General features: G+C 64.2%; 116 protein-coding genes, 1 tRNA gene and 1 pseudogene (2 of these 118 only partly in view). 57 read left to right on the top strand and 61 right to left on the bottom strand.

All coding sequences use genetic code 11. The annotated features are described in order from the left end of the window. Nucleotides 1-1,441: the 5' portion of a transcription termination factor NusA gene (gene nusA, locus FSZ31_RS11385; RefSeq protein WP_147123512.1), read on the bottom strand. 191 nt of this gene lie to the left of the window's left edge; the window shows 1,441 of its 1,632 coding nt (coding positions 1-1,441); it begins with the start codon at nt 1,439-1,441; its stop codon lies beyond the left edge, outside the window. A gap of 1 nt (nt 1,442) precedes the next feature. Next, nucleotides 1,443-1,958 carry a ribosome maturation protein RimP gene (gene rimP / locus FSZ31_RS11380; RefSeq protein WP_147123645.1) on the bottom strand — a complete coding sequence of 172 codons (516 nt, stop codon included), beginning with the start codon at nt 1,956-1,958 and terminating at the stop codon, nt 1,443-1,445. A 243-nt stretch (nt 1,959-2,201) separates the two neighbouring features. Here rimP and FSZ31_RS11375 point away from each other — a divergent pair, with 243 nt between their 5' ends. Next, nucleotides 2,202-2,939 carry a hypothetical protein gene (locus FSZ31_RS11375; protein ID WP_147123511.1) on the top strand — a complete coding sequence of 246 codons (738 nt, stop codon included), beginning with the start codon at nt 2,202-2,204 and terminating at the stop codon, nt 2,937-2,939. Nucleotides 2,940-3,039: 100 nt separating this feature from the next. Then, nucleotides 3,040-4,281, top strand: a complete 1,242-nt coding sequence (locus FSZ31_RS11370; protein WP_147123510.1) for a PQQ-dependent sugar dehydrogenase — start codon at nt 3,040-3,042, stop codon at nt 4,279-4,281. A 7-nt stretch (nt 4,282-4,288) separates the two neighbouring features. Here FSZ31_RS11370 and FSZ31_RS11365 read toward each other — a convergent pair whose 3' ends face one another. The 4 genes from FSZ31_RS11365 to FSZ31_RS11350 form a co-directional block, all read right to left on the bottom strand. Next, on the bottom strand, nt 4,289-5,320 hold the full coding sequence (locus FSZ31_RS11365; RefSeq protein ID WP_147123509.1) for a cysteine synthase A: 1,032 nt from the start codon (nt 5,318-5,320) through the stop codon (nt 4,289-4,291). 59 nt (nt 5,321-5,379) lie between these two features. After that, nucleotides 5,380-6,387, bottom strand: a complete 1,008-nt coding sequence (locus FSZ31_RS11360) for a histidine kinase dimerization/phosphoacceptor domain -containing protein (protein ID WP_161596018.1) — start codon at nt 6,385-6,387, stop codon at nt 5,380-5,382. Between the two features lie 85 nt (nt 6,388-6,472). After that, entirely contained in the window at nt 6,473-7,126 is a 654-nt protein-coding gene (locus FSZ31_RS11355; protein WP_147123507.1) for an NADPH-dependent FMN reductase, read from the bottom strand. Between the two features lie 55 nt (nt 7,127-7,181). Then, nucleotides 7,182-8,279, bottom strand: a complete 1,098-nt coding sequence (locus FSZ31_RS11350; protein WP_147123506.1) for a CaiB/BaiF CoA transferase family protein — start codon at nt 8,277-8,279, stop codon at nt 7,182-7,184. Nucleotides 8,280-8,557: 278 nt separating this feature from the next. On the opposite strand from FSZ31_RS11350, the gene FSZ31_RS11345 reads away from it, so the two are divergent. Next, on the top strand, nt 8,558-9,400 hold the full coding sequence (locus FSZ31_RS11345; RefSeq protein WP_147123505.1) for a GIY-YIG nuclease family protein: 843 nt from the start codon (nt 8,558-8,560) through the stop codon (nt 9,398-9,400). Here FSZ31_RS11345 and FSZ31_RS11340 read toward each other — a convergent pair. Genes FSZ31_RS11340 through FSZ31_RS11325 form a run of 4 tightly spaced genes read right to left on the bottom strand, consistent with a single transcriptional unit; the run spans nt 9,397 to nt 16,586 of the window. Then, the gene (locus FSZ31_RS11340) at nt 9,397-12,480 is read right to left on the bottom strand and encodes a type I restriction endonuclease subunit R (RefSeq protein WP_147123504.1); all 3,084 of its coding nucleotides are present in this window, start codon (nt 12,478-12,480) and stop codon (nt 9,397-9,399) included. The two genes, FSZ31_RS11345 and FSZ31_RS11340, sit on opposite strands and share 4 nt — an antisense overlap. Before the next feature lie 7 nt (nt 12,481-12,487). Beyond that, nucleotides 12,488-13,075, bottom strand: coding sequence for a hypothetical protein (locus FSZ31_RS11335; protein ID WP_147123503.1), 588 nt, complete (start codon nt 13,073-13,075; stop codon nt 12,488-12,490). Continuing rightward, nucleotides 13,072-14,349 carry a restriction endonuclease subunit S gene (locus FSZ31_RS11330; protein WP_147123502.1) on the bottom strand — a complete coding sequence of 426 codons (1,278 nt, stop codon included), beginning with the start codon at nt 14,347-14,349 and terminating at the stop codon, nt 13,072-13,074. The genes FSZ31_RS11335 and FSZ31_RS11330 overlap by 4 nt, the downstream gene beginning before the upstream one ends. Beyond that, nucleotides 14,346-16,586, bottom strand: a complete 2,241-nt coding sequence (locus FSZ31_RS11325) for a type I restriction-modification system subunit M (protein WP_147123501.1) — start codon at nt 16,584-16,586, stop codon at nt 14,346-14,348. Before FSZ31_RS11325 ends, FSZ31_RS11330 begins: the two co-directional genes overlap by 4 nt. Before the next feature lie 150 nt (nt 16,587-16,736). Between FSZ31_RS11325 and FSZ31_RS11320 the strand changes: the two genes are divergently transcribed. Then, nucleotides 16,737-17,555: an RES family NAD+ phosphorylase gene (locus tag FSZ31_RS11320; protein ID WP_147123500.1), complete on the top strand. Its 819-nt coding sequence runs from the start codon at nt 16,737-16,739 to the stop codon at nt 17,553-17,555. Between the two features lie 353 nt (nt 17,556-17,908). On the opposite strand, the gene FSZ31_RS11315 is transcribed toward FSZ31_RS11320, so the two are convergent. Then, nucleotides 17,909-18,652, bottom strand: coding sequence for a hypothetical protein (locus FSZ31_RS11315; protein ID WP_147123499.1), 744 nt, complete (start codon nt 18,650-18,652; stop codon nt 17,909-17,911). A 413-nt stretch (nt 18,653-19,065) separates the two neighbouring features. Between FSZ31_RS11315 and FSZ31_RS11310 the strand changes: the two genes are divergently transcribed. The 7 genes from FSZ31_RS11310 to FSZ31_RS11280 all read left to right on the top strand — a co-directional run bounded on the left by FSZ31_RS11310 (nt 19,066) and on the right by FSZ31_RS11280 (nt 24,197). Continuing rightward, entirely contained in the window at nt 19,066-19,623 is a 558-nt protein-coding gene (locus FSZ31_RS11310) for a recombinase family protein (protein WP_147123498.1), read from the top strand. Next, nucleotides 19,620-19,820, top strand: a complete 201-nt coding sequence (locus FSZ31_RS11305) for a hypothetical protein (protein ID WP_147123497.1) — start codon at nt 19,620-19,622, stop codon at nt 19,818-19,820. Before FSZ31_RS11310 ends, FSZ31_RS11305 begins: the two co-directional genes overlap by 4 nt. Beyond that, the gene (locus tag FSZ31_RS11300; RefSeq protein ID WP_147123496.1) at nt 19,801-20,364 is read left to right on the top strand and encodes a hypothetical protein; all 564 of its coding nucleotides are present in this window, start codon (nt 19,801-19,803) and stop codon (nt 20,362-20,364) included. The genes FSZ31_RS11305 and FSZ31_RS11300 overlap by 20 nt, the downstream gene beginning before the upstream one ends. A 270-nt stretch (nt 20,365-20,634) precedes the next feature. Then, nucleotides 20,635-22,071, top strand: coding sequence for a hypothetical protein (locus FSZ31_RS11295; protein WP_147123495.1), 1,437 nt, complete (start codon nt 20,635-20,637; stop codon nt 22,069-22,071). Between the two features lie 573 nt (nt 22,072-22,644). Continuing rightward, on the top strand, nt 22,645-22,995 hold the full coding sequence (locus FSZ31_RS11290) for a hypothetical protein (RefSeq protein ID WP_147123494.1): 351 nt from the start codon (nt 22,645-22,647) through the stop codon (nt 22,993-22,995). A gap of 293 nt (nt 22,996-23,288) precedes the next feature. Then, nucleotides 23,289-24,080: a tyrosine-type recombinase/integrase gene (locus tag FSZ31_RS11285; RefSeq protein WP_161596017.1), complete on the top strand. Its 792-nt coding sequence runs from the start codon at nt 23,289-23,291 to the stop codon at nt 24,078-24,080. Nucleotides 24,081-24,123: 43 nt separating this feature from the next. Beyond that, nucleotides 24,124-24,197 (top strand) — tRNA-Gly (locus FSZ31_RS11280). Nucleotides 24,198-24,208: 11 nt separating this feature from the next. Here FSZ31_RS11280 and FSZ31_RS11275 read toward each other — a convergent pair. Together FSZ31_RS11275 and FSZ31_RS11270 are read right to left on the bottom strand one after the other, a co-directional pair. Continuing rightward, a complete protein-coding gene (locus FSZ31_RS11275; protein ID WP_147123644.1) occupies nt 24,209-24,967 on the bottom strand; it encodes a competence/damage-inducible protein A in 759 nt (252 codons plus the stop codon). A 38-nt stretch (nt 24,968-25,005) separates the two neighbouring features. Beyond that, nucleotides 25,006-25,986 carry a polysaccharide deacetylase family protein gene (locus tag FSZ31_RS11270; protein WP_147123491.1) on the bottom strand — a complete coding sequence of 327 codons (981 nt, stop codon included), beginning with the start codon at nt 25,984-25,986 and terminating at the stop codon, nt 25,006-25,008. A 121-nt stretch (nt 25,987-26,107) separates the two neighbouring features. On the opposite strand from FSZ31_RS11270, the gene map reads away from it, so the two are divergent. The 7 genes from map to FSZ31_RS11235 all read left to right on the top strand — a co-directional run bounded on the left by map (nt 26,108) and on the right by FSZ31_RS11235 (nt 33,670). Then, nucleotides 26,108-26,932, top strand: a complete 825-nt coding sequence (gene map / locus FSZ31_RS11265; protein WP_147123489.1) for a type I methionyl aminopeptidase — start codon at nt 26,108-26,110, stop codon at nt 26,930-26,932. Nucleotides 26,933-27,024: 92 nt separating this feature from the next. Next, nucleotides 27,025-28,905 (top strand): outer membrane protein assembly factor BamB family protein, encoded by a 1,881-nt coding sequence (locus tag FSZ31_RS11260; RefSeq protein ID WP_161596016.1) that lies wholly within the window; start codon nt 27,025-27,027, stop codon nt 28,903-28,905. A 168-nt stretch (nt 28,906-29,073) separates the two neighbouring features. Continuing rightward, entirely contained in the window at nt 29,074-29,412 is a 339-nt protein-coding gene (locus tag FSZ31_RS11255; protein WP_147123486.1) for a P-II family nitrogen regulator, read from the top strand. Nucleotides 29,413-29,461: 49 nt separating this feature from the next. Beyond that, entirely contained in the window at nt 29,462-30,874 is a 1,413-nt protein-coding gene (gene glnA / locus FSZ31_RS11250; protein WP_147123485.1) for a type I glutamate--ammonia ligase, read from the top strand. A gap of 106 nt (nt 30,875-30,980) precedes the next feature. Beyond that, nucleotides 30,981-31,595, top strand: coding sequence for a flavodoxin family protein (locus tag FSZ31_RS11245; protein WP_147123483.1), 615 nt, complete (start codon nt 30,981-30,983; stop codon nt 31,593-31,595). 46 nt (nt 31,596-31,641) lie between these two features. Beyond that, nucleotides 31,642-32,202 (top strand): OmpA family protein, encoded by a 561-nt coding sequence (locus FSZ31_RS11240; protein WP_147123482.1) that lies wholly within the window; start codon nt 31,642-31,644, stop codon nt 32,200-32,202. A 46-nt stretch (nt 32,203-32,248) separates the two neighbouring features. Further along, the gene (locus tag FSZ31_RS11235; protein ID WP_147123480.1) at nt 32,249-33,670 is read left to right on the top strand and encodes an aldehyde dehydrogenase family protein; all 1,422 of its coding nucleotides are present in this window, start codon (nt 32,249-32,251) and stop codon (nt 33,668-33,670) included. 123 nt (nt 33,671-33,793) lie between these two features. On the opposite strand, the gene kynU is transcribed toward FSZ31_RS11235, so the two are convergent. The 6 genes from kynU to FSZ31_RS11205 form a co-directional block, all read right to left on the bottom strand. Next, nucleotides 33,794-35,017, bottom strand: coding sequence for a kynureninase (gene kynU, locus FSZ31_RS11230; RefSeq protein WP_201739175.1), 1,224 nt, complete (start codon nt 35,015-35,017; stop codon nt 33,794-33,796). Beyond that, a complete protein-coding gene (locus FSZ31_RS11225) occupies nt 35,014-35,874 on the bottom strand; it encodes an alpha/beta hydrolase family protein (RefSeq protein ID WP_236643788.1) in 861 nt (286 codons plus the stop codon). The genes kynU and FSZ31_RS11225 overlap by 4 nt, the downstream gene beginning before the upstream one ends. A 68-nt stretch (nt 35,875-35,942) precedes the next feature. Then, on the bottom strand, nt 35,943-40,133 hold the full coding sequence (locus tag FSZ31_RS11220; protein ID WP_147123479.1) for a translocation/assembly module TamB domain-containing protein: 4,191 nt from the start codon (nt 40,131-40,133) through the stop codon (nt 35,943-35,945). Continuing rightward, on the bottom strand, nt 40,133-42,256 hold the full coding sequence (locus FSZ31_RS11215) for an autotransporter assembly complex protein TamA (protein ID WP_236643787.1): 2,124 nt from the start codon (nt 42,254-42,256) through the stop codon (nt 40,133-40,135). The genes FSZ31_RS11220 and FSZ31_RS11215 overlap by 1 nt, the downstream gene beginning before the upstream one ends. Nucleotides 42,257-42,359: 103 nt before the next feature. Further along, the gene (locus tag FSZ31_RS11210) at nt 42,360-42,842 is read right to left on the bottom strand and encodes a DUF1465 family protein (RefSeq protein WP_147123476.1); all 483 of its coding nucleotides are present in this window, start codon (nt 42,840-42,842) and stop codon (nt 42,360-42,362) included. A 112-nt stretch (nt 42,843-42,954) separates the two neighbouring features. Then, nucleotides 42,955-43,152 (bottom strand): YdcH family protein, encoded by a 198-nt coding sequence (locus FSZ31_RS11205; protein ID WP_147123475.1) that lies wholly within the window; start codon nt 43,150-43,152, stop codon nt 42,955-42,957. Nucleotides 43,153-43,313: 161 nt separating this feature from the next. On the opposite strand from FSZ31_RS11205, the gene FSZ31_RS11200 reads away from it, so the two are divergent. Further along, nucleotides 43,314-43,469, top strand: coding sequence for a YdcH family protein (locus FSZ31_RS11200; RefSeq protein ID WP_147123473.1), 156 nt, complete (start codon nt 43,314-43,316; stop codon nt 43,467-43,469). A gap of 45 nt (nt 43,470-43,514) precedes the next feature. Here FSZ31_RS11200 and FSZ31_RS11195 read toward each other — a convergent pair whose 3' ends face one another. The 4 genes from FSZ31_RS11195 to FSZ31_RS11180 all read right to left on the bottom strand — a co-directional run bounded on the left by FSZ31_RS11195 (nt 43,515) and on the right by FSZ31_RS11180 (nt 46,465). Further along, nucleotides 43,515-43,916: a PilZ domain-containing protein gene (locus FSZ31_RS11195; protein WP_161596015.1), complete on the bottom strand. Its 402-nt coding sequence runs from the start codon at nt 43,914-43,916 to the stop codon at nt 43,515-43,517. Nucleotides 43,917-44,014: 98 nt separating this feature from the next. Continuing rightward, nucleotides 44,015-44,479, bottom strand: coding sequence for an RNA polymerase-binding protein DksA (gene dksA, locus FSZ31_RS11190; RefSeq protein ID WP_147123470.1), 465 nt, complete (start codon nt 44,477-44,479; stop codon nt 44,015-44,017). Nucleotides 44,480-45,244: 765 nt separating this feature from the next. After that, the gene (locus FSZ31_RS11185) at nt 45,245-45,793 is read right to left on the bottom strand and encodes a hypothetical protein (RefSeq protein WP_201739174.1); all 549 of its coding nucleotides are present in this window, start codon (nt 45,791-45,793) and stop codon (nt 45,245-45,247) included. Nucleotides 45,794-46,024: 231 nt separating this feature from the next. Beyond that, on the bottom strand, nt 46,025-46,465 hold the full coding sequence (locus FSZ31_RS11180; RefSeq protein ID WP_147123467.1) for a host attachment family protein: 441 nt from the start codon (nt 46,463-46,465) through the stop codon (nt 46,025-46,027). 79 nt (nt 46,466-46,544) lie between these two features. On the opposite strand from FSZ31_RS11180, the gene serS reads away from it, so the two are divergent. The 5 genes from serS to rimO all read left to right on the top strand — a co-directional run bounded on the left by serS (nt 46,545) and on the right by rimO (nt 52,180). Further along, nucleotides 46,545-47,834: a serine--tRNA ligase gene (gene serS, locus FSZ31_RS11175; protein ID WP_147123465.1), complete on the top strand. Its 1,290-nt coding sequence runs from the start codon at nt 46,545-46,547 to the stop codon at nt 47,832-47,834. Further along, nucleotides 47,834-48,598: a 5'/3'-nucleotidase SurE gene (gene surE / locus FSZ31_RS11170; protein WP_147123464.1), complete on the top strand. Its 765-nt coding sequence runs from the start codon at nt 47,834-47,836 to the stop codon at nt 48,596-48,598. Before serS ends, surE begins: the two co-directional genes overlap by 1 nt. Further along, nucleotides 48,598-49,638 (top strand): potassium channel family protein, encoded by a 1,041-nt coding sequence (locus tag FSZ31_RS11165; protein ID WP_147123462.1) that lies wholly within the window; start codon nt 48,598-48,600, stop codon nt 49,636-49,638. Before surE ends, FSZ31_RS11165 begins: the two co-directional genes overlap by 1 nt. A gap of 231 nt (nt 49,639-49,869) precedes the next feature. Next, a complete protein-coding gene (locus FSZ31_RS11160) occupies nt 49,870-50,724 on the top strand; it encodes an EAL domain-containing protein (protein WP_147123461.1) in 855 nt (284 codons plus the stop codon). A 79-nt stretch (nt 50,725-50,803) separates the two neighbouring features. Beyond that, entirely contained in the window at nt 50,804-52,180 is a 1,377-nt protein-coding gene (rimO, locus tag FSZ31_RS11155; protein ID WP_147123460.1) for a 30S ribosomal protein S12 methylthiotransferase RimO, read from the top strand. A 51-nt stretch (nt 52,181-52,231) separates the two neighbouring features. Here rimO and FSZ31_RS11150 read toward each other — a convergent pair whose 3' ends face one another. The 3 genes from FSZ31_RS11150 to FSZ31_RS11140 all read right to left on the bottom strand — a co-directional run bounded on the left by FSZ31_RS11150 (nt 52,232) and on the right by FSZ31_RS11140 (nt 54,693). Beyond that, nucleotides 52,232-52,861, bottom strand: coding sequence for a hypothetical protein (locus FSZ31_RS11150; RefSeq protein ID WP_147123458.1), 630 nt, complete (start codon nt 52,859-52,861; stop codon nt 52,232-52,234). Between the two features lie 81 nt (nt 52,862-52,942). Continuing rightward, the gene (locus tag FSZ31_RS11145) at nt 52,943-54,262 is read right to left on the bottom strand and encodes a PQQ-dependent sugar dehydrogenase (protein ID WP_147123457.1); all 1,320 of its coding nucleotides are present in this window, start codon (nt 54,260-54,262) and stop codon (nt 52,943-52,945) included. Further along, entirely contained in the window at nt 54,259-54,693 is a 435-nt protein-coding gene (locus tag FSZ31_RS11140; RefSeq protein WP_147123455.1) for a DUF2231 domain-containing protein, read from the bottom strand. Before FSZ31_RS11140 ends, FSZ31_RS11145 begins: the two co-directional genes overlap by 4 nt. A gap of 128 nt (nt 54,694-54,821) precedes the next feature. Between FSZ31_RS11140 and FSZ31_RS11135 the strand changes: the two genes are divergently transcribed. After that, complete coding sequence (locus FSZ31_RS11135; protein ID WP_147123453.1) at nt 54,822-56,324, top strand: flavin-containing monooxygenase; 1,503 nt, start codon at nt 54,822-54,824, stop codon at nt 56,322-56,324. On the opposite strand, the gene FSZ31_RS11130 is transcribed toward FSZ31_RS11135, so the two are convergent. Further along, a complete protein-coding gene (locus tag FSZ31_RS11130; RefSeq protein WP_147123451.1) occupies nt 56,287-57,102 on the bottom strand; it encodes a PdaC/SigV domain-containing protein in 816 nt (271 codons plus the stop codon). The two genes, FSZ31_RS11135 and FSZ31_RS11130, sit on opposite strands and share 38 nt — an antisense overlap. A gap of 68 nt (nt 57,103-57,170) precedes the next feature. Between FSZ31_RS11130 and FSZ31_RS11125 the strand changes: the two genes are divergently transcribed. Beyond that, nucleotides 57,171-58,571 (top strand): leucyl aminopeptidase family protein, encoded by a 1,401-nt coding sequence (locus FSZ31_RS11125; protein WP_147123450.1) that lies wholly within the window; start codon nt 57,171-57,173, stop codon nt 58,569-58,571. 192 nt (nt 58,572-58,763) lie between these two features. Then, nucleotides 58,764-59,150 carry a MarR family transcriptional regulator gene (locus FSZ31_RS11120; protein ID WP_147123641.1) on the top strand — a complete coding sequence of 129 codons (387 nt, stop codon included), beginning with the start codon at nt 58,764-58,766 and terminating at the stop codon, nt 59,148-59,150. 27 nt (nt 59,151-59,177) lie between these two features. Here FSZ31_RS11120 and FSZ31_RS11115 read toward each other — a convergent pair whose 3' ends face one another. Next, nucleotides 59,178-59,402, bottom strand: coding sequence for a hypothetical protein (locus FSZ31_RS11115; RefSeq protein WP_147123449.1), 225 nt, complete (start codon nt 59,400-59,402; stop codon nt 59,178-59,180). A 161-nt stretch (nt 59,403-59,563) separates the two neighbouring features. Here FSZ31_RS11115 and FSZ31_RS11110 point away from each other — a divergent pair, with 161 nt between their 5' ends. Beyond that, nucleotides 59,564-59,773, top strand: a complete 210-nt coding sequence (locus tag FSZ31_RS11110; RefSeq protein WP_147123448.1) for a hypothetical protein — start codon at nt 59,564-59,566, stop codon at nt 59,771-59,773. A gap of 80 nt (nt 59,774-59,853) precedes the next feature. Further along, the gene (locus tag FSZ31_RS11105; protein ID WP_147123447.1) at nt 59,854-61,239 is read left to right on the top strand and encodes a PQQ-dependent sugar dehydrogenase; all 1,386 of its coding nucleotides are present in this window, start codon (nt 59,854-59,856) and stop codon (nt 61,237-61,239) included. 39 nt (nt 61,240-61,278) lie between these two features. Here the strand turns inward: FSZ31_RS11105 and FSZ31_RS11100 are convergent, their stop codons facing one another. Continuing rightward, nucleotides 61,279-61,647: a hypothetical protein gene (locus FSZ31_RS11100; RefSeq protein WP_147123446.1), complete on the bottom strand. Its 369-nt coding sequence runs from the start codon at nt 61,645-61,647 to the stop codon at nt 61,279-61,281. A 4-nt stretch (nt 61,648-61,651) separates the two neighbouring features. Then, on the bottom strand, nt 61,652-62,770 hold the full coding sequence (gene dnaN, locus FSZ31_RS11095) for a DNA polymerase III subunit beta (RefSeq protein WP_147123445.1): 1,119 nt from the start codon (nt 62,768-62,770) through the stop codon (nt 61,652-61,654). A gap of 200 nt (nt 62,771-62,970) precedes the next feature. On the opposite strand from dnaN, the gene FSZ31_RS11090 reads away from it, so the two are divergent. The 3 genes from FSZ31_RS11090 to FSZ31_RS11080 are packed head-to-tail and all read left to right on the top strand — an operon-like array spanning nt 62,971 to nt 65,552. After that, nucleotides 62,971-63,465, top strand: a complete 495-nt coding sequence (locus tag FSZ31_RS11090; protein ID WP_328592398.1) for an invasion associated locus B family protein — start codon at nt 62,971-62,973, stop codon at nt 63,463-63,465. Nucleotides 63,466-63,505: 40 nt separating this feature from the next. Further along, nucleotides 63,506-64,801, top strand: coding sequence for a 23S rRNA (adenine(2503)-C(2))-methyltransferase RlmN (rlmN, locus tag FSZ31_RS11085; protein ID WP_147123444.1), 1,296 nt, complete (start codon nt 63,506-63,508; stop codon nt 64,799-64,801). Further along, complete coding sequence (locus FSZ31_RS11080; protein WP_147123443.1) at nt 64,794-65,552, top strand: sulfite exporter TauE/SafE family protein; 759 nt, start codon at nt 64,794-64,796, stop codon at nt 65,550-65,552. The genes rlmN and FSZ31_RS11080 overlap by 8 nt, the downstream gene beginning before the upstream one ends. Here the strand turns inward: FSZ31_RS11080 and FSZ31_RS11075 are convergent. The 3 genes from FSZ31_RS11075 to FSZ31_RS12855 all read right to left on the bottom strand — a co-directional run bounded on the left by FSZ31_RS11075 (nt 65,543) and on the right by FSZ31_RS12855 (nt 66,977). Further along, on the bottom strand, nt 65,543-66,256 hold the full coding sequence (locus tag FSZ31_RS11075; RefSeq protein WP_147123442.1) for a hypothetical protein: 714 nt from the start codon (nt 66,254-66,256) through the stop codon (nt 65,543-65,545). The two genes, FSZ31_RS11080 and FSZ31_RS11075, sit on opposite strands and share 10 nt — an antisense overlap. Nucleotides 66,257-66,447: 191 nt before the next feature. Next, nucleotides 66,448-66,819: a VOC family protein gene (locus FSZ31_RS11070; protein WP_147123441.1), complete on the bottom strand. Its 372-nt coding sequence runs from the start codon at nt 66,817-66,819 to the stop codon at nt 66,448-66,450. A 14-nt stretch (nt 66,820-66,833) separates the two neighbouring features. Further along, nucleotides 66,834-66,977: a hypothetical protein gene (locus FSZ31_RS12855; RefSeq protein WP_161596014.1), complete on the bottom strand. Its 144-nt coding sequence runs from the start codon at nt 66,975-66,977 to the stop codon at nt 66,834-66,836. 105 nt (nt 66,978-67,082) lie between these two features. Here FSZ31_RS12855 and soxR point away from each other — a divergent pair, with 105 nt between their 5' ends. Continuing rightward, nucleotides 67,083-67,535, top strand: a complete 453-nt coding sequence (soxR, locus tag FSZ31_RS11065; protein WP_147123440.1) for a redox-sensitive transcriptional activator SoxR — start codon at nt 67,083-67,085, stop codon at nt 67,533-67,535. A gap of 7 nt (nt 67,536-67,542) precedes the next feature. Here the strand turns inward: soxR and FSZ31_RS11060 are convergent, their stop codons facing one another. Together FSZ31_RS11060 and FSZ31_RS11055 are read right to left on the bottom strand one after the other, a co-directional pair. Beyond that, the gene (locus FSZ31_RS11060) at nt 67,543-68,067 is read right to left on the bottom strand and encodes a hypothetical protein (RefSeq protein ID WP_147123439.1); all 525 of its coding nucleotides are present in this window, start codon (nt 68,065-68,067) and stop codon (nt 67,543-67,545) included. A 54-nt stretch (nt 68,068-68,121) separates the two neighbouring features. Further along, nucleotides 68,122-68,889, bottom strand: coding sequence for a TorF family putative porin (locus tag FSZ31_RS11055; RefSeq protein ID WP_161596013.1), 768 nt, complete (start codon nt 68,887-68,889; stop codon nt 68,122-68,124). Nucleotides 68,890-69,002: 113 nt separating this feature from the next. Here FSZ31_RS11055 and FSZ31_RS11050 point away from each other — a divergent pair, with 113 nt between their 5' ends. The 4 genes from FSZ31_RS11050 (at nt 69,003) to FSZ31_RS11035 (ending at nt 72,248) form a co-directional block, all read left to right on the top strand. Further along, nucleotides 69,003-69,350, top strand: a complete 348-nt coding sequence (locus FSZ31_RS11050) for a hypothetical protein (RefSeq protein ID WP_147123437.1) — start codon at nt 69,003-69,005, stop codon at nt 69,348-69,350. A 103-nt stretch (nt 69,351-69,453) separates the two neighbouring features. Next, nucleotides 69,454-70,590: a flavodoxin-dependent (E)-4-hydroxy-3-methylbut-2-enyl-diphosphate synthase gene (ispG, locus tag FSZ31_RS11045; RefSeq protein WP_147123436.1), complete on the top strand. Its 1,137-nt coding sequence runs from the start codon at nt 69,454-69,456 to the stop codon at nt 70,588-70,590. 39 nt (nt 70,591-70,629) lie between these two features. Then, the gene (locus FSZ31_RS11040; RefSeq protein ID WP_147123435.1) at nt 70,630-71,160 is read left to right on the top strand and encodes a thioredoxin family protein; all 531 of its coding nucleotides are present in this window, start codon (nt 70,630-70,632) and stop codon (nt 71,158-71,160) included. 146 nt (nt 71,161-71,306) lie between these two features. Further along, nucleotides 71,307-72,248, top strand: coding sequence for a DMT family transporter (locus tag FSZ31_RS11035; protein ID WP_236643786.1), 942 nt, complete (start codon nt 71,307-71,309; stop codon nt 72,246-72,248). Here the strand turns inward: FSZ31_RS11035 and FSZ31_RS11030 are convergent. Then, nucleotides 72,245-72,910 (bottom strand): S24 family peptidase, encoded by a 666-nt coding sequence (locus tag FSZ31_RS11030; protein WP_147123434.1) that lies wholly within the window; start codon nt 72,908-72,910, stop codon nt 72,245-72,247. The two genes, FSZ31_RS11035 and FSZ31_RS11030, sit on opposite strands and share 4 nt — an antisense overlap. A 54-nt stretch (nt 72,911-72,964) precedes the next feature. On the opposite strand from FSZ31_RS11030, the gene FSZ31_RS11025 reads away from it, so the two are divergent. Further along, on the top strand, nt 72,965-73,234 hold the full coding sequence (locus FSZ31_RS11025; protein WP_328592397.1) for a hypothetical protein: 270 nt from the start codon (nt 72,965-72,967) through the stop codon (nt 73,232-73,234). Continuing rightward, nucleotides 73,231-73,569 (top strand): hypothetical protein, encoded by a 339-nt coding sequence (locus tag FSZ31_RS11020; protein ID WP_147123433.1) that lies wholly within the window; start codon nt 73,231-73,233, stop codon nt 73,567-73,569. The genes FSZ31_RS11025 and FSZ31_RS11020 overlap by 4 nt, the downstream gene beginning before the upstream one ends. Before the next feature lie 23 nt (nt 73,570-73,592). Here FSZ31_RS11020 and FSZ31_RS11015 read toward each other — a convergent pair whose 3' ends face one another. Beyond that, nucleotides 73,593-74,660 (bottom strand): hypothetical protein, encoded by a 1,068-nt coding sequence (locus FSZ31_RS11015; RefSeq protein WP_147123432.1) that lies wholly within the window; start codon nt 74,658-74,660, stop codon nt 73,593-73,595. Between the two features lie 60 nt (nt 74,661-74,720). After that, entirely contained in the window at nt 74,721-75,920 is a 1,200-nt protein-coding gene (locus FSZ31_RS11010; RefSeq protein ID WP_147123431.1) for a TIGR04063 family PEP-CTERM/XrtA system glycosyltransferase, read from the bottom strand. 63 nt (nt 75,921-75,983) lie between these two features. On the opposite strand from FSZ31_RS11010, the gene FSZ31_RS12850 reads away from it, so the two are divergent. From FSZ31_RS12850 to FSZ31_RS12915, 5 genes are all read left to right on the top strand, one after another. Next, nucleotides 75,984-76,160, top strand: a complete 177-nt coding sequence (locus FSZ31_RS12850) for a hypothetical protein (RefSeq protein ID WP_161596012.1) — start codon at nt 75,984-75,986, stop codon at nt 76,158-76,160. After that, the gene (locus FSZ31_RS11005; protein WP_147123430.1) at nt 76,153-77,529 is read left to right on the top strand and encodes a putative O-glycosylation ligase, exosortase A system-associated; all 1,377 of its coding nucleotides are present in this window, start codon (nt 76,153-76,155) and stop codon (nt 77,527-77,529) included. Before FSZ31_RS12850 ends, FSZ31_RS11005 begins: the two co-directional genes overlap by 8 nt. A 147-nt stretch (nt 77,530-77,676) precedes the next feature. Then, entirely contained in the window at nt 77,677-79,413 is a 1,737-nt protein-coding gene (locus FSZ31_RS11000) for a monovalent cation:proton antiporter-2 (CPA2) family protein (RefSeq protein WP_147123429.1), read from the top strand. A gap of 94 nt (nt 79,414-79,507) precedes the next feature. Further along, nucleotides 79,508-79,633 carry a hypothetical protein gene (locus tag FSZ31_RS13070; protein WP_268934280.1) on the top strand — a complete coding sequence of 42 codons (126 nt, stop codon included), beginning with the start codon at nt 79,508-79,510 and terminating at the stop codon, nt 79,631-79,633. 65 nt (nt 79,634-79,698) lie between these two features. Further along, entirely contained in the window at nt 79,699-80,145 is a 447-nt protein-coding gene (locus tag FSZ31_RS12915) for a hypothetical protein (protein ID WP_201739173.1), read from the top strand. A gap of 94 nt (nt 80,146-80,239) precedes the next feature. Here the strand turns inward: FSZ31_RS12915 and FSZ31_RS10990 are convergent, their stop codons facing one another. Then, entirely contained in the window at nt 80,240-80,791 is a 552-nt protein-coding gene (locus FSZ31_RS10990; RefSeq protein ID WP_147123428.1) for a type 1 glutamine amidotransferase domain-containing protein, read from the bottom strand. 156 nt (nt 80,792-80,947) lie between these two features. Here FSZ31_RS10990 and FSZ31_RS10985 point away from each other — a divergent pair, with 156 nt between their 5' ends. From FSZ31_RS10985 to FSZ31_RS10950, 8 genes are all read left to right on the top strand, one after another. Continuing rightward, nucleotides 80,948-81,958: a DNA topoisomerase IB gene (locus FSZ31_RS10985; RefSeq protein ID WP_147123427.1), complete on the top strand. Its 1,011-nt coding sequence runs from the start codon at nt 80,948-80,950 to the stop codon at nt 81,956-81,958. Nucleotides 81,959-81,979: 21 nt separating this feature from the next. After that, complete coding sequence (locus FSZ31_RS10980; RefSeq protein WP_236643785.1) at nt 81,980-83,134, top strand: mechanosensitive ion channel family protein; 1,155 nt, start codon at nt 81,980-81,982, stop codon at nt 83,132-83,134. A 103-nt stretch (nt 83,135-83,237) separates the two neighbouring features. Next, nucleotides 83,238-83,696: a MaoC family dehydratase gene (locus FSZ31_RS10975; protein ID WP_147123426.1), complete on the top strand. Its 459-nt coding sequence runs from the start codon at nt 83,238-83,240 to the stop codon at nt 83,694-83,696. Nucleotides 83,697-83,738: 42 nt separating this feature from the next. After that, a complete protein-coding gene (locus FSZ31_RS10970) occupies nt 83,739-84,917 on the top strand; it encodes an acetyl-CoA C-acyltransferase (protein ID WP_147123425.1) in 1,179 nt (392 codons plus the stop codon). 30 nt (nt 84,918-84,947) lie between these two features. Further along, entirely contained in the window at nt 84,948-85,337 is a 390-nt protein-coding gene (locus tag FSZ31_RS10965) for a nuclear transport factor 2 family protein (RefSeq protein WP_147123424.1), read from the top strand. Beyond that, nucleotides 85,297-85,746 (top strand): YkvA family protein, encoded by a 450-nt coding sequence (locus FSZ31_RS10960; protein WP_147123423.1) that lies wholly within the window; start codon nt 85,297-85,299, stop codon nt 85,744-85,746. The genes FSZ31_RS10965 and FSZ31_RS10960 overlap by 41 nt, the downstream gene beginning before the upstream one ends. Before the next feature lie 60 nt (nt 85,747-85,806). After that, the gene (locus tag FSZ31_RS10955; protein ID WP_147123422.1) at nt 85,807-86,316 is read left to right on the top strand and encodes a pyridoxamine 5'-phosphate oxidase family protein; all 510 of its coding nucleotides are present in this window, start codon (nt 85,807-85,809) and stop codon (nt 86,314-86,316) included. Between the two features lie 231 nt (nt 86,317-86,547). Continuing rightward, nucleotides 86,548-87,288: a DUF2189 domain-containing protein gene (locus FSZ31_RS10950; protein WP_236643784.1), complete on the top strand. Its 741-nt coding sequence runs from the start codon at nt 86,548-86,550 to the stop codon at nt 87,286-87,288. A 452-nt stretch (nt 87,289-87,740) separates the two neighbouring features. On the opposite strand, the gene FSZ31_RS10945 is transcribed toward FSZ31_RS10950, so the two are convergent. Next, a complete protein-coding gene (locus FSZ31_RS10945; RefSeq protein WP_147123420.1) occupies nt 87,741-89,585 on the bottom strand; it encodes a DUF885 domain-containing protein in 1,845 nt (614 codons plus the stop codon). Between the two features lie 86 nt (nt 89,586-89,671). Then, a complete protein-coding gene (locus FSZ31_RS10940; RefSeq protein ID WP_147123419.1) occupies nt 89,672-90,934 on the bottom strand; it encodes a polyhydroxyalkanoate depolymerase in 1,263 nt (420 codons plus the stop codon). Nucleotides 90,935-91,089: 155 nt separating this feature from the next. Between FSZ31_RS10940 and FSZ31_RS10935 the strand changes: the two genes are divergently transcribed. Further along, entirely contained in the window at nt 91,090-92,889 is a 1,800-nt protein-coding gene (locus FSZ31_RS10935; protein ID WP_147123418.1) for an ABC transporter transmembrane domain-containing protein, read from the top strand. Between the two features lie 23 nt (nt 92,890-92,912). Then, on the top strand, nt 92,913-93,653 hold the full coding sequence (locus FSZ31_RS10930; protein ID WP_147123417.1) for a hypothetical protein: 741 nt from the start codon (nt 92,913-92,915) through the stop codon (nt 93,651-93,653). A gap of 36 nt (nt 93,654-93,689) precedes the next feature. On the opposite strand, the gene FSZ31_RS10925 is transcribed toward FSZ31_RS10930, so the two are convergent. From FSZ31_RS10925 to FSZ31_RS10910, 4 genes are all read right to left on the bottom strand, one after another. Continuing rightward, nucleotides 93,690-94,226, bottom strand: a complete 537-nt coding sequence (locus FSZ31_RS10925; protein WP_147123416.1) for a hypothetical protein — start codon at nt 94,224-94,226, stop codon at nt 93,690-93,692. A 114-nt stretch (nt 94,227-94,340) separates the two neighbouring features. After that, nucleotides 94,341-95,453 (bottom strand): OmpA family protein, encoded by a 1,113-nt coding sequence (locus FSZ31_RS10920; protein WP_147123636.1) that lies wholly within the window; start codon nt 95,451-95,453, stop codon nt 94,341-94,343. 133 nt (nt 95,454-95,586) lie between these two features. Then, on the bottom strand, nt 95,587-96,033 hold the full coding sequence (locus FSZ31_RS10915; RefSeq protein ID WP_236643783.1) for a DUF2793 domain-containing protein: 447 nt from the start codon (nt 96,031-96,033) through the stop codon (nt 95,587-95,589). Between the two features lie 22 nt (nt 96,034-96,055). Further along, nucleotides 96,056-98,200, bottom strand: a complete 2,145-nt coding sequence (locus FSZ31_RS10910; protein ID WP_147123414.1) for a phage tail protein — start codon at nt 98,198-98,200, stop codon at nt 96,056-96,058. Here FSZ31_RS10910 and FSZ31_RS10905 point away from each other — a divergent pair. Further along, nucleotides 98,199-98,471 (top strand): hypothetical protein, encoded by a 273-nt coding sequence (locus FSZ31_RS10905; protein WP_147123413.1) that lies wholly within the window; start codon nt 98,199-98,201, stop codon nt 98,469-98,471. The two genes, FSZ31_RS10910 and FSZ31_RS10905, sit on opposite strands and share 2 nt — an antisense overlap. 259 nt (nt 98,472-98,730) lie before the next feature. Next, nucleotides 98,731-99,462, top strand: coding sequence for a hypothetical protein (locus FSZ31_RS10900; protein WP_147123635.1), 732 nt, complete (start codon nt 98,731-98,733; stop codon nt 99,460-99,462). Between the two features lie 887 nt (nt 99,463-100,349). Here FSZ31_RS10900 and FSZ31_RS10895 read toward each other — a convergent pair. From FSZ31_RS10895 to FSZ31_RS10865, 7 genes and pseudogenes are all read right to left on the bottom strand, one after another. Continuing rightward, complete coding sequence (locus FSZ31_RS10895) at nt 100,350-100,847, bottom strand: peptidoglycan endopeptidase (RefSeq protein ID WP_236643782.1); 498 nt, start codon at nt 100,845-100,847, stop codon at nt 100,350-100,352. After that, complete coding sequence (locus tag FSZ31_RS10890) at nt 100,840-101,652, bottom strand: DUF2163 domain-containing protein (RefSeq protein ID WP_147123412.1); 813 nt, start codon at nt 101,650-101,652, stop codon at nt 100,840-100,842. Before FSZ31_RS10890 ends, FSZ31_RS10895 begins: the two co-directional genes overlap by 8 nt. 70 nt (nt 101,653-101,722) lie before the next feature. Then, nucleotides 101,723-104,021, bottom strand: a pseudogene (locus FSZ31_RS10885) (DUF2460 domain-containing protein). Nucleotides 104,022-104,120: 99 nt separating this feature from the next. Continuing rightward, a complete protein-coding gene (locus FSZ31_RS10880; protein ID WP_147123411.1) occupies nt 104,121-104,693 on the bottom strand; it encodes a tail tape measure protein in 573 nt (190 codons plus the stop codon). Beyond that, on the bottom strand, nt 104,686-104,886 hold the full coding sequence (locus FSZ31_RS10875; RefSeq protein WP_147123410.1) for a phage tail assembly chaperone: 201 nt from the start codon (nt 104,884-104,886) through the stop codon (nt 104,686-104,688). The genes FSZ31_RS10880 and FSZ31_RS10875 overlap by 8 nt, the downstream gene beginning before the upstream one ends. A 114-nt stretch (nt 104,887-105,000) precedes the next feature. After that, nucleotides 105,001-105,306: a GTA-gp10 family protein gene (locus FSZ31_RS10870; RefSeq protein ID WP_236643781.1), complete on the bottom strand. Its 306-nt coding sequence runs from the start codon at nt 105,304-105,306 to the stop codon at nt 105,001-105,003. A 98-nt stretch (nt 105,307-105,404) separates the two neighbouring features. Next, on the bottom strand, nt 105,405-105,812 hold the full coding sequence (locus tag FSZ31_RS10865) for a phage tail tube protein (protein ID WP_147123408.1): 408 nt from the start codon (nt 105,810-105,812) through the stop codon (nt 105,405-105,407). Nucleotides 105,813-105,870: 58 nt separating this feature from the next. On the opposite strand from FSZ31_RS10865, the gene FSZ31_RS10860 reads away from it, so the two are divergent. Beyond that, nucleotides 105,871-106,206, top strand: a complete 336-nt coding sequence (locus FSZ31_RS10860) for a hypothetical protein (RefSeq protein WP_147123407.1) — start codon at nt 105,871-105,873, stop codon at nt 106,204-106,206. Nucleotides 106,207-106,243: 37 nt separating this feature from the next. On the opposite strand, the gene gp17 is transcribed toward FSZ31_RS10860, so the two are convergent. The 9 genes from gp17 to FSZ31_RS10815 all read right to left on the bottom strand — a co-directional run. After that, nucleotides 106,244-106,645, bottom strand: coding sequence for a tail completion protein gp17 (gene gp17 / locus FSZ31_RS10855; RefSeq protein ID WP_147123406.1), 402 nt, complete (start codon nt 106,643-106,645; stop codon nt 106,244-106,246). Then, nucleotides 106,642-106,911, bottom strand: a complete 270-nt coding sequence (locus FSZ31_RS10850) for a hypothetical protein (protein ID WP_147123405.1) — start codon at nt 106,909-106,911, stop codon at nt 106,642-106,644. The genes gp17 and FSZ31_RS10850 overlap by 4 nt, the downstream gene beginning before the upstream one ends. Further along, the gene (locus tag FSZ31_RS10845) at nt 106,908-107,453 is read right to left on the bottom strand and encodes a head-tail connector protein (RefSeq protein ID WP_147123404.1); all 546 of its coding nucleotides are present in this window, start codon (nt 107,451-107,453) and stop codon (nt 106,908-106,910) included. Before FSZ31_RS10845 ends, FSZ31_RS10850 begins: the two co-directional genes overlap by 4 nt. 163 nt (nt 107,454-107,616) lie before the next feature. After that, nucleotides 107,617-108,723, bottom strand: coding sequence for a phage major capsid protein (locus FSZ31_RS10840; RefSeq protein WP_147123403.1), 1,107 nt, complete (start codon nt 108,721-108,723; stop codon nt 107,617-107,619). Between the two features lie 112 nt (nt 108,724-108,835). Continuing rightward, nucleotides 108,836-109,249 carry an HK97 family phage prohead protease gene (locus tag FSZ31_RS10835; protein ID WP_147123402.1) on the bottom strand — a complete coding sequence of 138 codons (414 nt, stop codon included), beginning with the start codon at nt 109,247-109,249 and terminating at the stop codon, nt 108,836-108,838. A 76-nt stretch (nt 109,250-109,325) separates the two neighbouring features. After that, complete coding sequence (locus tag FSZ31_RS10830; protein ID WP_147123401.1) at nt 109,326-109,643, bottom strand: DUF6127 family protein; 318 nt, start codon at nt 109,641-109,643, stop codon at nt 109,326-109,328. A gap of 112 nt (nt 109,644-109,755) precedes the next feature. Continuing rightward, nucleotides 109,756-110,976, bottom strand: coding sequence for a phage portal protein (locus FSZ31_RS10825; protein ID WP_147123400.1), 1,221 nt, complete (start codon nt 110,974-110,976; stop codon nt 109,756-109,758). 209 nt (nt 110,977-111,185) lie between these two features. Next, nucleotides 111,186-111,716 carry a hypothetical protein gene (locus FSZ31_RS10820; protein ID WP_147123399.1) on the bottom strand — a complete coding sequence of 177 codons (531 nt, stop codon included), beginning with the start codon at nt 111,714-111,716 and terminating at the stop codon, nt 111,186-111,188. Between the two features lie 98 nt (nt 111,717-111,814). Continuing rightward, a protein-coding gene (locus FSZ31_RS10815) for a DUF1622 domain-containing protein (RefSeq protein WP_236643780.1) crosses the window boundary here: on the bottom strand, nt 111,815-111,825 show its final stretch. Its footprint extends 367 nt past the window's final position; the window shows 11 of its 378 coding nt (coding positions 368-378); the start codon falls outside the window, past its right edge; its stop codon occupies nt 111,815-111,817.

Here is a 111,825-nt window from a genome sequence, read left to right as displayed (position 1 = left end):
GTTCGGCGCGCTTTTTCTGGACGAGTTCGTCGGTGGCAAGATCGGCGAGATCGTCGAGCGTCTTGATCCCTGCCTTGCCGAGCGTGACGAGCATCGCTTCGGTCAAATGCGGCATGTCGGCGAGCGCATCTTCGACGCCCAGTTCGCGGCGTTCGGCGCGAGCGGCTTCCTCGCGGCGGTCGAGGGCTTCCTTGGCGCGGTTCTGCAGCTCTTCGGCGAGCTCGTCATCGAAGCCTTCGATGCTGGCGATCTCGTCGGTCGCGACATAGGCGACCTCTTCGAGTTCGACGAAGCCTTCGGCAACGAGCAGCTGCGACAGCGTTTCGTCGACGTCGAGCTCTTCCTGGAACATGCTGGTGCGCTCGAGGAATTCGCGCTGGCGCTTCTCGCTCGCATCGTCCTCGGTCATGATGTCGATCGCGTGGCCGGTCAGCTGACTGGCGAGGCGGACATTCTGGCCGCGACGGCCGATCGCCAGGCTGAGCTGGTCCTCGGGCACGACGACTTCGATCCGCGTTTCTTCCTCGTCGATGACGACGCGGCTGACGGTGGCCGGCTGGAGCGCGTTGACCGCAAAGGTCGCGGTGTCCTCGCTCCACGGGATGATGTCGATCTTCTCGCCCTGCATTTCCTGGACAACCGCCTGAACGCGGCTGCCCTTCATGCCGACGCAGGCACCGACCGGGTCGATGCTGCTGTCGTGGCTGATCACGCCGATCTTGGCGCGGCTGCCGGGATCGCGGGCCGAAGCCTTGATCTCGATGATGCCGTCATAGATTTCGGGGACTTCCTGCGCGAACAGCTTCTCCATGAAATCGGGATGCGCGCGGCTGAGGAAAATCTGCGGGCCGCGGTTTTCGCGACGGACGCTGAGGATCAGCGCACGGACGCGGTCGCCGACGCGGGCGACTTCGCGCGGGATCTGCTGGTCGCGGCGGATAACGCCCTCGGCGCGGCCGAGGTTGACGACGACATGGCCGAACTCGACCGACTTGACGACGCCGGTGATCAGCTCACCGCCGCGATCCTTGAATTCCTCGAACTGGCGCTCGCGCTCGGCGTCGCGGACCTTCTGGAAGATGACCTGCTTGGCCGACTGGGCGTCGATACGGCCAAGGTCGATGGCGGGCAGCGGATCGACGATGAAGTCGCCGACGGCGGCATCGGCCTGGAGCTTCTGCGCCTGTTTCAGGTCGACCTGCTTGAAATGGTCTTCGACTTCTTCGACGACCTCGACGACACGCCACAGGCGAAGATCGCCGGTCTGCGGATCGAGTTTCGCACGAATGTCGTTCTCCTGGCCGAAGCGGGCGCGCGCGGCGCGCTGGATCGCTTCTTCCATCGCCTCGATGACGATCGACTTGTCGATGAGCTTTTCGTTGGCGACCGAGGTCGCGATCGCGAGCAGTTCGGCCTTGTTGGCGGAAATGGCATTGGCCATGTCAGTCCTGTCCTTCTTCTTCGATGAATTCCGCGCCGTCTTGTGCGAGCGGAGCGGTGGAGGCGATCAGCGCGTCGGTCAGCTTGAGCTTCGCGCTATGGATATTGTCGAACGCGATTGTCTGCGTTCCGTGCTTGTTGTCGGCGATCGTGACGATGTCGCCGTCGATCCCGACGATGTCGCCCTTGACGGTCTTGAGCCCGTCGACTGCCTCGACGACCGATATGCGCGCCTCGTGGCCCGCCCAGTCGCTAAAATCGGCGCGCCGCGTCAGCGGGCGGTCGATCCCCGGCGAGCTGACTTCGAGCCGGTAGGTCCCGTCGATCGGGTCCTTGCCCGCCTCTTCGAGCGCGTCGAGCCGTTCGGAAATCGCGCGCGACAGCGCGCCGCAATCGTCGATCGTCAGCTGGCGCGTGTCGGGCCGTTCGGCCATCACCTGCAGCGTGCGATCATCACCGGCGAACAGCTTGACGCGCACAAGGTCGAAACCGAGCGCTTGCGCCTCGGCGGCGATCATCGGGGTCAGGTCATCGGTCAGTGACAAATTGCGTCCTTTGCAGGGTCGATACGGTTCGAATGGCAGCGAGGCTCCCTGCCGGCCCCTTGCGGCGCCAGCCTGAAAAATCGTGACCATTTCAGGATGGCGCCTAGATAGGGCGCACAAGCGGCATTGGCAAGCGGATTTGTCGGGATGCGGGCTTGCCATGCGGGGCGCGGGGCGACAGGATCGCGGCATTGCCACGGCAAGAGGGACGATCGCATGACCGATGCCACGGCGAGTAGCGCCCCCGCCGCGAACACCGCGATCGAATTCCTCTGCGATCCCGCACTGATTGGCAAAATCCCTTCGCCCGAACGCGCGATCCGCTTTGCCCCCGACTGGTTCAAGCGGCTTGAACGCGAGATGGGCATGCCCGACGCGCACGGCCTGCCGGGACTGACCGTCAAGGCATGCCTGCCGATGACCGACGCGTTTTCGCTCGGCTTCGTCATTCCCCTGCCCTTCACCGTCCGGATCATGGTGCCCGAGGATCGCGTATCGATCCAGCTCGGCTGGGATCCCGCCGCGCCGTTCCAGCCGATCGAACAGCATCACCCGGGCCAAATCGGCGCTCCCGCCGATCCGTTCGCCAGCACGATGCCATTGAAGTTCATCAATCCGTGGCGGATCAAGGTGCCAGAGGGCTATTCGCTGCTGTTCACCCAACCGCTGAGCCGCCCCGACCTGCCCTTCACCTGTTTTTCGGGCGTCGTCGATGGCGACCGGTTCGATACCACGGTCAATCTGCCCTTCGTCTGGTCGGGCCCGGCCGGGACCTTCGACCTGCCCGCCGGGACGCCGATCGCGCAGGTCGTGCCGATCGCGCGCGATACGCTGATCAAGCACGCCGTCGCGCGCGCCGCGACCGACGCCGAACTTGCCGAACAGGCCGCGGCGGCGGCGCGCAAATATGGCGAGGAATCGACCTACGCGCGCGAATGGCGGGTCAAGAAATGACGACTTATCTGCCATCGTCATGCAACCGTCTGGAGATAAAGTTCGTTCTCCTTCAAACCGTCTACGCGCCTTCGACCCCGCAGAATTCAGGAACCGCCTTATGAAGATCGCCACCCTCGTCGCCCTGCCCCCGCTCGCCATCGCGCTGGCTGCCTGCAACGGAAACTCGGCGACCGCCAATGGCGGCACCGCGAAAGCCTCGGGCGACCAGCCTTCGAGCGGCCAGCCGTTCGCGATTGCCGAACAGGCCGACTTCGACAATCCGTGGGCGATCGTCTTCCTCCCCGGCACCAGCCAGGCGCTGGTCACCGAAAAGACCGGGCATCTGCAACTCTATGACACCGCAACCAAGACCAAGCGCGAGGTCGCAGGCATCCCGGCGGTCGATTACGGCGGCCAGGGCGGCCTGCTCGATGTGGCGCTGGCCCCCGATTTCGTCAGCAGTCGCCGCATCTATCTGAGCTATGCCGAACCCGGTGACGGCGGTTCCGGCCTCGCGCTGGCACGCGGAACGCTTGCCGCCGACGGATCGAAGCTGAGCGATGTCACCGTCGTCTGGCGACAGCTGCCCCGCGGCAAGGGCGGCCAGTTCGGCGGCGTCATCGCCTTCGCACCTGATGGCCAGTCGCTCTATCTGACCTCGGGTGAGCGCCAGCGCTTCACCCCGGCGCAGGATCCCGATCAGGCGCTCGGCAAGATCGTTCACCTGACGCTCGACGGCCAGCCGGCAGCGAATAATCCGATGGCTGGCAAGGTCGGCGCACAGAGCGTTACGATGACCGATCCGCCGCGCAATACCGGCGCAGCCACGACCGCCAAGGGGCGCAGCGTCGCCATGACCGGGACCAACACTGTACCCGCCGAAACGTGGTCGAGCGGCCATCGCAATCCCTATGGCCTGACCTTTTCGCCCGACGGCAGGCTGTGGGAAATCGAGATGGGTCCGCGCGGTGGCGACGAGCTCAACCAGATCGAGGCGGGCAAGAATTATGGCTGGCCCAACGTCTCGTTCGGCGACAATTACGACGGCAGCCCGATCCCCAGGCCGGCCGCCAATGACGGCTATGCCCTGCCCGCGCTTTATTGGGTCCCGTCAGTCTCACCCGCCGGGTTGCTCTATTATTCGGGCGACATGTTCCCCGCGTGGAAGGGCTCGCTGCTGCTCGGCGCGCTATCGGGCGAATCGCTGATCCGCGTGACGATCGATGGCGGCAAGCCGCAAAAAGCCGACCGCTGGGAACTCGGACGGCGGATTCGCGACGTCCAGCAGGGACCCGACGGCGCAATCTGGCTGCTTGAGGACGGCGACGACGGAAAGCTGCTCAAGCTGACGCCGCGCTGATCCGCGGCTAGACGAAATCGGGTAGCATCGCGCCGTCAGCCTCGAGCCAGTCGGGCACCGGCAGGCCTTTTTCGCGCAGGAACTCTGGGTTGAACAGTCGCGACTGATAGCGCGTGCCGGGATCGCACAGGATCGTCACGATCGTATGCCCCGGCCCCATCGCGCGTGCCATCCGCACCGCTCCGGCAACATTGACCCCCGACGAGGTGCCGAGACACAGGCCTTCGTCGCGGACGAGATCGAACACCGTCGTGACCGACTCGGCATCGGGGATCTGGAAGGCGTGGTCGACCACCAGTCCCTCGAGATTGGCGGTGATGCGGCCCTGGCCGATCCCCTCGGTAACCGAGCCTCCCTCGCTCGCCAGTTCGCCCGTCGTATAGTAGCTGAACAGCGCCGCGCCTGGCGGGTCAGCGAGCCCGATCGCGATGCCGGGCTTGCGTGTCCGCAGCGCCATCGCGCAGCCCGCGAGCGTTCCGCCGGTGCCGACCGCGCAGATGAAACCATCGATCTTGCCCCCGGTCTGCTCCCAGATTTCGGGGCCCGTCGTGGCGATGTGCGCGGCACGGTTGGCGACGTTGTCGAACTGGTTGGCCCAGATCGCTCCCGCCGGGTTATCGCGCTTCAGGCGTTCGGCCATCCGCCCCGCGACCTTGATGTAATTATTGGGGTCGCGATACGGCACCGCCGGCACCTCAACCAGCTGCGCACCGAGCGCCCTGAGCGCATCCTTCTTCTCGCGCGTCTGCGTTTCGGGAATGACGATGACGCTCTTCATGCCGAGCGCGTTGCCGACGAGCGCGAGGCCGATGCCGGTATTGCCCGCCGTCCCCTCGACGATCGTCCCGCCGGGACGAAGGTCGCCGCGCGCCATCGCATCGCGGACGATCGACAGCGCCGCGCGGTCCTTGACCGACTGGCCGGGATTGAGGAATTCAGCCTTGCCGAGGATTTCGCAGCCGGTGTCGTCGGACACGCGGTTGAGGCGGATCAGCGGCGTGTTGCCGATGGTGTCGAGTACCGAGGATGTGATCGTCATCGCGCCAGACTAGACGTCGCGTAGCGTCACCGCCAGCACCTATCATTCGCCGCCGCGGCCTAGCCTTCCATGACGAAGCGAAAGCTGGTGCCTTCCGGACCGCTGTCGCGCTCCACCTCGGCCCCTGCCTGCTTGGCCAGCGCGGTGATCAGCGACATGCCGAGGCCACCGGGCCGCTCGGTCTGCGCCATGCCGCTGCCATTGTCCGACACGCTAAGCACGATCTGGCTGTCGCGGTGGTCGAGCTTGACGCTGATCAACCCTTCGCGCGACTGGCCGAAGGCGTGCTTGGCGCTGTTGGTCGCGACCTCGTTGACGATCAGCCCCAGCGTCACCGCCTGGTCGCGCGGCAATGCAATGTCGTCGATCCAGCAGCGGATTGCGGCGCCCGATACTTCGGACAGCACCGATTCGAGCGCGGCACACAGGTCGCCGAGATAGCTCGGCATGTCGACGCGCTCGTCGCTTGCCCCGTCGCGATAGAGCGACTGGTGGGCGCGCGCATAGCTTTCGACGCGGCCACTGGCGGTATCGAGCGCATCGCGCACCGAGGCATCGTCGACCCGGCTACGCTGGAGGCGGAGCATCGACAGGATCGAGGCGAAATTGTTGGCAACGCGATGGTCGATTTCGCGGATCAGCATCTCGCGATCTTCGACTGCAGCACGGACACTCCGACGGAACAGTTCGCCAAGCCCGACGATCGCCAGGCCCGAGAAGAAATTCACCGCGATCCGCGGGCCATCATTGGGATTGTCGAAGGCGAAACTGCCGGCGATGGGCAGAATATAATACCAGGTGTGGAGCACGAGGAACAAATGCGTTGCCAGCCCCGATTGCCAGCGACCGAACAGTGTCGCGACGAGGACAAAGGGCATGATCATGCCGAACGGACCTGCGCCAGGTGCAACCATGTCGATCAGCGACCGCACGACGACTGCGCTGATGCTGCACAGCACTGCGAACAGGAGCTGGGCGAGCAGCGGCGGGATAAGCGGGTGGAGGCGGTCGACGATATCGAGCTTGACCAGCTGGTTGCGAACGGAGGCAGGTCTGACAGGGGCCAAATTCAGTTCCGATAATGCAAAACGCCGTTCGTTGCGGCAGCGCAACTAGCGACCGTTTATCAGTGCCTTGTCGCGAACGCCAGCGTCATCGTTGGGCCGGCAAGGTGCCAGCGATCATCTCCGCAATCCGTTGCGCATAGCCGCTTTCGGCGAGCGCCATGATCTGGCGCGCCTGCGCCTCGACCTGCCCGGCGATCGCCGCATCGGTTAGCGGTGCATCGGCAGCGCCGTCGGCATAGGGCCGCTGCGCCATCGCATTGACATAGATGCCAAGCGGCGTCGGCCAGCCGCGCAGCGCATGGACGATGTCGCGAAACGCACTCATCACGACGCCAGTCGCCTGCCAGCCCGCGGCGGTAACGACGAGCCCGACCGGGCAGCCATCGAAATAGGCGCGCGTGTCGGTGCGCGTATCGTCGATCAGGTCGATCGCGTTCTTGACCAGCGCAGAAACGCTACCGTGGTAGCCCGGCGTGCCGAGGACGAAGCCGTCGGCGGCGCGCACTGCCTCGATGAAGTCACGCTGCTGCGGCGACCGCTCAGCCGCCTCGGGGACGTAATGCGGCAGCGCGAGCAGGTCCGCACCGCCGAACATCCGCGTTGTTGCACCCATCGCGGCGCAGTCGGCCAGGACCGAGGCGACGAGCCGTTCGGTCGTCGATCCGGCGCGCGTCGTCCCGCCGATCCCGACGATCATCGGGCGCCGCTTCGTGCCGGTGGAAGAAGGTGTCTCGGTCATAGGCAAACAGCGCTAGATGCCGTCACCGCGCCACGCAAGCCGCACGGGCAAACTATCACGACCAAGCGGCGATCGCCTCTGCGGCCGAAATCGAGCGCGCTTCGCCGCTCTGTCCCGGCGTCGCCGAAAATCGCGGTGCCGGCGCACCATGGTCGATGCCGCCGGTCGATACGAAGACGTCGCGCGCGACATTGGCGGGGTGATCGAATGCCTCGCCCAATGCCAGGACCGGCGTGACGCACGCATCGGTGCCAGCGAAATGCGCTTCCCATTCGTCGCGCGAACGCGCCCCGAACGCCTCGGCAAAGGCCTCAGCCATCGCCGGCCAGTCGTCGCGGTCGTTCTGCACGAACCGGTCGCGGGCAATGCCGAGACCGTCGAGCAAGGCGGCAAAGAATTGCGGTTCAAGCGCACCGACCGCGACATGGCCGTCATCGGCGCAGGTGTAGCAGCGATAAAAGGGCGCGGCGCCGTCGAGCAGGTTCGCCCCGCGCTCGTCGCGCCACATGCCGTTGCCCAGAAAGGCGTGGAACAGGCCGAGCAGGCTGGCGACGCCATCGACCATCGCGACATCGACGACCTGCCCCCGCCCCGTCGTGCGCGCCGACAGGATCGCCGAGACGAGGCCGAGCGCGGCGAACATGCTGCCGCCGGCATAATCGCCGATGATGTTGAGCGGCACCGTCGGCGGCGCACCCGGCGCACCGATCGCGTGAAGCGCGCCGGTCAGCGCGATATAGTTGATGTCGTGCCCGGCGCGGTCCGCCAGCGGCCCGTCCTGCCCCCAGCCGGTAACGCGCGCAAAGACAAGCTTGGGATTGCGCGCGAGGCATATCTCGGGGCCGAGGCCGAGCCGCTCCATAACCCCGGGGCGGAACCCCTCGACCAGCGCATCGGCGCGATCGACCAGCGCGAGCAGCGCGTCGCGGTCGGCCGCGTCCTTGAGGTCGAGTTCGATCCGCGCGCGCCCGCGGTTCATCACCGCGCCACCAATTTCGCCCCACGTACCGCCGCCCTTGCGTGCAACGCGAACAATATCGGCCCCGAGCCCGGCGAGGATGGCGCACGCCAGCGGCACCGGACCGATTGCATCGATTTCAATTATGCGAATGCCGCTCAGCGGTCCGGCGGATTTCTGGTAACTCTCGGTCATCGATCCTGATTGGCCGATCGGCCCGCACAGCGCAAATATGTTTGACAGTTCGGCGGCGCTGCGCGATCTGCCGCGGCCTGCCACCCGCGGGTGTAGCTCAATGGCAGAGCAGCAGCTTCCCAAGCTCCCGTAGTCAACGGTTTTCTACCATTCCCGCTGTAAACTAGGCAAAAAACGGCGCCTGGCATTTCAAACACTTGCTGAAAAGCTGTAAACTGAAATGCAGGTATAAGTGTGCAACGGGTTGCACTTTGCGGCATCACAGCGAGGCGAGACAGATGGCACTCACATTCAATATGGTGTTGTCCGACAGCGGGATTGATCCAAGCGAAGTTCGGCTCATGCGTCACCAACACGTCGCGAAGGATGGCCTCACCCCATACGCGATCTGGCGTGACAACCGCGATGAGTTCGAGCGATATCAAAGCGCCCAACGCGAGGATCGACGCTCCTACTTCGCCAGCAGGTTTTGGGCTGGCTTTGTTGTGCCCCCGGATGGCAGCACCATGTTTGCCGGATTGTATGAGGTTTCAGGCCATGGCCCTGTTCAAGCGGGTTGGGTTGACCCTCTCATGCGCGAGACGGCAAGTCAGATGGGTCGCGCGCTAGATATTTATGAGTATCGCCGCTTGCCGGAGTTCGACCAGCTAATCGGCTGCCTCAAAATTGATTGGGGCCCGGGAACTCGATCATGGGCGCAGCGGGCAGACAGCAACACAGGTAACAAGCCTATCGTCGAACTGACCCAGTCGTTTCAGGAGCCTGACTTTCCCGGTTTCACCCGCTTCATCGGCAATCTCGGGAGCCTGCCCAGCCTACCATTGTCATGGATCGCGGTTTTGTCCGCGACCAAAGGCATCTACCTTCTGACATGCCCGCGCACTCGCGAGCAGTATGTCGGTTCGGCCTACGGAGCGGACGGATTTTGGGGGCGTTGGCAGGCTTACGTCTCTACCGGACACGGAGGCAATGTTGGCCTAAAAAGTCGTGACCCCTCGGACTATCAAGTCAGTATTCTGGAGGTCATGGGATCAGCGGCGACAAGCGACGAAATATTAGCAACCGAACAGCTTTGGAAGGCCAAGCTCCAGAGCCGAGACATGGGTTTGAACCGCAATTAGCTGGTGTAGCTACTTGGCTCTTCGCCTTTGATGCGCTCATATACTTCACGGGCAAGGTGGTCCTGTGCCGCTGTCCTAAATCGCTTGTCGCTCATCACACGATTGAAAATCTCGTCGTTGCCTTCCATCCTCTGAATGAAAAGGTCGTCGAGGATGCGTCCGAAGAAGGCCGAGAAGTTTGACAGGTTGTTCGCTTGCGCAGCCTCGACGATCTTCTCGTTTTTTTCAGCAGTGGCGCGGACTTGATCGAAAAAGAGCTGATCGGCTTCGGTGAAGTCAGTCCCGAACTTTTCGTTCAGGTTGTCGACTAAGGTTGAGAGTGCGACTTCCACATCTTTCTCACTTGCGGTGCCCACATCGGTGGGGCCTTTGAGGGGGTCTGCATCGCTATCCGAGAGATCGATTGTGCCTTCGCCGACTTGCTGAAGACGAAAGAACTTGAGTGCGACGTCATCGTCCAGTGTGAACTTCGACCCGTCGCCGAGACGGGGGAGTTTCGGTGCGAGGTTCCGTAGGAAGGCATAAAGCTGCTCTAGCCCATCGTCGAAATAAGGCATGATTTGCGACAGGAAAGAATACAGGTTGCGGAAAGCTGTAAGCTGCCCCCGAAACTCCTCCTGCACCGGCTCATCGAGGTTCTTGAACCGTTCGACTGCCCTGTCGAGTACGGCGTTTATGATCCGGTGATCCTGTCCGGTCGGCTCCCGGCGCTTCTTAAACCAGACTTCCGAAAACTCGATGATCTCAGCAGAAGTAAACACGGCGGGTTGCAGCAGCTTGTGGTGTAGTTCGTTGAGCTTATGAGGGTCGGCGTTCTGGCCGACCGGCGTTGCCTCGAAATAGGGTTTAAACGCCTTGAATATGTCCGCTTCTTCGTTCTTGAAGTCGAGCACGAACGTGCGCGTCTTGCCCGCTGCAATCCGGTTGAGGCGTGACAGGGTCTGCACAGCCTGCACCCCAGCGAGCTTCTTCACCACATACATGGTCTGGAGCATTGGCTGGTCGAACCCGGTCTGATATTTTTCGGCCACGATCAGCACACGATATTCATCGCCGCCGAACCGTTCTGGTAGCTCCCGCTCGGACAGACCATCGTTCATGCCGACTTCGTTGAAAGCGGTGCCCGGCGCGTCAGGGTCATCTACGGTGCCGGAGAAAGCCACCAGGGCCTTGATGCCATGATATCCACGCTCGCGGATGTAGGCGTCGAAGGCTTGCTTGTATTTCACGGCGGACAGGCGCGAGCCAGTCACAACCATCGCCTTCGCACGTCCGCCCAGCTCATGCATCACTTTCAGGCGGAAATGCTCTACGATGACGGCAACTATCTGTCCCACGTTGACCGGGTGCAGCTCAAGATACTGCCCCAACGCCTTCGCAGCCGCCTTCTTCGGCACATTGGGATCGTCTTCGACCTTTTTCACCAGCCCGAAGAAACGTTTATAGGTGGTGTAGTTCTCCAGCACGTCGAGGATGAAGCCCTCCTCGATGGCCTGCCGCATTGTGTATTCGTGGAACGGCGAAGCGCCGCTTGGCCCCGGCTCGTCGAAAACGGCCTTGGTTTTGAACTTCGGGGTCGCTGTGAAGGCAAAGAAGCTCAAGTTGGGCTGGCGGGCGCGTTGGAGAACTTCCTGCCTGATAGCGGCTTTGGCGGCTTCAGAGAGGTCGTCATCTTCCTCATCTTCAATCTGGTTGGCGATAGCGTCAGCAATGCCGTCCTTGTTCAGGATGCCTTTGAGCGCCTTCACAGTCTCACCAGACTGCGAGCTGTGCGCTTCGTCCACGATCACCGCGAAACGCCGGTTCCGCGTCTCCAGCGCAAGCGTTTCGCCCTTGCCCTCCATCGTCTTGATGGCTTGGCTGATGAACGGGAACTTTTGAATGGTGGAGATGATTATTGGCGTGCCGTTGGACAGGGCGCGGGCGAGCTGCTGCGTATTCTCGTCGATTTTCTCGACCACGCCAGTCTTGTGCTCGAACTGGTAGATCGTATTCTGCAACTGTTGGTCGAGCACGCGCCGGTCAGTGATGACGATGACAGAGTGAAAGACCTTCTCGTCAAAGGCATCGTGCAGCGACGCCAGCCGATGTGCCAGCCATGCGATACTGTTCGATTTGCCCGACCCAGCCGAATGTTGGATTAAGTAGTTCCGTCCAGCGCCGTGGTGGCGTGTATGATCGACCAGCCGTCGCACGGCATCAAGCTGATGGTAGCGCGGGAAGATCATGGTCTCTTTCCGAACGATACGCGGGCCGTTCGGCGTCTGCACCGTCCGTTCTTTCACTTCTAGGTGCATGAACCGTTGGAGAATATCGAGCAGGCTGTCAGCCGCCAGCACCTCATCCCAAAGGTAGTGAGTTTTCCAGTTGCCTTCGACCGGCGGATTGCCCGCTGCGAAATCGTGACCCCGGTTGAACGGCAGAAAGAAGGTATCGCTACCCTTCAGTTCGGTAGTCATCCACACTTCATCGGGATCGACCGCAAAATGCACGAGCGCTCGCTCTTTGAAGCGAAATAGCAGGTCGCGCCCGTCACGGTCGGTCATGTATTGCTTGCAGGCATCCTCCGCCCGCTGATGGGTCAACTGGTTTTTCAGCTCCGCCGTTACGACCGGCAGGCCGTTGATGGCGATCACCACGTCGAGGATGCACTTGCGCTTGCCGCCATCCGGGCGCTTCAGCACGTCCGAGACGAACTCGACCTGCCGGGTGATGGTCAGACAGTTGGCGGCATAGCGCGCAGCCGCCTCGGGGTTCATACCCGAGTTTGGCTGAAAATATGCGAGGCGCAGTGTCTTGCCATAACACTTGAAGCCGTGCCGCAGCACGCCCAGCGTGCCCTTACTAGTCAGCTCTTTGGTTAAGCTGTCGAGCACCGTCGAAGCGGTGCGCTCTTTGAGCATTGCTTCAAGCTGTCCCCAGCGCACAGGTTGGCTCGCCCGGACGAAGGCGATTATCTCATTAGGAAACAGCGCGGTGGCTGGATCATAAGTCTTTGGATCGCCCTTACGGTAACGCTTGGTCTGAAGCAGCCCATGCTCGATAGCGCGTTCGAAATCAGCTTCGGTGTGTCCTGCCATAGTTCCCTCACACCGTCCGTATCGAAGTGTTGTCCAGTTGATCCAACGTTAGCCCGGCGAGGGCATCATAGTGATAATGACGTATCGAAGGATCACGCGCCAGATAATGCCCGGTTCCATCAAGGTAAGCAGCCGGGTTATCGTTTTCGGTGCAGACGAACTTGCGCAAACGCAGCTTACGGTCATCGCCCGTATATTGATGCACAACCTTGCGCAGACAGGCGCACCAATGCTCGCCAGACTTGAGTTGGTCGATGATCGAGGACGGGTCCAAACTCTTTGTCTTGAACTCGAATAGATATGCGTTGACTACCTTGCGAGTGCACTGAAAGATGACGAAATCACACCGTTTCGACCATGGTTTGCCGTTGTCGTCGAGAAAGTGAAACAGCCGGTCCGGCATGCCATCGAGCTTGATGGCGAAAGCCTTACCCTTAAACGGCAGCACTACCTTGCGGGTCCGCTTCTTCGTCTCTCCTGCGAGGAAATATTTTTCTGTCAGTGTAACCGCCCCGCTACTGCCATCGTCAATGACATAATCGGCAAACAGGTATGTTCGCAGGTGATTGAAGTAGCTGGAGGCATCGAGGCTCATTGAAGCCCCTCGATTTGGCCGGTGACTGCGTTGGTCACGAGAGCCGATCTGCGCTCAACCAACAATTTTATGCTTGTCTCGACCTTCTCCACTACCGCTTCGATCTTCCGATCTTGTTCGCGAAGAAATGCGCCGATGGCAGCTTGTTCGGCGTAAGGCGGTCGTGTCATGATAATCGCTTTGGTCTTTTCCTGATTGAGGATGGGCAGCGTGTTTCCGCTTGCAGACATCCGGACCTCGGCACGGAAGGCGTGGAGAGAGTAGGCCAGAAATATGGGATCCGTTTCTCCATTCGCCGTGATTGCATTGATCTGCTGGTTTGACGAGCACGTCATCGGAGCCACGGCGACCTTCCCGAGCGTTGCGCCAATGCCGACCAACAGCACAGAGTTTGCGGGGAATTGAACAGCGTAGCCCTCGCTGAAGGCGTCGGCAGTCAACGACTTCTCAGCATCAGCCAAAAACAGTCCCTCAAAATCTCCGGGGGTATACCACGGCACGTCACTATCCGTGAAAAAGTCTCCAGCAGCAGCAGGTGGCGTCCGCCCTGTAACAACCCGATCTGCCAGCCGCCGCAACGGCAAGGCGTCCCAATGTGCGGGGATTTGGCCGAGCCAGTCGATGCCGCTGTCTTTCGTGGCGGCGGCGGGTTTCAGGCCCTTGGTGACGGCCTGTGTAATGATCGCCTGCCGCTTTTCTGCCAGCCGCTCCAGCAGAGCCTTCTTACGCGTAATCAAGCCGTCAATCTGCGCCGTCCTTTCATCTAAAAGCGCCACGATGCGGCGTTGGGTAGTGAGGGGCGGCAGAGCAAATGGAGCCGCCTTCACTTTTTCAGCCGTGAAATGGGCGATGGTTGCCACGTTGCAAATCAAATCGACGTAGCCAGCCAGTTTTAGATAGGTGAACCAATAGAACAGATAACGACTTTCGATCTGTCCGTTGTTGAGCGGACGGACCCGATTTATCGCGTTTTGAAAATAATACTCGCCCTCGGATTTGAAATGCGCGGTGCGCCCAGCGTCTCCACCTTCGCTCACTAGAACATCATCAGGTCGAAGTCGGTACTTAGCCTTTTCGTGCGGCTTGATCCACATCGCGAACTGGTGCGAAAGGTCCACGCCATTTTTAGAGATGCTGATTGCCCGCAGGTATGGCAGCAATTCGTCGTCTTCGCCGCTAGGGTCATTCTGGAGCATCTTTCCAAGCTGCACCTGGCAATACTTGGACACCGAAGATCGCGGCCAATCGCCAGGTGTGACGATGTCGAAGCTCACGTCACCATCCCCTTGAGCAAGTCTGCAATCTCGTCTTCAAGCGTGGTGATATCGGCTTCGATCTCGCCCAGCAGACGCGGTGGTTTGTACATGTAGAAATGCCGGTTGATGGGGATTTCATAGCCGACCTTGGTCTTGGCATAATCGACCCAAGCATCGGGCACATGCGGCAGCACCTCGGCACGAATATAGGCGTCGATCACGCCGCGCATAGTCGCAACCAGATCGTCATTCGGGCTGTCGGGCCCGAAGAACATGGGTAGTTTTGCTCCGCGATGGGCGGAGTTTTCCGCCTTGTTGATAGCCTCTGTAAAAGCTTTGGGCAGGTCAGGGTAGGCAGGCAGCGGAATATTCTCGGTATCGCGAAGTTCGCTATCTGGTTCAGCTCGACCCTTGCTGTCACGGCAGATCTCAGCTTGCGGATCACGTTCACCCAGCGCGGCGAAGATCGCTTTCTTCATAAGGCCGGAGACCTTGCGCCCGAAACGCTTGGCGGCACTGTGTAGGTCAGCCTCGAACGCTTCCCGGTCCAGATACCGCCCCTTGCCTTCCAGTGTAGTGAGGATGTCGCGAATTGCCTGTTGCTCGTCGCGTCCATCGGCCTCCTCCAGCGCCGCAGCTGCAGCATCCTTGCGCTTCTTGGAAACGGCAAGGTTAGCGAAGGTGGATTGATCGTCGAGACGGGAGATCCGTTCTGGCGTCACCTCGAAGTTCAGGCGCAGCGGGCGCTCGACCGTAACCTTGAGAAAACCAAAATCATAATTATGGAAAATGCGGCTGACAACGCGCTTTTCCAGTTGGCCGTCGATAGTGACAACGGCAGTCTCACCCTCCTTGTTGTTACCGTAGAGCCGGGTCAGATCGGCAATTTGATCGTCGCCCGGCGCGTCGCTGATCTCATTGCGCTTATTGTTGAGACTCTTCTTCATTTTGCGGAAGAAGCGGGTGCCGTCAATCAACTGAACCTTGCCCTGACGTTCGGGTGCCTTCCGATTGGTGACTAGCCAGATGTAAGTGAAGATGCCTGTGTTGTAGAAGAGCTGGTCGGGCAGGGCGACAATCGTGTCGAGCCAATCATTTTCAATGATCCAGCGCCGGATGTTCGACGGACCGGACCCGGCGTCGCCGCTGAACAGGGGAGAGCCGTTGAAGATGATCGCGATTTTCGACCCTTCGCCGCCCTGCTCTGGCGTGCGGTGCATTTTGGAAATCATGTGCTGAAGGAATAGCAGCGAGCCGTCGTTGATAGCGGGCAGTCCCGCTCCAAAGCGCCCAGAGAAGCCTAGCTCCGCATGTTCCTTCGCTACGACCTTCTGCTGGTCTTTCCATTCCACACCGAATGGTGGGTTGGCCAACATGTAGTGGAACTGGCGGTCGGCAAAACCGTCGCTGGTCTTGCCGTCGCCCAGCGTATCACCCAGCACGATGTTGTTGGTCTCTTCATCTTTGATAAGCATGTCGGCGCAGCAGATCGCCCAGCTCTCGGCGTTGTATTCCTGCCCGAATAGGGCGAGGTTGGCGGACTGATTGCCGTGCAGAATGGCCTCTTCCGACACCGACAACATGCCGCCCGTGCCGCAGGTGGGATCGTAGATTTCCTTGTAGACGCCTGGCTTGTAAACATCGTCTTCGCCCGTGTAGATCAGGCTAGTCATCAACCGGATGACCTCGCGCGGGGTGAAGTGATCCCCGGCCTCCTCGTTCGCCTGCTCATTGAAGCGCATGACGAGGTGCTCGAAGATGTAGCCCATCTGGATACTGTCGATCTTGTTCGGATGCAGATCGACGCTCGCCATTTCCTTGACGATATTGAACAGCCGGTTGCTGGCATCCAACTTCTCAATCTGCTCACCGAACTTGAACTTCTCGAAAATGCGGCGCGCGGTAGCGGAGAAGCCGTTGATGTAGGAGACGAGGTTGGGGGCGATGTTCTCGCTGTCATCAAGCAGTTTGGCGAAGGTGAGCCGGCTAACATTATAGAGCGGCTGTTTACGGTCGGGATCGACGACCTTGGTCAGGAGCTTGGGAATGGCCTTTTCTGACGTTCCAGCCGCAATCAGGCGTTCATGCTCTTTGACCACGGCATCCTTGGTGGCCTCCAACACACAATCGAGCCGCCGCAGCACGATCATGGGCAGCATCACCAGCCGGTATTGTGGCGGACGATAGGGGCCACGCAATCGGTTGGCGATTTCCCAAATCTTTCCAGCGATTTCTTTGTGATATTCGGTAAGCAAGTTATTCCCCAATTTCGAACTTGATCCGCTTCATGCCAACGTCGCGACAACAAGTCACTGGCGGAGTGCAGTTCCATTGGGCATCGTTAACCTGTGGTGCAGCGCGGAGGCAAACAATCGGCGCTATGCAAATACCAGTGAGGCACGGATATGACTTTTGCCAATCATAACGCATTTCGGGACTTCAACAGGTCTGTGCGCGGTGCGTTTCGCTACGCACGAACGCCAGACCAAGCGGCCTTTTTAGATACTGTGAGCCTGACCAGCATGAGCCGTGTGCGAAAGCTCAAGGCAGGCGCTTATTTCTATCGAGCCCAATTAGGCCACGGATGGCATAAGCAGGAGTTGGCCCCCGGCGAGTATGAAGATTTTCCGGGCGCGCATGAGCCAAAGCATATGATCCCCGATCCACATCTCGTTGGCGAAGGTAGGGTGAACGTAAAGGGGATTGCTTGCCTATATCTCTCGACGAACGAGGAGACCGCTGCGCTGGAAGTGCGACCTTTGATCGGTTCATACGTGTCGATTGCGCAGTTCAAGATCGTTCGCGACCTGCGGATCGTTGATTGCTCGGAGAAGCTAGTTAAGAACCTGTTTGCTTTCCTCAATCCCAATATGACGTCTGAGGAAATCGAGCTACACGTCTGGACCGAGATAAACGATGCCTTTTCTGCACCGGTTGAGCGGGCCGACAGCGGCCTCACATACGTTCCCACACAGATCATTGCTGAAACTCTGCGTCTGCAAGGGTATGACGGCATCGCATACAAGAGTGGCTATGGCGAAGACGGCTTCAACGTGGCGTTGTTCGACGTAAGTGCAGCCGAACTGCGGTCGTGTGGCCTGCACCGTGTTGGCCAAATGCGTGTGAAGCTGGAAATGGCTGACAACCCCTATTTTGTTACCGACACCGGGCTCGCTCGAAACGAGATTGTGGACATCGAACCGTGGTCGGAACCCGAAGCCTGATGTCTCAGCTTGGTCTCGAAAGGCCCTGCCTATGTGAGACAATTAGATTGGCAGGATGTTTTCCGCAAAGCGTCCCACAGAAGTTGGCCCCGGCTTTTGGAACATGCGTCTCGCAAGACCTATAATCTATGTGAAATGTGGCTGGTCCTATTATAGGATTGATAGTTAAAATGTGGAATGTCCGCTGTTGGGTAGGGAGCCGACTGGCGGATCTCGGTAATGGAAAGCTGCCGCTCGACTGCCTTTTATCTTTTCCAATAAAGGCCGCTCGGGATCCCGTTGCACATATGCGCTTGCACAATAAGTCTGTGGGAGGTTAAGTTAACCCCCGATCATGATTTCGGGGAGGGAGGCTACTTGATCTTTATCATCGATCTGATCCAGTCGGCTTCCTCCCCTTCTGCATTGTCTGGTAGCTTGAGAAATCCTTCCTTCAGCAAGACCCCAATCGCGCCACCACTCCAACCTTTTTCGTCCTCGTTCAGACCCTTTCCATAGATTGATTGGAACAGCACATCGAGTTGTTGCGTCACTAGAATTATGTAATGGATGTGTTGGCCATACAGCGCAAACGCTAGGTCTTTTTCGTAAACCGGAACGATACTTGCCCCGGTTAGGTTGCCAACAGATCCCGAAACGATGTTCTTCGCGATTTCATGGCGTCCAAGGTGCGCAATATCATTGAGCTGCCCATACACAGGTCCGAAGCCCGCAGTGACACCCTTGCCAATCAGAGGCGTTTTCTTTTCCTTCCGCTTGTCAGTACGATATTCTTCGATACCAGATACTATCTCAACCTCTTGTTTCAACAGCGCCGCAGCCTGCGAGTAAAGACCTTCGGAGATTGAGCTTTCGCAAAGTTCAATCCCCTGGACAAAATGTGATATTAAGCAGATTTGGCCTTCTTGTGCCTTGCTGACATCCTCAACCTTACGTCCCAGATTACGTTTCAATACCGACGCCAGGGCACTAAACGCAACTTGATGGACATCGATCAAAATGGCCGCATCGCGCTTCCATTTCTCTCTATTAGCCATCCGGTGTTCCATTTGGTCGGCTAAAAGAAGGACCGCAGGTGAATACTTTTCATCAGTCATTTTACGTCCTTCTGTAATAGCGGGCAAAACTGGTTGCCGAACGGACTTCGCGTCGGCGCGCTCGGGATGCTGGAGCGCAACCACCTAACCACGGTAACCTTGTAGCCAAATAGGCTTCGGCGCAAGCTGACCGAGCGACCGATTTCAGTTGCATGTATCCAATCGCGGACGACCGCAGTTATGGCGAATGCGGTGCCGGTTATGCCGGCCTGCCCATGGCCCGTCGAAGTTCAGGCTGCGATAAAAATTGCTTCCAGTCGTCAGCGCCATTTGATCGCACAAATATCTTGCCAATTCCGCACTCGTAGCGAGCACTCTGATAAGTCGGAAAGTAACAATAAAAGTGGTCGTTTTCTCGTGACTTCCTGAACCGTCTTGGTCAATGTAACCTGATAATTGATGAGGTTATTCAGATGCTTATAGGCTATCGACGGTCATCTACCAGCGAGCAGGTGGCCGGATACGACGCGCAGGAAGTCCAGTTGCTTGCGGCGGGGTGCACCCGATTATTTGGTGAGATGACTTCATCTGTTTCTCAACGGGATGAGCTTTGCGCTGCAATAGAGTTTTCTCGTGACGGAGACGTTTTAGTCGTCGCCGATTTATCTCGACTGGCAAGATCGATCTCTGACTTGTGCAGCATCACGGAGCGACTGGAAGCCAAAGGTGTCACACTCAAGATCTTTGCAATGAACCTCGACACATCGACCGCGACTGGCAAGTTACTTTTGAACCTAATGGGGTCTTTTAGCCAATTCGAGCGCGAGATAATGTTGGAACGGCAGCGCAATGGTGTTGCTAAGGCCAAGGCCGAGGGGCGGTATCGAGGGCGTGCACCGACCGCCCGGCGCCAGAGCGGGCGCGTCGCGGAACTACATGCCACTGGCAAAGGGGCGTCAGCAATCGCGGCAGAGATCGGAATATCGAGGTCTTCAGTGTATCGCATCCTTTCGTTAGGCCAGACGGCATGACGGACGGCGTCCCTCACCTGTTCGCAGCCATCACGTCTATACTGGAGGATATGCACGGCCTCGCCATTGAAGGTCAGCGCCTCGATAACGCTCCGGACATGCAGCGTGTGCTGGTTTCGCAGATGCGGATGGCTATCGCTGCGGTTGACTGCACTGCCGGCGAGATCACGCAGCAGATTGGAAACGGCCCTGGCTGAACTTCACTCGCAGTTCGATATCGACGGCTACATTGAGGCGCTTCCCCGTCATGTCTTAGGGTTACCTCGATCCAATGCGCCGCCGCGCTATCAAGTCTCGCGCTTCCCGCTTCTTAAGCCCTATAATGGCTTCACTGGCATTGAGCGGCGACGCGGTGGGCATCTAGCCGGATGGCTTCTGGCGGCGGGCTGCATCAGGTTGGCATCGAAATGTAACATCTGCGGCAGTTCGGGGCCACTCTCTTTACACGGGGATGTCTATTACGATATCTCCCGCGATCCGACCCTCTGCCAACCTTGTCACAGGGCAATTCACCTCCGCTTTTATCGCTGGGATGAATGGCGCAAAGTTGTGGATGCGTCGGCGGTTACCGGGCGTGAGTGGTTTGCCCAGATACCTCCCCATAGCATCGACATTGCGCAGCATCTGCGCGACCGTTGGGGATGGCATGCCGCCGACCTCGAACGGTCGCCGATCTGCCCGTTTCCTGATGCTATCGCCGAAGTGCTTCCTAACAACATGCTACCTCATCCGAACCTGTGAGCGACCTGCACGGCTTCAGCGTATTCGCTGGCAGGGTGGCTCACTGTGCCAGTAGGTCTGGACGTGTGGCTCGTTGCCCGACCGCCCGATCCCGGCTCTCACCGATGACTGTTCAGGAACCTGGCCCCTATCGCTCTGCTCCGGGCGCGCTCGCCAACGACGCACCCCGGTGCTCCCCATTTCGTGATGGCCGCTTGACCCGTTTGCCCGATAGCAACACTCTGTCTCTACAGACCTCCGCGAACGTCAAAAGTAGGGGACACAGTGCGAATGGCACTAGCATCGACAAGCTGGCGAGGCAGGCCGTTGCAGCGGTCCCGGTTTGGCATCAAGGCTCTTGATATTAGGCATCGCCCCACCGCATCGGAACTGGGCTTCGACAGACTGGTCGTCGCGGTGCCCGGCGAAGTGCATTTTATCCGGCCCGATAGCGATCCTTTCGAAGATCCGCCCGAGACAACGACGACATTGATGAAAAGCTATCGCTCCCTTCTGGAGAGGCGCGGCGCGTCCACTCGAAGCTGGGGGCTTCCGGGAAGGGGTCCGGATTACTTCAGGACGAACCTGTTCCACCACCCCGGCACGATTTCTGCAAAGACCGGCTTCATTACGAAGGGCACCCAGCGTGGGCTGGGGGTCAAGCTCACGATGACGCTCAACCCGACCCGCACGCTGATCCACTCGCTAGAGATGGTGCGCCATACGCCCGATGCGCTGGCCGCGCTTATGGACCTTCCGGTAGACCAGTTCTTCGAGCGTGCGTTGTCTGTGGAAAGGGTGCCGACCCTCGACGCATCAGACAATATTATCGGCAACCTTACCGAAGTCGTTGATCGGCTTGGCGTCGACTGGGCCGGTGCGTTCATCCGCATCTTCGAGGAGAAGCTCAAGCTCTGGGCCTTGGAGGCGGTCGCTCCGGTATCCGAAGGGTTCGCACATGGATATGCCGGGGAACAACTCTACGCCAGCGATGCGCTGCACCGCGTTGCACTTAACTGGGACCGGCTCTATCCCGCAGAAGCAGAAGTTTACTTTGAGCGGCGGCATGGAGATGCCCTTGATTTGATGGATAGGCTTACAACCGCCATCATGGCGTCGCACACTAACTGCGAATGGCGCAGATATCCCATAAGCGAGATAGGTGGGCGGCGAAGCGGATCGACGTTCATCGGGGTCAAGCCGACCAAGCGGACCAAGATCGTGATCTATGCAAAAACGTCAGACCGCATCAGGATTGAGACGCGGTTCAGCTTTAAGGTAAAGGACAACCTTCGCGGAACCCCTATATCAGCGGACAGCCCTCTGTCAGACATCCTGATTGCCCTTCGGACGGTAGCGGTTACGCGCCTTGACTGGGACAGCTTGTGTGAGATGGCATCGGATGTGCCCGAACCGCGCATCGAAGATTGCGCCGACCTCGTCACGCGCATTTCACGATGCTGCACGAAGGTCCACGTTCGGCCCGAGCCTGTGCTTGAAGCACTGATCGGGGCGGGCAGCTTTGCTGCAACGGACCGCCACGGGGCGTTTACGCCGGAACTTGTAAGCAAGCTCCATCGCGCGGGATTGATCAGCGATGCGAATATAATTCGGCGATCCCGCCCCGGCGAGGAGCGGCGACACCACCTCGTTGAACCGTATGCGACCGTTGCGAGAGCAATGCGGCAAGGCTTCGCACAAATGGTGCGAGGCGTCCGCCGACGCTAGTATGATGGGCGAGAGCGAACCGTTGCTTATCGGCGTCAGACCATTGTTCTGACAGCACCCAACAAAAACCAACACGCGCATATGGACCACTATTCGCATCCCGCGTGATCGCCCAATGGACCGGTGGCGTGGCGAGGGAACGCTGCTCCTCCCGGCCAAGGTGGTCCCTCGTCACGCCACCGGTCCATTGGGTGGGCGCGCGGGGTGCGAATGGTGGTCCATATGCTCAATCGACAGGATCGGTAGTCGCCACTATCCAGTAGGCTCCCATAGAAACGCCTAGTACTCTGGCTAGATACCGGAAAATCTCAATCGGATTGACCCACTGCGTGCGATATCAAGCTGCCACTGGCATCCGTCAAGCGGGTGGCGCTGAACACGTAAAAGGTGAATACGATTGGCCAAAGTTCACCGATGCTAGTATCCAAGTTGCTAGCGTCGTTGACAATTAAATCGCGACCTGTCGACCCTTCAACTTAAAGATACCCCTAGCTGAGAAGACAGTGCTGCTTAGATTACCAACCAAATAGGCTTGCAACGCGTTGCACAATTCTCTTGTTGCCAACATTATTTATGGCTTTATTGTTGATGATCGTCAAAAAAGAGGCGGTTATGCTAAAAGTAATGCCTAATTCCGAAAAACACTCGGTGAGCGTGAGGCCACGAAAGAGGTTTATCGTTTCAACTTCATCCGTTGACGCTCGGATTGATACAATCATTCCGCCCGCGCGCTCCCGTAAGGCAAGCTTCCGGAAAAGCGACGTTTGGCGCGCGATAAGTGCCGCTCAAAAAGGCGGAGTTGCAGTGAGTGAGATGGAGATCGGAAACGACGGTTCAATTCGGTTAAAGTTTGTTGGCGTTCATCCGGACACAGGCGAGCAGGCAAGCGATAACGAGTTCGATAAGTGGTCAGACAAACTGTGACTGCCGGGGAGCACATCGTCCGAAAGCAACTCCAGGAGGGGCGAGCTTGGTACGTCTATGCATGGCGCGGCGGCCCGATGGTCCACAGATTTATCAGCGCGAGGCGGCCGAAACTAACCCCTGAGGTGATGGGTAAAATTGCTGCCGCTTGGGAGGCGCGGAATGAAAATCATGATCAAACGCTCCAATCGCTCATTCGCCAATGGCGATCTCGGAACCCAAGCCGCCCATCCAGCCCGGAATGGACTGCCTTAGCAATTAGTACGAAGCGGACATGGGGGTCCGCGCTGGACATGATCGAGACAAAATGGGGCGAAGTTCCCCTCGCAGTTTTCAACGACCCTCGGATGAAGGCCAAGGTTTTTGCTTGGCGGGACAGCCGAAGGAATACGCCGCGCGCTGCCGATATCGGCGTAACCGTTTTGCGCGCACTATTGAAGTTTGGAGTGCAACGAGGCCGCCTTACAATCAACATGGCTGCGGATATCCCAGCTATTTATAGGAACGGTCAGCGCGCCGACATCGTTTGGCTATCCGATGATTTAGAACGATTTGCGAGTGTAGCGAACGCCGCAGTCATTGACGCCGTTCGACTAGCATGTCTGACTGGCCTGCGCTGCGCCGACCTCGCTGATCTCCGCTGGAATGAGGTTGGGGATAAAGCCATCATCCGGATGGCCCAAAAGGCCAGCAAGGGAAAGCGGCGGCGGGCGATGGTTTCAATGACAGCGGGTCTTCAGAGCTTACTTCAGGAGCTTCGTGCGCGACGCCGAAAAGTCGATGTCGATACCGTTCTCGTCACCAGTGAGGGTAATTCGTGGTCACCGGGTGGCCTTGGCAAGCGCGTTGGAGAAGCATCAAAAAAAGCTGGCATCATACATTCGGATGGCCGGAAAAAGCACCTCCACGACTGCCGAGGTACATATGCCACGCACCTGATGATCGCCGGAGCTACCGATCAAGAAATTGCGAGAGCTATGGCATGGTCACCAGAAAAAGTGGCCGACATCCGACTGGTCTACGTTGACCAAGCCCGAACCGTTGTGGCACTTGGCGAGCGTCTTGCCGCGAAGGCTGTAAACTGACCTGTAAACTGACGGGTCAGTGCATCCCGAAAATGGCGGAAATGCGGGTGTAGCTCAATGGCAGAGCAGCAGCTTCCCAAGCTGACGACGAGGGTTCGATTCCCTTCACCCGCTCCAGCACCCGCGCTTCAGATCCCGTCAGCAACCGTTTCGAGCCCCGTCGCCTCGATCGCCTTGGCGAGATCGACCGCACACGCACGCACATCATCCTCGCTGGTCGAGCGGACGACGAAATTGGCGCCCACTTTCCCCTCGCGAAAGAATGGATAGCTGCCGATTGCGCAGCCGGGATGGTCGCGTTCGGCGATGCGCAACAGGTCGGCGACCTCGCTTTCGGCGACCCACGCGCCGAGCGTGACCGAGACGAGCGGTGCGCCGCCTTCGAGCGTGCCGGTCAGCGCGTCGAGCATCTGCGCGGTAATGTGCGGCACGCCGGCCATGATGAAGACGTTGTCGATATGCATTCCCGGCGCGCCCGACATGCGGTTCTCGATCAGCCTGGCGCCCTCTGGCACGCGCGCCATGCGGAGGCGTGCGTCGGTGATCCCGCCCTTGTCGGCGTAATAGGCCTCGAGCACCGCGCGCGCCTTGGGATGGACGACGACGGCGACGCCGAGCGCGGCAGCGATCGCATCGACGGTGATGTCGTCGTGCGTCGGGCCGATGCCGCCGGTGGTGAACAGGTAATCGTTGCGCGCGCGCAGGATGTTGACCGCTTCGGCAATGGCAGCGCTGTCGTCGGCGACGATGCGAACCTCCTTGAGGCGGATGCCCTGGACGTTGAGCCAGGTGGCGATCTGCGCGACGTTCCTGTCCTGCGTGCGACCCGACAGGATTTCGTCACCGATCACGACGATCGCGGCGGTCCAGATGCGTTCAGAGTCCATCGCCGCGTCCTGCCGCAAATCGGCGTGCGGCGAAAGGGTCAAGACTGGCGCAGGCTGCGATCGTAGAGGATATTCGATCCGACCTGCGCCGCCATCCGCGCAGCGGTGCGTACGCGGTTGCCGGCGAGCGGTTCGCTGCGATCCTGACAGGCGACGACGCGACCGGGGTCGATCCCGGCAAAGCCGCGCGAGACGAGCGCGGGGTTGCGCGCGATCTCGGCGCACATCGCCTCGAAACGGCGGATCACCATGCGGTTGGGCCGCGTGCGCGCACGATTGAGCATTTCGAAACTGTGCGTGACGATCGTCTGGGCGCTCATTGCCTGATCGGCGGCATGGCGTAGCATCGCGCGCATTTCCCACACCGACATCGCGCAGATTTGCGCAGGTCGCAGCGCGCCGCCCGCGCGTCCGACGACCGACACGGGCATCTCGACAACACCCTTGTGGCGCAACGGTTCGATCGTGTCGCCGGGCAGATCGATGGCGCACACCGCATCGTCGATGACGCCGTTGAAGCTGCTGTCATAGGTTATATCGAGCGCCTTGAGCGCCGCTAGCGTCGCCTCGTTAGCGCCGAAATTGCCTGCGCGAAACGCGACGGGCCACGGCGCACCAGCGGCGACGAGCAGCTTGAGCGCGGTACCGAGCAGCTTTTTCTGGTCGGCGCGCGGATAATCGCCGATATTGCGCCGGACTTCGCCCGATACCGGCGTCAGCCTGGCCCATTGCAGCCACTCTGTGTGGATATGCAGCTGGACCTCATGGCCGCGCGCAACGATCGGCCCGACGATGTCGGCCAGGAAGTCGGCACCATAGACAAGCGCGGGCATCGGATCGACGAAGAAGACCCCGGTCAACCCGTAGTCGTCGAAGCGGTCCATCATCCAGAAGATGCCGTATTCGCCGCCCGGCGTGCGCCCCAGGATCGACGAGGCAAAATTGTCGGCGAGCGAAACGCCCTGCTGGTGGAGCCCCGCCGACAGTTCGGTATCGATCGTGATCAGCACGCTGGTCATCGCGGGTGCCCCTTCCCCCTCGTCCGAGAGCCTAGTGCGGTAGCGCAAAAGAGTTAAGACCGCGTTGGACCGGTGCCGCACACCCTCGCAATCGCGCGCCGAGGGCGCTATATGACGCCCCATGAACAAATATGTGACGATGACCGATGCCCATGCGCCTGTGCGCGACGGCGCTATCAAACTCTATGGCGAAGACGGTTTCGTCGGCATGCGCAAGGCCGGACGAATCGCCGCCGAGGTGCTCGACGCGCTCGTCCCGCATGTCGTCCCCGGCGTCACGACGGGCGAAATCGACGACCTCGTGCGCGAACATTTCCTGCGTCAGGACGTGCTGCCCGCAACGCTGGGCTATCGCGGCTTCACACACAGTTGCTGCACGTCGATCAACCATGTCGTCTGTCACGGCATCCCCGGCGATCGCGTCCTCAAGGACGGCGATATCGTCAATATCGACGTAACCGGCATCGCCGACGGCTGGCACGGCGACACCAGCCGGATGTTCCTCGTCGGCGACGTCAGCGTCAAGGCGCGCCGTCTCGTCGATGTCACCTACGAATGCCTCATGCTCGGCATCGAACAGGCGCAACCCGGCAATACGATGGGCGATGTCGCGCACGCGATCCAGCGCCACGCCGAAAAGCACCGCTATGGCATCGTTCGCGATTTCTGCGGCCACGGCCTTGGTCGGCTGTTCCACGATTCGCCCGAAGTCGTCCATGTCGGCGAACCCGGCACCGGGCCCGAATTGAAGCCGGGCATGTTCTTCACGATCGAGCCGATGATCAATATCGGCAAGGCGGCGGTCAAGGTGCTCGACGACGGCTGGACCGCAGTCACGCGCGACCGCAGCCTGTCGGCGCAGTTCGAACATTCGATCGGCATCACCGAGACGGGCCACGAGATCTTCACCAAAAGCCCCAAGGGGCTCGACAACCCGCCCTACTGAAAATCCTGCGCGCGGGCTAAGCCGCTGCATTTGCCCTCACCGGCATGTCGCTCTATCGTCCGGGCGACGGACATGAGCAGCGGGAGCAACGAGTGACGGGTAAGGGCCAGCACGGCGGGCGGATCGATCGATGGGCGATAGCCGGCCTTGCCGCGCTCGCGATGCTTGGCGCATGCAAGGACAAGTCCCCCGAACCCCGGCCGGTTAAACAGGAAACGCGCCTCGCCGCGGGCGCCGCGCGCGTCGATGCCGATTATCTCGCCAGCGGCGGCGACGGACGCGACTGGCCCGCAACCGGGTTCAACTATGCCGGCCAGCGCTTCAGCCCGCTCGACACGATCGATGCGCGCAACGTCAACCGGCTCGGCATCGCCTGGTATGCCGACCTGCCCGACCATATGGCGCAGGACGCAACCCCGGTCGTCGTCGACGGCGTGATCTATGTCGCCGCCGCACGATCGAAGGTTGCCGCTTTCGATGCGACCAACGGCAAGCTGCTGTGGGATTACGACCCGCGGCTCGCCTCCGATTTTCCCGCGCTCGACCCGTGGCGGATCGCCAATAACGGCATCGCGCTGTGGAAGGGAAAGCTGTTCACCACGACGCTCGACGGGCGGCTGACCGCGCTCGATGCCAAGACCGGCATTCCTTTATGGAGCATCCAGGCTGCCGAGCCGGGACAACGCGTCACGAGCGCGCCGCTGGCGGTCAAGAACCTCGTCATCATCGGCAGCGGCGGCGGCGATACGCGCGGATCGATTGCCGCCTATGACATCGTCAACGGGACGCTGCGCTGGCGCTTCTTCACGACGCCCAATCCGACCGGCGAGGCCGACGGTGCGGCGAGCGACCCGATGCTCGCGGTGGCGACCGCGACCTGGTCGAAGGACGGCGACTGGCGGATCAGCGGCGGCGGCGGCGCGGTCGCCGACGCGATCGCGTACGACGCCGATCTCGACCAGCTCTATTTCGGCACCGGTGCCGGCGTGCCGAACGATTACGCGCGCCGATCGGGCGGCAATGGCGACAATCTGTTCGTCTCGTCGATTATCGCGGTCAAGCCAGAGACCGGCGAATATCTCTGGCATTTCCAGGAAACCCCCGCCGCCGCGCACGATTTCGGCGCGACCGATCCGATCATCCTCGCGACGCTTCCGGTCGACGGGACGCCGCGCAAGCTGCTGCTGCACCCGTCGAACAATGGTTATCTCGTCGCGTTGGCCCGCGAGGACGGCGCGCTGGTCTCGGCCGTGCCGCTGGCCAAGGACGTCACCTGGGCAAAGGGTTATAGCGCAGCAGGACGTCCGATCGCGCCTGACCCGGCCAAGCCCGATCTCAAACCGAAAAAGAGCCAGATGCCGATAACCCCGATCGTTGCACTGCCATCGCTTGGCTGGCGCGACGGCGCTGCGGCGAGTTTTGATCCTTCAAGCGCGCTTGCCTATGTCGCGGTGCAGCGGCCGCAACCCGCGCCTTCGCCGGCGAACGACGAGAGCGCGCCCCCCGCCCCGCTCTATGGCAAGGGCGGGCTCATCGCGCTGTCGCCACTCTCCGGACGAATCGCCTGGTCGTCGGACCGCGCGATGGGCGGCGGCGTGCTGTCGACAGCGGGCGGACTGGTCTTCCAGGGCGCGCGCGACGGCAGCTTCATCGCCTATGGTGCCGCCGACGGGAATAAACTGTGGCAAAGCCGGCTGCGCGGTCAGATCACCGGAGCGCCTGCCACGTTCCTATCGGGCGATACGCAGATGGTTGCGGTCGTGACCGGCGCGCCGGCCATCGTGCCCGACGCGGAACGCTCCGCGGCGGGCGACGACGCCGCAGACTCGATGCGCTCGCAAGGTCGCCGCTCGCGGCTCGTCGTCTTCGCGTTGAACGGCAAGCGCCAGCTGCCACCGCTGCCCGAACCCGCTCCCGTTCCGAACCCCGCATTAGTCCCCGGCGAGGCGCAGCCACGGACCAGAAGCGATTAATCGTTAGGCAGCTGCACAGCCTTCTGCCTTCGAATTAGGCACCAGTCCGCGCAGCATCAACGCATGGCCGCGCAACACGGCTTGGCATCGATCTTGCTCATCCGCGGGCAAGGGCGCACGACGCACATCATCCGTTCGCGCGCCGAATGCGCAGCAAGGTAAAACCGAATGAAAAAGATCGAAGCGATCATCAAGCCGTTCAAGCTCGACGAGGTCAAGGAGGCGCTGCACGAAGTCGGCGTCAGCGGCATCACCGTCACCGAGGCCAAGGGCTTCGGTCGGCAAAAGGGCCATACCGAACTCTATCGCGGGGCCGAATATGTCGTCGACTTCCTGCCCAAGGTGAAGCTCGAGATCGTCGTCGAATCCTCGCTCGCCGAGCGCGTCGTCGAGGCGATCGCCGCCGCCGCGCAGACCGGCCGGATCGGTGACGGCAAGATTTTCGTGACCAATATCGAAAGCGCGCTTCGCATCCGTACAGGCGAAAAGAACGAAGAGGCGCTCTAACCGATTTTCTACATCAATTTCAGACACTTCAAGAACCGAGGACAACTCAATGGCCGATACCGCAAAACACATTCTCAAGCGCATCAAGGACGAGGAGATCGAGTGGGTCGACCTGCGCTTCACCGATCCCAAGGGCAAGTGGCAGCATCTCACGATGTGCGCGAGCGTGATTGACGAGGACAGCCTCGAGGACGGCCTGATGTTCGACGGATCGTCGATCGCCGGGTGGAAGGCGATCAACGAATCGGACATGATCCTGATGCCCGATACCGATGCCGTTTATGTCGATCCGTTCAGCGCGACGCCGATGCTCGTCGTCATCTGCGACATCGTCGAACCTTCGACCGGCGAAGGCTATACGCGCGATCCGCGCACCACCGCCAAACGCGCCGAAAGCTATCTCGCGTCGACCGGGATCGGCGACACGATCTATGTCGGCCCCGAAGCCGAATTCTTCATGTTCGACGATGTCCGTTTCGAGGACGGCTATGCCGGATCGGGCTACAAGATCGACGATATCGAACTGCCGACCAATTCGGGCCGCCAGTATGACGGCGGCAACATGGGGCACCGTCCCGGCGTCAAGGGCGGCTATTTTCCCGTCGCGCCGGTCGACAGCGCGATCGACATCCGCGCCGAAATGGTCTCGACGATGGCCGAAATGGGCCTGCCGATGGACAAGCACCATCACGAGGTCGCCCCTGCGCAGCACGAGCTTGGCCTGACCTACGGTACGCTGACGCAGACCGCCGACCGCATGCAGGTCTACAAATACGTCGTCCACCAGGTCGCGCACGCTTATGGCAAGACCGCGACCTTCATGCCCAAGCCGATCAAGGACGATAACGGCTCGGGCATGCACACCCACATGTCGATCTGGAAAAAGGGCGACCCGCTGTTCGCCGGCAACGGCTATGCCGGCCTAAGCGAAACCTGCCTGTTTTTCATCGGCGGCGTCATCAAGCACGCCAAGGCTTTGAACGCCTTCACCAACCCGTCGACCAACAGCTACAAGCGCCTCGTCCCCGGCTTCGAAGCCCCCGTCCTGCTCGCCTATTCGTCGCGCAACCGCTCGGCATCGTGCCGCATTCCCTATGGCACCGGATCGAAGGCGAAACGCGTCGAGTTCCGTTTCCCCGACGCGATGGCCAACCCCTATCTGTGCTACGCCGCGCTGCTGATGGCGGGGCTCGACGGGATCCAGAACAAGATCCACCCCGGCGACGCGATGGACAAGAACCTATACGACCTGCCGCCCGAGGAGCTGACCAACGTACCGACCGTCTGCTCGTCGCTCGCCGAAGCGCTCGACAGCCTCGACGCCGACTATGAGTTCCTGCTCAAGGGCGACGTCTTCTCGAAGGACCAGATCGACGCCTATGTCGATCTGAAGCGCGAAGAGGTCCAGCGGCTCAACGTGACCCCGAGCGCGGTCGAGTTCGAGATGTACTACAGCGCCTGAACGCGAAGCTATTCGGACAAAGAGAAAAGGCGTCCCGGCAACGGGGCGCCTTTTCGAATACGGATATAAAACCGGCTTCGTCCGTTGATCGCGCAGAGGAGATTTCATGGCCAAGCCGCTCAACGCGATCGCGATCAACTGCACGCTCAAATCCGATCAAAAGACCAAATCGTCGACCGACGCGATGATCGGCGTCCTCGCCGAACATTTCGCCGAGCTCGACGTGACGCTGACCGAAACGATCCGGATCGCCGCGCATAACGTCAAATGGGGCGTCTCGTCGGACGAGGGTGATGGCGATGCCTGGCCCGCAATCCGCGCCAAGATCCTGGCCGCCGACATCCTGATCTTCGGCACGCCGATCTGGATGGGCCAGCCCTCCTCGGTCGCCAAGCTGGTGCTCGAACGGATGGACGCTTTTCTCGGCGAGACCGACGATCAGGGCCGCATGCCGAGCTATTCGAAGGTCGCCGTCATGGCGATCGTCGGCAATGAGGACGGCGCGCACAACGTCACCGCGCAGGTCGGCCAAAGCCTCAACGATACCGGCTGGACGATCCCCGCCGTCGCCGCCTGCTACTGGGTCGGCGAGGCGATGCACGGAACCGATTTCCAGGACCTCGAACACCGGCCGCAAAAGGTCACGCAAACCGCCAAGATGGTCGCCGGCAACGCGGCGCATCTTGCGCGCCTGCTCAAAAACGCGCCTTATCCGGGTTGAAGATAGTACCGTCCCTCGCCAGGTGACCGGTAACGGGAGACAGAGCATGCCGATCGAATGCGCCACAACTAAACGCGCTCGTGCTGCGCTTCCGATTGCACTTGCGGGATGCCTCGTGCTCGCGGGCTGCAATGGTGATAACGCCAACGGCAACGCCGCCGCAGCCAATGAGACCGTCGTCATCAACGACCAGCCCAACGACATGGCGATGGCGGGCAAGGACGACGTCGCGGTCTATTCACCCGACGAAGTGCGCCGCTACCTGTCGGGCGACGAAGCGGTCGGCAAAAGGTTCGAACTCGACCGCGTCACCTTCGCCTCGGGCTCGGCCACGCTCGATGCCGCCGCGAAGGCACAGATCGCCGATGTCGCAGGCGTGCTCAAGGACTTCCCCACCGCAGCAATTACCGTCACTGCGTTCGCCGATCCCGAAGGCACCGTCGAGGCTAACCGCAAGCTCGCCGCCGACCGCGCGCTCGCGGTGCAACAGGCGCTCGGCGCCGCAGGCATTCCGGACACCGCGGTCAACATGATCATCGGCGGCGAGATCGGCACCAGCGTCAACCGTGATAAACGCCGCGTCGAATTCATGGTCGAGCGGCGCTGAGGCCGCACCGACCCTTTTCCATTCATCCAGTACCAAGGACCCAATCATGCGCGAACAGCTTCAGAACTATATCGATGGCCAGTGGACCGACAGCGACGGCGGCGAGCGGATAGAGGTGATCAACCCGGCGACCGAAGAAGCTTGCGCGGTCATCACCGCGGGCACGGCTGCCGATGTCGACAAGGCGGTCGCCGCAGCGCGCAAGGCGTTCGAGACTTTCTCGCAGACGACGCCCGAAGAACGCGGCGAACTGCTCGGCCGGATCATCGAAGAGTATAAGAAGCGCATGCCCGACATCGCCAAATCGGTGTCGGAGGAAATGGGCGCGCCGATCAGCTTCGCCTCGACCGCACAGGTCGGTGCGGGCCTGTCGCACTTCATCGGCGCGGCGAAAGCGCTTGCCGATTTCGAATTCGAAACCGACGTGCGCGGCAACAGTATCCGTCACGAACCGATCGGTGTTGTCGGCATGATCACGCCGTGGAACTGGCCGCTCAACCAGATCACCGCCAAGGTCGGCCCGTGCATCGCGGCGGGCAACTGTATGGTTCTGAAACCCTCGGAAGAATGCCCGACCAACGCCGCCATCCTCGCCGAGGTGATGGACGCCGCGGGTGTCCCGCCGGGCGTCTTCAACCTCGTCCAGGGTCGTGGACCCGAGGTCGGCGCGGCGATCTCGGCGCATCCCGATATCGACATGGTGAGCTTCACCGGATCTACGCGCGCCGGCATCGAGGTCGCCAAGGCAGCGGCAACGACGGTCAAGCGCGTCCATCAGGAGCTCGGTGGCAAGGCACCCAATTTCGTCCTCGAGGGCGCCGATATCGAGACCGTCCTGCCGCCAACGCTGCAGGGCGTCATCGCCAATTCGGGCCAGAGCTGCATTGCTCCCACCCGCCTGCTCGTCCACGCCAGCGACGCCGAGCGTGTCGAAGCGTTTACCAAGCAGGTGTTTGAAAGCGTCAAGGTCGGCGACCCCGCCAGCGAGGGCGGCCATATCGGCCCGCTCGTCAACAAGGCGCAGTTCGACAAGGTCCAGGGCCTGATCCAGTCGGCGATCGATGAGGGCGCGCGCGTCGTCACCGGCGGCACCGGCCTGCCCGAGGGCACCAACCGCGGCTATTACATCCGCCCGACCGTCCTCGCCGACGTTACGCCCGAAATGCGCATCTGGCGCGAGGAAACCTTCGGTCCCGTCGCAACGCTGACCAGCTATGCCGACGTCGACGAAGGCGTGCGCCTCGCCAACGACACCGATTACGGCCTTTCGGCGACGATATCGGGTGACCATGACGCCGCCCGCCCGATCGCCAAAAGACTGCGCGCGGGCAACGTCACGATCAACACCTGGGGCCCCGGCGCCGGCCTGCCCTTCGGCGGCTACAAGGCCAGCGGCAACGGCCGCGAAGGCGGGGGATCGATCGGTCTCGACGAGTTCATGGAAGTGAAGGGCGTCACGTTCGGATAACGAAAAGCGAGGCTATTCCCTCCCAATCCCGCTCAGGCTGAGCGTGTCGAAGTCCAAGCGCGCGCTGACCCTTCGACAGGGTCAGGGTGAGCGGGATGGGGGTATGCTGGACACCCGATCAGCTCACGTCACCGCCGATCGCACGGCATATTCGGGCTTCCGCCACGTCTCGTTCGCCATGATATCGGCGAGCACATCGACCGCGCGCCAGACGTCCTCGAAGCTCGTATAGAGCGGCGTCAGGCCGAGGCGCAGGACGTCGGGCGCACGAAAATCGCCAATCACTTGCGCGTCGATCAGCGCGCGGTTGATCGGCCAGGCGTCGGCGTGCGCGAAGCTCGCATGGCTGCCGCGCCGCTCAGCATCGGTCGGGGTGACGAGGGTGAAGTCGGGGCAGCGTTCGGCCATCAGGCCGGTCAGCATGTCGAACAGTTCCTGCGACTTGGCCCACAGCGCGTCGCGATCAGCGGCGAGCATTGCATCGACGCCGCATTCGAGCGCGAGCAGCGACAGGACCGGCGCGGTGCCGATCAGCATCCGGCCCATGCCCGGCGCGGGCTCGTACGCGTCCTCGAATGCGAACGGGCGCGCATCGCCCATCCAGCCTTGCAACGCGGGCCGCAGCGCCGCCTGCCGCTCGCGCGCGACATAGACGAACGCGGGCGCGCCGGGACCGCCGTTGAGATATTTGTAGCCGCATCCAACGGCATATTCGGCGCCCGCTGCAGCGAGGTCGAGCGGCACCGCGCCGGCGCTGTGCGACAGGTCCCAGATCACGGGCACGCTCGTCGCGCGCGCGGCTGTAGTCAGCGCCGCCATGTCGTAGCGCGCGCCGCTCTTGTAATGGACATGGGTGAGCAGCAGCGCGGCGGTGTCGTCGGCGATCGCCCCGGCGATGTCCGCGCGGGTCACGAGGCGCAGATCGATCCCCGCCGCGCGCGCAGCACCGGCGGCGATATGGACATCGGTCGGGAAATTGCCGCTTTCCGAGAGGATATGCGTCGCCTCGGGGCGCTGCGCAGTCAGCGCGGTGAGCAGCTTGAAGATGTTGATCGAGGTCGAATCGGCGACGATGACCTCGCCGTCCTTGGCTCCAACCACTCGTGCGATCTTGTCGCCGATCCGCTGCGGCGCGCCGATCCAGTCGGCCTCGTTCCAGCTGCGGATCAGCCGTTCGCCCCATTGCCGCGTCACCGCATCGTGCATGACCGCGACCGCCGCCCTGGGCAGCGCTCCGAGCGAATTGCCGTCGAGATAGATTGTCCCGGCAGGCAGCGCGAAACCGTCGCGATGGTGGCGCAGCGGATCGGCCGCATCGCGCGCGCGGGCTTCGTCGAGTGTGATCATTTCATCCCCAGCAGCTGCTTGATCAGCGCCTTTTGCAGCGCCCAGGTCTTCCCCTCGGGCGCAATGTGTTCGACATGGCCTTCACCCGCGGTCTGCGCGAGGACGACCGACTTGCCGCGCTTTGCCATCGCATCGCGATACGCCTCGCCATAGGCATAGGGCGCGACCCAGTCGGCGCTGGTGTTGAACAGATATTGCGGCGTGTCGGTCAGCGGCATTTCCTGCGGGGCCGTCTCGGCATAATGGCCCGCCGCCATTGCCCGCGCGCCTGCATCGCCGCACGGGTGGTCGGGCAAGGTTTCGCCCTGGCGCAGGTCGGGGATGCCCGCCTGGCTGATCGCCGCGTCGAGCGCGATCGGACGGGCGCCGCGGATCGGCGAAGCGGTCGGCAGCGCGGGCCGCTGCGCGAGCCACAGCGCGAGATGCCCGCCCGCCGAATGGCCGATCGCAACGCGTTTGGTCGTATCGAACCCGAACCCGGCGCCGCGCGCGGCGAACAGGTCGGCGGCCTCGCCAACATCCTGGTAGCTGCCGGGATAGCCGCCGCCGGCGCGATCGACGCCGCGATATTCGATGTTCCACACGCCGATGCCGTCGCTGCGCAGGTCGGCGGCGATGTAGTTCATGATGTCGCGCTGCGCGATGTCGGTTTTCCAGCAACCGCCGTGGATCATGATCACCGCCGGATGCGGCCCTTTGCCCGCCGGTTGCCAGATGTCGACAACGTTGAGCGGATCGGTGCCATAGCTGATCGTCGCGTCGGGCGCGGGCTTTGCGCGCTCAAGCAGGTCACCCCACTGCATCGGGACAGCAGGCGCGGGTTCGGCGATCTGGTCGGTGGGCGTGGTGTCGGTCATCGGCGCGGTCTGGCATGCCGCGAGCGAGCCTGCCAAGGCCAGATGTGTGGCCAATATAACCGTGCGCATCAATAATCCTTCGAAACGCGCACGTTGGCGCTTTGCCGCCCGATCGTCGAAATCGTCGAGAGGATCGACAGCCAGCGGAAGATCTGGAACTCGGCGCGCGTCGCTGAATAGCCCTGCCCGTCGGTGATGACTTCGACATAGAGCCGCCGGGTGATGTATTTGCCAGCCGCAACCGCGGTTCCCTGTCCGATCGTCGCGTCGGCGGGAAGGATGCGCAGCCGGTCGAGCCCGACCGCCTTGCGCAGCGAGTTGATCGGGTCGAGCCCGCCGCTACCGCCGCGCAGGCTGGCCAGCGCCGCACCAAGCTGCGCCGCTTCGGCGACCGAAATGTCGGTGATCGAACTGCCGAACAGGATCCGGCTGAGCAATTCGTCCTCGGGCAATGCCGGCACGCTGGCAAAGCTGATCTCGGGCCGCTGGCCGGTGCCGCGGACGTTGATCGTCGCGTTGATCCCGCTGACTTCGCTGACCGCGACAATGTCGAGCACCGGATCGACCGGGCTGCGTCCGACGAACCGGATATCGCCGGTGTCGAGGCGGAAATTGCGCCCCGCAAAGCTGTAGACGCCGCGCACCAGCGTCGCGGTGCCGACGATCCGCGGATTGGTCACGGTCCCCGAAATCGCGAGGTCGGCGCCCCATTCACTGTCGATGCCAAGACCCGTAACGGCGAGCTGGTTGCGCGCTTTGGCCTTGAGGTCGAGCCGCCACGGCGCCGCCGGGTTGCCGAAATCGGGCATGTCGGCGCGCCCGTTGATCTCGGTCACCTTGACCACCGGCAATGCTTCGGCAGCCGCCGCCTGGCCGAGCCTGAAGCGCGCCTTGTCGAGCGTCACCTCGCCCGAGATCAGCCCGCCGGCTTTGTTGTCATAGGTGATCCTGAGCGGGCCCGACACGGTCGCGCCGATATCGTCGCGATTGAGCACCTCGGCGTCGCGCGCGTCGAGCTTCATGTCCATGCCGAAGCCGCGCGCCGAGGCGAGATCGAGCGTACCGCTGCCGGTCACCGTGCCGCCGCCACGCGTCCTGCCCGATATGCCGCGCAATTCGAGCCGCGAACCGTCGAAGCGGCCGACCGCCTTGGTATCGGTCAACACGATGCCGGCAAGGACGCTTTCGATCCGCGCGTTTTCGGTCCGCATCGTCCCGCGGATCAGCGGATCCGACAATTTGCCGCGAACGTCGGCGGCAAGCTGGATCGGCCCTGACACATCAAGCGCATCGACTCCGGTCAGGCGCCACAGCGTATCCGACGGACCGGCATAGCGCAGCTGCGCGAACAGCGGCGCGCTGGCGATCCGCTGGATGATGTCGCCGCCGCTGGCGAGCGGGCTGACGCGCCCCTGGATCCGCCCGACCGTCTTGCCGCTGCCGTCGCCGATGATGCCGCGCATCGCCGCGCTGCGCGCGCTCAACGCGGCGGTGAAGGCCAGGTCGATCGGCTCCGAACTCAGCGCGACGCCCGAACGACTGAGGCGCCGAACGCGCAGATCGGCCTTGCCTGTCGGCAGTTCACCGGCATGCGAGCGGTACTGGATCGTGCCCGTTGCGCGCCCGCCCAGGCCGAGTTCGGGATAGCCGATATCGAGCAGCGCGAGCGGCAGGTTGTTGAGCCCCGCGTCGAACTCGATGTCGCGCCCGAACTGGCCGGCAAGACGAAGCGTGCCGCCGTTATGCGCCAGCTCGGCCGCGCGCAGGCGCCAGCCGTCCTCGCCCTTTATGAGCAAGGCTGGCCGCGTCAGGCGCAGCGCGCGGCCATCGACCGAACCGCCGCCCGAGATGCGGACGCGCCCGGGCGCGATCGCGGCAACCGCTTCGAACACGAACTCGCGTCCGCGTGCGCCCGATATCTTGGTCCGGACGGTGCCCGATCCGTCGACGAGCTTGGCCGATGCCGAGACATTGGCGATCGAAAGCGACCCGCGCCGGATCCCCTGCCCGTCGAGCTTGGCGTCGATGCTCGTGCCGGCGGGATCGAGCAGCGCGACGATGTCGAGCTTGCCGCGACGGATGGTGATCGCCGGCGGCCCCGGGAAGCTGGCATCGCGCGCCACCAGCGCCGCCGCGATCCGCTGGACGCCGCCGACCATGTCGAGATCGACCTCGCCGGTCAGGCCGCCTCCAGATACCGCCAGCGCCCCCACCAGCCCGCCGGTCACTGGGCGCAGCCGGCCGCGCGCAACGGTGTTGGCGACGGTCAGCCGTGTAACCTGGATGATCGCATCGGCGCCCTTCGGCAGCAGCACCGCGCCCTCGGCGGTAAACGGACCGAGCAGCGATTGCCCCCCCGCGACGAAGACATAGCCCGAATCAGTCGGGTCGAGCGAAACGCCGACGTCGGCGAGACCCGCGGCGTCGAGCGGACTTGCGAAGACGAGCCGGACCTTGGGTCGGTCGATCGCCCCGTCGAGTGTCAGTGTGAGCGGGCCATAGCGCGCATGGCGGCCACCGCCCTCGAAATGGAAGCTGCCGTCGCGACGGCGATAACCGCTCGCGGTGAGATTGAGATCGGGCGCCGACAGGCGCAGGTTGGTGAAGCTGATCCGCCCGCCGGGATCGAGCGACAGGTTGGTCGTGATCTTCGGCAAGCCGCCGGCAAGGCCGCGCAGGAAGCCGTTGTCGAGCCGCCGAAGCGTCGCCGTCGCGGTTCCCCCGACACCGGTGCTGCCGTCGCTGCGCGGCTGCACCTTCAGGTTGCTGATCAGATCGACGCGACCGAGCCCCGGGATTTCATAGCCCGGCAGCGCGCCGTCGAAGCCGATGGTGAAATCGCCGGTCTTGAGGTTGGCGAGCAGGACGATCTTGCCCTGGACGCGGCGCGTGGTGACGCGGATGAGATCGCTCGTCAGGATCGAGTCCTTGAGCTGCAACACGCCCTCGGCACGCAGCCCGTAGAGGATGTCGGCGCCCAATTTGCCCATGCCGGTCGCGCGCGCGGCGGTCAGCAGGACCGGGATCTGCGCCACGCTCTTGCCGATCCGGCCGCGTCCGCGCGCTTCGACCTGCTCGAAACCCGACTGGCCGAAAGCGATGGCGGGCGAGGTCAGGCGATATTCGAATCGCGGCGCGGACATTGGACCATCGAGCAGGAGCGATCCGCGAATATCGCGGCCGCGCATCGACTTGACCAGCGCGCTCGGTTGCAACAGCCGCGCATCGAGCCTGAGGTTGGAAAAGCTGTTGCGGCCAAGATCGATCCGCCCCTTGCCGTCGAGCGTCATTGCGGCCGAGCGCAGCGATATCGTGCCGTCGAGGCGGCGGTCGGCGAAGGTCGTCTTGCCCGTGACACGCAGCGCGGGACCGCCCAGACGCGCGGGGAGCCCGCTCAGCAGGCGCTGCGCGTTGAGCGTTCCGTCAAAGCTGTACAGTCCGCGCCGTACGCCGAGCGACACGCGCGCAAGCTTGCTGCCCGCGCTGTCGGCAACGAGCCGGCCGTCCCATTTGTCGTAATCGCCGTCGCCATCGAGCGTCGCGGTAAAGCCGTTCTTATAGCCGGTCATCGCGGCCAGAACGCCGCCCGCCGACGCCGTCACCGCAAGGTCGATGTCGAACCGCCGGTTGGCCGGGATGCTGACGAGCTTGAGCCGTGCCTTGTCGTCACCGTCGCGCAGCGCGGCGGCCAGGTCGACCTCGGCCCGGCCCGAGCGGATATCGACATTGCCCTTGAGCGACGCGACGTGGCGTTTGCCCGAAATCGCCTCGCCAAGGACCAGCTGCTCGACATCGAGCGCGCCGATGCGGATATCGAACCCGGGCAGGATCGGCTTTTCTTCCTTCGACGGGACGAGCGCCGGCAGCCGCCACAGCATCGCGCGCGGAATTTTGAGCCGGTCGATATCGAGCCGGTTGGCGGTAAGATAGAGCAGCGGCGACCAGTCGAGTTCGGCGGTCGATGCGCGGAAAAACAGACCCTTGGTGTCGTATAACCGCACATCGTGCAGCACCGCCTCGCCATAGAGCGAGCCGTCGATCCGCCCGATCTTGATCTTGAGGCCCGACGCCGGAGCCATCGCTTCGATCCGGTCGATCAGCGCGCGATGGCCGGCATCGGTGTCGATCGCGACGAGCGCGATCGTGACCAATGCGACGATCGCGGTGGCAATGCCGACCAACCAGGCGAGCGCCTTGCGGAACCGCCAGCGACGGCGCGCGGCGGGCGGGTCCTCGCCGGTGTCGGCGCCTGCTGCCATCAGAATGCCTGGCCCAGCGAAACATAGACTGCGACGCGCGGGTCGCCCTGGCGCGGATTGAGCGGCGTGCCGACATCGACCCGGATCGGGCCGAAATTGGTGTAATAGCGGATACCAACACCGGCACCCAAGCGCAGTCCGGAGAAATCGGGAAACTGGCTGTCATAGACGTTGCCCGCGTCGACGAACGGCACGACGCCGAAATTGCCACCGAACATGTCGAGCCTGATGCGCGCCTCGCCGCTCAGTTCGATGAGGCCGCGTCCGCCGATCGGATCGTTGAAGGCATCGCGCGGACCGATCGCCTGATAGCCATAGCCGCGCACCGATCCGCCACCGCCCGCGTAATTGCGCCGCGACGGGGCGATGTCGGCGGTCGCCGCACCGGCAATCGTCCCCAGACGGACGCGTGCGGCGAGCACGACCTTGTCGTTGACCGGACGGTAATAGCTGCCGTCGAGCTGGACCCGTGCATAGCCGACATTGTTGCTGGCGAGCGAGAATTCGGGCGACAGCCGTCCGCCGAGACGAAAACCGGTCTTGGGATCAAGCAGGTCGTCGCTGCCGTCGTAATAGAGGCTGCCGGGCAAGGCGGCGATGTAATAGGTCGTGCGCGGCGGCGGATTGACCGCATTGGGCGACGGTCGCTCGGCAGTATAGACGACCTCGCCGCCCAGGCTCCACGACCATTTCTTCTGGAATATCAGCGTCGTCTTGCGTTCGAGCACGCCTGAAATCAAAGCGGTGCGTGCGTCATAGGCATCGAACTGCTGGTTGCTGGCGAGCGCCTGCGCGGTCAGCACCTGGTCGCGGCGGAGGAAATTGTTGCGGCGATAGACGATGTGACCAAGCTGTTCGCGCGTGCCCGCCACAGCCCGCGCCCGGACCAGGCCCTCGGGCGGGAAGAAGTTGCGGTGCTCCCAGCTGACCTCGGCACGGAACCCCTCGCCGGTACCATAGCCGATCTCGCCAGCGATTGTGCGCGGCGGCGCCGGGATCATCTTGACCGCGACATCGACGCTCTTGCCGTCGCCGCTGTCGACCGGATCGATCGTCACCTGCGACACCAGGCTGGTCGCAATGATCGCGCGGCGCAGGTCTTCGATGTCGGACGCCTTGTAGAGGTCGCCGGGCTCAAAGCGCGCGATCAGCTGCGTATGGCGTGCGTCGAAAGGCTTGCCTCCTTCCACGACGATCTGGCCGAAATTGCGCTTGCCGCCCGGCGTGACGGGCATGGCAAGAACGCCGCTGATGGCCTCGTGGTCGATCGTCAGCGCCGGATCGTCGACGCTCGCAAAGGGATAGCCATTTTCCTGCAGCGCGGTCGACAGCTCCTCGCGCCCGGCAACGACATCGTCCTGGTCGGCCGGGTCGCCGACCGCGAGGGGGAAATCGGCACGGAACTTCGCGCTGTCGCCGTCGGCCGCCGCGTCGAGCCCGGCAAGGTTCACGTCGGACAGGGGATAGCGCTCGCCCGGTGTGACGGTGAAGACGACTTCGACCCGCTGGGCGGTGATGTCGGGGACGAAATCATATGCGACCAGCGCATCGTAGAAACCGTCGATCTTGAGCAGGCGATAGAGCAGTTCGGCATCGGCTTCCGAACGGCGGTTGATTTGCGCGACCAGCGCCGGGTCGCCATCGCGCGCGTCGAGTTGCGACAGTTCGCCAAAGCGCCGGTTAACCGCGATCCCCTCGCTCTCCGAATCGTCGATGCCGACCACACGCACCGAATAGGGGCGCTCGATCCCCGCTTCGCCAAGAAAGGCGTCATCCTCCTGCTGGCGGGTGTCGAGCGTCAGGTCGACCTCGTCGATCGTCTCGTCGCTGCTATCGCCAAGGTCGGCAACCGCGCCCGGATTGGCAGCGCGTGCGGCGTCGGCTTCGGCCTGTCGCGCCGCTGCATCGCTGGCCATCGCCTCGTCGCTCAGCGTCGCCAGCGGCGGCGGATCCTGGTCGAGCTCGGGCCAGTCGATCTCAAGGTCGGGGAGCGGTGCCAGGTCCTGGTCGGGGTCGATCGGCGCGAGATCGTCGTTCGCGTCGGGTTGCGGCGGCGCAATCTCCTGGCCGTGCGCGGCCACGCCATGGCCCAGCGCCAGGGCGACCAGCGCAGCGGGTAACAATCGGGCCCGACAACTGTTTGAAACTGCTCGCATCGCACATATTCAGTAGCAAGTTGCCTGCGCATTGCCACCGCTTTCGCAGGGACGGCGGGGATCGCGAGAGCTATCCCACCATCGCCTGGACACGTTCGATCAGCGCGCGGGCCGGACCCTGGCCGACGGGTCGAGGCGACGCCAACGCATCCTGCAGGCGCAGGGCGCGGGCAAAAAGCTGCTCGCTCGCCGCGATCAGCAACCGTGCTTCGTCGGGCAGGCTGCGGCAAACGGCAGGATCGGATGGAATCGCCTCGCCCAGCATGCGGTCATGGAGCTTCGCCTGCGCCTCGGTCAGTTCGCCGACATTGACCGCGCGCTGGGTCAGCAGCCAGGCGATGACGTGCATCAGCCGCGTCGTCGTCTTGAGCCATTCGCACGACATGCCGATCCGCGTGATCGCGTCGATCTCTCCCGGTGCGCGCTCGGGGTGCGTTTCGAAATAGTCGCGCGCCTCGTCGGCGAGCAGCATCGATTCCGCGTACAGGCTTTCGACCAGCTTGCCGCGGATCAGCGCGGTATTGCCGCGGCCAAGGGGGTCGTTTTCGTCCATTGCGACCATGTTGCACGCGCGCCGCGAAACGCCAATCGCCGATCGCCCTAAAATCTGTGCCAAATCTGGATTGGGGCACGCGCCCCCGGCGAGTCGCGCCCCGCGATTGCCGTCAGGCGATGATGTCGGGGTGGAGGTGGTCTTCGAGCCAGCAGATATGGTCGCGCAGGAACAGCTTGCGCTTTTTCAGCCGCGCCATTTGCAGCTGGTCGGTAACCGGCCGCGCGCTCAGCGCGTCGATCGCCGCATCGAGATCGCGATGCTCGGTCCGCGCGTGCTCGAGCCGTTGGGCAATGTCGCTGACGATCATCGCGTTGATATCCCATGCCCTTGGGCCGTGCGCAAGACGCTCACGCGCCAACGGTTCGTCGCACCGTCGGCGGCGACCGGCGCATCGCCGAAAACTCGAGGGAGACAAATGCGCCGTCCTGTGTTTTAATTTGACTGTCCACCAACCAAAGCGAGGTTAGAATGACGCACCCTCATGTCGCAGCACTCCAGGCCAGGCATCATGAAATCGACGATCTGATCGCGACCGAGGAACGCCGTCCCGCGCCAGACACTGCGCGGATAGCCGAGCTCAAGAAACGTAAGCTTAAGGTCAAAGAGGAAATCGCCCTGCGATAGGCGGCGCGCGACAAGCGGGTTGCCGCCCGGCGCTTGGGCGCAGGCTTAGCGCGTGTTCACACCGGGCCGCGCATAATGCTCGACCTTGCGCAGCGTATAGGGTTTTTCGACCTCGGCCGCGCCGATCGGCCGGCGGACGATCTTGGGGTCGATCGGCGTATCGAAGGCGATGCCGAACTGCCGGTCGTTGGCCCAAGCAACGCGGCCTGACACCAGCCCGAGGGTGCGCAGTTCGATCCGAACGTTCTGGCCGTTGACGACCGAGGCATTGGGTTCAGCCATCAGCCCGCCCGCCGAAAGATTGCGGATCCGCACGTCGATCGGCTTGGTCGAATCTTCGAGGTAGAGCTGCCCGGCCATGAACAGGCTGTCACGATCGACCTTCCGCGCACCTTCGCCCTCTTGGACAGGCGCCGGTTCGGTCTCGATTTTGTCGTGAAAGCTCATGGTGTGTTCGGTGCCCTCATACTCGTGCAATACGGGTCTAGGCCGGGTCATTTTATAAATGGTAAACTCGCGGCGAATAAGCTCGGGTTTTGCGCTCGTCAGATGTCGCGCGAAACGCGCTCGTTGCGCTCGTGGCGCTCCTGCGCCTCGACCGTCATCGTCGCGATCGGACGCGCAGTCAGGCGTGCAAGCGAGATCGGCTCGCCGGTCACCTCGCAATAGCCGAACTCGCCCTGATCGATGCGGCGCAGGGCGGAATCGATCTTGGCGATCAGTTTGCGCTGGCGATCGCGGGTTCGCAATTCGATCGACCAGTCGGTCTCGCTCGACGCGCGATCGGCAAGATCGGGCTCGCGGAGCGGTCCGTTCTGGAGCTCGGCAAGCGTCGATTCGGCCTCGACGAAAATCGACTTCTTCCACTCGGTCAGGAGCTTGCGGAAATATTCGAGCTGGCGCGGAGCCATGAACTCTTCGTCGGCCGACGGAACATAGTCGCCGCCGATATCGGTCGGCACTTCAGGTAATGTCGCGCCGTCCTTACTCACCGCAAATTCCGCTCCCATTTCGCTCTCCCCGATCGCCTGGATACGCCGGTTTTCCGGTCGTGTAGTCCCTCTGCAGCGCGCCTATAGCCTTGTGATTCCAACAGTTCAACCGGCGAGCGCGTTCGCCTCCATAGTCGAATGAAATTGACGCCGCGATGAACAGGCCACGCAATCGCGCGACTCGCCTTTGATCTGCAAAATTCGGACTATCGTGTGCGGCATGCGGCGATGTTCAAACAGGCGTCGGGGGACAATAACTGTGCATCGTGACGTCCGGTTTTGGCACAGCGATTGCCGCCGATGCACTTAGCGGGTGCAATTGTTAGGGTTTTCGAGCAACAAGACGGTTAATGACGTTGCAGTCATGATCCGGGGGGGGCATCGTTTAGTCCCAATCAACCGCGGCGACGGTGATCGGACGCTCTCTTGGCGTCTTTGCGATTACCCGATCCGCCAAAGCGAGTGGTGAACCATGTCAGTACGGATGGCCTTGGCGAAATTATGCGCCTGCACATGCGGCGGGGCGCTGATCGGTGGCGGCGCGGTGCATGTTGCTGACACGCCGTCGGCGCAGGAACGCCCCTATAATACGAAGGGCTCGGTCAAGAAGGTTCGCGTCATTCGCAAGGGTACCGCGCCACGTCAGGCGAAGCGGATTCGCCGGGTGATCGCGCGCCAGCCGGTAACGGCCTGCCCCGCTCCCAAGGTGACCGTGGTCACGACAGCGCAGCCAATGCCTGCCCCCATTCCCTATGTCCCGCTCCCCCCGCCAGGCAATTTCGACTATAGCGGCGGCGGCACACCGATCGTGGTCGGCGGTAGCAGTGGCGGTTTCTTCGGCGGCGGCTTCTTTGGCGGCTTCTTCGGCGGATCGTCGGGTGGCGGCAACAGCGTTGTCATCTCGTCCTCGTCGACCGGCGGCGTCAGCACCTCGACCTCGGGCGGCAGCACGTCGACATCGGGCGGCAGCACCTCGACTTCGAGCGGCGTCAGCACATCGACGGGCGGCGTTTCGACGTCGACCGGCGGTGTCAGCACCTCGACCGGCGGCGTTTCGACCTCGTCGGGTAACGTCAGCACATCGAGCGGCGTGAGCACCTCCTCGGGGGTCAGCACCTCGTCGGGCAATGTCAGCACGTCTTCGGGCAACAACGCTTCGACCTCGTCGGCGTCATCGAGCTCGGCCTCTTCGGCAAGTTCGTCTGCCTCGGGTGGCTCGTCGAGCTTCGGCGGTTCGTCGGGCTCGTCGGCGAGCAGCAGCGCCTCTTCGTCGGCTTCGTCGTCGGCCAGCTCTTCGGCATCATCCTCAGCTTCATCGTCGGGCGGCAGCACATCGACCGGCGGACCGCCGACCGACGTACCCGCTCCGCCAATGGTCCTGCTGTTCGGCGCGGCCGCAGCGGCGCTGGTCGGGCGTCAGCGGCTCAAGGCACGCAAGGGCGCCGAGGGCGCCGTCGTCTAGGCCCTATCATATCGCTTTCACGGCTCTTTCACTGGCAGCCGCGAATCGGAAGGGGAGCGACCGACAGGCCGCTCCCCTTTTTTTGTCGAAAGTCTATTCGATCAGCTGGCGGCGATGATCTTTTCGATCTCGCCGAGCGGGTGGCCGGTGAGATCCTTGTCGATCTCGCCGACGAGGCGCTTTTCGACCTCGCCGTGATAATGTTTGCGCAATTCGCCGAGCGTCTTCGGCGGCGCGACGATGATCAGCTTGTCGAAATCATTGTTGAGCGCGCGCGTCTTGAGCAGGTCGGCGGTCTCGCTGGCAAAGCGGTCCTCGGCCAGCTGGTGGAAATCGGTGTCCTCGTAGCTGCTCCCGCCGGGCGCGCCCGAACTGCCGACATGGCCGCTGCGATTGGCCTTGAGCTCGCTGTTGGCGGGATTGTCCTGGCTGCGCTTGCGCTCGACCTGAAGGTTGGGATGTTCCGAATCGCCTTCGTTGCGCAGGAACAGCATCTTGGCGCCGTCGGCTACGACAACGAATCCGTCATGGGGTATTTGCATTCTGGTCTCCTTCTGAAGCACCAACGCGCAAAGGGGCAGCGGGTTGCACCCGCTCGCGTGCGCGGCCATAGCATTGGCTATGCACGACATCCGTTTCATCCGCGAAAACCCCACAGCCTTCGACGCCGGCCTTGCCCGGCGCGGGGCCGATCCTGCCTCGGCCGCCATTGTCGAAATCGACGCCGCCTATCGCGCGGTCGTGACCGAAGCTCAGGAAGCGCAAGCTGCGCGCAACGATGCATCCAAAGCGATCGGCGCGGCCAAGGCAGCCCGCGACGAGGACCGAGCAAGCGCGCTGATGGCCGAAGTCGCCGGGCTCAAGGACCGGCTCGCCGATCTCGACGCGCGCGAAAAGGAGCTTCGTGCACGCCGTGACGCTGTTCTCGCCGCACTGCCCAACCTGCCCGCCGACGATGTGCCGCAGGGTGCCGACGAAAGCGACAATGTCGAGGTCGACCGCTGGGGCACGCCGCACGCGTTCGATTTCGCTGCCCGCGATCACGCCGATCTCGGCCCGCCGCTCGGTCTCGATTTCGAAACCGCGGTCGCGATCTCGGGTGCGCGCTTCGCGCTGATGCGCGGACCGATGGCGCGACTTAACCGCGCGCTCGGCCAGTTCATGCTCGACCAGCAGACCGGCGAGCAGGGCTATACCGAATGCGTCCCGCCGCTGCTGGTGCGCGACGAGGCGCTGTTCGGCACCGGCCAGCTGCCCAAGTTCTCCGAAGACCTGTTCCACACGACCGACGGCCGCTGGCTGATCCCGACCGCCGAGGTCAGCCTGACCAATATCGTGCGCGAAAGCATATTGGCCGATGCCGATCTGCCGCTGCGCTTCACTGCGCTAACCCCGTGCTTCCGCTCCGAAGCCGGCGCAGCGGGCAAGGACACCAAAGGCCTCATTCGCCAGCACCAGTTCGACAAGGTCGAACTCGTCAGCATCGCCCGTCCCGAGGACAGCGAGGCCGAGCACGAACGCATGACCGGCGCCGCCGAGGCGATCCTCCAGGCGCTCGAATTGCCCTATCGCAAGATGCTGCTGTGCACCGGCGACATGGGCTTTTCGGCGAAGAGGACCTATGATCTCGAAGTCTGGCTGCCCGGACAGAATGCGTATCGCGAGATTTCGAGCTGCTCGAACTGCGGCGATTTCCAGGCGCGGCGGATGAACGCGCGCTACCGGCCAGAGGGCGGCAAGGGCACCGCCTTCGTCCACACGCTCAACGGCTCGGGCCTCGCGGTCGGCCGCACGCTCGTCGCGGTGCTCGAAAACTACCAGCAGGCCGACGGCAGCGTTGTCGTTCCCGATGTCCTCACGCCTTACATGGGCGGCATCGACCGGCTCGTGCCCGACGCGAAGGCCGGCTGATGCGGATCCTCCTGACCAACGACGACGGCGTCCACGCTCCCGGCCTGAAGGTCCTCGAAAGCATTGCGCGCCAGCTGAGCGACGACATCTGGATCGTCGCGCCGGCCGAGGAACAGTCGGGCGCGGGCCATTCGCTCACGCTTTCTCATCCCTTGCGCGTGCGCAAGCACGGCGAGAGGCATTTCTCGGTGACCGGCACGCCGACCGACGCGGTGATGCTCGCGCTTGGCGAGATCATGGACGAAAAGCCCGACCTGATCCTTTCGGGCGTCAATCGCGGCGCCAATCTTGGCGACGACGTGACCTATTCGGGCACCGTCTCGGCCGCGGTCGAAGGTAGCCTCGCCGGCATCAGATCGATCGCGCTGAGCCAGGTCACCGCGCGCGAGAATATGGGCAACGCCGTCCCCTTCGCCGCCGCCGAACACTGGGGCGCCGATGTCATCCGCAAGCTCGTCGACATGCCGTTTGCCAAGCGCACGCTGATCAACGTCAACTTTCCCGCCCTCGCCGCCGCCGACGTCAAGGGGATCCGCGTCGCGCGCCAGGGCTTTCACGACTACAGCCGCGGCAGCATCGTCAAGGGCCGCGACCCGCGCGGCTTTCGCTATTACTGGTTCGGGCTGCAGGCGGTCGAACATACGCCGGGCCGTGAAAGCGATCTCGAAGCGATCGCCGACGGCTATATCGCGGTCACCCCGCTCCACCTCGAACTGACCCATTACCCCTCGATGGACGCGCTCGCCGAGAGGTTTGCCGACTGATGCCGGCCCCGCGCAAACGGCCCGTCCAGGGACAATATGACACGCTGTCGCGCTCGTCGAACACTCCGGCCTGGATCGCGATTGCCTGGCGCGTCCTGTCGGTCCTTGCACTGATCGGCATCGCGATCGCGGTCCACTGGTTCGACAAGGAAGGGCTGCGCGACAACTATGACGGGCACGTCAGCTTCCTCGACGTTGTCTATTTCACGATGATTTCGATCACCACGACGGGCTATGGCGACATTGCCCCGGTTACCGAACAGGCGCGGATGTTCGATGCGCTGGTGGTAACGCCGATCCGCATCTTCGTCGTGCTGATCTTCATCGGCAGCGCGTACAATTTCGTTTTCAAACGCACATGGGATAACTGGCGCATGCGCAATATTCAGAAACGTCTCGACGGCCATGTCGTCGTCGCCGGCTTCGGCACCTCGGGCTCCGAAGCGGTCAAGGAACTCATCGCGCGCGGCACGCCTGCGACCGATATCGTCGTCATCGACAGCAACGAGGATGGCCTTGCCGTCGCCGAGGCGATGGGTTGCAACGTCATCGCCGCCGACGCGACACGCGACGAAACGCTCAACAACGTGCGCATCCAGACGGCGCGCGCGGCGATCGTCTCGGCGGGGCGCGACGATACCTCGATCCTGATCGTGCTGACGATCCGCCACCTCGCCGAGAAACTGCCGATCAGCGTCGTCGTGCGTTCGAGCGACAACGAACTGCTCGCGCGCCAGGCCGGCGCGACCAACGTCATCAACCCGGTCAATTTCGCCGGGCTGCTGCTCGCCGGATCGGCGCATGGCGAACATATCGCCGAATACATGGCCGACCTTGCCAGCGTCACCGGCCGGGTCAAGCTGATCGAACGCGTCGTCACCGACGAAGAGGTCGGGAAGTCGGTCAGCGACCTCAGGCGCAAGCTCGTCGCGCGCGTCTATCGCAACGGCGTGCCGTACGGTTTCTGGGAGCAGGAATGCCACGCGCTGCACCCCGGCGACCTGCTCGTCGAAATCGTCCCGGGCGAGGATTTCGAATAGGGATATCGGCCTGTCGCAAATATAGTTTGGTTGATCGCACTAGAGCGCATGTGGAATCGACGAAGAAGTGCGGCGGTTCTTCAAGGTAAGTCGAACGCGAACAGCCCGTTACGCCGATTGGAAGACGGTTAACGGGCGATTTTCACTCGCCAACAGGTTAATTCTTCGCAAGCCTTGGTGGATATTTTCGAACGTCTGGCCGTTTGTTTGGCAATCGAAAGGAATCACCCGATGCCCACCGATGCCGCATTACAGACGTCACGAGCCAAGCACGCGCCCTGGACCGCGAGCGACATGTACCAGCATATCCGCTGGCTCATCGACGCACAGGCGGTCGCCATCGTCTATCAGCCGATCCGCGCATTGGCGACGGGCCGCGTCGTCGGCTACGAGGCGCTGTCGCGCTTCGGCGGTGCCGATCACGGACCCGTCGAAGAGATCTTCGTCTGCGCGCGCAGTCTTGGCCTGGGCCTCGAGCTCGAACTCGCGGCGGCGGCCGAAGCGCTCTGCGACCTGCCCGACATTCCCGGCTATCTCGCCGTCAACCTGTCGCCCGCGACCTTGCTCGACGATAACGCGCTGTCGTTGCTCGAGCGTGCGCCGCCCGAGCGGCTGGTGATCGAGCTGACCGAGCACGACGCCGTTGCCGATTATGGGCGGCTGCGCGAACGACTCAGCATATTGCGCAGCCGCGGCGTGCGCATCGCCGCCGACGATATCGGCGCGGGGTTTGCCGGCCTGCGCCATATTGCCGAGCTCAAACCCGACATCCTCAAGCTCGATCGCTCGATGATCGGCGGGATCGTCTCGGGCAGCATCCACCGTCATCTCGTTTCGGCGATGGTCGCATTTGCGCGCGACGAAGACAGCCAGCTCGTCGCCGAAGGCATCGAAACGCACGAGGAACTCGCCGTGCTCGGCGATCTCGGTGTCGAACTGGGCCAGGGCTATCTGCTCGGACGTCCATTGCCGCTCGACCGCCGCTCGCACGCGCCCGGCACCGGACCGGTTGGCGATAGCGCCAATGTCATCCGCTTCCCGCCATGGCACAGCCGCGTCACCGCCCCGATCGATCGTAGCGCCTGACGCCGTCGGGCCGCTGCTGCGCCGCCACGTAGCGCCGATGGACAACGCGGCTCCGTTGGTCTAGAGGCGCTCGCCTCACATGACAGACACCCTCACCCGCTTCCCGCCCGCCCCGCGCGTCGGCATGGTTTCGCTCGGCTGCCCCAAGGCGCTGGTCGATTCCGAACGCATCCTCACCAAGCTGAGGAGCGACGGCTATGCGCTGTCGCCCGATTACGCCGGCGCCGACGTCGTGCTCGTCAACACCTGCGGCTTTCTCGATTCCGCCAAGGAGGAAAGCCTCGACGCGATCGGCGAGGCGATTGCCGAGAATGGCCGCGTCATCGTCACCGGCTGCATGGGCAGCGAAGCCGACCTGATCCGCGCGCGCCACCCCGGCGTCCTGGCGATCACCGGCGCGCACCAGTATGAGGACGTCGTCAACGCGGTTCATGAGGCGGTGCCGCCTGTACCAAATGCGTTCGTCGATCTCGTCCCAGAAGGCGGGCTAAAGCTCACTCCGCGCCACTACAGCTACCTTAAGATTGCCGAGGGCTGTAACCACGCGTGCAGTTTCTGCATCATTCCCGACCTGCGCGGAAAGCTCGTCAGCCGCCGCATCGACGCGGTCCTGCGCGAGGCCGAAAAGCTCGTCTCGGCAGGGACCAGGGAACTGCTCGTCATCTCGCAGGACACGTCGGCCTACGGGGTCGACGTCCGCCACGAGGACCGCCAGTGGCACGGTAACACTATCCGCACGCACATGACCGACCTCGCGCGCGAACTCGGCGGGCTGCGCACCCCCGAAGGCGCGCCGCCCTGGGTCCGGCTGCACTACGTCTATCCCTATCCGCACGTCGACGCTGTCATCCCGCTGATGGCCGACGGGCTGATCACGCCCTATCTCGATATCCCCTTTCAGCACGCCGCGCCCGCGGTCTTGAAGCGCATGCGCCGCCCGGCGAACGACGCGAAAGTGCTCGAACGCGTCAAGGCGTGGCGCGACATCTGCCCCGATCTCACCATCCGCTCGAGCTTCGTCGTCGGCTTCCCCGGCGAGACCGAGGAGGACTTCCAGTATCTCCTCGACTGGCTCGACGAGGCGCAGCTCGACCGTGTCGGCGGCTTCCGCTTCGAACCCGTCGAGGGCGCACGCGCCAACGCGCTGCCAGATCCGGTACCCGAGGAACTTAAGGAAGAACGCTTCGCGCGCCTGATGGAAAAAACTGCTGCGATCAGCGCCGCGAAACTCCAGGCCAAGGTCGGCCGCACGCTCCCCGTCATCATCGACATCGTCGGCGATGCGGACGAGGACGGCGACATCGGTGCCACCGGCCGCAGCCAGGCCGACGCCCCCGAAATCGACGGCCACGTCTACCTCCGCAACGTCCCCGCGAGCCTGAAACAGGGCGACATCATCGACGCGCTCATCGAGGACGCAGACGACCATGATCTGTTTGGAGCGATCGAGGCATAAGAACTACGTCTCGTTGGAATTTAATTGTCCGCGATTGGTTCGTAAGCGGCCCTACAGCTGATCTTGAGCCAAGATGGCAGACAGCTCGGTGAAACCATTCGGGGCGTCCTTCCAGAACTCCGACAATTGCCTTGGAAATCGCTTCTTCAGGTCGGCGAGAACGGGTGCCGCGTGCGGATCTTGCAAGCGACCCAGCAAGCGATGCAGCGGTAGCCCTGCAATTGCTACTCCGCAAAGCACGCTTTCAGCCTCCGTGCCAATCCAGTCCTGATCGGCTTCGGCAAGATCGCGAGCCAATGCCCGGTCGAACCAAGCGTCCAAGAACTCCTCGATTACCTGCTGCTCCGCTGTGGTCCAATTCCGCAAATTGGCTAATCCGAGCTTTCCGATGACAATTTGCGGATCATTCGCGTTCGCTGGGTCATTCACCGATATATCTAGGATTCGCGGAAGCAGATAGCGGAAGTCAGCTTCGTCGCCGACCGTAAGGAATGCACCCGACACATATCGCCAGAGTTGCTGGCCACTAATTTGGCGTAATGAAGTGCTCAGTAAAACATCGCAGCCCCGCGTCGAAATGCAGCATGGGCAACCTGCGATTACCGGCGGCCTCGGCAAAGCGAATTCGCGATAAACTGCCTCTAGAGCGTCACTCATCGGCCCAATAGCTGGAGAAGTCATGGACGCGTTATGGCAACAAACCAAAACGTCCGCAATTGGATCAAGAGTAGTCGAGCGAAACCTTGTCCCTATTAAAGCTTCCTACTCCGCCGTCCTCTTCACCGCACTCACCCGCCACACTGCGTTCCCAACATCATCGGCAATCAGCAGGTCGCCCTTGGCATCGAACGCCACGCCGACCGGCCGCCCGCGCGTGTGGTTGTCCTTGTCGAGGAAGCCGCCGACGAAAGTCTCGGCCTTGCCTGCGGGCTTGCCGTTCGCGAAGGGCACGAAGGCGACCTCGTAACCATTGGGCACATCGCGGTCCCAGCTGCCATGCTCACCGACGAACGCGCCGCCCGCGAACCGCGCTCCGAACGCGCCGCCGACGTTGAACGCGAGGCCCAGCGCCGCGACATGCGGGCCGAGCGCGTAATCGGGTGCAATCGCTTTCGCCACCATCGCCGGATTGCGCGGCATCACGCGGATATCGACATGCTGGCCATACCAGCTCCACGGCCAGCCGTAGAAGGCACCGGGCTTCACCGAGGTCATGTAGTCGGGGACGAGGTTGTTGCCGATCTCGTCACGCTCGTTGACCACCGTCCACAGCGTATTGGTCCCCGGCTGGAAGGTCAGCCCGTTGGGGTTGCGCAGGCCGGTAGCATAGGGCCGGTGCGCGCCCGTCGCGATATCGACTTCCCAGATTCGCGCACGCTCATACTCGGCGCCGATGCCGCGTTCGACGATGTTGCTGTTCGATCCGATGCCGACATACAGCTTGGTCCCGTCGGGGCTCGCGGTCAGGCTCTTGGTCCAGTGATGGTCGATCGGCCCGGCGGGCAATTCGGTCAGGATCGTTCCCGGCCCGGTGATTTTCGCCTGCCCCGGCGTGAAGGCATAGCGGACGATCTTGTCGGTCTCGGCGACGTAGAGATTGCCGCCGACCTGCGCGATGCCGAACGGCGAATTGAGCTTGTCGATCAACACCGCGCGCTGGTCGGCAACCCCGTCGCCGGTCGTGTCACGCAACAGGACGACACGGTTGCCCGGCTTGACCGGGCTGTGCGCCTTGCCCTTGACGATGCCGTAGATCAGGTCCTTGGGCCGCGTCACCGGCTCGCCGCCGGGTCCGCCCGCCTCGACCGCCAGGATGTCGCCATTGGGCAGCGGCAGGACATTGCGCGGCCCCCTGAGGTCGCGCGCGACCGCGACGATGCGGAAACCGGCGGGGACGGTCGGCGTCTCGTTCGCCTTGAACCCGACCGGCGTCGTGATTTTCATCGGCGGCAGCAGGTATTGCGTTGCCGACGGCAGATTGGGGTTCGTGCCGACCTGCCCGTCGGGCGGTGGCGGCGATGAACTGCAGGCGGCGGCGAGCAGTGTCGCGGTCAATGCGGCGGCAAAACGGGTGCGGGTCATCGTACGGTCCTCCCGATATGCGTGTAGGCCATGCGGTGGCCAAGAAAGCCCGAAACGGTCAGCAGCAACACGGTAATCACCGACAGCGTCAGCCCCGTCGGCACGACCGACGTCCAGCCGTCGCGCGCATGAACGAAGCTGTTGAGCAGGCCGAGCAGCAACACGAAGATATTGATGATGCCGTGCCACAGGCCGATCGCGGGGCGCGCCGCCTTGGCATTACCGAAATAGTCGATCAGCCCGCCGAGCGCGGCGATGCCGCCCATGAAACAGCCAAAGGCGAGCAGCCACGCCGAAAAATTCGCCCACTGGATCTCGGCAGTCTGCGCATAGATGATGTCGGTAATCATTGCACCGACAAAGCACGCAATCGGAAAGGGCACGATCATCGCGTGCAGCGGCACGCCCCCGATCGCCAATCTGGGTCGCATCGTGTCACGTTCCATAGCCTCCACCTTTTCTGTCACAGACCTCGGTTTCGGTAATACTACGAAACACCGCGCATTTGGTTGCGAGCGAAACGATTGCAATTTGCACCAGTGTCAATAAGCTCGCCGCCATGAACGCCCCGGCCCAAGCTCGCTCCTCGTCCCATACCGACTATGTCGACGTCCTGATCGTCGGCGCCGGCCTGTCGGGAATCGGCGCGGCGGTCCATCTCGGCCGCGATTGCCCGCAAAAAAGCTACGCGATCTGGGAAGCGCGCGATGCGATCGGCGGGACGTGGGACCTGTTCCGCTATCCCGGCGTCCGCTCGGACAGCGACATGCACACGCTCGGTTACGCGTTTCGCCCGTGGGTCGGTGACAAGGCGATCGCCGACGGCCCGTCGATCCGCGACTATGTCCGTGCCACCGCGCGCGACCATGGCATCGACCAACGCATCGCCTTCGATCGCAAGGTCGTCGCCGCCGACTGGTCGAGCGCCGAGGCGCTGTGGACCGTCACCGCGCGCGATGGCGACGGCGGCGAACATCGCATCCGCGCCAATTTCCTCTTCATGTGCTCGGGCTATTACGATTACGAAAATCCGTATGACGCGGGCTTTGCCGGGCGCGCCGATTTCGCCGGTCCGGTCGTCCACCCGCAATTCTGGCCCGAGGATCTTAATTATACCGGCAAGCGCGTCGTCGTCATCGGATCGGGCGCAACCGCGGTCACGATCGTCCCCGAAATGGCCAAGACCGCCGCCAGGGTGACGATGCTGCAACGCTCGCCGACCTATGTCGTCAGCCGCCCCGGCGCCGACGCGATCGCCAACGGCTTGCGCAAGATCCTCCCGGCCCGCGCGGCCTACGCGCTGACACGGTGGAAGAACGTCACGCTCGGCCGCTTCTTCTTCCGCCGCGCGCGCGCCAAGCCTGCCAAGGTCAAGGCGACGCTCGTCAAATGGGTCGGCGAGGCAATCGGCCACGACACCGCCGCCGCACACTTCACCCCGACCTACAATCCGTGGGACCAGCGATTGTGCCTGATCCCCGACGGCGACCTGTTCGAAGCAATCAAGGCGGGCAAGGCCGACGTCGTCACCGACACGATCGAACATTTCGAGGCGGACGGCATTCGCTTGTCGTCGGGCGACCTGCTGCCCGCCGACATCATCGTCACCGCGACGGGCCTCAGGCTTCAGGTCGGCGGCGGCGCAGACTTTTCGCTCGACGGCGCGCCGATCGATTTCGCCAAGACCTTCAACTACAAGGGCGTGATGTTTTCAGGCGTGCCCAATTTCGCGATCACCTTCGGCTATACCAACGCCAGCTGGACGCTGAAGGCCGACCTCACGAGCGAATATATCGGCCGCCTGCTCAACTGTATGGACGCCAAGGGCGCGCGCGTCGCGACGCCGATCGCCAGCAGCGATATCAAGCCCGAAGCGATGCTCGACTTTTCGAGCGGCTACGTCACCCGCGCGCTCGATTACCTCCCCAAACAGGGTGACCGCATGCCGTGGAAGCTCAACCAGAACTATCCGCTCGACCGCAAGATCCTGCGCAAGGACCCGGTCGAAGACGGCGTCATCGCCTTCACTTCACCGAAAACGCCGGTCGAAAACGCGGCTTGAGCGCAGCGATCAGCGCCGCCGTCACGGGCAAATCGACTTCGTATGTTCCTTCGGCATAGGGCCCCGCTTCATAAGGCGGCACCATCACGGTGATGCGGTCGAAGCTGCGCCTGTTCGATGAACCGAACAGGATCGGATAGGGCGACGGGTCGATGCACTCGTTGAACATCGCGGTCTCGTCGCCGATCGGACCGCCACGCTTCTTGGTCCGCTGCGCATTGAGCGCCTTGCAAAACGGCGCCTTGATCGCCCCGTCGATGGCGGCTTTCGACTCGAACGCATCGGTCGGATCGATCGCCGCGCCCGCCGACTTGTCCCACAGCAGCGCGTCATAGACCGTCATGCCATGCGCGCCGCCGGTGAAGGTGTAGAGGCTCGCCGACAGGCTCAGCCAACCGGGGATGTCGGCAACCCGCTGCCATTCCTTCTGATAGTCATAGGCGCGATAGGGAAAATCGCCGGTCTGCGCTCCCTTGCGCGCGCTCGCGGTTTCGCGCTTGAGCTGGGCCAACGCGGTGTCGCGCTCGGCGTCGAGGCGTTTCGCAAGTGCCGGGATCGCCGCCGCCTCGGCGGGATAGCTGTAATCGAACGCGAAATCGTCGTTCGCAATCTTGACCGCGCTGGCGCCAGTCGCGGCGGGAGCAGGCGGCTCGGGCGCGACTGGCGTGGCCGACGCCCCCGCCTGCGCGTCGACTTCATTGCCCCCAACCCGCGCCGGCTCGGCATTGCACCCGGCCAGCAGAATGGCCAGCGACAGCGTGATTACGAACGGTCTCATCGCAAAAATCCTTTCAGGCCATGGTTCGCCATTAGACAAATCGGCGAGAATCCCTATCAGTTCCGAACATGACCGAATTCAACGAACTCGTTCGCCCCGACAAGGGCGAAGACGCGCACCTGATCCACATCGTCGATGAAAAGACCTATGACGGCTGGCTCAAGGATCAGCCGCCGCGCGTCCGCGCCGCGCTCGCCGCGCAGCAATTGCAGCCCAAGGGCTATGCCAACGCGATCCTGCCCGGCGAAAAGCACGATGACTGGGCGGTCGTCACCGTCGTTGCCAATGTCGACAGCCTGTCGAGCTGGTGCCTGGCCAAGCTGCCGACCGCGCTGCCCGCTGGCACCTATCGCCTCGCCAACGGCACGCCCGGACCGGCACCGTTCGGCTGGATGATCGCGCAACATCGCTTCGACCGCTACAAGAAACCCGACGACAAGGCCGATCTCGGCGCGCGCGTCCTGCTGACCTCAGAGCCCGGCAAGGTCGCCGGCATCGCCCGCGAGGCAAAGGCGACCGCGCTCGTCCGCGATCTTGTCAACACGCCCGCTGCCGACATGGGGCCAGCCGACCTAGAGGCGGTCGCCAGGCGCATCGCCAAGGCGCACGATGCCGATCTCACCGTCACCGCCGACAGCGATCTCGCCAAACACTATCCGATGATCCACGCGGTCGGTCGCGCGGCTGGCAAAAGGCACGCGCCCCGCCTCATCGAAATCGAATGGGGCAATCCCAAGCATCCGCGCGTCGCGATCGTCGGCAAGGGCGTGACCTTCGATTCGGGCGGGCTCGATATCAAGGGCGCGAGTGGCATGCGGCTGATGAAAAAGGACATGGGCGGCGCAGCTCATGCGCTCGCGCTCGCCGAGATGATTATCGAAGCACGCCTTCCCGTCCGGCTCCACATGCTTGTCGCGGCGGTCGAGAACGCGATCTCCGAAGATGCCTTCCGGCCGGGCGATATTCTGACGAGCCGCAAGGGGCTGACCGTCGAGATCGGGAATACCGACGCCGAGGGGCGGCTCGTGCTCGGCGATGCACTCACCCGCGCGAGCGAAGACAGTCCCGAGTTGATGATCGATTTCGCGACGCTGACCGGCGCCGCACGCGTCGCGCTCGGGCCCGACCTGCCCAATCTGTTCTGCGACGACGATACGCTCGCCAACGACCTGCTCGCCGGCGGAACCGATCACGACGATCCGTGCTGGCGGATGCCGCTTTGGGACGGTTATGCCGAGATGCTCTCGTCGGATATCGCCGACATCTCGAACGCGACAGAAGGCGGCTTCGCCGGCTCGGTAACCGCCGCGCTGTTCCTCAAGAAGTTCGTCGGCGAAGACATCGCCTGGGCGCATTTCGACACCTTCGCCTGGCAACCGGTGGCCAAGCCGGGACGCCCCAAGGGCGGCGCAGCGCTCGGCCTGCGTGCGGCATGGGCAATGCTCAACGCGCGCTATCCGCGCGACTAGGGCCGAGGCGGAAATCTCCCCAACGCCGATTGACCCGTGCAACCCAAAGCCAAGTCGCGCGTTACCCCCAGAACAGGCGATCCTATCGCGACTTGCCCAGCGCCCTATCGCGACTTGCCCAGCGCATTGTCTGCTGAACGACTGTTTTTTCGAAAGGGAGCATTTGTGGCTCACGATTGGCTTGAAAAATGGATGGGTACGCTGGTCGGGTATGTCCGCTCGGGCGATCCAGACCTGACCAACCGCCAGATGGCCATCCTCCTGCTCGTGGGGCAGACGCAGGGGCCGCATACCGTGCGCGGTCTCGCCTCGCGTCTCACCGTGTCGAAACCCGTCGTGACCCGCGCGCTCAACAAGCTCGCCTCACTGGGCTTCCTGCGCCGTCAGCGCGACGAAGCCGACAAGCGCAATATCTTCATCTCGGTGACCGAGCGTGGTGGGCGGTTCCTCGAGCGCTTCCAGGCACTGATCGAACGCAGCCAGCCCGATCCCGCGCCGCGCACCGGCGCGCTTGCCAATCGGTCGCCCGCGTCGGGACCGTTGCAGCAGGCATCGTCGTTCGAACGCCGCATCGCCTGAACCCCTGAGCAGGCCCCAAAGCCAGATTTAGTGGATGCGGCCGACGGTGTCGGTGTCGCCCAGCATGGCAATCACCCGCTCGACCTCGCGCCAGCGACAGAAATGGATGTGATTGCCCAGATCGCGGCTGCGCGCGGCACGCGCCGCGGCCTCGTAAGCGGCATGGTCGCCGAATGTTTCGATCAGCTCTGACGCGTCGTCGAACGCGCGCCGGTCATGGATCGCGGCAAAGGTCACGCCTTCAGGATTCATCGGTTCACCTTGCAGGAGGGGCAGCGGCACCCGAATAGCGTGGCGCGGTGACCAAGCCGTCTAGGGCCACGGTCAACGGCGCGTTAGGGATAATGCCGATCGATCTCGCCCGGCCAATGCCCCCCTTCCCACGGCGCCCGCGACCTGCCAGAACCGTGCTCATGATCGCATCGCCACCTCCCCCGCCCCGTCGCACCACGCCCAGCCCGATGGCAGGCGGCATCTTCATCGCCGTGCTTCCCATCGTCGGTGCCTGGATCGGCGGCGAAAAAGGCCAGCCGGTGATCGGCCTGCTTGCCGGCCTTGCGGCGGGTATCATCGCTGCGCTGGTCGTCTGGGCCGTCGATCGGCTGTCGCGCGATCGCGATTGAGCGCGCGAGTCTTCGGTTGCCAGCCGCGCATGCCCTCGCCACACTATGACGACACGATGCAGTAACGGGATTTTGACCCTATGAAAAAGCGCTGGCGCATCATTCTAGTCCTGGTCGTCCTTGGCCTGGTCCTGCTCGTCTGGTACCTGACGCGGCCGGATGTCGCGCGATTTACCACCGATCAACTGAGCGGGCGCGTACCCGCCGAGGCCGCGCTCAACGATCCACGGCCCGAGACTGTGCCGACGGTCAACATTGCCAAGATTTCGGGCTGGCCCGACGGCGAAAAGCCCGTTGCCGCGCCAGGCCTGACGGTAAGGCGCTTTGCCGACGACCTCGACCATCCGCGCTCGATGCTTGTCCTGCCCAATGGCGACGTGCTGGTTGCCGAAACCAACAAGGCGCCAAGTGACACCTCGGGCATCACCGGCTGGATCATGTCGCGGCTGATGGCCAAGGCAGGCGCCGGCGTGCCCAGCGCCAACCGTATCACACTGCTGCGCGACGTCGATGGCGACGGCGCCGCCGATCTCAAGCTCCCCTATATCACCGGGCTCAACTCGCCGTTCGGCATGGCGCTGGTCGGCGACACGCTCTACGTCGCCAATACCGACGCGATCCTCGCCTTCCCTTATGTCGCGGGAGAGACCAAGGTCACGGCCAAGGGCCGACGCGTCGTCGGGCTGCCCGCCAAGGCGCCCAATTACCACTGGACCAAGAACCTGCTCGCCAGCTCCGACGGGTCGAAACTCTACGTCACCGTCGGATCGAACAGCAACTATGGCGAAGGCGGCGTCGAGAATGAGAAATGCATCTGGGAAAAGGGCTTCCCGCCGGTCTTCTGCCGCGCTGCGGTGCTTGAGGTCGACGTCGCGACGGGCAAATGGCGGCCCTATGCCTCGGGCATGCGCAACCCCGTCGGCATCGCCTGGCTGCCCGGCACCGACAATATGTGGGTCGTCGTCAACGAACGCGATCAGCTTGGCTCCGATCTCGTCCCCGACTATCTCACCGACGTCGTCGAGGGCGATTTCTACGGCTGGCCCTGGTATTATTGGGGCGGCTATTTCGACAAGCGGATCAGCGACGAAGCGCCCTCGGACATGCGCCAGTACACCAAGCGCCCCGCTTACGGTCTCGGCAGCCACGTCGCGCCGCTCGGCCTGACCTTCGCGCAGGGCGCACGGCTCGGCGACAGATGGACCAACGGCGCCTTCATCGCGCTGCACGGTTCGTGGAACCGCGAACCCGCGGCGGGCTACAAGGTCGTGTTCGTCAAGTTCGGCGCCAACGGTCGCCCGGCCGAAGCCAAGCCCGTCGACGTCCTGACCGGTTTTCTCGGCGACAAGGGTGGCGAAGCCCATGGACGCCCGACCGACGTCAAGATCGCCAAGGACGGCAGCCTGCTCGTCACCGACGACGTCAGCAACATCGTCTGGCGCGTCAGCGCGGCAGCAGCGAAGTAAAATCGGCAAGTTTCGGCGCGGAGCTGGGCTGCAAAGCCTCTATTCAGCGAGCGCGTTTCCGACCTTGGACAAGTTGTCGCCCATCTCGTCGATCTGCGGCAGGCAGCGCTCACCGATCTCATCAATATGTTCGGCGACGAAGTTGATCAGCGTGGCATCGAACGTCTCGACGATATCGAGCTCGGGCTGGCGACCGATTGCGATCCCCAGGAAATAGGTCATCGCGAACTGAAGCCCGGTCGCCGCTTCGGCTTCTTCCATCTGGTCTGACTTTATCGCCGAATAAGCAGCGCACTCAAGCGCCTGACGTGCAGCAGGCGTCACCGATTGCTGGGCCTGGGCAGGCGTCACGCCCAATGCCACCGCTATTGTGGCGGCGATCGAAGCAGTTCGCAGCAGCATCGGCATCGCCTTACACCCGCATCGGCATCAGTACGTACAGCGCCGGGTTCTTGTCGCCTTCGCGGATCAGCGTCGGCGCGGCAGCATCGGCGAGATGCAGCTCGACCGTATCGCCCTCGATCTGCGCGAGGATATCGAGCAGGTAGCGCGCATTGAAACCGATCTCGATGCTGTCCGATGTGTATTCGCCGGGGACCTCTTCGGATGCCGTGCCGTTCTCGGGGCTGGTCACCGACAATGTCACCTTGCCATGGTCGACCGCCATCTTGACCGCGCGGGTCTTTTCCGACGCGATCGTGGCGACGCGATCGACGCCTTCCATGAACGCCTTGGGATCGATCTTGAGCAGCTTGTCGTTGCCCGTCGGGATGACGCGATTGTAATCGGGGAAGGTCCCGTCGATCAGCTTCGACGTCAGGATCGCATGGCCCAGCGTGAAGCGAATCTTCGATGCCGACAGGCTCACCTCGACATTGCCGTCGCTCTCGTCGAGCAACTTCCTGAGTTCGGCGACGCATTTGCGCGGCACGATGACGTCGGGCATGCCCTCGGCGCCATCGGGGCGCGGGACGGTGACGCGCGCCAGCCGGTGACCGTCGGTTGCCGCTGCCTTGAGCACCGGACCGGCGCTGTCGTCATCGGCGACGTGGAGGAAGATACCGTTGAGGTAATAGCGCGTTTCCTCGGTCGAGATCGCGAACTTGGTCCGGTCGATGATCTGCACCAGCGTCTGCGCGGGCAGTTCGAAATTGGTGCCGAGGTCGCCCTCGGCAATGACCGGGAAATCGTCGCGCGGCAGCGTCGGCAGGTTGAACCGCGACTGGCCCGACTGGACCAGCATCTTGCTATCGGCGGCCGACAGCAGGACCTGCGAGCCTTCCTTCAGCTTGCGTGCGATTTCGAACAACAGGTGCGCCGACACCGTGATCGTGCCCGGCGTTTCGACCTGCGCGGCGATCGTTTCGACGACCTGCAAATCGAGATCGGTCGCCATCAGCTTGATCGACCCGTCGGCATGCGCTTCGATCAGGACGTTCGACAGGATCGGAATGGTATTGCGCCGCTCGACCACCGACTGGACATGGCCCAGGCTCTTCAGCAGTGTCGCACGCTCGATTGTCGCTTTCATAGACCCCATTCGCTCCCTCTTCGAACCTACTGCCGGTCGCTGCGCCGGTCCTCTTGCGAAGACCGGGAATCGCCAAGAAAATGCGCCGGAAATTCCCCTCCTTCCTTAACGAGAATCTCGGGTGCCGCAAGCGCGAGCGACTCCCTTCGCGGCGCGCCCGCTTGCCAAAGCACGCCATTTGCGCGAATCACCGCGCCATCGTGCCGATCCGTACCCTCCTCCTTGGCCTCAGCCTGTCACTCGTCGTCGTCCCCGTCGCCGCGGCGGAATCGCTCGGCATCTTCGACGGCTGGGGCGCGTTTCGCGATTCCGCCAAGGTTTCGCGCTGCTATGCGATCGCGCGTGCCGACGGCCAGCGCGGCAAGGCCGAGCCAGCTTATGCCAGCATCGGCTATTGGCCCGGCTCGCGCATTCGCGGCCAGTTCTACGCCCGGCTCGGCCGCGCCGCCGCGCCCGGTCGCGACATCGTCATCGGCATCGGCGCCGCGCGCTTCGCGCTGGTCGGCGAGGGGCGCAACGCCTGGGCACGCGACGCGCGCACAGACGCCGCGATCATCGCCGCAATCCGCTCGGCGAGCACGATGACGATCCGCACCAGCGACACGCGCGGCAACCGTTTCAGCGATCGCTATGCGCTCAAGGGCGCCGCCACCGCGATCGATGCCGCCGCTCTGGGTTGCGCCCGCGCACGCTGATCCGAACGCACGGGGTGACGGATCGCTCGGGCGCGCCTATATGCGCACCATCATGCAGATTCCCGGCCATATCGACCCGGTGCCCGTTCCGCGCACCGTAACCCCGCGCGAGGACGGTCGTATCGACCTGCTCGGCCTGTCGCGCGCACAGATCCAGTCGGTGCTCGCCGAAGCCGGGCTTGAGCCCAAACAGGCGAAGCTGCGCGCCAAGCAGCTGTTCCACTGGACCTATCATCGCGGCCTGACCGATTTCGATGCGATGACCGACATGGCCAAGACGATGCGCCCGTGGCTCGCGACACGCTTCGTCATCGGCCGTCCCGAGGTCGTCGAGGCGCAGGTCAGCGAAGACGGCACGCGCAAATGGCTCCTCCGCTCGGCCGACGCGCAGGATTACGAGATGGTCTTCATCCCCGACGAAAGCCGCGGCACGCTGTGCGTGTCGAGCCAGGTCGGCTGCACGCTCAACTGCACCTTCTGCCACACCGGCACGATGCGCCTCGTCCGCAACCTGACCCCGGGCGAAATCGTCGGCCAGGTGATGCTCGCGCGCGACGCGCTCGGCGAATGGCCCAAGGGCAACATGGCCGGCCTCGGCAGCGATCCCGAAGACGATCTCGCCCCCGATGACGACGACGAGGACGATCAGCCGGTCGCCGAGTATAATTCCGAATACGGCACCGGCGCGCGCATGCTGACCAACATCGTCATGATGGGCATGGGCGAACCGCTCTACAATTTCGACAATGTCCGCGACGCGCTCAGGATCGTCATGCACGGCGACGGGCTCGCGCTGTCAAAGCGCCGCATCACGCTCTCGACCAGCGGCGTCGTCCCGATGATGGCGCGCTGCGCCGAGGAGATCGGCGTCAACCTCGCAGTATCGCTCCACGCGGTGACCAAGGAGGTCCGCGACGAGATCGTCCCGATCAACCGCAAATACGGCATCGAGGAGTTGTTGCAGGCGTGCGCAGACTATCCGCGCGCCAACAACGCCCGGCGGATCACCTTCGAATATGTCATGCTCAGGGACAAGAACGACAGCGACGCCGACGCGCACGAGCTTGTTCGGCTGATCAACCACTATCGCCTGCCCGCCAAGGTCAACCTGATCCCGTTCAACCCGTGGCCCGGCGCGCCGTACGAATGCTCGTCGCCGGCCCGCATTCGCGCGTTCAGCAAGATCGTCTTCGACGCCGGCATCTCGGCCCCGATCCGCACGCCGCGCGGCCGCGACATCGACGCCGCCTGCGGCCAGCTCAAGACCGCCGCGGTCAAACTGACCCGCGCGGAGAGAGATCGGGCCGAGGCAGAGGAAGCCACAACGCTTGGTTGATATCGCGACGCTCGCGCTGGCGGCAGGTGCAGGCCTGATCGGCGGCGCGATGAATGCGCTTGCGGGCGGCGGGACCTTTGCCACGCTCCCCGCGCTGATCGCGATCGGCCTACCCGCCAATGTCGCCAATGCGACGAGCAATTTCGCGCTGCTCCCCGGCGCGGCGACAAGCGCCTACGGATTTCGCGATGAACTCGGCCCGGTCGGCGGCATCGATATCCGCTGGCTCGGCGCGATCACCTTCGCTGCGGCGCTGATCGGCAGCACATTGCTCGTCCTGACGCCGAGCGCCGCGTTCGACCGCATCATTCCGTGGCTGCTGCTGTTCGCGCTGGTCGTCATGGCGTTCGGCCGCAGCGCGAGCGACCATCTCCACAGCCGCGTCACGATCGGACGCCGCACGCTGTTCGTCACCCAGGGCCTGCTCGGCATCTATGGCGGCTATTTCGGCGGTGGTGTCGGGCTGATGATGACCGCGCTTTACGGCCTGCTCGCCAATGTTACGCCGCGCAGGCTGTTCGCGCCGCGCACGCTGATGCTCGCGATCGCCAACAGCGCGGCGGCCTTCGTCTTCGTCGCAACGGGCCTCATCTCATGGGCCGCGTGCCTGCCGATGCTCGCAGGCGCGGTCGCCGGCGGCTGGGTCGGCGTGCGGATCGGCAAGCGGCTCCCGCCACTCGGCGTACGGATCTGGACGCTCGCCGTCACCGCGGCGACCACAATCGTCTTTTTCCTCCGCGCTTACGGCTGAGCGCGACGCCGCCGCTCGATGTCATAGATCGACACGGCCAGCAGGAAGGTCAGGCACAGCATCGCGAATTCGCCGCCGTCCTCGATGAAGGTCTCGATCTCGCGTAGTGCCGGCGTGTGATAGCCCCACACCACCATCAGGTCGACAATCACGCCGAAGAACGCGGTGGACAGGACGCCCGCGGCGAGGATCAGCGAATAGATCGCGGGTCGCAGCTGCGCCTTGCGCAGGCTCAATCCCAGTGTGACGAGCCAGACGAAGCCGACGCCGGCGAACAGCGCCGCCTCGCCGATATCGTTGGGCCTCACCGGCAATGACCAGTCGGCAAAGGCATTGCCTACGGCATAGCCGAATTGCTCATGGATCTGGAGGCTGTTGTCGAGCGTCAGATAGACGAACAGCGCCGCATTGGCGAGGTAGACGCCCACCCGATCGCGCCGCCACATCACGAACAGCAGCACCGCGACCGCGGTCGTCATCGAATATTCGAGCCATTCGCCAAAACCGCCGTCGGTTGCGAAAAAGAACTGGCGTGGCAGCGGCGCGTTGGTCAGCTCGCCATAATGCGCCGCGACGCACAGACCGGTCAGGAGGCCGGCATAGGGGAACAGGAACATCGCCGCGCGGCGCCACGCGGGCGACGCCCATATCTCGCCGACGACGGTCCAGAATTCGGCCCACAAAGCTTTCGTCCCGTACAACATCGCGTAATGCCCTTCCCACTATGAGCGCATAATTTACTGCGTTCCTGCAGAGCTGTCGCGCAACAAGATGCTTAACGCCGCACCCTCCCGGCGATCATCCCGCGACGGGACAAATCGCCGGTAAAATGTTGCATTGCCCCGACCGCCGCATTTCATCGCCTGATCGGAATGAGGCTTGGCGGCCTGGTCCGCTACGCATAGCTGACCACCTCGAATTCGATCCCGTCGGCGTCGATGAAATAGAACCGCCGGCCCGGGTCGTAATCGCCATGGTTGACGGGCACGAACCCCGCGGCGATCACCTTGGCTTCGACGGCGTCGAGATCGTCGACCTCGATGCCGATATGCTGGAGCGGCTCGCCCTTGGGATAGCGCACGCCATTATGTTGGCCGTCGGGCCCGGTGTAGAGCGCGATATAATCGCTCTTGCTGCCGACATGGACGGTATGGCCGCCCGCCATTGCCGGCCCCTGCCAGCGCACCTGCCAGCCGAAGATTTCGCTCAGGCTGCGCGCCGAGGCGGCGGGATCGGAGACGCTGATGTTGACGTGTTCGATACGCATGACTTCGCCTCCCGTTACGATTTGAAACTGAGCATGGTGGCGAGCGCTTCGCCAAAGCCGATGATCGAGCGCTGGCGTGCGTCATCGCTCGCGTCCTTTCGCGGTCGTGGCAGCTCGGCGTCGGAGTCGTTCGAAATTCTGGTCGGTGGCTTGGTCATCATCGTGTCCTTCCGTTGGATCGCGTCGTCACTTGCGACGGTCGGACAATCTGATACAACCTCAAGCTAAGTTGAGGTCAAGCTATTGCGTGACGGGAAAATTCGATGAGAGCAAGCGACGTACTGACGATCGGGCAACTTGCGGCGCGGACCGGCCTGTCGGTGTCGGCCATCCGGTTCTACGAGGAAAAGGGCCTCGTTCACCCGATCCGGAATGCGGGCAATCAGCGCCGCTTCCTGCGCGCCGATCTTCGCCGCCTGTCATTCGTGCTGATCGCGCAGCAGCTTGGTTTTACCGTGCGCGAAATCGCCGAAGAACTAGCGGCGCTGCCCAAGGACCGCGCACCGAGCCTGGCCGACTGGCAGCGCAGCAGCACCAGGTTCCTCGCCGAAGTCGATCGGCGGATCGCGTCGCTGCAGCGGCTGCGTAATAATCTGAATGGCTGTATCGGGTGCGGCTGTCTCAGCCTCGACAAGTGCGCGCTGTACAATCCGCAAGACACCGCGGCCGAGCTGGGACCCGGGCCGCGCGTTCTCAAATCTGTCGAATTGGCTTAGGCGGCGATCAGCAGGCGAAGCTGATCGTGAAGCTCGAACCCAGTCCCTCGCCATCGACGCGCAGCTTGGTACCGCAATCCGCGTCACCGGTGCGCGTGTCCTTGCCGACGCCCGTCACCGGGAAACCCATCGCATCGAGCGTGCCGACGACCTGGCCCGGTGCATCGGCAAAGTGCAGGACATAGGATCCCACGCCGCTCTGCGGCATGCCGTTGAGGCTGAACCCCGTCATGCGAAGGCCATGCCAGTCGCCGCTGATCGGGACGTCGTTGGCGACCCAGCCGTTACCCGCGGCGGTGGTCGAAACCTTGGTCAGGCCGATGCCGGGGACGGCGAGCTGCGTCGATGCCTTGGTCCAGACCGAGCTGAAGATGCGGTCGCTGGCTTCCGACAGCCACGGGTCCGACGGGTTGTCGAACGCGATGACAGTGTCGAGCGCGACGCTGGCGCGCGCTTCGGCAATGGCGGGCTGGACCGCAGTCGCGACGAGCGCGACGGCGGCAAGGGCATGAAGGGCGTGTGACTTGGTCATGCCGGTTCAATGCACGACGGCGGGCCAAGTTCCCGCAACCCATCGAATTGTCGGTTAGAATCCGATCGTCGCCGACACCACGACGCTGGGGTCATAGAGCCGGTCGACCGCCTTGACCCCCGTCTGGGCGAGGCTGGTGTCGACATATTTCGCGCCGAGCGTCAGCGGGCCGAGGACATAATCGGCGCCGACCGACCAGTCGGTGTAGCTGCCCGCGCCGGGGGCCAGCGATCCCTCGCTGCGGCCGAACTTGGCGTTGATCGTCAGCGGCGTCATCGGCACGCCGGCGCTCGCCTGGCCATAGAGATAGAGGTTGTCGCCGCCGATGCTGTCCTGCTTGGGCGCATAGGCCGCGCCGACCTTCGCCTGGACGGGGCCGAGCGTGTACGACAGCGCCGCATAGGGTTCGACATAGGAGCCGAGATCGCCGAGCCCGTCGATGCTGTGCGGCGCGCCATTGCCGTTGAAGGTAAAATACGTCGCCCCGACATCGATGTTCACGCCCGACGCGATGGCGCCGTTATAGCCCGCGATCAGGTCGATCTCGATATCGCCCGCGCCCTGGTCGCTGCCACCGAGCGTCGATCCGAACACCCCGCCGTACAGGCCGCCCGGTAGCTCGACATAGGCCTGTCCCTGGATCACCGGGTCGCCTTCAGACCGCGACAGGCCGCGATAGCGATAGTCGCTCGCGGCGGTCGCACTGGCCGAAAGTGTGACACCGTTGCCCGGCCCGTAGGTGGGGCCTTCGTCCTGCGCAAAAGCGGGTGAAGCGACGGTGAGCGTGGCGATCAGCATCGCCGCCTGGATCATTCTGGTCATAATCGCGCTCATTGCTGCCGGTTCGCGCGCTTGGCAAGCACCGATACGCCGACCCGTTGCACGCCCGCCTTGGGTAACGGCCCGTTAACCATCATGGGCTACACACGATCGTCATGAGCCATGCCGCCCACATTTCGAGCGAAACGAGCGCGCCAGCCGCGTTCGACCTGTTGCTCGGCCTTGCCGGCCCGGTCGAACTTGCCGCCAAATTCGCCGGCCGCTCGACCGACGATACCGGGCTCGAAGCGCTCGCGATGCGCGTTGTCGAAACCGGGCGCGAACAGGATGAGGCGGTTGCCGAACGCATCCGCGATCTCGTCTCGATTACCCAGGCGGGGCTTGAAATGGTGTCCAAGCTGTGCCGCGCCGACGCGCCGCCCGCGATGGTCCGCGCCGCAGGCAATGCGCTGGTCGACGAACTTGCCGACAGCATCGCGGTGATCGCTCGCCGGATCGCCTGACGCATTTCGGCGCTGGCACGTTGCCAGCCGCCCCCTAACACCCCTATATTCATGCCTCTGTCATGCGGACCGCTTAGAACGGCCGCAAACAAGGCGATTATCTATGTCCATCCGCCCCTGGCGCGATATCGAACGGCGCGTCTCGCGCCAGATCATGGTCGGCAACGTTCCCGTCGGCGGCGATGCGCCGATCAGCGTCCAGACGATGACTAACACCCCGACCAGCGACGCCAAGGCGACGATCGAACAGATCCGCCGCTGCGAAGAGGCGGGCGCCGACATCATCCGCGTATCGTGCCCCGACCAGGACAGCACGGCCGCGCTCAAACAGATCGTCCGCGCCGCGCGCGTGCCGATCGTCGCCGACATCCATTTCCATTACAAGCGCGCGCTCGAGGCCGCCGATGCCGGCGCCGCGTGCCTGCGCATCAATCCGGGCAATATCGGCAGCGACGAACGCGTCCGCGAGGTCGTCAACGCGGCCAAGGCGAACGGCTGCGCGATCCGTATCGGCGTCAACGCCGGCAGCCTCGAGCGCGACCTGCTCGAAAAATACGGCGAGCCCTGCCCCGAGGCGCTGGTCGAAAGCGCGCTCGACCATATCCGACTTTTGGAAGACCACGACTTTCGCGAATACAAGGTCGCGGTCAAAGCCAGCGACCTGTTCCTCGCGGTCGCCGCCTATCACCAGCTCGCATCGGCGGTCGACTGCCCGCTGCATCTTGGCATTACCGAGGCGGGCGGGCTGATCGGCGGCACGGTCAAATCCTCGATCGGCATCGGCTCGCTGATCTGGGCGGGGATCGGCGACACGATCCGCGTCAGCCTCTCGGCCGAACCCGAGGAAGAGGTCCGCGTCGGCTACGAGATCCTGAAATCGATGGGCGTTCGCACCCGCGGCGTCCGCGTCGTCAGCTGCCCCAGCTGCGCGCGCCAGGGCTTCGACGTCATCCGCACCGTGCAGAAGCTCGAGGAACGCCTCGCGCACATTTCGACGCCGCTCTCGCTCTCGGTCCTCGGCTGCGTCGTCAACGGCCCCGGCGAGGCGCGCGAGACCGATATCGGCATCACCGGCGGCGGCGCGGGCAAGCACATGGTCTATCTCTCGGGCGTCACCGACCACCACGTTGCCGACAGCGACATGGTCGATCACATCGTCCGCCTCGTCGAGGCCAAGGCGGCCGAGATCGAAGCGGGCACGAGCACCAGCGCCGACACGCGCGCCCACGCCGCGGCGTGAGCCTCCGACCCTTTCGATGGCAGCCATGAAAGCCGCGCAATGACCCCGATCCCCTTCATCGCTGTTGTCGCGCTGCTCACCGCCGGCGGGCTCGAGGAATATGGCCTGCCCGCGGTAGCGCCTGTTGCCGCAGACGCGCCGGTCGCGGCGGTCGCAGCGCCCGAGGCGCGGCCCTATGACGAGACCGCCGACGCAAGCGAAGCTGTCGCCGCCGCGATGACGCGCGCCGCACTCGCCGACAAGCGCGTCGTCGTCGTGATGGGCGCCAACTGGTGCCACGACAGCCGCGCGCTCGCCGGCTGGTTCGCCACCCCGCGCTTCGCCGAGATGCTCGATTCCCGATACGAGGTCGTTTTCGTCGATGCCGGCCATCCCGCCACCGGCGACCTCCACAATGCCGCGATCGCGCGGCGTTTCGGCCTCAAGACCCTCAAGGGCACGCCGACCGTGTTCGTCGCCGCCCCCGACGGCACGCGGCTCAACAGCAAGAAGGACGCGTCGAGCTGGCGCAACGCCGCGAGCCGCGACGAAGACGCCATCTTCGCCTATTTCGACAGCTTCGGCGCCTGATCGGGCGAACACGCGGTCGTTTCGTCGAGAGCCCTGACACCGATGCCAAGCTTGCCAACGGTCGGATGGTTGCGCCCATACGGAACTTGCCAGTGGCTGCCGGACCTGCGTGACGACCGGCGCGCGGCGCACTATAGGCTTGGCGCGTGAGCAGCACCGCATCGAAACCCCTGATCGCCTTTGCCGTCGCGGTTGTTGCGATCGGCAGCCTGTCGGCGATGGACGCCGCGATGAAGGGGCTGGTTATCGCGCTCGGAACATGGCCGACGATGTTGTGGCGCAGCGTTCTGGCGATCGCCGTGATCGCACCGATATATCTGCTGCTGCGCGCGCGCTGGCCGACACGCCGCGCGCTGCGCTTTCACATCATTCGCGGCGTGCTCGTCGTGCCGATGAGCGTGCTGTTCTTCTGGGGCCTGGCGCGCGTGCCGATGGCGCAGGCAATCGCGTTGAGCTTCATCGCGCCGCTGATCGCGCAATGGCTCGCCGCAGTGCTGCTGGGCGAAACCATGGGTCCGCGCACGCTGGCGGGGTCGCTGCTTGCATCGGCTGGCGTCGCGGTGATCTTTACCGGTCAGGCCAAGGCCGATCTCGGCGTTGATGCGCTCAAGGGATCGATCGCGATCATCGGCTCGGCGTTTTTCTACGCCTATAATATCGTCCTGATGCGGCAGCAGGCGCTCGCCGCCAAACCGCTCGAAATCGCCTTCTTCCAGTTCGCCGTGACCGGTGCCGCGTTCTGGCTGCTGACCCCGCTGATCGGCCTGCCGCCACTGCCGCAAGGCCATTGGGGCGCGCTTGCCATCGCCGCCTTGCTCTCGATGAGCGGCATGCTCTTGCTCGCCTGGGCCTATGCCCGCGCGGGTGCGGGCTATCTCAGCGCGAGCGAATATAGCGGCTTCGCCTGGGCAACGCTGTTCGGCTGGCTGGTGTTCGGTGAGCGTGTCTCGCCGTTCACGCTCGCTGGCGCCACTCTGATCCTCGCGGGCTGCTGGATCGCCGCGCGCGCACATAGCGAGCGGCCCGATGCCGCGCCGGTTGCCCCCGACATGATCCCGCCGCAGGCCGAGGCCGCGCACGACGCCTAGGCCAACCGCCGCCCCGTCCAGACGACGCGCCCGACAATCCCGACATCGCTCAGCGCCACATCGTCGAAACGCGGATAGGCGGGGTTGTCGCTGACCACCGACACGCGCCCGCGCCCCGGCGCGCGGCTCAGCCGCTTGACCTTGATCGCGTCGTCGATGCGGATGACGTAGATGCCGTCGCGCAACCGCTCGGCCCTATCGCCGGTATCGACCATGATCTCGTCGCCGTCGGCCAGCGTCGGCATCATCGAATCGCCCTCGACGCGGACGACCGAGAGCCGCTCGGGGATCAGGCCTTCGCGCCGTAGCCAGCCGGGATCGAATCCGATCGCGCCGACGCGGATCTCCTCGCCGGAAAGCGCGCCCGCCCCCGCCGACGCCCCGACGGCGAGCCGTGGCACGCCGAAAAACGCGCTCCCGCGTCCGCTGGCGGGACCCTCGCCACCGCCGAGCAACGCCTCGTCGACCCCGAAATAGCGCGCCAGCGTTGCGCGGTCGCGCTCGTCGAGGCGGCGCGGGCTGCCGCGCTTGATGAACTGCTGGACATAGGCCGGATTGCGCCGGAGCAGCCGCGACAGCGCGGCGTAATCGTCGCCGCGCTGTCGCGCCAGCCGGTCGAGCACGACACGCGGATCGTCGGGGGAAAGGCGGTCGAAATCCATCTTTCGACTATACTATAGGATTTTTCCTAGACAAGTAGGAAATCACTTAGCATCGTGGCAGCTCGAACCGAATCGAACGACGCACCGGAGGCCGCGATGGACATGCCGATCACCCGTAGAATAGAACAGTTCCTGCGCGATACGGGGATGCCGCCGACCGTGTTCGGGCGCCGTGCGCTGCACGATCCGCGCTTCGTCTTCGACCTCCGCCTCGGTCGCGAACCCGGCGCTCGGGTCCGGAACAGGGCAGAACATTTCATGAACAAATGGCACGCCAGCGGGGCCACCTACACTGCGCCGCCGCGCGGACGGCGCCACCTGTGACCGTCATGCGCCCAATTGGCTTCCGTTCGGCGCGCCACGATGTCCGGCTGGCGACGCAGATCGCGGCGCGGCTCGGGGCGGGCTGGCAGTGTCTGGCGATGCGCCGTGAAGGCTGGGCGAGCGCGACCTTCACCGGCGCGCGCCACCATCTCGTCTTCGCCGGCGCGCCCGATGCCGACCGTCGCGGCGCCGATCGCCTGGCGCGCGGCATCGCCGAGATCGACTTTGCCCTGCGCCACGCCTTCGTTGCCGATGCCGCGCTCAGCGACCGGCATCAGGATGCCGCCGGCTGGTGCCGGCTGCGCGTTGAATTGCTGGTAATCGACGACGCCTGAGCGCCGCCCGTCGTTGAGGCCGGTCAGCCCGCCGAGCGCTGCTGCATCCGCGCGAGCGTGCCGAGCGCCGCCTGCAACGCGGCGTCCATGTCGTCGCCGTCAGTGCCGTTTATCGCCTGTTCGACCGGAGCTTCGATCGGAGCTTCGGCCTGAGCTTCGGCCTGAGCTTCGATCGGCGCAGCGTCCATTTCGGCGGGCGGGCGCTGGGCTGGCGTAGCGACACCCTGCCGCGCCGCCATCCGCCGCTCGAGCTCGTCGATCAGCTCGCTGGTGCTCAGCCGTGACAGGTCGCGCCGCGAACCGTCACGCGTGTCGTCGTCGCGATCACCGGGCTCGAACATGTCGGCGAATTTCGCGCGAACATCGACCAGCGGGTCAATCTCTTCGTCGGGTGCGACCAGCGGCGGCGTGTCGTCTTCCTCCACTGCGGCGGCAAATTTCGGGCGCGCGTCGAGCGGATCGATCGCGGCGACATCGAACACGCCCCGCTCGCCCGCATCCTCATCACCCTCATCGCCCGCCTCGAACCCGCCGAGGTCGAACATCTCGTCGTCGGCGTCGTGGTCGGCCCTGTCATCGGCCCAGTCGTCGGCATCATCGTCAGTCATTGCGGCAGGATCGTAGCTGCTTTCGGCGCCGTAATCCTCGTGATCGCGGTTATCCTCGTCATAGTCGGCGTCGAACCGGAACGGCGCGCGCGGCGGCGCGTCGGGATGGCTGTCGGCGCGGCGCAGGCGCGGTTCGGCGACCTCGCCGTCATGGCCCAGTTCGGGGGTGCGTTTGCGCCGGCTCAGCAACCGGCCGAAATCGACCAGCCGCGCGATGGCAAAGGCGACGATCGCGACAAGCGCCGCCGCAACGAGCGCGACGACCGCGTGGCCCATGTCGCCGATTGGCAGCTTTGCGGCGGGTATCACCGTGTCGACATAGAGTTCGAAGACCGCGCGCTCGACCCAGCTGCGCGGCATCGCCATCACCAGCGCAATCGTCGCCGCCGCCGCGACAGCCGCAGCAATCGGCGCCTTGCGCAGGCGGTGCACGGGCGCATCCTGATATTCGGCCTCTTCGAGCCAGACCTGTTCGTCGTCCATCACAGTCTTCCCGTCATGCGCAAATTCGGCATCGTATCCGCACGGCTTTCGCCCCTATTATCATCTGCCGTCTATCAACTTTTGGTAAACAGGTTCGTAACGCAACACGTTCGCCGACCAGTCGCGCTCGCGCTCGACGAACGCGCGCCCCGCCGCGCGCATCGCCTCCCAGTCGCCGCGGCGCGCCAGCAGGTCGGCCAAGGTGGCGGCAATATCGGCGGGATTCGAAGGTTTGAACAGCGTTCCCGTCACCCCGTCCTTGATCAGTTCGCGATGACCGCCGATGTCCGATGCCGCGACGATCCGCCGCTGCGCCATCGCCTCCAATGGTTTCAGCGGCGTTACCAGCTCGGTCAGCCGCATCTTTTTGCGCGGATAGGCGAGGACGTCGATCAGCGCATAATAGCGTTCGACGTCGTCGTGCGGCACGCGGCCGGCAAAGACGATATGGTCGCGCACCGGCGATGCAGCCTGTGCCCTCAGCGCCGCCTCGCACGGCCCGCCACCGACAAGCAGCAGTTTCGCCTTGGGCCGCGCCGCGACGAGCGCGGGCATCGCCGCGATCAGGTCGTCGATTCCTTCGTAATCGTAGAAGCTCCCGATAAATCCGATCACCTCGGCATCGTCGAGGCCGAGCGCGCTGCGCAGCGTCGCGTCGGGCTGCGGCGGCGCCCCGAACAGCGCCAGGTCGACGCCGTTGGGCGATACCGTGATCTTGTCCGCCGCGACCCCGCGCGCGATCAGATCGTCGCGCAGCCCGTTACAGATCACGACGACCGCGTCGGCGGTATCGACCGCGCGGCGTTCGAGCCCGCGGATCAGGCGGTATTTGATGCTGCCCTCGCGCCCCGTACCGTTGCCGACCGCGGCATCCTCCCAGAAGGCGCGAATCTCATAGACCAGCGGCAGGCCGCGTTTTTTGGCGACGCGCGCCGCCGCCAGCGCATCGAGCACCGGCGAATGCGCGTGGAGGATATCGGGCCGCTCGATCGCGCACAGTTCGTCGATCCGCGCGGCGAGCGCACCGATTTCGCGCCATTCGCGGATCGGGCTCGGCAGCTTTGGAATGGCAGGCGTGCGATAGAAATCGATCCCGTCGATCCGTTCGTATGGCGGACCCGGCAGCGGATGGCGCACGCCGGTAACCCCGGCGACGTCCCAGCCGCGCGCCTGCTGCGCCTTCAGGATCGCGCGCGTGCGAAAGGTATAGCCCGAATGCGCGGGCAGGCTGTGGTCGAGGATATGGAGAACGCGCGTCATTGGCGCAGGCCCTAGCGCAATTCGCTTAACGGCGCGTCAACCGAATGCCATTATGGCGGCGACATGGTCGACAATTTCTCCATCCTGCTGTCGCACGGCCTGCTCGCTTTTGCGCTGTGGCGATTGCTCGGCCGGCCCGACCTCGACCAGGAAAGCGGCCGATGGGCCGACGCGCCCGAGGTGACCGCCCCCGCACCGTCCAAGCCCAAGCCCAAGCCATGGGGCGCGCGCGATGCGTGACATCTTCTTCGTCCTGTTCCTCGCCGGCTTCCTCGGCCTCGGGCTCAAGCGCCCGTTCCTGCTCGTGCTCGCCTATTGCTACGTCGACATCGTCGCGCCGCAGAAACTGAGCTATTATCTCGTCAACGCGATTCCCGTCTCGCTCGTCTGCTTCGTCTTCGCGCTGCTCGGCTGGCTGATCGCCGATGCCAAGCGCGACGTGCGCATATCGGGACGCCAGATCCTGCTCGTCCTGCTGCTGGTCTATTGCGGCCTGACCACGCTACAGGCCGATTTCCCCGCCGAGGCGCTCGTCAAATGGGACTGGGTGTGGAAGGCGCTGCTGTGGGCGATCTTCCTGCCGCTGACACTACGCACGCGGCTGCGCATCGAATCGCTCGCGCTGGTCATGGTCCTGTCGGTCGCCTCGATCGCGATTTCGGGCGGTATCAAGACGCTCGTCTCGGGCGGCGGCTATGGCTCGCTGCAGCTGCTGCTCAACGAGAATTACGGCCTCTACGAAGGCAGCATCATGTCGACCGTCGGCATCGCGGTGATCCCGCTGATCGTCTGGCTCGCGCGTTTCGGCACGGTCTTTCCCAAGTCGAAATACGTCACTGTGTTCGCCGCCGGGCTCGTCTTCGCCTGCCTGTTGCTGCCGATCGGGACGCAGGCGCGCACCGGCCTCGTCTGCGCCGCGGTGCTCGGCATCTTGATGCTGCGCACCGTGCGCTATCGCCTGCTCTATCTCGGCGGCGCCGCGCTGCTCGTGCTGGTCGCGGTACCGTTCCTGCCGGCGAGCTATACGCAGCGGATGGGGACGATCCAGAATTACGAGGCCGACCGCTCGGCCTCGACGCGCATCGCGGTGTGGCAGTGGACCTGGAACTACGCCAAGGATCATCCCTTCGGCGGTGGTTTCGACGCCTATCGCGGCAACCGGATCAGCTATGAGACCGAGGCGACGACCAGCGTCGGCAGCCAGACAACGGTCGAAAGCGACCGCGTCGTCGATCAGGCGCGCGCCTATCATTCGAGCTATTTCGAAATGCTCGGCGAACAGGGCTATCCCGGCCTTGCGCTGTGGCTGCTCCTCCACCTCACCGGCATCTGGCAGATGGAGCGGCTGCGCGCGCGTTATCGCAAGACGACCGACCCCGACAAGCTCTGGGTCGCCCCGCTCGCCACCGCGCTCGAAAATGCGCAGATCGTCTACATGGTCGGTTCGCTGTTCGTCGGCATCGCCTTCCAGAGCTTCATCTACATGATGCTCGCGCTCCAGATCGGTCTCGCCACCTACATCAGGCGTCGCGAAAAAGAGGCGGAATGGCGACCGTTGATGGGCAAGGCGAAGGTGCCCAAGCCAACCGAGCCGGTCGCATCGGTCTAATCTGGGATTGACCGCCCCCCTAACGACCCAATTTGCGCCCTTCCAGGCAACCAGCTAGCATCCCGAAACCGACCGTTCAGTCAGACAAGAGTGAGCGGATATCGGCGCGACCCAATTCTCCTTATCCTGACATAAAGAGATCCGACCATGCATCCTGAAATTCCGTATCTGAGGGAAGCGATGGTCTTTCTGGTTGCGGCCGGATTGATAATCCCTCTGGTGCGCAAGCTCGGGATAAGCCCGGTTCTCGGCTTCTTGTTCGTAGGCTTGCTGATTGGCCCGCATGGTGCCGGGCAGCTGGTCGGCGCCGCGCCGGTTCTCGAATATGCAGTTTTCGATGATCTCGACGGAGTCAGACGGTTCGCCGAATTGGGGGTCATATTTCTCCTCTTCACGATCGGGCTGGAGCTATCGACAGCGCAGCTCTGGGCGATGCGGCGGCTGGTATTCGGTTTAGGGGTAGCGCAAGTTGTCGTAACCGCGTTGACAATCGGCGTCATCGCTTACCTGTTTGGCAATTCGCTCGTCGCATCAGCAATCTATGGGCTTTGTCTGGCGCTTTCCTCCACCGCCCTCGTCATGCAGCTACTCACCGAAAACCGGCGGCTTAACACGCCCCCCGGGCGAAGCGCGTTTGGAATATTGCTGCTTCAGGATCTGGCGGTAGTCCCAATCCTGTTTTTTGTCGGATTTGTTGGACCCAATGTCGAAGGGTCGCTTGCCGGAGCGGCTGCGTGGGCAATCGGGGAGGCCGCACTGGTCATCACGGCAATCTTTCTGGCTGGCCGCGTGATTGTCCGGCCTTGGCTGAAATTTGTCAGCAGCACGGGCAGCCGAGAGGCATTCATGGCAGCCGTGCTGCTGCTTGTGCTGGCGACTGCCGCGCTCACAGCTCAAGCTGGGCTTTCGATGGCACTTGGGGCGTTCTTGGCTGGTCTGCTATTTGCTGGAACCGAATATCGCCACCAGATCGCGACCGATATAGAGCCCTTCAAGGGGCTGCTGCTCGGCCTGTTTTTCATATCGGTTGGCATGAGCCTGGATATGGCTGCGGTGTGGCACGATATTCTATGGGTGGTGACATCTGTCATTGGGCTTCTGGCGCTGAAAACCGTGATAACATTTGCTCTCGCCAAGGCGTTTCGCTTGCCCACCGCAGTGGCGGCGGAAACATCGATAATGATGAGCCAGGGCGGGGAATTTGCCTTTGTCGTGATCGCAGCTGCGCTGTCATTCGCCCTGCTTGATCCTGATGTCGCCCAGTTCATGTTGATGGTCGTCATTGTCACCATGTTCCTGACCCCCGCGCTTGCGGCTGTGGGGCGCAAACTGGCTGCGGGTCTTCGCGAAGCCAGCGCAGAGGCGCCCGATTTGGTGGCGACATCAGATGGAAGCCAGACAGTCATCATTGGCGGATTCGGCAGAGTTGGAAAAGTGTTGGCACATGTGCTGGAGGAACAGCGAATACCGTTCATTGCGGTCGATAACGATCCCGAGCTTGTTGCTGAACAGCGCGCGCACGGAAGGCCGATATATTTTGGCGATGCCAGCCAGCCTGATGTCCTGCGACATTTGGGGATCGAAAATGCCGCGGCCTTTGCCACCACAATGGATGCGCCCGAAACGGCAGAACATGTCATAAAGGCGATCCACCAAACATGGCCGCACGTCCCGATCATCGCGCGTGCCCGCGATGTCGACCATGCTGTGGTGTTGCGTGGCTCCGGCGCTAGAAGCGCCGTCCCCGAAACCATGGAAGCCAGCCTTGAGCTTTGCGAGCAATTGCTCACAGGAATCGGATTTCCAGAAGATGTCGCCCGCACATTGGTTGATGCCCAGCGCGTATGGCAAATGGGAACCATGGACCGTGAGCGGGCGGTCTAGACCAGCAACCATCAGGCCAAGGTTTGTCAAAACCTGACATCTGCCTCTTACTGGCTCGCTGTTCGTCGGCGTCGCTTTCCAGAGCTTCATCGACATGATGCTCGCGCTCCAGATCGGCCTCGCCACCTACATCAGGCGTCGCGAAAAAGAGGCCGAATGGCGCCCGCTGATGAGCAAGACGAAGGCGGCGGCAGCGGCGGAGCCGGTCGCATCGGCATAGATTTGGATTGAGCGACGGCAAACGGCCCAATTGCGGAGATTGGCGCTGTCGTATAAAATGCGGAAATGTCAGACGAACATACGCTCGACCGTTACTTGGCTCCCGGCACAAAAGTGAGCCTAAAAAGTCCAACGGACGGTGAATTCGAACACGGTGTGGTAGTTCACTGCTGGGGTGACGACGAAATTGACGCCTATGACTGCTACGTCGCTTTTTTTGGTGCCGAGGCGCCTGTCCGCACGCCGCGAGAGAAGCCCTATATCCTTCGCTACGCTGCAAGTTCGCTGCGAGTTACGGAACCTTCACCTCATGCCCTGATGCTGCGCGATACCGTATTAGAAATGAAGGAGCACCTTGACGAACTAACAGGTGATACGGACTTCGACCGTGGCTATGCCATGGCATACGACTTCGCGACGAAAACGCTCAAGCAGCAATGCGAAGCTTTTGGTCTGCGCGAAGATTTAGGCTGGATGAAGCCTGATGTGTCAAAGTGGCTACGTGATGACTGATGTCCGCTTCCCACCCGACTAAGGACAGTGGCGGTCATTAAGGCTGAGCTTTAACAAAGAGCTTGGCGCAGCTCCCCACCGCGTCGATCACTCCCTACGCATCGACATCCGCCTCGATCAGCGCGTCCGAAATCGCGCGGCTGAATGCGGGGATATCGTCGGGCTTGCGGCTGGTGATGAAATTGCCATCGACGACCACTTCGCGGTCGACCACGTCGGCGCCCGCATTCTCAAGATCGGTGCGCAGCGAGGGCCAGCTGGTCGCCTGGACGCCGTCGATCACGTCGGCCTCGACCAGCAACCACGGCCCGTGGCAGATCGCCGCGATCGGCTTTTCGGCCGCGGCGAATTCGGCGACGATTTCAACCGCGCGCGCGTTCATCCTCAGCGCATCGGGATTGGTCACGCCGCCCGGGATCACCAGCGCGTCGTAATCGTCGCAATCGACCTCGTCGATCGTGATATCGGGGGTCACCTTGCCCTGTTTCTCGCCTCCGCTTTCGCCCTGTATCGGGTCGCTCTTGGGCGATGCCAGAGTCACCTCGGCGCCCTCGCCGGTCAGATAGTCGCGCGGTTCGGTCAGTTCGGAATATTCGAACCCGTCGGTCGCGATGAAAAGGATTTTCTTGCCGCTAAGGTCGGCCATGGTCGGCTCCTGTCATGGTGTCGGGGGATAGGAGGAAAACCATCGGCAGCGGATTTTGTTGCGCATTATTTAATCGTCCCGTGCCCCCAACCGCGGGAACGAATGGCCGCTGCGAAGGTTTGGAATCGCACCGATTACGCGTGCGAAAGCAAACCGATGGCCGACAAGCTCATCTACATCGACGACGACCTGCCCGGCATCACGCGCAAGCGTGCCGGGACCGGCTGGGCCTATTACGATGCCAAGGGAAAGCACATCGACGACCGCGAGGAGATCGACCGGCTCAACGCCATCGCGCTGCCGCCTGCCTATGTCGACGCCTGGTTCTGCCCCGCGCCCAACGGCCACATCCTCGCCACCGGCTATGACGACAAGGGCCGCAAGCAGTATCGCTACCATCCCGATTTCCGCGCCGCGCGCGAGGCCGAGAAGTACGAGGCCTGCGCTGCGTTCGGCCGCGCGCTGCCGCTGCTGCGCCAACGCCTCGAAAAGGATCTGCGCGCGCGCAGCCTGAGCCGCGAACGCGCCGTCGCCGCGGTCGTCCGCCTGCTCGACCTGTCGGCGCTGCGCGTCGGCAACGAAAGCTATGCCGTGCGCAACAAGAGCTTCGGCGCCACCACACTGCGCCGCCGCCATGCCCGCCTCACCGGCACGACGATCAAGCTCAAGTTCCGCGCCAAGTCGGGTCAGCTGCGCGAAGTCGCGATCACCGACCGCAGCCTCGCGACGATCGTCACGCGGATGCAGGACCTGCCCGGCCAGAAGCTGTTCCAGTATGTCGATGGCGACGGCGAGCCGCACCCCGTCACCTCGACCGACGTCAACGATTACATCCACGAAGCGATGGGCGACGATTTCACCGCCAAGAACTTCCGCACCTGGTCGGCGAGCCTCGCCGCGTTCCAACGGCTTGTCGATGGCAAGGGCGAGGTCGCGATGAAGGAGCTGCTCGATCACGTCTCGGGCTCGCTCGGCAACACTCCGGCGATCGCGCGCAAGTCGTACATCCATCCCGCGATGCTGCAGGTGTGCAAGGCCGAGCAGGCCGAATTCCGACAGGGGTTGCGCCTGCCGCGCGCGACGCGCTACCTCAACCGCTACGAACGCGGCCTGATCGAGTATCTCGAGAGCGCACCGTGCGCCGAGGAGCTGCTCGCCGCCGCCTGATCCAGACCCTAGGGGGCCCATTTGACCACCGGCACCACCGCCGACGCCATCACGTCACAGTCGTTCGCCGCCGCGCTCACGCGCACCTGGGACGGCGCGATCGCCTGGATAAGCGCGCATACGACCGAAATCCTCATCGCCTTCGCCGTGGGCACCGCGATCTATTTCGCGCTCCACGCGATCAAGCGCTTCGCCACCGCGCGCGCGCGCAAATCGCCCGATCGCTATCGCTTCAGCACGATCGTCTGGCGCGTCCTCGGCAAGACCAGCGAGCTCGTCATCCTGATCTCCGCGATCCGGCTCGTCTCGAGCTACGCCCAGGCGCCCACCGCGGTCGAACGCACGATCGCGGTGCTGTTCACGATTGCCGCGGTCATGCAGGTCGCGATCTGGGCGCGCGAGGCGATCCTCGGCTTCATCCAGCGCCGCGCCGGCGCGGGCGAGCACGACACGCTCGAAAACGCGCTGACGCTGATCCGCCTGATCGTCAGCGTCGTCGTCTTCGCGATCGCCTTCATCGTCGTCCTCGACAATCTTGGCATCGACGTCACCGGCCTCGTCGCCGGCCTCGGCATCGGCGGCATCGCCATCGGCCTTGCCGCGCAGGGCATCTTTTCCGACCTGTTCGCCGCATTGGCGGTGATCTTCGACAAGCCGTTCCGCCGCGGCGACGTGATCCAGGTCGACGGCATCGTCGCCACGGTCGAAACGATCGGCCTCAAATCGACGCGGCTGCGTGCGACGACGGGCGAAGAGGTGATCCTCGCCAATGCCAAGATGCTCGACCAGCGGATCGACAATTTCACGCGCCTCAACCGCCGCCGGACGCGCTTCGGCATCGGCGTCATCTACCAGACCAAGCCCGCCGAGGCGCGGCGCATTCCCGACATGCTCAAGGACATCGTCGAGCGGCACCACGCCAGCTTCGTCCGCGCCGGTTTTGTCGGCTTCGGCGACAGCTCGCTCAATTTCGAACTCGATTTCGACATCATGAGCACCGATTTCGAAGTCGTCTTCGCCGGCCGTCACGCGATCGGCCTCGCCATCGTCGAAGCGTTCAACGAAGCGGGTCTCGAATTCGCCTATCCGACGCAGACCACCTTCACCTCGGCCCCTGACGGCACGATGATCATGCCCTATCCGCACGTCATGCCGGTAGTGAACGCGAAGGACTGATCGGCGCCGCGAACTTGCCCCTACGGCAACCGCACCGCGCCAAGCTCGCCCTTGCAAAGCGCGGCCGATCGCCGCAGATCGGGGGCCAACCGAAGGATCCGCGATGACGCAAATCACCCCCGAAGACCTCAAGGCGAAGATCGGCGAGCATCTCGGCACGTCGGACTGGGTGCTGATCGACCAGCCGATGATCGACGCCTTTGCCGACGTGACCCGCGATCCGCAGTTCATCCATATCGATCCCGTCGCCGCCGCGCAGACGCCGTTCGGCGGCACCATCGCGCACGGCTTCCTCACCCTCTCGCTGCTCTCGCACATGGTCGCCGCGTCCGACCGGCCAGAGATCGCGGGGGTCAAGATGGGGGTCAATTACGGCTTCGACAAAGTCCGCTTCCTCGCGCCCATCCGCTCTGGCAAGCGCGTGCGCGGCCATTTCCTCCTCCGCGACCTCGTTGAAAAGCGCCCCGGCCAGTGGCAGCAATGCCTCGAATGCACGGTCGAGATCGAGGGCGAGGACAAGCCCGCGCTGATCGCCGACTGGATCGGCCAGTTTTTCGTGTAAGACAGCTTTAAAACCATCAGAGACTCACAAAGGAATTACCCCATGCGCAACGCCGTCATCGTATCCACCGCCCGCACCGGCCTCGCCAAGGCCGGACGCGGATCGTTCAACGCCACCATGGCCCCGACGATGGGCAGCTTCGCGGTCAAGGCTGCGGTCGAACGCGCCGGGATCGATCCTGCCAGCATCGATGACTGCATCATGGGCGCCGCGCTGCAACAGGGCACGCAGGCGCCCAACATCGCGCGCCTCGTCGGCCTGCGCGCCGGCCTGCCCGTCACCGTGCCGGGCATGTCGATCGACCGCCAGTGCTCGAGCGGCCTCATGACGATCGCGACCGCGGCGAAACAGATCATCGTCGACCGGATGGACACGATCGTCGCCGGCGGGCTCGAGCAGGTGTCGATGGTCCGCGGCGAAAAGCTGTGGATCGAGTTCGACCGCGAACTCATCGCGATGCACAATGCGACCTACATGCCGATGATCCAGACCGCCGAAGTCGTCGCCAAGCGCTATGACATCAGCCGCGAAGCACAGGACGAATATTCGCTCCAGTCGCAGCAGCGCACCGCCGCCGCGCAGGCAGCGGGCAAGTTCGACGACGAGATCGTCCCCGCCACCGTCATGATGAATGTCCAGGACAAGGCGACCGGCGAGATCTCCCAGAAAGAGGTCACGATCGACAGCGACGAATGCAACCGCCCGGGCACCACGCTCGAAGGCCTGGCCGGACTGCCGCCGGTCCTCGGGCCGGGCAACTGCATCACCGCGGGCAACGCCAGCCAGCTTGCCGACGGCGCCTCGGCAGTCGTCGTGATGGAAGCGAAATCGGCCGAAAAGGCGGGCCTCACCCCGCTCGGCCGCTATGTCGGCATGGCCGTCGCGGGCACCGAACCCGACGAAATGGGCATCGGTCCGGTCTTCGCCATCCCCAAGCTGCTCGAACGCTTCAACCTCAAGATGGACGATATCGGCCTGTGGGAACTGAACGAGGCGTTCGCGGTCCAGGTTCTCTATTGCCGCGACAGGCTCGGCATTCCCAACGATCTGCTCAACGTCAACGGCGGCTCGATCTCGATCGGCCATCCGTTCGGCATGACCGGCGCACGCTGCACCGGCCACGCGCTGATCGAAGGCAAGCGCCGCGGCGCGAAGTACGTCGTCGTCACGATGTGCATCGGCGGCGGCCAGGGCGCGGCAGGCCTGTTCGAAGTTCTCTGATGGCTTAACCCCAGTGGGAAGGATCCCCCAATGACCGATGATCGCATAGAGACTGTCCGCAGGCTGTACGATGCGTTCGCCACCGGCGACATGGCGGCAGTGGGGGATCTGCTGGGTGAGACCGACTGGCACGAGGCCGAGGGCATGCCCTATGGCGGGCGCTACACCGGCTTTGCCGAGATCGCCGCGCACGTCTTCGGCCCGATCGCCAACGACGTCGAACGCTTCACCGCCGTCCCCGACGACATCGCCCTGTTGGGCAAGACGCGCGTCGCCGCCTTCGGCAACTATCGCGGCAAGGGGGCCAAGGGAGAGGTCGACGTGCCCTTCGCGCACATCTGGACCGTTATCGAAGGCAGGCTGGAACGGTTCGTCCAGTATGTCGACACCTACCTCTTCCGCCAGGCCACGGGACTTTAAGCCGATCGCCCCCCGCCCAGCCCCCAGCTCCAGGCCCAACCGCAAACCCAGCCTGGCGCACCAGCTGCGCGTCAACGGCCACGCCGTCTGGCTCGCCGCGCGCGATCCGCGCTGCCCGTGGTCGGCGCGCATCGTCGGGCTGATTATCGGCGCCTATGCGCTCTCGCCGATCGACCTGATCCCCGACTTCATCCCGGTCATCGGCCTGCTCGACGACGCGATCCTGGTGCCCGTAGGCCTGTGGATCATGGCGAAGCTGATTCCCGACGCGTTATGGGCCGAGCACCGCGCCGCCGCCGAGGCCGCATCGCAGCACCCCGTCTCGCGCGGCGGCATCGTCATCGTCATCGCCGTCTGGCTGACCGTGCTCGCCGCATTCGGCTGGTGGATGTACGCGCGCTACGACTGAGCGCGGAACCACGCGGGGGATCGGGGGGTTGGTCAGGCAAACCCCAAAAGGAGAACCCCGATGACCGACGACACCGAAATCAAGGCGAAATTCTGGAAAGCGCTCAGGGACGACCGCACGATCATGCTCGGCCTCGCCGACGAACATGGCCACACCCGCCCGATGACCGCGCAGCTCGACGAAGAGGTCCATGGCGAGGAAAACGGCCCGCTCTACATCTTCACCTCGGTCGACAACGGCATCGTCGAAAAGCTTGGTAATGGCTCGGGCGCTGATAGCCACCGGGCAATCTCGACCTTCGCCAGCAAGGGCCACGACATCTTCGCGACGATCGACGGGACGCTCTCGATCGATACCGATCGCAGCAAGGTCGACCGCCTGTGGAACCGCTTCGTCGCCGCCTGGTACGAAGACGGGAAAGACGATCCCAACCTGCGCCTGCTGCGCTTCGACACGACCCACGCCGAAATCTGGGTCGACGCCAGCTCGACGATCGCCGGCATCAAGATGCTGATCGGCATCGACCCCAAGCAGGACTACAAGGACAAGGTCGCCGACGTAGCGCTGTAACTTCCATCACCCTCTCCCCTTTTTGGGGAGAGGTAGCGAGACTTGGCAGCTTGCTGCCTTAGGCGAGCGGAGAGGGGCTGATCGCCACGCAACCTCACACCCCCGGATAATCGAAAGGCCGCGCCGCTCCCTCGGATCGCGGCCTTTTCGCTGCACGCTCGCAATCCTACGAACTTGCTGGCGCGGCGCTGCTGTTGCACAGTTTGCCGTGAGTGCGACAGGGAGGGCATGATGACCACGGTCACAAACGATCTTACGATCGGCGATCTGCGCGCAGCGATCGCCGCCGGATGGGCCGATTTCCGGGCCTGTCCTGCCTTCGGGCTGTTCTTCGCCGCGATCTACATCGCTGCGGGATTATTGCTGTATTACGCGCTGTTCGTCCGCGCCGAGGCCGCTTGGCTGGTCCCGGCCGCTGCGGGCTTCCCGCTCCTCGCCCCCTTTGCCGCCGTCGGCCTGTACGAAGTCAGCCGCCGCCGCGAGGCAGGCCTGCCGATGAAATGGGGACCGGTCCTCGGCGCATTGCGCGGGCATGACGACGGGCAGATATTGACCATGGGCGTCATCGTGTTCGTCGCCTTCGCTTTCTGGATCGGCATCGCGCACGGCATTTTCGCGATCTTCATGGCGCAATCGGGTGTCGGATCGCAGTCGCTTGCGCTGTTCGGCACCGCCACGGGGATCGCGATGCTCGTCGTCGGCGGTGCCGCCGGGGCACTGATGGCGCTGGCGCTCTTTTCGATCACGGTCATCAGCCTGCCGATGCTGGTCGATCGCGAGGTCGATTTCATCACCGCGATCATCGCCAGCCTGGCGACGATCCGATCGAACCGTTTCGTCCTGCTCGCCTGGGCGATCATCGTCGCCGTTTCGCTGTTCGCCGCGATCGTCCCGCTCTTCCTGGGCCTGCTCGTCGTGCTGCCGGTACTCGGCCACGCGACCTGGCACCTCTACCGCCGTTCGGTTCACTAGGGCGGCATTGCCCGGATAATCGAAAGGCCGCGTCCCTCCCGGGATCGCGGCCTTTCCATTGTCAGCCGGAGCTAACGGTATCTCAGGCGAGCGCCCCCCTGGAGGCCATGCTCAAACCCATACCGACCTGCGGCATTTGACAATGAGACATCGGACCACCTCCTTTCGCTTGTTGAACTTGGGATACAATGTGAATCGGTCGCGCCCGAAGGTCAATGACAAATTTCATTGCGTGAAAAGACCGCCGATGGCGCGCGCTCGAACGTCATGGCCGCCAGACGCCGCTCGCGTTCCGCGCAGCGCGCCCCTTCGGGCTCAGCGCGCGGGTTCGATCGCGCTGACCATGACATGATAGCCGTCGGGATCGCGCAGCGCGAATTCCAGCATCCCGGTGGCAGAGTGGTCGCCGCGACATCGGCAACCCGATGATGGTCCAGATGCGGCGCACCGCGCTATCCCCGGCGTCTCGCGACAAACCGGTCGATCACCCCGCCGAGCACCGTCATCGGCACCGCGCCGCCAAGCACGACGGAATCGTTGAACCCGCGGAAATCGAACTTCGCGCCCAGTTCGGCCTTGGCCTTCTGGCGCAGCGTGTTGATCGTCGTGTGGCCGACCTTGTAGCCGCACGCCTGGCCTGGCCAGCTGCAATAGCGGTCGACCTCGCCCGACACTTCCTCGACCGTCGATCCGTTGTTGGTCGCGAACCAGTCGATCGCGTGGTCGCGCGTCCAGCGCTTGGAATGAATGCCGGTATCGACGACCAGCCGGCACGCGCGAAACGCCAGGCTCTGCAGGTAGCCCAGCCGCTCGACCGGGTTGGCGTCGTACACGCCCAGCTCGTCGGCGAGCTGCTCGCCATACAATGCCCAGCCTTCCGAGTAGGCATTGAACGCGAGCAGGCTGCGCACCAGCGGCAGCTTGTGGGTATATTCGCCCTGCCAGACATGGCCCGGGATCGTCTCGTGATAGGCAAGATCGGGCAATGCGTAGCGCGGCCAGATCTCGGTCGTGCGCAGGTTGATCCACAATCGCCCCGGCACCTTGCCGTCGATCGATCCGGAACCGCCATAGGCCCCCGGCGCGCCGGGTTCGACCTCGGGTGCCATCCGCTTCACCTCGGCATTGCCCGGCACCAGCGTATGGAACGCCTGCGGCATCCGCCCGCGAATGTCGGCGATCCGCTCGCTCAAAAAGTCGATGATCTGCTTGCGACCCTCGTCATTGTTGGGGAACAGGTATTTGGGGTCCTTGCCGAGCGCCGCCATCCGCGCGCCGACGCTGCCCTTGCTGTACCCCTCGCCCTTCAGGATCGTGTCCATCCGCCCCTGCAGCTCGGCGAGCTGGTCGAGGCCCATCTGGTGCACTTCGTCGGGGGTCAGCGTCGTCGTCGTCCCCGCGCGCAGCGCCCAGGCATAATAGGCATCGCCCTGCGGCAGGTCCCACACGCCGGCATTGCTGTTGGCCAGCGGCACATGCTGCTCGATCTCGGCGAGCTGGCGCGCCAGTGCCGGGGCGATCGCGTCGCGCGCGATCTTCGCTGCGCGCGCCTGGTAATCGCCGCCCAGTTCCTTGGCGCGATCCGCGAGCGAGGAAACGATGCTCCAGCTTTCGGGGGCCCCCTTCTGCGCGATCGTCAGTTGGTTGACCGTCTTCTTGAGCAGGAAATCGGGCGCCACCACGCCCAGCCCGCGGTCATGGCGCAGCCGCTCGGTCTCGCCGTCGAGATTGCGGGCATAGGCGCGCATCCGGTCGAGATAGGCCTCGGCATCGTCGCTCGTCTCGATTGTGTGCGAACTGTCGAGGAAGCTCGGCACGTCGAGGAACTGGCCGACATTCTGCGCGACGACATAGGGCGAGTTGCGATAGCTGCCGAAGGCGACGTCGCCATAGGGGAATTTCCAGCCGTCGAGCGCCAGCTCGTGCGCCGCGATCACAACCTCGGCGTCGAGCGCATCCTGCCCCGCCAGCGACGGCATCATCGCCTGCGTCGCCGCGAGCCGCGCCTTGGCCCCGGCAACCTGCGCCGCAACGCCGCTTGGCGTCAGGTCGGTGAGGCGATGCTTGAGCGCGGCGCGCGCACCATTGTCGATCCCCAGCCCCGTCGCCTGCTCGGGATATTGCCGCATGATCGCTTCGGCGAGCGGATCGAGCGGCGAGGGATTGGTGTAGGTAATCGGGCCCGCCGCACCGGCCCCGACCGCGCCAACCGTCCGCGCGCACCCCGGCAGCAAGGCCACCCCTGCGCCGAGCGCGGTCGTGGCGAGAAACTTGCGGCGGTCGATCGGTGCGGTCATTGGGCGGGGCCTTTCGGAAAGAGCGTGGAGCCCTCACCTTAAGGCGGGATTTCTCCGCGCGCCACACCCTGTCTGGCGAAGCGCGTTTACCCTTCGTGTGCCGCGATCCAGTCCTCGACAACCGGCGCGATCTTGGTCCGCCATTTCGACCCGTTGAAGATGCCGTAATGGCCGACATCCTTGGCGAGCAGGTATTTCTTCTGGTCGGCCTTCAGCCCGTCGGCGATCGTCAGCGCCGCCCTGGTCTGGCCGATGCCCGAAATATCGTCGTGCTCGCCCTCGATCGCCAGCAGCGCGGTATCGGTGATGTCGCTCGCATCGACGACATGGCCGTTGTGGACGTACTCGCCCTTGGGCAGCGCGTGCGTCTGGAACACGACCTCGATCGTCTGGAGGTAGAATTCGGCCGACATGTCGGCAACCGAACGATATTCCTCGTAGAAATCCTTGGTCTTGTCGGCGCTGTCGTCGTCGCCTTCGACGAGATGCTTGAACATCTCCCAATGGCTGGTGAGATGGCTGCCGAGGTTCATCGTCATGAAACCGGCAAGCTGGAGGAAGCCGGGATAAACCTGGCGGCCCGAGCCGGCATACTGGAACGGGACGGTTGCGATGACATTCTGTTCGAACCAGCTGTGCGGCCGCTCGGTCGCGACGGTGTTGACCGACGTCGGTGCTTTGCGCGTGTCGATCGGGCCACCCATCATCGTCAGCGTCAGCGGGCGATGCGGGTTCTTGTCGCGCCCCATGCACGCGGTCGCGGCAAAGCACGGCACCGACGGCTGGCACACCGCGAGCATATGCGCGCGCGGGTTGCTGTCCTTGCCGCCAGCCCCCTTCGAACCAGCTTGGCCGATATGCTCGAGCCAGCCCATGACGTAATCGACATAGTCGTCGAGGTCGAACTTGCCCTCGGAGAGCGGCACGTTCTTGGCATCGCGCCAGTCGGTGACATAGACGTCGTGGCCGGGGATCATCCGCTCGACCGTGCCGCGCAGCAAGGTCGCGAAATGGCCCGACATCGGCGCGACGATCAGCAGCTTGGGCCCCTGGTCGGCGACGCCTTGCTTGGTGAAATGCTTGAGCTGGCCGAACGCATGGCGCGCCTCGATCGCTTCTTCGACCGCGACCGGCTTGCCGTCGACTTCGACGCTGTCGATGCCGAATTCGGGCTTGCCGCGCGGGGCCGACGCATGTGCGAACACCTCGAGCGCAGCCGACAGCACCGGACCGCCGCCGATATAGCCGAACGGGTTGGCGGGATTGGCAAGAAACTGCGCGCCAATATCGGCAAACGCGCTCGCGCCCGCCAGCAGCGATCGCTGCACTTCATAGGCGCTGTATAACATTGGTGATGGCCCCCCAAACGGCATGTACTCTTGCACCGGAAAATATGGTGCCGATCTGATCCAGTCCACTCTACGGTCCTCCTGTCATGTTGCAATGCACTATGCACGCAAAGGTTGCATATTGAGGCGCATTGCCGCGCCTGCTACGGGGCTGCATGGCCGACGCACCCCCTCCCTCCGCACCGCTTTCCCCCACAGCCACGCGAGAGGATGACGCGCCGCGCCCGATCGGCAATCTGCGCATGGTGTGGGACTTTGCGCGCGGCTATCCGGGCAGGATCGCGATCGCGATGTTCGCCCTCGCCACCGCCGCGGGCGCGACGCTCGCCATCCCCGCGGGCCTCAAGCGCATCGTCGATGACGGATTCGAAGGCGGCAGCAGCGATATCGCACCCTATTTCCATTACCTGTTCATGATCGTCGGCGTCCTCGCGCTCGCCACCGCGATCCGCTTCTATTTCGTCAGCTGGATCGGCGAACGCGTCGTCGCCGACATTCGCGAGGCGGTGCAGCGCAACCTGCTGCGCCTCGCCCCCGCCTTCTTCGAGGAGAACCGCCCGTCGGAAATCTCCTCGCGGATGACCTCGGACACGACGATCATCGAACAGGTCGTCGGCACGACGCTGTCGGTCGCCCTGCGCAACATCGTCATGGGCATCGGCGGCGTCGCCTATCTTTTCACGCTCGCGCCAAAGCTGACCGGCATGATGCTGCTCGGCATTCCCTTGGTGATCGTCCCGATCGTGTTTCTCGGGCGCAAGGTGCGGACGATCTCGCGCGACAGCCAGGATCGCGTCGCCGATGTCGGCTCGATGGCCTCCGAGGTGCTCGGCGCAATGAAGATCGTCCAGGCATTCGGCCAGGAAGAGCGCGAGGCGACGCGCTTCGCCGGCGCGGTCGAGGCGACCTTCACCACCGCCAAGCGCCGCATCCTGATCCGCGCGCTGATGACCGCGATCGTCATCGGCCTGATCTTCGGCGCGATCACCTCGTTGATGTGGTACGGCGCGACCGAGGTCCGCGCCGGGCATATCAGCGGCGGGACGATCCTCGCCTTCCTCTTCACCGGGATCATCGTCGCGGGCGCGTTCGGCGCGCTGACCGAAGTCTATGGCGACCTGCTGCGCGGCTCGGGCGCAGCCGGGCGGCTCGGCGACCTGCTCTCCGAACAACCCGCGATCGCGCCGCCAACCCACCCGACGCCGCTGCCCGAACCGGCGCAGGGCCAGCTGTCGTTCGACGCCGTCACCTTCCGCTATCCGACCCGTCCAGAAGTCGCCGCGCTCGACGATTTCAGCCTCGACGTCCGCCCCAATGAACGGCTCGCCGTGGTCGGCCCGTCGGGCGCGGGCAAGACGACATTGTTCCAGCTGATCCAGCGCTTCTACGACCCGCAGGCGGGCGAGCTGCGCCTCGACGGCGTGCCGCTGACCGCCGCCGACCCCGCCGACATTCGCGGCCGCATCGCGATGGTGCCGCAGGAAACCGTGATCTTTGCCGCCAGCGCGCGCGACAATCTGCGCTACGGCAACTGGGCGGCAACCGACGACGATCTGTGGGAGGCCGCGCGCGCGGCCAATGCCGAGGGGTTCCTGCGCGCGCTGCCGCAGGGGCTCGATACGTTCATGGGGGAAGGCGGCGCACGCCTGTCGGGTGGCCAGCGCCAGCGGCTCGCGATCGCCCGCGCATTGCTGCGCAAGGCACCGCTGCTGCTGCTCGACGAAGCGACCAGCGCGCTCGACGCCGAATCCGAAGCCAAGGTGCAGGACGCACTCGACCACCTCATGGAAGGCCGCACGACGATCGTCATCGCGCACCGTCTCGCCACCGTCCGCGCCGCCGATCGCATCGTCGTGATGGACGCCGGACGCATCGTCGAACAGGGCGACCATGACACGCTGATCGCCAAGAACGGCCTTTACGCGCGTCTCGCCAGGCTCCAGTTCGAAAGCTGACCCGCCCGGGGAAAGGCCCGATCATGTCCCGCCCACGCGAAATTGCGCGCACTTTATCTCGCCCACTGATCGCCGGGTCGGCGCTGCTGCTCACCGCCTGCGGACCGACGTCGGGACCGCCGGCCAATCAGTCCGATGCAACGCGCGACGCGCCGGCGCCGACGCCGGTGCTTGCCACACCCCCCGCTCCCGAAGCCGCGCCAGCGCCGACGGCGGGCACGAGGCATTTCACCGGCCCCAAGGGAAGCGTCCGCCTCGATTATCCCGCCGACTGGACGCCAGGAACCGATTTCGCGGGCCATGCGATGATGACGGGCGGCTGGCGCGTGCGCTTCACCGGCACCGAAAATGTCAGTGGAAAGGGGATCGTCAGCTTCACCCGCACCGCGCGCCCGAGCGAGGGTCCGGGTGAGGTGATCGAGATGCTGCGGATCGGCGCCAGCGACGCTGTCGCGGCGCGCACCGACTGCGCTACCGCGGGCCTGTCGACCGATTTCGGCAGCCGCCTGCCCGACCGCACGATCGGCGGACGCAGCTGGGCGGCATGGCGCCAGTCGGATGTGGGGATGAGCCAGCAGGCCGACGTTCTCGCGCTGCGAACGCTCGTCGGCAATACATGCTATGCGGTCGACCGGATCGGCTATGCGGTCAAGGCAAAGGAGCCGGCACACGGCCTGCCGGCACAGGCCGCCGTGAGCGCCGACCTCGACGCGATCCTCGCCAGCCTCGTTATCGGGTCGAACGGCTCGCCACCCGGCGGCTAGCCACCCGGACTTTACCCGGGCGAAGTTCAGCGACGCTCAGGCGCGCCGCGCGAACCTGCTCTGCACTGCCGGGCCATTCGTTGCTTGGGCCAGCTTGCAGCTTTCGACAAACCTGGCGCACTTCTCGATGGCATCGTCGACCATCGCCTCAATCCGTGCCAACGCGACCTGCTCTTCGCCTGCCGCGGCCAGCGTCCCGCCCTGTCTCTGGCGGTTGCGGGTCAGCGCTTCGATCGTCGCCAGTGTATGGCGTCCCCAGCCGATCCGGTGGATCTGGAGCGCGCGCGCACGGCGCGACACGTCGTTGCCCATCGCGCGCACCGTCGGCGCATCGAAATCGCTCGCGTGTAACGCCGCGCTCAGCGCGAGGTCGACGCTGTGAAGACAGAGCAGCTCAAACGGCGCGCGGACGAGCGTGCTACCGCGACCCGGGCGCGTGCGCGCCGCAGCGGCGCGAAACCCCTGCGCGAGGTTGAGCAATGCGCCCGCTTCGTCGGCATTGGCCGGATGATTGTGCTGAGCCTTGGTCCCCATCGCGCTGTTATTGACGCAGATAAGTTGAAGAACGGTCAACGCGCTCTGGCGAGGCCGAGGGATGCACGTCCTGCGCTGCGGACAAACAAAAAGGGCGGCCCGCGAAGGCCGCCCTCTCGTTCATCGGTATCGCCGAAGCGATACGTGTGATGATTACATGCCCGAACCGGGACCGTAGGTGATTTCCACGCGACGGTTCTGGTCGTTGCGAACGCCGTCGAGCGTCTGAACGCGCAGCTGCGTCTCGCCGAAGGCTTCCGACGAAATCATGCCGTCGTTGATGCCACGCGACGTCAGGTACGAACGAACCGAGTCGTTGCGACGCTGCGACAGGCCGACGTTGTACTGCGCAGTACCCGACGTATCGGTGTGACCTGCGAGCATGACCTGCGTACCCGAACAACCGCTGTTGTAAGCCGAGACTGCGTTGTCGAGCGTCGACGCGGCGTCAGGCGTGATGTCCGACTTATCCCAGTCGAAGAACACGATGTACGGTCCAGGCGTGCAGACCGGCGGCGGCGGCGGTGCGACGACCGGCGGCGGCGGCGGTGCAACGACCGGCGGCGGTGCAACGACTGGCGGCGGCGGCGGAACCGGACGACCGAAGTTGTAGGTCAGGCTGCCGAGAATCGAGTGCGACCGGAAACGCGTGTGAACATCGCGACCGAGCGAGTCGACGAGGTCGACGCCCGAAGCGTTGAAGAAACGGTATTTCAGGCCGATGTCGATGTTATCGGTCAGCGGCGTACGAACGCCGGCGAGTGCCTGCCATGCAAAGCCGGTATCGCTGTCATTCAGGAAGTTGTTAGCAAAAACATAGTCGAGCTTGACGCGCGAAACGCCGGCACCACCGCCGACAAAGCCCTGAAGACCATCGTCATCACCGAAGTCGAGCAAACCATTGACCATGAAGGCCAGGGCCTGTGAGCTGCCGTTGATCGGATAGGTGCCGACAACAGGCGTGCCGGTCGTTCCCGAGGGAATCCCGGGAGCTGTAGCAGCAATCGATTCAACGTCGGCACGACGATACGAACCTTCGGCTTCGAGACGGAATGCACCGAAATCGTAACCGATCACGCCACCGAAGTCATAACCATAGTCATGGTTGACCGATGCAGCGTCCTTGGTGCCCGAAATATCGAGACTGATGTCTTCGACGATCATAGGACCGCCCTCAAGACCTACGTACCACGCGCCGTCCGTCGCCAAGGCGGGGGACGCCATGGCGGTGGAAGCGAGTGCCACAGCGATGGCAAGCTTCTTCATATTATTTCCCCTTTCAAAAGAGACTGGAACTCTCGCTGAACAACCTAAACCCATGAAAGTTTCCATGCAACCCAGCAATTTTACTATTGTTGCACAAAAGCCGCACTCTTTCCCGGTGAAAGAGAACAGAGTTTTAGTTCGCGATAATCAGCCCGGCCATAGCGAGCGCGGATGCCAGCGTCGAGAGCGCATTTCGCGCTTCGGCGTCGACGACTGCGCCGCCGTCGGGAGCGGCATAGACCGGTGGCGCGCTCCATGTGCTCGCGCTGAAGACTGCCCGCGCGCCCGACAGCCATGCCTGCATGCCTTCGACCGGCGTGACAAAGCGCCAGCCGCCACCCGTCATCAGCGCGATCCGGCCGTCCTGCCCCGCCCATTCGCCGCTCGCTCCGGGACCTACCAGCCAGGCCTGGCCCGCTACGGCATCGACCGGCGGCGCGCTTTCGCTGTCCGATTCGATCACCGGATGGATGATCCCGTCGATCAGCGCGAGCGCTTCGTTGTGCGTGATTTCCTTCTGCGCCTGCGCCGCCGCGAGCAACGGCAGCGCGAATCGCACGCTGTTAAAGTCGCTGTCCATCATATTCTCCCGATTGATTTTTTCAGTTCGCGATCGATATTTCGAGCGCTTCGGACGCTGCCAGGCTGCCGACCTGCCGGATTCGCAGCGTCATCGCCCCGCCCGCGGCGGCAAGGACCGCAGACGCAATCGTCGCCTCGGGCGATGCGCATTCGAACAAGACGGTCTCGCTGCCAGCCCCGCTCAGCTGCGCGATCCGGTACAGTTCGCGATCCTCGCCGATCGGCGCGTCGAGCCCGTCGCTCCACGCCCAGCCGGCGCGGCTGCGCCGCGTCCAGCCGATCGTCACGCTGCCATCTGCTGCGGGGTTCCACCAGCCATGGACCGGCGACAGCGGGCGGTCGGCGCGCAGCGGTGCGGGCGGCACCATCGCGACGGGATCGGGATCGCCCAGCCCGGCGACCGCTACGCCACCGCCGCCGACCAGCATCGCCGGATCGATTGCGCCAATTGCCGCCGGATCGACCAGCACGAACGCCTCGCCCGCCGCATGGCCAGCGATCGCTGCCTCGCTGCCGCCGCGTCCGCGCAGCAGCCGCGAGAGCCGCCAGCGCGTCGGCGTCAGCTGCACCGCGCTGCCGAACTGCAACGCCTCGCCACCGATCATCGCGATGTTGCGCCCGGCGAGCAGCGCGGCATCGTCGGCGCCGCTCAGCGTCATCTCGGCGTGGAGCAGCTCGATCTCGACGCTGCTCGTCGTGTCGAGCATCGCGGCGCTTGCGGCGGGCAGCACGCTCGCCGCCGTACCCATCACGCTCTCGACGCCGATCCGCGCGACCGCCGCGCCGTCATACGAACCGCCGACGATGGTGACGTCGGCGCCGCGCCAGCCGACCGCTTCGCCCGCCGCCGCGATCCGTACCGGGCTCGGCGCGCTCGCACTGCCGCTCGGGGGAAGATCGGCGAACAGCCAGCGCGTCGGCGGGATCGGCAGGTCGCGCTCGAGCACGGGCAGTCCCGGTGTCGCGCCCTGGCCGGGAGCGAGCGGCTCGCCCGTCGCCAGCCGCGTCAGGCTCAACATGACCCCGCTCGCGTCGATCTCGCTCGCCGCAATCGTCCACCCGCCGGCGAGGCCGGGCACGACCACCGCGTCGCCCGGCCGCAGCGCCAGCGCACCCAGACCGCTGCGCAGCTCGCCATGGACGCCTTCGGACAATCGCGCGCGAACGATCCGCTCGGCCGCGCCTTGCGCCTGCCCCGCATCGAGCGCGGCGGGCAGGTCGATCGCAAATCCCCGCTCGGCATCGCCCGCGACGTTCGCGCTCTGCGCGCCGGTCTGGAAATCGCGCAGCGGATCGTAATAGTGCAGCGTCACCGGTCGCGGCAGGCCGGCATCGGCGGCGCGCTCGACGACGACCGGGGTCGCAGGCGTTACTCTGATCGCCCCTGCCCCCGTTGGTGCGCCCAGCACCGGCGTCTCGGCGCTGCCGCCGCGCCTCAGCCCGCCGAGCGCGACCAGCGGACCGATCGCATCGGCAATGCTCGCCCCGCTCGCGGCATAGCCGATCAGTCCGACCTCGCTCGCCGCATCGAAGCGCGCGGGCAACAGGTCGCGCGCCACCGACCCGACGGTCACCGCGCCCTCGTCGGCGACGATCTCGAAGGTCAGCGACGGGATGCGATTGCCATATTCTGCCAGCGCCATGTCCTCGAACACCGCATAGGCGACGTCGCGATGCGCCGGGCATTGCGCGATCCCGACGGCCGAGGCGATCAGCGGATCGACCGGCTGGTCGGCGTCGCCCGACCAGAAGCGGAACCGGGTCGCGGTCTTGAAATCGCCCGCGCTGCCGCGCAGCAACTTGCCGTCGGCCCAGATCCGCGCGATCCGTCCCGCCGCGCGCGACGACAGCGCCACCGCGAACGAGGCCGAATAATTGTAGCTGACGCTCTTGGGCGCGCCCTTGCCGCCGCCGCTGGTGGTCTTGCTTTCCTTGAGGTCGGTCGCCCAGATCACCGTGCCCGCGACGCGCACGCTCCCGTAAATGCGCGGGATCGCGCTGCCATAGGTCGACGTCTGCAGCCTGAGGTCGGTCAGCCGCGGCCCCTCGCGCGGCTTGGGGGCAAAGACCGCGCGGTCGATCACGCCGCCGACGACCGATCCGATCAGCCCCCCGACCGGCCCGCCGACCGCCGTCCCGACCGCGGTAAGCACCAAAGTCGCCATGGTCTACTCCTTCACCGGCACCCTTGCTGTCTGGCAACCAGCCTTCGACACGATCCGTGGTTCGCTGATTGCACGATGCGAGCTGTTCGGCCTTTTGCCAGAGGTCGCCATCACTACGGACGGAAACACCCGGCTGCTCTCGTTTTCAACTGCCGATGGGCAACCACAATGGCTTTTGACAAATCGGCGCGATGGCCAGGAACGGTGGTTCACTGTGCAAAACGGACAGTTGCACGTTGGCGACGGAACCTGCAGCCTGCGCGGCAGCTAACCACCCAAGCGATGTCCAGTCGCCGACTGACCCAGTACCTGCCGTTCGCCTGACGACCCAAAAGCAGCCATCCGATGCCGCCGCACTCCGCACGGGTTGGGGGCCCGCTTGCACTATTCCACTGACCCGCACTGTGTGTTATTTTGGCTGGGCAATGGGTGAACAGTTCGGGGGGCAGTTCGCAATGGCCACTTTAGCACAAGAACCGCTAGCATACTCGGCAGGGGACGAGCGGTTTTTCGTACGCAGCGCGATCATCATGGCCGCTGTCATCGCCATCGGCTTCTCAATGCAGTTAGCGATGGGCCGCTCGACGTTCGCCTCTCCGGTCCGGGTCCACGTTCACGCCATTTTGTTCATGGGCTGGGTTGCGATCTATCTGGTGCAAAACCTGCTGGTCGCCACTGACCGCATTGACCTTCATCGGCGGCTTGGTTGGCTTGCTGCGGTGTGGATGATCCCGATGGTGGTTTCGGGGTTCCTCGTTGCTGCCATCATGGTTCGGAACGGCAACGCTCCCTTCTTTTTCCAGCCGCTGCAATTTCTCATATTTGATCCGATGACGATATCGGGTTTTGCCGGCCTGACTGTCGCGGCCATCTTGCTGCGCCGTCGCACCGAGTGGCACCGACGGCTGCACTTTTGCGGCATGGCGCTGCTGCTTGCTCCGGCCTTCGGGCGGCTACTCCCGTTGCCACTGTTTCAGCCTTGGGCTTGGGAGGCCACCTTCGCCGCCTGCTTGCTGTTCCCGCTCGTGGGCATCTGGGCAGACCTGCGCCGCAGCGACCGGGTACACCCGGCCTGGTGGTGGGGAATTGGGGCGATGGCTGCAATTTTCGCCATGACGCAGGCGATTACCTACAGCCCCATCGGCACCGCAATTTACGCGGCAGTGACGCGAGGCACGCCTGGCGCTGACATCAGTCCCCTCGGTTTCGCTCCGCCGCCGGCCGGTCCACTCAGGACCGGGCGTCCTCACTCGGCTCGGTAATGTCTGCTTCCGACCCTGGTCCCGACATAGGCGCTGACCTTCTTATCGCCTAGGACGCACGGGCGACTCACGCCCCTTCAAGTCTGCGGAAGCAGCCACAATCCACCCAGTTTCGGCCGGTGGCCGGTTGCGGTGGCAACGCCAGGTCCGGCCGGACGGCTACCGGCCCAATTACGGTTATTCAGCCAATCCGGGATGTTTGCTAAGTGCGGATAAAGCGGCACACCGCCTGGACGAGACGGATGACCATCAGAGGAAAAGGCCAAAAAAGAAGCGCTAGAACAATCCAGGTGATGGGGCTTTCGTAAGGGTTCTCAGCACCAAACGAGGCACCTGTGCAATTAATGAGGCATCCTTCGTCGGCCGCTATCGCTACGATGAGTAATGCGATCGCTGCGTAAAGAGCCGCGTACATCCACAATACCGCGCTTATTGTTTTCATGCTGACCCTTTTGGATTCCAACTTAACCCGCATCTGTTGGACCTTCTGCAGAATGAGTGCGTCGAGGGCAATGACGGCTGACGACCCAGTTGCGGACATTGGGCAAAACTGGCAGTCTCGTGATCGCAATAATGGGTGCCTCTTATGAGCGAAGACGGGCGAAATTCAGTTTATTTGTGGATCGGGTCGCTTGCTCTATTCGGTGCGTTCTGGGCGAGCCTACATTTCAATTTGTTTGATGGCATTTCGGACACCTGGCTATGGCCAATTGTCATGGTTTTGGTAGCGATAAATGTCGCCCAAACGATTTGGGGGTTCTGGCAGCGCCGTGCCTCCAATCCCGACAATCCCAATCGCAACTAACGTCCATTTTCCACCGAATTACCGAATGTTCGTCTATCATGTGTCGGAATGTGGCCATCGTTCCCTTTTTGAGCGGTTATTACTATGCCTCCCGGCGCAGGCTGGGGCCTATCCCGACGCGCGTCCTGCGCCGACGCAAGATGACGAACCGCGATCGGTCATCCGCATCGGCGAACAACCGCTCCGCCACCCGCCACACCCCGGCGACCGCGCCGTCGGGCAGTCCCGGCGTCTCGACGACGCGTCCCAGCCCGCGATGCGCATGGACCGCGCTCGCCGCTCCCGCGACGGCGAGATGGAACTGCCGCCGCCCGCAATCGATCAGGACGATGTCACCAATCGCGACCTTGGCAACGCGGACAAGCCCGCACCGCGCCAGCGCCGCATTCCACGCCTCGCTTCTGCCGCCGATCAGCGCATAGCGATCGGGCACTTCCACCACCGCCCCCGCGCGCCGCGCCGCGACCCACGCCACCCCGACACAGTCGAGCCCGAGCGCGGGATCGCGCCCGTGCAAACGAAAGCGGCAGCCGACGAGGCCCTGCGCCTCGGCAAAGATCCGCGTGCCACGCTCATCCACCGGGATAGCGCGTCAGCAGGTCGTTCCCCGGCAGATAAGGCTCGCCGCGAAAATTCGCCGCATTGCCGAACCGCCCGCTGCACGTCGCCAGCGCACCGTCGCAGCCCTCGGTCAGCTCGACCGCGAGCGGCAGTGTCATTGCGGCGATCGGCACCGCCGGCAGCTCGACCCGCGCCCCGTCGTCGCCCAATATCGCCTCGCTCAGTCCCGCGCACGGCCCGTCGCGCCAGCGCAGCCGCCCGCGCGCAAAGCGCCCGACGGCAAATCCCTCGGCGAGCGTCACCAGCGCCCCGTCGATCGCCACCGCCTGCGTCATCCAGCGCCGACCCGCCAGGTCGACGCGGCACGCCTTGTCACCCAAAATCGCGCGGCAGCGCGGCGAGGTCGCGGGCACGACCGCATCGCCCAACCGCGCCTCGAACCCCGCCAGCTCGGCGGTGAACGCGGCCCCCTCGCGCCGCACCGCGCCCAATGACCCGGCCGCGATCACGATCGGCAGCGCACCCGGATCGCTCCAGTCGAGCGCGCCGAGCGTCACCAGCGCGCCGTCCCAGCGTCCCGCGTCGAGATCGGCGGCAGTGATCGCCGCATCGCTGATCGCCCCGCCGACATCCATTGTCGTGGCATCGAGCTTCGCGCTCAGCCGCACCGCCGACGGCATGATCCCCGGCGCCGCGCGATAAAGCACGCCGCCCCTGACCAGGTCGCAATCGTGCGTCGTGAACCCCAGCACCGCCCCGTCGCGCCGCGCCAGCCTCCACGTCCACGCCAGCGTCACCACTTCGCGCGACAGCCACTCGATCATATCCCATCCCTCCCCATATAAATGGGGAGAGGGACCATGCGCAGCATGGTGGAGGGGTCATGCGCAGAGATCAGCATTCCCCCACCTCGACCAGCGGCACGCTCGCCAGCTCGCCCGCGAGGAAGGTCGCGCGGCTTACCCCCAGGCGCTGTTCGGCAAAGCGCACCGGCACGTCGAAATCGAAACTGGCCGACAGCGCCGCACCCATCGCGGGCGCCTCGTCGAACGCGATCCAGCCACCGTCCTCGAGTGCCCAACCGTCCGCCACTTCGGCTCCGTCAACGAACACCCGCACGCTGCCCGCAACCGGCCGCGTGATCCGCCGCACCTGTGCCTCGTCGCCCGCGCCATAACGCCGCGCCAGGCCAAAGCGCGTCACGACCCCGTCGCCGGTCCCGATCGCCTCATCGCTGCCGTGATGATCGAACGGATCGCGAAAGCGGAATCCGCGCACCGGCCCGCGCCGCGCACGAAAGAATTCCACCAGCGCGACGACGTCGGCTTCCGAGCGCAGCCCCGCCCCGACATCGTAGCGCATCCGCGCGTCGGCCCAGTGGAGCACGCGCTGTTCGTGCCCCGATCCGGTCTCGATCACGTCGGCCGAAAACTCTGTCACCACCTCGGCCGCGCGGCCGATCGCGATCGGGAAATCGACCTCGTCGAAAACCTGCATCTCCTCGCCCTCCTCTTGCCCCGTCGCGAAATGCGTGAAGCCGTCGCGCGCGACCTGCGGCAGCGCCCAGACGTACGTCGCCGCCACCCCGCGCCCGCGCGCCACCTCGGCCGCCGCGTCGATCCTCGCCCATTGCTCGCTGTCTTCGCCGCTCGGCACGAAGCCCGAAAAATAATGCTGGCGCTCGGCCGGATAACCCAGCCGCGCCTCGATCGCCGCTACGCCGCGCGCGCTCTCGCTAACGCGTCCTGCGGTCACCCAGTCGTAATCCTCGAGCTGGAGCACATCGAACGCCGGATCCGCCCAGGCCAGCGGCACGTTGGCGCGCTTGGCCTCGGGCGCCGCGCGGTCGAGCACGGTGGGCAAATAGGTCAGCAAATGCGTCACGACATCGGGATGGTCGGCGCGCACCGCATCGCACATTGCCTGCGTCGATGCGCCAAGCAGCGCGCCGGCCGCATCGAGCATCGCGATCTGGTCGGCGTCCTTGGGCCCGTCGATGCTGTCGATCGGCACCGACAGCGCGCCGAGCGTGACCGTCGTTCTTGCATCGTACAGGCAGATCTGCCGCTCGGGGGTGATCCACCACCAGGGCTCCGACCTGGAACTTCGCCGCCAGCCCGGCATCGACGCCGATCGCGACGAACGCGCACGCGACGCCGCGCAGGTAGGCCATCGCACCGGGATGCGCGGGGCTGAGCAGCGTCGACGGCGGCTCCCATCCGGTCAGCGCGGGCGATCCGTCGGGCGCGAGCTGCTTCCACCCGGCCTTGCAATGCGCGTCGAACAGTTCGTAGCTCAGCGACCAGATGATGCCGAGGCCGTGCCGTGCGGCCGCCGCGGCAAAGCCCTCGTGCCACGCGCGGCACGGCGCGTTCAGCGTCTCGCCAGAATCGATCAGGCCATCACTCGCCAGCACGAAATAATGGCTCATGCCGACATAATGGACGATGTCGCCGCGATAGCCGAGCGCGGTGATGGCGGCGACGACGCGCTCGGGCGTCTGGTTGTAGAGGTCGTCGTATCCCGTCGCCATGGCGAGGCCGTGCGGCGCGATCATCGCATCGCCGCGGCGCAGCACCGATCCCGATCCGTCGCAGGCGACCGCGCTCAGCTCGGCCCAGCCGGTCTCGCCCCCCGCCAGCGCGCCAGCGCTGCCGTCATATTCGGGCGGCACCAGCGAGATGAACATCCGGTCGATGTCGCCCGCCCAGACCGGATCGGCTTCGCCCGGCAGCAGGAACCCGCCGTCGAGCGCGGCGAAATCGATCGTGATCTCCGCGTCCTCGGGCGAACCGCTCGCATAGTTCCATAGCCGGACATACCATGCGCGCGGGGCCCCGCCGGCGTCGCGCCCCTCGATCGTCAGCGTCGGCCCGTGCAGCGCATCGAGCGGCTTGACGCCGCCCGATCGCCAGCGAAACGAGAGCGTGCAGCGCCGGAAATCGCGCGCGGTCTCGTAGGCGTGGCTCGGATGCGACCAGCGATCGGCCGCCTCCCAGATGATCCCGGCGAGGTCCTGCTTGTTGTAGAACACCGCATCGATCCGCAGCGTATGCGCATCGCCGCACGTCGCCGACGCCATCATCGGGCGCGGAAAATCGACTGTCCAGTACGCCGGATCGAACCGCTTGAGCCAGGTCGTATCAACCGGCTCCGCCACCGCATCCGCCCGCGGCACGAGGGTATAAGGCATCGTGTTCTCCCAATCACCCTCTCCCCTTCAGGGGAGAGGCAATGGAGCTTGGCAGCTTGCTGCCTAGCGCAATGGAGAGGGGCGCGTCTGGGACCAGCCTCACCCCGCCTCGACCAGCGCAGACCTTACCGCGCGGGCAATCTGCCGCCCCGATCGCGCCATCCGTTCGGGGCTCGCATCGCGGCCGCCCTGCACGTTAACCGTGATCCGGATATCGCGCGCGCCGGTCGCCAGGCCGCCGCCCTCGATCCGCCCCGCCGCTGTCGGCACGAAAATCTCGGGTCCGCGCTCGCCGACGATATAGCCGCGCCCGCCCGACACCGGCCCGCCCGTCGCGCGCCCGGGCAGGCCGAGCAGCGCACCCAGCAGGCTGCCGACGGCTTGCCCCGCCCCGCTGCCACCCTTGCCGCCGACCAGCGCATCGAGCCCCGCCGACACCGCCTGGCGCGCAATATCGGCGATCACCGACAGGGCGACCCGGCGCAGATCCTCGAAGCCGAACGTGCCGCGCGTGATCGCGCGCGTCAGCGCGCCCTCGAGCGCGCGTCCGGCGCGGTCGAGCCCGTGCGCCAGCGGCCCTTCGAGCTCGGCGCGCATCTTGGCGACATCGCGCGAAAATCCCGCGGTGTCGGCGCGCACACCGATCACCAAAGTCTCGATCTCATCACCCATCGGGAAACCGCTCCTGCATTGCCGTCAGGTCCGCGCGCGTCACCGCGGCTTCGCCGTCTTCGCCCGCCGCCGCGCGCAGTACCGCCGCCAGCTCGGCCGGCGTCGCCGCCCAGAAATTGTCGGGACACCAGTGCAATAGCCAGCCCGCCGCCCCCGCCAACCGGGCCGCAGTGGCGGCGAACTCAACCGCCATTGCGTGTCCCTCCTTCCCCCTTGATGGGGGAAGGATGTGCAGTCTTGGCGAGGAACGAGCCTAGACGAAGCTGGATGAGGGTGACGGCGCTATCGCCCGGCCCGCAAACCACCCTCACCGCCCCTGCAATATCTGCGACAATATCGCCCCCACCGCAGGCGTCGTCGCCGCCAGCCCGCGCGTCGCAATTTCCTCGCCGACGTCCTCACGGCTCAGCCCAGCGGGGCGCGCATCAATGCAATGCCAGATCAGTGCCGCGGTCTCGGCCAGCGTCAGCCCGCCCGCCGCCGCGCGCTCGACCAGCGCGAACAGCGGCCCCAGCTCGGCTTCGGCCGCGACCAGCGCCGCGAAACTCGGCCGCAGCACATAGCACACCCCTGCCACCGCAAACGCCGCCTCTCCCCGCGCAGCATTGGCCACTTTGTCTCCTCCCCGCGCGCAGCGGGGGGAGGGGGACCGCTCGCCGCAGGCGAGGGGTGGAGGGGTCTCTGCCGGTCCAGGGGTATCCCCACCCCCGCTCATAAACTCGCCACCGCACCGCTACTCTCCAGGCTCAGCGTGTAATTGCGCTCGCCATTGTAATCGCCGGCATAATCGAGCCGCGTGATCAGGAAGCGCCCCTGCATCCGCTCGCCGCCTTCGAAGCTCAGTTCGTAATCGTCGATCACGCCCGCCAGCGCGTTGCCCTTGATCCGTCCCTCAGCGGCCGAGCCGGTGAAGATCCCCGCGCCCGACACGCTGACCGATCGCACCCCGGCACCTGACAGCAATTCGCGCCAGCCGCCCGAATCCTTGGTCGTCACGTTGACGCCCTCGCCGTTGATGCTGAGCTGCGTCGTGCGCAGCCCCGCGATCGTCGCATAGGCTAGCGGCACCCCGCCATCGCCGACCTTCAACAGGAAGGCACTACCGCTCTCGATACCCATCTGCTATTCTCCTCGATGCTGATAAAAACCCGGGCAAACCGGGACGAAGGGAGTGGACATGGTCATCTCGCCTATCCTTCTGATGCTCGCCGCGGCGCAGGCCGGGGCGTCGGTTCCAGCGACCCGCGACCGCTTCGCCGCATGCCTCAAGAAAGAGCTCATCGCCGGGCTCAAGGAAAAGGTCGAACCCGACGCGTTCCGCACCGGTTTCGGCGCCAAATGCACCGCCGAAGAAGGCAATTATCGCACCGCAATGGTCTCCGCCGATCTCAAGCGCGGCAGCTCGAAAGCCGACGCCAACGAGGTTGCCGACGACGAGATCAGCTATTGGCGCGAGAAATTCGAAGACGATTACCAGGACTATTTCGACAACAAGGAAATGCCGACCGAGTAACCGGGTCGGACCGTATCGGTCCCTTGAGCCTCTTCAATCAGCCCGCCAGCGCGCGCACCCTGAAATCCATTGTCGCGATCCACTCGCCGCTCGTCGCCCGCGCAATCGCGCACTGTCGCAGCCGCAGGCTGCCGATCGCATATCCCGTCCCGACGCGCGGCATCGCGGCGATCGCCGCCGCGACCAGCGCCGCCAGCGCGCTGACGCCCTCGCCTTCGCGCGCGGCATCGTGGACCCGCAGCGTCGCGACGATCTCGCGCCCGTCGCGATCCTTGGTGCCCCAGTCGCGCGCGGTCATCGCACCGACCTCGACATACGGCGCATGCGGACCCGCCGCGCCGGGTTCGAACACGCCGTTGATCGCCGCGCCCAACGCAGCGTCGTCGTTCAGCGCAGCAATGATCGCGGCGCGCAGCGCTGCCTCGATCCCCTCGCTCATCGCGCGCCTCCTTCCCCGTCGAGCCACAGCTCGGGCAGCCGCAACCGCACGTCGCGCCGCGCCAGCCCGCGCAGCGCCGCGCCCGATACGCGCAGCGCCGCGATCTCGCGTTCGATCGTCAGCGCGGGATAGTCTGCCCCGATCGCCGCCGCGATGCGATCGATCGCGCGCCGCGCCGCGGCATCGCCCGCCGCTTGCGCGCGCCGCGCCAGCTTCGCTTCGTCCAGTTCATTTTTCCGCTCACCCTGAGCCTGTCGAAGGGTCACAGTCGCATCCGCCGCCACGGCCGCCACAGCGCGATCACCGCCGCCGGCGGTGCGCTTTCGCCGCCGTCGCGCGTGCCATAAAGATGCGCGACGAACCTCAGCAGCCCCTGGCGCAGCGCCTCGGGCAGGCCGCTCGCCTCGACCGCGAGACCCGCGCGATAGTCGACGCTCAGCCGCACCGCCGCACCGCCGGCAAAGCGCACCCAGCCCTCGCCATCGGCGGCAATGTCGCGTTCGAACGCGTCGTCGGTCAGCGCACTTGCCGTGCCATCGCGCGCGATCGCCTCGGCCGCGGTGATCGACCGCACCGGCGCCGCGCCAAGCCTTTGCCAGCGCCCGTCGGCGGCCACCACGCTGCGGCACACACGCTCGACCAGGTACTGGCCGATGAACGCCTCGCACATGTCGCTTGCCGCGCGAACCAGCGCGGCGATCACCGCGTCGTCGTGCGGCGTCGTGATGCGCAGCCAGTCCCTCGCCTCGTCGAGCGTCAGCGCGGGCGCACCCGGCTCGAGCGCACGCGTCTCGCTCGCCCCGCTCATCGCGCCACGCCCCGCAAGAGGGGCACCGCATCGGCGAAAATCAGCTCGCTCATGCTTCACCTGCCAAATCTGAAAGATAGGAAGACCCGGCGCGCCCGAGGGGACCGAACGCGCCGGGTCTTAGCCCCTCCCCTTCAGGGGAGGGGCTGGGGTGGGGCAGTTCTTACGCCAGCCCGAACTTGAGCAGCTTGATCGCCTCGCTGTTGGTCACCGCGCCGCCGACGCGCTTGGTCGCATAGAAATGCACGAACGGCTTGTTGGTGAACGGATCGCGCAGGATCGCGGTCTCGCCGCGGTCGGCGACGATATAGCCTGCCTCGAAATTGCCGAACGCGATCGACAGGCTATCCGAACCGATATCGGGCATCTCCTCGGCCTCGACGATGCGATAGCCGAGCAGCGTGTCGGGCCGCCCTTCGGCAAGGCTCGGCTGGAACAGGAACGCACCGTCTGCGGTCTTGAGCTTGCGAATGACGCCGAGGCTCGCCGCATTCATCACGAACGCAGCGCCCTGGCGGTACGGCGCGCGCAACGACTGGACGAGGTCGATCAGGTCGTCCGCCCCGCTGCCGAAATCGCCATCGACCCCCGTCGCGAGATGCTCGATCGTGCCGAAGGCGCGCGTCGCATCGCCCTCGTCGGCGGTCGGGTACGTAAGGAAACCCTTGGGCCGGCCGATCCCCGATCCGGCGACGAACGCCGCCCCCTCGGCGGCGGCGAACTCGCGCGCGATCTCGCCCGCCAGCCAGTCCTCGACGTCGAACATCGCGTCGTCGAGCATTGCCTGCGATGCCGCCGGATTGGCGTACAGCTCGCCCATCGGCGGCGCGATCTCGGCGAAATCGGGCGTCGCGGTCTCGGCCCGCCCGGCAGTCTCGGCGACCCAGCCCGACGCCATCCCGCCCGTTGCGACGAGCTTGCGATACCCGCTCGTCCCCGTCGCGACGACGTTGGCAAGGCTGCGGATCGGCGAGATGTCCTTGAGGATCGCATCGATCTTCGCGTCGATCTCCTGCGGCACCGCATAGCCGCCCTCGGGCCCGGTCAGCGACGTCAGCGCCTTCATCTCGAACCCCGCGTCGATCCCCTTGCGCAGATAGCGCTCGGTAAACGCACTGCGCGCCGGGGCATGCGCCTTGACCCCCTCGAGCATCGGCCGCTCACCCAACGCGCCGCCCTCGCCCGCCGCGCCCGCAAACGCATCGAAACTCGCCACCAGCGGATCGCCCGCCCCGCTGTCCGCTGCCGTCTCCACCACCTGATCGCTCATCGCACCATCTCCTTGCAAAAATTCCATAAAAAAGGCCGCCTTCCGGTCCCCCGGAAAGCGGCCGCGCAGCCACGTTCAATCTTCGCCGATTACCTCCCTGAAAGTACCACTTTCAGGGACCCAGCGTGTGCACCCGCGCCAGTCGCTGCATCGGCACGCTGACCAAACTCACCTCGACCAGCTCGAGCGCGACCAGTTCGCGCGTTCGCGCCTGTCCGGCCCGCGCGTCCTTCACCCGGTATCCGAACGACAGCCCGTCGATCCGCCCCGACCTGAGCGCGCGCGCCGCCTCGGCTCCCGCCGCGGTTTCCGCCAGCCGCCCGATCACGCGCAAGCCCCGCGCATCCTCGGCGAGATACTCCACCTCGCCCACCGGCACATCGCCGCGATGCTGCCACAACAGCGGGATGTTCAAACCGCGCTCACCCTGAGCCTGTCGAAGGGCCGTCTGAAACGCCCCCGCGCGCACCACGTCGCCGCCGCGATCGGCCACCCCGAACACCGCCGCATAGCCGGCAAACCTCATAAATCCTCCCCGCGCGAAGCGGGGGGAGGGGGACCACCGAAGTTGGTGGAGGGGCCGCTTGCCGGACACAAAAGCCTCACACCAGATCCCCCAGCCCGAACCGCACCGCCAGCCCGACGAGCAACAGCGCGAGCAGCCCGTGCAGGACCCAGCCGATCGCCGACTTCACCGCGCTCTTCTTCGCCGCGCGCCATGCCCCGAGCAGCTCGCGCAGTTCCTCGATATCCTCGCCGGCATCGGCATCACTCAAACCGATACTTTTAAGCGCGCGCTGCGCCCCCATCTCGCTCGCCTCCTCGATCACCGCGCGCAGCGTGACCATGTCCTGTACCGCCGAATTGGGCGGCCGCTCGGCCTGCGCGACCAGCGCCGCCAACACCCCTGCCCGATCCATAAAACCTCCTTCCCTCGCCCCTTCAGGGGAGAGGGCAACGCAGACTTGGCAGCTTGCTGCCTAGTCGCAGTGGGAGAGGGGCGCGTGACGCGCCCACCTCACCGCAAAACCTTCACCCCAGCCCCAGCATCGCCCGCTTCTCGGCGCGCGTCAGGAACTCCGCCCCCGCGACCTGCCCCCAGAGCCGCTCGCGGTCCTCGGAGAGCGCCGGGACCTTGTCGAGATCGACGACCAGTTCGCCGCCTAGCGCCTGCCCCAGCGCGCCCAGGATCTTCCCCGCGAGCGGCAGCACCGTCTGGCGCCACAGCGCTTTCGACGCCTCGCGATAATTGGCGTAGGTCGCATCCCCGGGCAGCCCGATCAGCATCGGCGGCACCCCGAACGCCAGCGCGATCTCGCGCGCCGCCTGGTGCTTCAACTCGATGAAATCCATGTCGGCCGGCGTCAGGCTCATCGCCTGCCATTTCAATCCGCCCTCGAGCAGCATCGGCCGCCCCGCATTGCCCGCCCCCGCGAACCCCGCCTCCATCTCGGCCTTGAGCCGCGCGAACTGGTCGGCCGACAGCGCGCTGCCGTCGCCCGCGTCGAACACCAGCGCGCCCGACGGCCGCGCCGCATTGTCCAACAACGCCTTGTTCCAGTGCGCCGCCGCATTGTGGATCGCGATCGCCCCCGACGCCGCCCCCAGGCAGCCGAGCCCGTAATGGTCGTCGATCGGATGTGTCAGCCGGATATGCACGATCCGCGGGTGCCCCGGCCCGCCCTCCGCCTCCAGCCGCGTCACCGACTGGCCGACACGATAGAGATACGCGACCGGCCAGCCTCTCGCGTCAGCCTCGACCGACACCCGATCGGGCCGCAGCGCATAAAGCTCGCTCACCCCGCCCGCACCGTCATCGAGCAGCTGCACATAGCCATTGCCATGCAACAACAGATGCACCGCCAAAGTCTCGAGCAACGACTGCCCGCCACTCGACGCCCGCACCAGGCCAAGGAGACGCGCCGCATTCTCCTCTCCCTCTTCAGGGGGAGAGGATACGAAGCCTTGGCCGCCAGGCCTAGGCGAAGTTGGAGAGGGGGCAGTGTGAGCCCCCACCACCGTCACCGGCACCCCCGCCACAGCATCGGCCACCACGCGCACCGCGCGCTGCGCCACCGCATTGGCGAGATAGCCCTCGCGCAGCTGCGCCTCATATCCCTGCGGGAACGCGCCCTGCGCCTGTGCGCCACCGATCACGCCCAGCCCGATCCGCGAGATTCCGCCCGCGTAACCCGCCCGCGCCAAAACCGGCCGCGCAGCCTCGCGCGCAGCCTTCCAGCCGAATAGTTTCATGTCATGCTCCGCAGAAAAAATCCCTCTCCCCTTGTGGGAGAGGGTTGCGCAGACTTGGCAGCTTGTCTGCCTAGTCGAAGCTGGGTGAGGGGTATGCGCCTGGACGCTTCCGCCTTAATTGGAGAGGGGGCCGCCCGGACTCTGCGCTCTTGAAAAAGGTGCCCTAACAGCCTGAATGGCAATGACCGTTAACGACCCAGTTGCGGACATTATGGTTCATGATGGGGCCGACCTTTCAAGACGCGAAAGAACGTTAGCCCAGCGACACAGCCCGCTATGACGGAGGCGGGCACCGTTGCAATTGCCACAATCTGACGACCCGAGTCGGTCATTATGAAACCGCCCCACGTGCCCAACGCCCGTATTATGTCCGCGAATGGATTGAGCGGCCCGACGTAATTGTCTGCGATGCGTAATCCCCACCCGACTATTGAATGGGCGAAACCAGCGAGACCGCCCGCGACGATCATTAATGTTTGGGAGCCCTTTCTAATCAATGGGAAAAGGGCGATTGAGAGAAAGAGAGCGGCGCCGATAAACCCAAAAAACACGGCTAGAGCAGCCGTGCCGATCACAGAGAAAATTAGGTCTAGCGGCCAATGGGAGATGCTTTGTCCATTTTCCAGCAGCCAGATGAGATCGTCGATACTAGCTGCGATAGAAACAATGCCAGTAGTCAGTGCTGTCGCGACTATAGTCGCGCAAATCAAGCTGATGCCGGTTTCAACGAGCTTACTCATTGCTCGTTAGTCGCAGAGTTTCAACTGCTCGGCAATGTCCACTTCCCACCCATTAGCTGCCATTCAAGGCTCGCAGCAATCGCTCGCTATATCGGCCCTCACTCCCGCT

Origin of the sequence: Flavisphingopyxis soli (assembly GCF_007995095.1) — a bacterium.
GTDB lineage: Bacteria > Pseudomonadota > Alphaproteobacteria > Sphingomonadales > Sphingomonadaceae > Flavisphingopyxis > Flavisphingopyxis soli.
Note: the sequence above shows the minus strand (reverse complement) of the source record. Positions and strands in the feature narration are given on the sequence as shown.

Coding starts and splice junctions, on each gene's coding strand:
- FSZ31_RS10825 (WP_147123400.1), bottom strand. CDS start 110,976: ATGAAACTATTCGGCTGGAAGGCTGCGCGCGAGGCTGCGCGGCCGGTT.
- rimO (WP_147123460.1), top strand. CDS start 50,804: ATGACAGACACCCTCACCCGCTTCCCGCCCGCCCCGCGCGTCGGCATG.
- FSZ31_RS11345 (WP_147123505.1), top strand. CDS start 8,558: ATGGCACTCACATTCAATATGGTGTTGTCCGACAGCGGGATTGATCCA.
- FSZ31_RS10890 (WP_147123412.1), bottom strand. CDS start 101,652: ATGATCGAGTGGCTGTCGCGCGAAGTGGTGACGCTGGCGTGGACGTGG.
- FSZ31_RS10875 (WP_147123410.1), bottom strand. CDS start 104,886: ATGGCGGTTGAGTTCGCCGCCACTGCGGCCCGGTTGGCGGGGGCGGCG.
- FSZ31_RS11200 (WP_147123473.1), top strand. CDS start 43,314: ATGACGCACCCTCATGTCGCAGCACTCCAGGCCAGGCATCATGAAATC.
- FSZ31_RS11225 (WP_236643788.1), bottom strand. CDS start 35,874: ATGACCGACACCACGCCCACCGACCAGATCGCCGAACCCGCGCCTGCT.
- FSZ31_RS11375 (WP_147123511.1), top strand. CDS start 2,202: ATGACCGATGCCACGGCGAGTAGCGCCCCCGCCGCGAACACCGCGATC.
- FSZ31_RS10835 (WP_147123402.1), bottom strand. CDS start 109,249: ATGAGGTTTGCCGGCTATGCGGCGGTGTTCGGGGTGGCCGATCGCGGC.
- FSZ31_RS11050 (WP_147123437.1), top strand. CDS start 69,003: ATGAGCCATGCCGCCCACATTTCGAGCGAAACGAGCGCGCCAGCCGCG.
- FSZ31_RS10975 (WP_147123426.1), top strand. CDS start 83,238: ATGACGCAAATCACCCCCGAAGACCTCAAGGCGAAGATCGGCGAGCAT.
- FSZ31_RS11290 (WP_147123494.1), top strand. CDS start 22,645: ATGGCTTTATTGTTGATGATCGTCAAAAAAGAGGCGGTTATGCTAAAA.
- FSZ31_RS10920 (WP_147123636.1), bottom strand. CDS start 95,453: ATGAAGAAGCTTGCCATCGCTGTGGCACTCGCTTCCACCGCCATGGCG.
- FSZ31_RS10935 (WP_147123418.1), top strand. CDS start 91,090: ATGGCCGACGCACCCCCTCCCTCCGCACCGCTTTCCCCCACAGCCACG.
- FSZ31_RS11210 (WP_147123476.1), bottom strand. CDS start 42,842: ATGGACGAAAACGACCCCCTTGGCCGCGGCAATACCGCGCTGATCCGC.
- FSZ31_RS11055 (WP_161596013.1), bottom strand. CDS start 68,889: ATGACCAGAATGATCCAGGCGGCGATGCTGATCGCCACGCTCACCGTC.
- FSZ31_RS11285 (WP_161596017.1), top strand. CDS start 23,289: ATGATCGAGACAAAATGGGGCGAAGTTCCCCTCGCAGTTTTCAACGAC.
- FSZ31_RS11315 (WP_147123499.1), bottom strand. CDS start 18,652: ATGACTGATGAAAAGTATTCACCTGCGGTCCTTCTTTTAGCCGACCAA.
- FSZ31_RS11105 (WP_147123447.1), top strand. CDS start 59,854: ATGAAAAAGCGCTGGCGCATCATTCTAGTCCTGGTCGTCCTTGGCCTG.
- FSZ31_RS11275 (WP_147123644.1), bottom strand. CDS start 24,967: ATGGACTCTGAACGCATCTGGACCGCCGCGATCGTCGTGATCGGTGAC.
- FSZ31_RS11365 (WP_147123509.1), bottom strand. CDS start 5,320: ATGACGATCACATCCTCGGTACTCGACACCATCGGCAACACGCCGCTG.
- FSZ31_RS11255 (WP_147123486.1), top strand. CDS start 29,074: ATGAAAAAGATCGAAGCGATCATCAAGCCGTTCAAGCTCGACGAGGTC.
- FSZ31_RS12850 (WP_161596012.1), top strand. CDS start 75,984: ATGGTCGACAATTTCTCCATCCTGCTGTCGCACGGCCTGCTCGCTTTT.
- serS (WP_147123465.1), top strand. CDS start 46,545: ATGCACGACATCCGTTTCATCCGCGAAAACCCCACAGCCTTCGACGCC.
- FSZ31_RS10910 (WP_147123414.1), bottom strand. CDS start 98,200: ATGGCGACTTTGGTGCTTACCGCGGTCGGGACGGCGGTCGGCGGGCCG.
- FSZ31_RS11015 (WP_147123432.1), bottom strand. CDS start 74,660: ATGGACGACGAACAGGTCTGGCTCGAAGAGGCCGAATATCAGGATGCG.
- FSZ31_RS10930 (WP_147123417.1), top strand. CDS start 92,913: ATGTCCCGCCCACGCGAAATTGCGCGCACTTTATCTCGCCCACTGATC.
- FSZ31_RS11000 (WP_147123429.1), top strand. CDS start 77,677: ATGCATCCTGAAATTCCGTATCTGAGGGAAGCGATGGTCTTTCTGGTT.
- FSZ31_RS11150 (WP_147123458.1), bottom strand. CDS start 52,861: ATGACTTCTCCAGCTATTGGGCCGATGAGTGACGCTCTAGAGGCAGTT.
- surE (WP_147123464.1), top strand. CDS start 47,834: ATGCGGATCCTCCTGACCAACGACGACGGCGTCCACGCTCCCGGCCTG.
- FSZ31_RS12855 (WP_161596014.1), bottom strand. CDS start 66,977: ATGACCAAGCCACCGACCAGAATTTCGAACGACTCCGACGCCGAGCTG.
- gp17 (WP_147123406.1), bottom strand. CDS start 106,645: ATGAGCGAGGGGATCGAGGCAGCGCTGCGCGCCGCGATCATTGCTGCG.
- FSZ31_RS11310 (WP_147123498.1), top strand. CDS start 19,066: ATGCTTATAGGCTATCGACGGTCATCTACCAGCGAGCAGGTGGCCGGA.
- FSZ31_RS11195 (WP_161596015.1), bottom strand. CDS start 43,916: ATGAGCTTTCACGACAAAATCGAGACCGAACCGGCGCCTGTCCAAGAG.
- FSZ31_RS10865 (WP_147123408.1), bottom strand. CDS start 105,812: ATGGGTATCGAGAGCGGTAGTGCCTTCCTGTTGAAGGTCGGCGATGGC.
- FSZ31_RS11335 (WP_147123503.1), bottom strand. CDS start 13,075: ATGAGCCTCGATGCCTCCAGCTACTTCAATCACCTGCGAACATACCTG.
- FSZ31_RS11070 (WP_147123441.1), bottom strand. CDS start 66,819: ATGCGTATCGAACACGTCAACATCAGCGTCTCCGATCCCGCCGCCTCG.
- FSZ31_RS11235 (WP_147123480.1), top strand. CDS start 32,249: ATGCGCGAACAGCTTCAGAACTATATCGATGGCCAGTGGACCGACAGC.
- FSZ31_RS11040 (WP_147123435.1), top strand. CDS start 70,630: ATGACCCCGATCCCCTTCATCGCTGTTGTCGCGCTGCTCACCGCCGGC.
- kynU (WP_201739175.1), bottom strand. CDS start 35,017: ATGATCACACTCGACGAAGCCCGCGCGCGCGATGCGGCCGATCCGCTG.
- soxR (WP_147123440.1), top strand. CDS start 67,083: ATGAGAGCAAGCGACGTACTGACGATCGGGCAACTTGCGGCGCGGACC.
- map (WP_147123489.1), top strand. CDS start 26,108: ATGAACAAATATGTGACGATGACCGATGCCCATGCGCCTGTGCGCGAC.
- FSZ31_RS11120 (WP_147123641.1), top strand. CDS start 58,764: ATGGGTACGCTGGTCGGGTATGTCCGCTCGGGCGATCCAGACCTGACC.
- FSZ31_RS10965 (WP_147123424.1), top strand. CDS start 84,948: ATGACCGATGATCGCATAGAGACTGTCCGCAGGCTGTACGATGCGTTC.
- FSZ31_RS11005 (WP_147123430.1), top strand. CDS start 76,153: ATGCGTGACATCTTCTTCGTCCTGTTCCTCGCCGGCTTCCTCGGCCTC.
- ispG (WP_147123436.1), top strand. CDS start 69,454: ATGTCCATCCGCCCCTGGCGCGATATCGAACGGCGCGTCTCGCGCCAG.
- dksA (WP_147123470.1), bottom strand. CDS start 44,479: ATGGGAGCGGAATTTGCGGTGAGTAAGGACGGCGCGACATTACCTGAA.
- dnaN (WP_147123445.1), bottom strand. CDS start 62,770: ATGAAAGCGACAATCGAGCGTGCGACACTGCTGAAGAGCCTGGGCCAT.
- FSZ31_RS10905 (WP_147123413.1), top strand. CDS start 98,199: ATGGTCTACTCCTTCACCGGCACCCTTGCTGTCTGGCAACCAGCCTTC.
- FSZ31_RS11115 (WP_147123449.1), bottom strand. CDS start 59,402: ATGAATCCTGAAGGCGTGACCTTTGCCGCGATCCATGACCGGCGCGCG.
- FSZ31_RS11110 (WP_147123448.1), top strand. CDS start 59,564: ATGATCGCATCGCCACCTCCCCCGCCCCGTCGCACCACGCCCAGCCCG.
- FSZ31_RS11060 (WP_147123439.1), bottom strand. CDS start 68,067: ATGACCAAGTCACACGCCCTTCATGCCCTTGCCGCCGTCGCGCTCGTC.
- FSZ31_RS11270 (WP_147123491.1), bottom strand. CDS start 25,986: ATGACCAGCGTGCTGATCACGATCGATACCGAACTGTCGGCGGGGCTC.
- rlmN (WP_147123444.1), top strand. CDS start 63,506: ATGCGCACCATCATGCAGATTCCCGGCCATATCGACCCGGTGCCCGTT.
- FSZ31_RS11160 (WP_147123461.1), top strand. CDS start 49,870: ATGCCCACCGATGCCGCATTACAGACGTCACGAGCCAAGCACGCGCCC.
- FSZ31_RS11295 (WP_147123495.1), top strand. CDS start 20,635: ATGGCACTAGCATCGACAAGCTGGCGAGGCAGGCCGTTGCAGCGGTCC.
- FSZ31_RS11075 (WP_147123442.1), bottom strand. CDS start 66,256: ATGTTGTACGGGACGAAAGCTTTGTGGGCCGAATTCTGGACCGTCGTC.
- FSZ31_RS11320 (WP_147123500.1), top strand. CDS start 16,737: ATGACTTTTGCCAATCATAACGCATTTCGGGACTTCAACAGGTCTGTG.
- FSZ31_RS10940 (WP_147123419.1), bottom strand. CDS start 90,934: ATGTTATACAGCGCCTATGAAGTGCAGCGATCGCTGCTGGCGGGCGCG.
- FSZ31_RS11355 (WP_147123507.1), bottom strand. CDS start 7,126: ATGACCGAGACACCTTCTTCCACCGGCACGAAGCGGCGCCCGATGATC.
- FSZ31_RS11340 (WP_147123504.1), bottom strand. CDS start 12,480: ATGGCAGGACACACCGAAGCTGATTTCGAACGCGCTATCGAGCATGGG.
- FSZ31_RS11140 (WP_147123455.1), bottom strand. CDS start 54,693: ATGCGACCCAGATTGGCGATCGGGGGCGTGCCGCTGCACGCGATGATC.
- FSZ31_RS11145 (WP_147123457.1), bottom strand. CDS start 54,262: ATGACCCGCACCCGTTTTGCCGCCGCATTGACCGCGACACTGCTCGCC.
- FSZ31_RS10860 (WP_147123407.1), top strand. CDS start 105,871: ATGGTCATCTCGCCTATCCTTCTGATGCTCGCCGCGGCGCAGGCCGGG.
- FSZ31_RS11240 (WP_147123482.1), top strand. CDS start 31,642: ATGCCGATCGAATGCGCCACAACTAAACGCGCTCGTGCTGCGCTTCCG.
- FSZ31_RS13070 (WP_268934280.1), top strand. CDS start 79,508: ATGATGCTCGCGCTCCAGATCGGCCTCGCCACCTACATCAGGCGTCGC.
- FSZ31_RS11125 (WP_147123450.1), top strand. CDS start 57,171: ATGACCGAATTCAACGAACTCGTTCGCCCCGACAAGGGCGAAGACGCG.
- FSZ31_RS10945 (WP_147123420.1), bottom strand. CDS start 89,585: ATGACCGCACCGATCGACCGCCGCAAGTTTCTCGCCACGACCGCGCTC.
- FSZ31_RS11220 (WP_147123479.1), bottom strand. CDS start 40,133: ATGGCAGCAGGCGCCGACACCGGCGAGGACCCGCCCGCCGCGCGCCGT.
- FSZ31_RS11180 (WP_147123467.1), bottom strand. CDS start 46,465: ATGCAAATACCCCATGACGGATTCGTTGTCGTAGCCGACGGCGCCAAG.
- FSZ31_RS11100 (WP_147123446.1), bottom strand. CDS start 61,647: ATGCCGATGCTGCTGCGAACTGCTTCGATCGCCGCCACAATAGCGGTG.
- FSZ31_RS10840 (WP_147123403.1), bottom strand. CDS start 108,723: ATGAGCGATCAGGTGGTGGAGACGGCAGCGGACAGCGGGGCGGGCGAT.
- FSZ31_RS11130 (WP_147123451.1), bottom strand. CDS start 57,102: ATGAGACCGTTCGTAATCACGCTGTCGCTGGCCATTCTGCTGGCCGGG.
- FSZ31_RS10880 (WP_147123411.1), bottom strand. CDS start 104,693: ATGGGTGATGAGATCGAGACTTTGGTGATCGGTGTGCGCGCCGACACC.
- FSZ31_RS10955 (WP_147123422.1), top strand. CDS start 85,807: ATGACCGACGACACCGAAATCAAGGCGAAATTCTGGAAAGCGCTCAGG.
- FSZ31_RS11370 (WP_147123510.1), top strand. CDS start 3,040: ATGAAGATCGCCACCCTCGTCGCCCTGCCCCCGCTCGCCATCGCGCTG.
- FSZ31_RS11245 (WP_147123483.1), top strand. CDS start 30,981: ATGGCCAAGCCGCTCAACGCGATCGCGATCAACTGCACGCTCAAATCC.
- glnA (WP_147123485.1), top strand. CDS start 29,462: ATGGCCGATACCGCAAAACACATTCTCAAGCGCATCAAGGACGAGGAG.
- FSZ31_RS10970 (WP_147123425.1), top strand. CDS start 83,739: ATGCGCAACGCCGTCATCGTATCCACCGCCCGCACCGGCCTCGCCAAG.
- FSZ31_RS11165 (WP_147123462.1), top strand. CDS start 48,598: ATGCCGGCCCCGCGCAAACGGCCCGTCCAGGGACAATATGACACGCTG.
- FSZ31_RS11350 (WP_147123506.1), bottom strand. CDS start 8,279: ATGACCGAGAGTTACCAGAAATCCGCCGGACCGCTGAGCGGCATTCGC.
- FSZ31_RS10960 (WP_147123423.1), top strand. CDS start 85,297: ATGTCGACACCTACCTCTTCCGCCAGGCCACGGGACTTTAAGCCGATC.
- FSZ31_RS12915 (WP_201739173.1), top strand. CDS start 79,699: ATGTCAGACGAACATACGCTCGACCGTTACTTGGCTCCCGGCACAAAA.
- rimP (WP_147123645.1), bottom strand. CDS start 1,958: ATGATCGCCGCCGAGGCGCAAGCGCTCGGTTTCGACCTTGTGCGCGTC.
- FSZ31_RS11030 (WP_147123434.1), bottom strand. CDS start 72,910: ATGGATTTCGACCGCCTTTCCCCCGACGATCCGCGTGTCGTGCTCGAC.
- FSZ31_RS10900 (WP_147123635.1), top strand. CDS start 98,731: ATGGCCGCTGTCATCGCCATCGGCTTCTCAATGCAGTTAGCGATGGGC.
- FSZ31_RS10950 (WP_236643784.1), top strand. CDS start 86,548: ATGACCACGGTCACAAACGATCTTACGATCGGCGATCTGCGCGCAGCG.
- FSZ31_RS10845 (WP_147123404.1), bottom strand. CDS start 107,453: ATGAGCGGGGCGAGCGAGACGCGTGCGCTCGAGCCGGGTGCGCCCGCG.
- FSZ31_RS10915 (WP_236643783.1), bottom strand. CDS start 96,033: ATGGACAGCGACTTTAACAGCGTGCGATTCGCGCTGCCGTTGCTCGCG.
- FSZ31_RS11135 (WP_147123453.1), top strand. CDS start 54,822: ATGAACGCCCCGGCCCAAGCTCGCTCCTCGTCCCATACCGACTATGTC.
- FSZ31_RS11305 (WP_147123497.1), top strand. CDS start 19,620: ATGACGGACGGCGTCCCTCACCTGTTCGCAGCCATCACGTCTATACTG.
- FSZ31_RS11010 (WP_147123431.1), bottom strand. CDS start 75,920: ATGACGCGCGTTCTCCATATCCTCGACCACAGCCTGCCCGCGCATTCG.
- FSZ31_RS11205 (WP_147123475.1), bottom strand. CDS start 43,152: ATGATCGTCAGCGACATTGCCCAACGGCTCGAGCACGCGCGGACCGAG.
- FSZ31_RS10820 (WP_147123399.1), bottom strand. CDS start 111,716: ATGAGTAAGCTCGTTGAAACCGGCATCAGCTTGATTTGCGCGACTATA.
- FSZ31_RS10990 (WP_147123428.1), bottom strand. CDS start 80,791: ATGGCCGACCTTAGCGGCAAGAAAATCCTTTTCATCGCGACCGACGGG.
- FSZ31_RS10830 (WP_147123401.1), bottom strand. CDS start 109,643: ATGGATCGGGCAGGGGTGTTGGCGGCGCTGGTCGCGCAGGCCGAGCGG.
- FSZ31_RS10985 (WP_147123427.1), top strand. CDS start 80,948: ATGGCCGACAAGCTCATCTACATCGACGACGACCTGCCCGGCATCACG.